At 63.0% G+C, this 115343-nt stretch carries 101 protein-coding genes and 1 tRNA gene (2 of these 102 running past the window's edge); 57 read left to right on the top strand and 45 right to left on the bottom strand.

All coding sequences use genetic code 11. The features are described 5' to 3' along the window. Positions 1-116: the 5' end (the start) of a hypothetical protein gene (locus FHR23_RS10580; RefSeq protein WP_184003694.1), read on the bottom strand. 367 nt of this gene lie to the left of the window's left edge; the window shows 116 of its 483 coding nt (coding positions 1-116); it begins with the start codon at positions 114-116; its stop codon lies off the left edge, out of view. A 117-nt stretch (positions 117-233) separates the two neighbouring features. Here FHR23_RS10580 and FHR23_RS10575 point away from each other — a divergent pair, with 117 nt between their 5' ends. From FHR23_RS10575 to FHR23_RS10555, 5 genes are all read left to right on the top strand, one after another. After that, entirely contained in the window at positions 234-1778 is a 1545-nt protein-coding gene (locus FHR23_RS10575) for a cryptochrome/photolyase family protein (protein WP_184003692.1), read from the top strand. A gap of 26 nt (positions 1779-1804) precedes the next feature. Then, positions 1805-2644, top strand: a complete 840-nt coding sequence (gene sseA, locus FHR23_RS10570; protein ID WP_184003690.1) for a 3-mercaptopyruvate sulfurtransferase — start codon at positions 1805-1807, stop codon at positions 2642-2644. Further along, positions 2599-3837 (top strand): cystathionine beta-lyase, encoded by a 1239-nt coding sequence (gene metC, locus FHR23_RS10565; protein ID WP_184003688.1) that lies wholly within the window; start codon positions 2599-2601, stop codon positions 3835-3837. The genes sseA and metC overlap by 46 nt, the downstream gene beginning before the upstream one ends. After that, entirely contained in the window at positions 3816-5117 is a 1302-nt protein-coding gene (locus FHR23_RS10560) for a mechanosensitive ion channel family protein (RefSeq protein WP_246359830.1), read from the top strand. The genes metC and FHR23_RS10560 overlap by 22 nt, the downstream gene beginning before the upstream one ends. Before the next feature lie 62 nt (positions 5118-5179). After that, the gene (locus tag FHR23_RS10555; protein WP_184003898.1) at positions 5180-5959 is read left to right on the top strand and encodes a sterol desaturase family protein; all 780 of its coding nucleotides are present in this window, start codon (positions 5180-5182) and stop codon (positions 5957-5959) included. On the opposite strand, the gene FHR23_RS10550 is transcribed toward FHR23_RS10555, so the two are convergent. Together FHR23_RS10550 and FHR23_RS10545 are read right to left on the bottom strand one after the other, a co-directional pair. Then, positions 5889-7220 carry a histidine kinase dimerization/phospho-acceptor domain-containing protein gene (locus FHR23_RS10550; protein WP_184003686.1) on the bottom strand — a complete coding sequence of 444 codons (1332 nt, stop codon included), beginning with the start codon at positions 7218-7220 and terminating at the stop codon, positions 5889-5891. The genes FHR23_RS10555 and FHR23_RS10550 overlap by 71 nt on opposite strands. Further along, complete coding sequence (locus FHR23_RS10545; protein WP_184003684.1) at positions 7217-7876, bottom strand: response regulator; 660 nt, start codon at positions 7874-7876, stop codon at positions 7217-7219. The genes FHR23_RS10550 and FHR23_RS10545 overlap by 4 nt, the downstream gene beginning before the upstream one ends. 94 nt (positions 7877-7970) lie before the next feature. On the opposite strand from FHR23_RS10545, the gene FHR23_RS10540 reads away from it, so the two are divergent. The 3 genes from FHR23_RS10540 (at position 7971) to agaR (ending at position 10539) form a co-directional block, all read left to right on the top strand. Further along, positions 7971-8777 carry a TlpA disulfide reductase family protein gene (locus FHR23_RS10540; protein WP_184003682.1) on the top strand — a complete coding sequence of 269 codons (807 nt, stop codon included), beginning with the start codon at positions 7971-7973 and terminating at the stop codon, positions 8775-8777. Then, on the top strand, positions 8774-9490 hold the full coding sequence (locus tag FHR23_RS10535) for a DsbA family protein (RefSeq protein ID WP_184003680.1): 717 nt from the start codon (positions 8774-8776) through the stop codon (positions 9488-9490). Before FHR23_RS10540 ends, FHR23_RS10535 begins: the two co-directional genes overlap by 4 nt. Positions 9491-9756: 266 nt before the next feature. Continuing rightward, positions 9757-10539, top strand: a complete 783-nt coding sequence (agaR, locus tag FHR23_RS10530; RefSeq protein WP_184003678.1) for a transcriptional repressor AgaR — start codon at positions 9757-9759, stop codon at positions 10537-10539. Positions 10540-10641: 102 nt separating this feature from the next. Here agaR and FHR23_RS10525 read toward each other — a convergent pair whose 3' ends face one another. Then, the gene (locus tag FHR23_RS10525) at positions 10642-13572 is read right to left on the bottom strand and encodes a TonB-dependent receptor (RefSeq protein WP_184003676.1); all 2931 of its coding nucleotides are present in this window, start codon (positions 13570-13572) and stop codon (positions 10642-10644) included. 331 nt (positions 13573-13903) lie between these two features. Between FHR23_RS10525 and FHR23_RS10520 the strand changes: the two genes are divergently transcribed. From FHR23_RS10520 to FHR23_RS10495, 6 genes are all read left to right on the top strand, one after another. After that, entirely contained in the window at positions 13904-16012 is a 2109-nt protein-coding gene (locus FHR23_RS10520; RefSeq protein ID WP_246359829.1) for a glycoside hydrolase family 36 protein, read from the top strand. Next, positions 16009-16944: a DMT family transporter gene (locus FHR23_RS10515; protein ID WP_184003674.1), complete on the top strand. Its 936-nt coding sequence runs from the start codon at positions 16009-16011 to the stop codon at positions 16942-16944. The genes FHR23_RS10520 and FHR23_RS10515 overlap by 4 nt, the downstream gene beginning before the upstream one ends. A 73-nt stretch (positions 16945-17017) precedes the next feature. After that, positions 17018-18301, top strand: a complete 1284-nt coding sequence (locus tag FHR23_RS10510) for a D-tagatose-bisphosphate aldolase, class II, non-catalytic subunit (protein WP_184003672.1) — start codon at positions 17018-17020, stop codon at positions 18299-18301. After that, on the top strand, positions 18294-19436 hold the full coding sequence (locus tag FHR23_RS10505; protein WP_184003670.1) for an SIS domain-containing protein: 1143 nt from the start codon (positions 18294-18296) through the stop codon (positions 19434-19436). The genes FHR23_RS10510 and FHR23_RS10505 overlap by 8 nt, the downstream gene beginning before the upstream one ends. Continuing rightward, positions 19433-20377, top strand: a complete 945-nt coding sequence (locus FHR23_RS10500) for an N-acetylglucosamine kinase (RefSeq protein ID WP_184003668.1) — start codon at positions 19433-19435, stop codon at positions 20375-20377. The genes FHR23_RS10505 and FHR23_RS10500 overlap by 4 nt, the downstream gene beginning before the upstream one ends. A gap of 32 nt (positions 20378-20409) precedes the next feature. Continuing rightward, positions 20410-21966, top strand: a complete 1557-nt coding sequence (locus FHR23_RS10495) for a twin-arginine translocation signal domain-containing protein (protein ID WP_221227480.1) — start codon at positions 20410-20412, stop codon at positions 21964-21966. 13 nt (positions 21967-21979) lie between these two features. On the opposite strand, the gene FHR23_RS10490 is transcribed toward FHR23_RS10495, so the two are convergent. The 3 genes from FHR23_RS10490 to FHR23_RS10480 are packed head-to-tail and all read right to left on the bottom strand — an operon-like array spanning position 21980 to position 25607. After that, entirely contained in the window at positions 21980-23953 is a 1974-nt protein-coding gene (locus tag FHR23_RS10490) for an alpha-galactosidase (protein WP_221227479.1), read from the bottom strand. Positions 23954-23985: 32 nt separating this feature from the next. Next, a complete protein-coding gene (locus tag FHR23_RS10485; RefSeq protein ID WP_184003666.1) occupies positions 23986-24744 on the bottom strand; it encodes a creatininase family protein in 759 nt (252 codons plus the stop codon). Next, positions 24741-25607 carry a RidA family protein gene (locus tag FHR23_RS10480; protein WP_184003664.1) on the bottom strand — a complete coding sequence of 289 codons (867 nt, stop codon included), beginning with the start codon at positions 25605-25607 and terminating at the stop codon, positions 24741-24743. Before FHR23_RS10480 ends, FHR23_RS10485 begins: the two co-directional genes overlap by 4 nt. 194 nt (positions 25608-25801) lie before the next feature. Here FHR23_RS10480 and FHR23_RS10475 point away from each other — a divergent pair, with 194 nt between their 5' ends. Together FHR23_RS10475 and FHR23_RS10470 are read left to right on the top strand one after the other, a co-directional pair. Then, on the top strand, positions 25802-27622 hold the full coding sequence (locus tag FHR23_RS10475) for a sodium:solute symporter family protein (RefSeq protein ID WP_184003662.1): 1821 nt from the start codon (positions 25802-25804) through the stop codon (positions 27620-27622). Continuing rightward, positions 27619-28383 carry an SDR family oxidoreductase gene (locus tag FHR23_RS10470; protein WP_184003660.1) on the top strand — a complete coding sequence of 255 codons (765 nt, stop codon included), beginning with the start codon at positions 27619-27621 and terminating at the stop codon, positions 28381-28383. Before FHR23_RS10475 ends, FHR23_RS10470 begins: the two co-directional genes overlap by 4 nt. Before the next feature lie 48 nt (positions 28384-28431). Here FHR23_RS10470 and FHR23_RS10465 read toward each other — a convergent pair whose 3' ends face one another. Continuing rightward, complete coding sequence (locus FHR23_RS10465; protein ID WP_184003658.1) at positions 28432-29373, bottom strand: MurR/RpiR family transcriptional regulator; 942 nt, start codon at positions 29371-29373, stop codon at positions 28432-28434. 180 nt (positions 29374-29553) lie between these two features. On the opposite strand from FHR23_RS10465, the gene FHR23_RS10460 reads away from it, so the two are divergent. From FHR23_RS10460 to FHR23_RS10445, 4 genes are all read left to right on the top strand, one after another. After that, positions 29554-30699 (top strand): mandelate racemase/muconate lactonizing enzyme family protein, encoded by a 1146-nt coding sequence (locus FHR23_RS10460; protein WP_184003656.1) that lies wholly within the window; start codon positions 29554-29556, stop codon positions 30697-30699. Between the two features lie 86 nt (positions 30700-30785). Then, complete coding sequence (locus FHR23_RS10455) at positions 30786-33554, top strand: TonB-dependent receptor (RefSeq protein WP_184003655.1); 2769 nt, start codon at positions 30786-30788, stop codon at positions 33552-33554. Positions 33555-33574: 20 nt separating this feature from the next. Then, positions 33575-34441: a 2-dehydro-3-deoxygalactonokinase gene (locus FHR23_RS10450; RefSeq protein ID WP_343043109.1), complete on the top strand. Its 867-nt coding sequence runs from the start codon at positions 33575-33577 to the stop codon at positions 34439-34441. After that, the gene (locus FHR23_RS10445; RefSeq protein ID WP_184003888.1) at positions 34431-35051 is read left to right on the top strand and encodes a 2-dehydro-3-deoxy-6-phosphogalactonate aldolase; all 621 of its coding nucleotides are present in this window, start codon (positions 34431-34433) and stop codon (positions 35049-35051) included. The genes FHR23_RS10450 and FHR23_RS10445 overlap by 11 nt, the downstream gene beginning before the upstream one ends. A gap of 272 nt (positions 35052-35323) precedes the next feature. On the opposite strand, the gene FHR23_RS10440 is transcribed toward FHR23_RS10445, so the two are convergent. The 4 genes from FHR23_RS10440 to FHR23_RS10425 all read right to left on the bottom strand — a co-directional run bounded on the left by FHR23_RS10440 (position 35324) and on the right by FHR23_RS10425 (position 38979). Beyond that, on the bottom strand, positions 35324-36331 hold the full coding sequence (locus tag FHR23_RS10440) for a sugar kinase (protein WP_184003653.1): 1008 nt from the start codon (positions 36329-36331) through the stop codon (positions 35324-35326). 4 nt (positions 36332-36335) lie between these two features. Continuing rightward, complete coding sequence (gene uxaC, locus FHR23_RS10435; RefSeq protein ID WP_184003651.1) at positions 36336-37778, bottom strand: glucuronate isomerase; 1443 nt, start codon at positions 37776-37778, stop codon at positions 36336-36338. Between the two features lie 377 nt (positions 37779-38155). Then, positions 38156-38539, bottom strand: a complete 384-nt coding sequence (locus FHR23_RS10430; protein WP_184003649.1) for a PaaI family thioesterase — start codon at positions 38537-38539, stop codon at positions 38156-38158. Further along, positions 38536-38979 carry a PaaI family thioesterase gene (locus tag FHR23_RS10425; protein WP_184003886.1) on the bottom strand — a complete coding sequence of 148 codons (444 nt, stop codon included), beginning with the start codon at positions 38977-38979 and terminating at the stop codon, positions 38536-38538. Before FHR23_RS10425 ends, FHR23_RS10430 begins: the two co-directional genes overlap by 4 nt. A 130-nt stretch (positions 38980-39109) precedes the next feature. On the opposite strand from FHR23_RS10425, the gene FHR23_RS10420 reads away from it, so the two are divergent. Genes FHR23_RS10420 through FHR23_RS10390 form a run of 7 tightly spaced genes read left to right on the top strand, consistent with a single transcriptional unit; the run spans position 39110 to position 44293 of the window. Then, positions 39110-39262 carry a hypothetical protein gene (locus tag FHR23_RS10420; RefSeq protein ID WP_184003647.1) on the top strand — a complete coding sequence of 51 codons (153 nt, stop codon included), beginning with the start codon at positions 39110-39112 and terminating at the stop codon, positions 39260-39262. A 6-nt stretch (positions 39263-39268) separates the two neighbouring features. Continuing rightward, positions 39269-40204: a hypothetical protein gene (locus FHR23_RS10415; RefSeq protein WP_184003645.1), complete on the top strand. Its 936-nt coding sequence runs from the start codon at positions 39269-39271 to the stop codon at positions 40202-40204. Beyond that, a complete protein-coding gene (locus FHR23_RS10410; RefSeq protein WP_184003643.1) occupies positions 40192-41124 on the top strand; it encodes a transposase in 933 nt (310 codons plus the stop codon). Before FHR23_RS10415 ends, FHR23_RS10410 begins: the two co-directional genes overlap by 13 nt. A gap of 33 nt (positions 41125-41157) precedes the next feature. Next, positions 41158-41784 (top strand): winged helix-turn-helix domain-containing protein, encoded by a 627-nt coding sequence (locus FHR23_RS16770; protein WP_184003641.1) that lies wholly within the window; start codon positions 41158-41160, stop codon positions 41782-41784. Positions 41785-41810: 26 nt separating this feature from the next. Next, positions 41811-42608, top strand: coding sequence for a crotonase/enoyl-CoA hydratase family protein (locus FHR23_RS10400; RefSeq protein WP_184003639.1), 798 nt, complete (start codon positions 41811-41813; stop codon positions 42606-42608). A gap of 12 nt (positions 42609-42620) precedes the next feature. Further along, positions 42621-43403 (top strand): SDR family NAD(P)-dependent oxidoreductase, encoded by a 783-nt coding sequence (locus FHR23_RS10395; protein WP_184003637.1) that lies wholly within the window; start codon positions 42621-42623, stop codon positions 43401-43403. A gap of 47 nt (positions 43404-43450) precedes the next feature. Beyond that, positions 43451-44293: a PdaC/SigV domain-containing protein gene (locus FHR23_RS10390; RefSeq protein ID WP_184003635.1), complete on the top strand. Its 843-nt coding sequence runs from the start codon at positions 43451-43453 to the stop codon at positions 44291-44293. Positions 44294-44324: 31 nt separating this feature from the next. Here the strand turns inward: FHR23_RS10390 and FHR23_RS10385 are convergent, their stop codons facing one another. The 5 genes from FHR23_RS10385 to FHR23_RS10365 all read right to left on the bottom strand — a co-directional run bounded on the left by FHR23_RS10385 (position 44325) and on the right by FHR23_RS10365 (position 50715). Further along, complete coding sequence (locus tag FHR23_RS10385) at positions 44325-45653, bottom strand: dihydrolipoamide acetyltransferase family protein (RefSeq protein ID WP_184003633.1); 1329 nt, start codon at positions 45651-45653, stop codon at positions 44325-44327. A 6-nt stretch (positions 45654-45659) separates the two neighbouring features. After that, the gene (locus FHR23_RS10380; RefSeq protein WP_184003884.1) at positions 45660-46664 is read right to left on the bottom strand and encodes an alpha-ketoacid dehydrogenase subunit beta; all 1005 of its coding nucleotides are present in this window, start codon (positions 46662-46664) and stop codon (positions 45660-45662) included. Between the two features lie 80 nt (positions 46665-46744). Further along, positions 46745-48031, bottom strand: coding sequence for a 3-methyl-2-oxobutanoate dehydrogenase (2-methylpropanoyl-transferring) subunit alpha (locus tag FHR23_RS10375; protein WP_184003631.1), 1287 nt, complete (start codon positions 48029-48031; stop codon positions 46745-46747). Positions 48032-48136: 105 nt separating this feature from the next. Then, positions 48137-49708 (bottom strand): alpha,alpha-trehalase TreF, encoded by a 1572-nt coding sequence (gene treF, locus FHR23_RS10370; protein WP_184003629.1) that lies wholly within the window; start codon positions 49706-49708, stop codon positions 48137-48139. Further along, positions 49708-50715 carry a fumarylacetoacetate hydrolase family protein gene (locus tag FHR23_RS10365; RefSeq protein ID WP_184003627.1) on the bottom strand — a complete coding sequence of 336 codons (1008 nt, stop codon included), beginning with the start codon at positions 50713-50715 and terminating at the stop codon, positions 49708-49710. The genes treF and FHR23_RS10365 overlap by 1 nt, the downstream gene beginning before the upstream one ends. Before the next feature lie 148 nt (positions 50716-50863). Here FHR23_RS10365 and FHR23_RS10360 point away from each other — a divergent pair, with 148 nt between their 5' ends. Continuing rightward, positions 50864-52153, top strand: a complete 1290-nt coding sequence (locus tag FHR23_RS10360) for an adenylosuccinate synthase (protein WP_184003625.1) — start codon at positions 50864-50866, stop codon at positions 52151-52153. Between the two features lie 162 nt (positions 52154-52315). On the opposite strand, the gene FHR23_RS10355 is transcribed toward FHR23_RS10360, so the two are convergent. Genes FHR23_RS10355 through FHR23_RS10340 form a run of 4 tightly spaced genes read right to left on the bottom strand, consistent with a single transcriptional unit; the run spans position 52316 to position 56465 of the window. Further along, entirely contained in the window at positions 52316-53080 is a 765-nt protein-coding gene (locus FHR23_RS10355) for a TIGR02186 family protein (protein ID WP_184003623.1), read from the bottom strand. Continuing rightward, on the bottom strand, positions 53077-53991 hold the full coding sequence (locus tag FHR23_RS10350; protein ID WP_184003621.1) for a sulfite exporter TauE/SafE family protein: 915 nt from the start codon (positions 53989-53991) through the stop codon (positions 53077-53079). Before FHR23_RS10350 ends, FHR23_RS10355 begins: the two co-directional genes overlap by 4 nt. A 48-nt stretch (positions 53992-54039) precedes the next feature. Continuing rightward, entirely contained in the window at positions 54040-55080 is a 1041-nt protein-coding gene (locus tag FHR23_RS10345) for a hypothetical protein (RefSeq protein WP_184003619.1), read from the bottom strand. Further along, a complete protein-coding gene (locus FHR23_RS10340; protein WP_184003616.1) occupies positions 55077-56465 on the bottom strand; it encodes a glycosyl transferase family protein in 1389 nt (462 codons plus the stop codon). The genes FHR23_RS10345 and FHR23_RS10340 overlap by 4 nt, the downstream gene beginning before the upstream one ends. Positions 56466-56599: 134 nt before the next feature. Here FHR23_RS10340 and FHR23_RS10335 point away from each other — a divergent pair, with 134 nt between their 5' ends. Continuing rightward, entirely contained in the window at positions 56600-62350 is a 5751-nt protein-coding gene (locus tag FHR23_RS10335) for an alpha-2-macroglobulin family protein (protein WP_184003614.1), read from the top strand. Then, positions 62347-64497 (top strand): penicillin-binding protein 1C, encoded by a 2151-nt coding sequence (gene pbpC, locus FHR23_RS10330; RefSeq protein ID WP_425506360.1) that lies wholly within the window; start codon positions 62347-62349, stop codon positions 64495-64497. Before FHR23_RS10335 ends, pbpC begins: the two co-directional genes overlap by 4 nt. Positions 64498-64629: 132 nt before the next feature. Here the strand turns inward: pbpC and FHR23_RS16765 are convergent, their stop codons facing one another. Then, positions 64630-64929 carry an RcnB family protein gene (locus FHR23_RS16765; RefSeq protein WP_184003612.1) on the bottom strand — a complete coding sequence of 100 codons (300 nt, stop codon included), beginning with the start codon at positions 64927-64929 and terminating at the stop codon, positions 64630-64632. On the opposite strand from FHR23_RS16765, the gene FHR23_RS10320 reads away from it, so the two are divergent. Beyond that, a complete protein-coding gene (locus FHR23_RS10320) occupies positions 64930-65211 on the top strand; it encodes a hypothetical protein (RefSeq protein ID WP_184003610.1) in 282 nt (93 codons plus the stop codon). 173 nt (positions 65212-65384) lie between these two features. Here FHR23_RS10320 and FHR23_RS10315 read toward each other — a convergent pair whose 3' ends face one another. Next, positions 65385-65882 (bottom strand): outer membrane protein assembly factor BamE, encoded by a 498-nt coding sequence (locus FHR23_RS10315; RefSeq protein WP_184003608.1) that lies wholly within the window; start codon positions 65880-65882, stop codon positions 65385-65387. Between the two features lie 114 nt (positions 65883-65996). On the opposite strand from FHR23_RS10315, the gene FHR23_RS10310 reads away from it, so the two are divergent. Both FHR23_RS10310 and FHR23_RS10305 read left to right on the top strand, forming a co-directional pair. Continuing rightward, positions 65997-66515 carry a ubiquinol-cytochrome C chaperone family protein gene (locus tag FHR23_RS10310; protein WP_184003606.1) on the top strand — a complete coding sequence of 173 codons (519 nt, stop codon included), beginning with the start codon at positions 65997-65999 and terminating at the stop codon, positions 66513-66515. Continuing rightward, the gene (locus FHR23_RS10305) at positions 66512-67042 is read left to right on the top strand and encodes a YceD family protein (protein ID WP_184003605.1); all 531 of its coding nucleotides are present in this window, start codon (positions 66512-66514) and stop codon (positions 67040-67042) included. The genes FHR23_RS10310 and FHR23_RS10305 overlap by 4 nt, the downstream gene beginning before the upstream one ends. A 9-nt stretch (positions 67043-67051) precedes the next feature. On the opposite strand, the gene FHR23_RS10300 is transcribed toward FHR23_RS10305, so the two are convergent. After that, entirely contained in the window at positions 67052-68224 is a 1173-nt protein-coding gene (locus FHR23_RS10300; protein WP_184003880.1) for a phospholipase D-like domain-containing protein, read from the bottom strand. 117 nt (positions 68225-68341) lie between these two features. Here FHR23_RS10300 and rpoZ point away from each other — a divergent pair, with 117 nt between their 5' ends. Continuing rightward, positions 68342-68686 (top strand): DNA-directed RNA polymerase subunit omega, encoded by a 345-nt coding sequence (gene rpoZ / locus FHR23_RS10295; RefSeq protein WP_184003602.1) that lies wholly within the window; start codon positions 68342-68344, stop codon positions 68684-68686. Between the two features lie 57 nt (positions 68687-68743). On the opposite strand, the gene FHR23_RS10290 is transcribed toward rpoZ, so the two are convergent. The 3 genes from FHR23_RS10290 to FHR23_RS10280 all read right to left on the bottom strand — a co-directional run bounded on the left by FHR23_RS10290 (position 68744) and on the right by FHR23_RS10280 (position 72151). Further along, the gene (locus FHR23_RS10290) at positions 68744-69421 is read right to left on the bottom strand and encodes an RlmE family RNA methyltransferase (RefSeq protein WP_184003600.1); all 678 of its coding nucleotides are present in this window, start codon (positions 69419-69421) and stop codon (positions 68744-68746) included. After that, positions 69418-70461 (bottom strand): Ppx/GppA phosphatase family protein, encoded by a 1044-nt coding sequence (locus FHR23_RS10285; protein ID WP_184003878.1) that lies wholly within the window; start codon positions 70459-70461, stop codon positions 69418-69420. Before FHR23_RS10285 ends, FHR23_RS10290 begins: the two co-directional genes overlap by 4 nt. A gap of 112 nt (positions 70462-70573) precedes the next feature. Further along, on the bottom strand, positions 70574-72151 hold the full coding sequence (locus FHR23_RS10280) for a lysine--tRNA ligase (protein WP_184003598.1): 1578 nt from the start codon (positions 72149-72151) through the stop codon (positions 70574-70576). A gap of 223 nt (positions 72152-72374) precedes the next feature. On the opposite strand from FHR23_RS10280, the gene FHR23_RS10275 reads away from it, so the two are divergent. Further along, positions 72375-73532, top strand: a complete 1158-nt coding sequence (locus FHR23_RS10275) for an iron-containing alcohol dehydrogenase (protein ID WP_184003596.1) — start codon at positions 72375-72377, stop codon at positions 73530-73532. Further along, a complete protein-coding gene (locus tag FHR23_RS10270; RefSeq protein ID WP_184003594.1) occupies positions 73532-73972 on the top strand; it encodes an acyl-CoA thioesterase in 441 nt (146 codons plus the stop codon). The genes FHR23_RS10275 and FHR23_RS10270 overlap by 1 nt, the downstream gene beginning before the upstream one ends. A 12-nt stretch (positions 73973-73984) precedes the next feature. Here the strand turns inward: FHR23_RS10270 and FHR23_RS10265 are convergent, their stop codons facing one another. Then, the gene (locus FHR23_RS10265) at positions 73985-75532 is read right to left on the bottom strand and encodes a glucuronyl esterase domain-containing protein (protein WP_221227478.1); all 1548 of its coding nucleotides are present in this window, start codon (positions 75530-75532) and stop codon (positions 73985-73987) included. 112 nt (positions 75533-75644) lie between these two features. Between FHR23_RS10265 and FHR23_RS10260 the strand changes: the two genes are divergently transcribed. The 5 genes from FHR23_RS10260 to FHR23_RS10240 all read left to right on the top strand — a co-directional run bounded on the left by FHR23_RS10260 (position 75645) and on the right by FHR23_RS10240 (position 81011). Then, positions 75645-78362, top strand: a complete 2718-nt coding sequence (locus FHR23_RS10260) for an ATP-dependent DNA helicase (RefSeq protein ID WP_425506362.1) — start codon at positions 75645-75647, stop codon at positions 78360-78362. A gap of 9 nt (positions 78363-78371) precedes the next feature. Beyond that, positions 78372-78914, top strand: coding sequence for a SixA phosphatase family protein (locus FHR23_RS10255; protein ID WP_184003590.1), 543 nt, complete (start codon positions 78372-78374; stop codon positions 78912-78914). Between the two features lie 48 nt (positions 78915-78962). Beyond that, the gene (locus FHR23_RS10250; RefSeq protein ID WP_184003587.1) at positions 78963-79535 is read left to right on the top strand and encodes an ATP-dependent Clp protease proteolytic subunit; all 573 of its coding nucleotides are present in this window, start codon (positions 78963-78965) and stop codon (positions 79533-79535) included. 105 nt (positions 79536-79640) lie between these two features. Next, positions 79641-80423 carry a succinate dehydrogenase iron-sulfur subunit gene (locus tag FHR23_RS10245; protein ID WP_184003585.1) on the top strand — a complete coding sequence of 261 codons (783 nt, stop codon included), beginning with the start codon at positions 79641-79643 and terminating at the stop codon, positions 80421-80423. A 168-nt stretch (positions 80424-80591) separates the two neighbouring features. Continuing rightward, positions 80592-81011, top strand: a complete 420-nt coding sequence (locus tag FHR23_RS10240; RefSeq protein ID WP_184003583.1) for a DUF1036 domain-containing protein — start codon at positions 80592-80594, stop codon at positions 81009-81011. 80 nt (positions 81012-81091) lie between these two features. Here FHR23_RS10240 and purH read toward each other — a convergent pair whose 3' ends face one another. The 5 genes from purH to htpX all read right to left on the bottom strand — a co-directional run bounded on the left by purH (position 81092) and on the right by htpX (position 87421). After that, positions 81092-82678 carry a bifunctional phosphoribosylaminoimidazolecarboxamide formyltransferase/IMP cyclohydrolase gene (gene purH / locus FHR23_RS10235; RefSeq protein ID WP_184003581.1) on the bottom strand — a complete coding sequence of 529 codons (1587 nt, stop codon included), beginning with the start codon at positions 82676-82678 and terminating at the stop codon, positions 81092-81094. A gap of 66 nt (positions 82679-82744) precedes the next feature. Continuing rightward, positions 82745-84478, bottom strand: a complete 1734-nt coding sequence (locus FHR23_RS10230; protein ID WP_343043106.1) for a heparinase II/III family protein — start codon at positions 84476-84478, stop codon at positions 82745-82747. Beyond that, positions 84475-85140, bottom strand: a complete 666-nt coding sequence (rpe, locus tag FHR23_RS10225) for a ribulose-phosphate 3-epimerase (RefSeq protein WP_184003579.1) — start codon at positions 85138-85140, stop codon at positions 84475-84477. The genes FHR23_RS10230 and rpe overlap by 4 nt, the downstream gene beginning before the upstream one ends. A 64-nt stretch (positions 85141-85204) precedes the next feature. Further along, positions 85205-86476, bottom strand: coding sequence for an RsmB/NOP family class I SAM-dependent RNA methyltransferase (locus FHR23_RS10220; RefSeq protein WP_184003577.1), 1272 nt, complete (start codon positions 86474-86476; stop codon positions 85205-85207). A 3-nt stretch (positions 86477-86479) separates the two neighbouring features. Continuing rightward, positions 86480-87421, bottom strand: a complete 942-nt coding sequence (gene htpX / locus FHR23_RS10215; protein WP_184003575.1) for a zinc metalloprotease HtpX — start codon at positions 87419-87421, stop codon at positions 86480-86482. Positions 87422-87490: 69 nt separating this feature from the next. Here htpX and FHR23_RS10210 point away from each other — a divergent pair, with 69 nt between their 5' ends. Further along, positions 87491-87661: a DUF1674 domain-containing protein gene (locus tag FHR23_RS10210; protein ID WP_184003573.1), complete on the top strand. Its 171-nt coding sequence runs from the start codon at positions 87491-87493 to the stop codon at positions 87659-87661. A 3-nt stretch (positions 87662-87664) separates the two neighbouring features. Here the strand turns inward: FHR23_RS10210 and FHR23_RS10205 are convergent, their stop codons facing one another. From FHR23_RS10205 to ubiA, 3 genes are read right to left on the bottom strand one after another with little or no spacing between them, the layout of a single operon-like run. Continuing rightward, positions 87665-88453, bottom strand: coding sequence for a 3'(2'),5'-bisphosphate nucleotidase CysQ (locus FHR23_RS10205; RefSeq protein ID WP_184003571.1), 789 nt, complete (start codon positions 88451-88453; stop codon positions 87665-87667). Then, positions 88440-89777 (bottom strand): TldD/PmbA family protein, encoded by a 1338-nt coding sequence (locus FHR23_RS10200; RefSeq protein WP_184003569.1) that lies wholly within the window; start codon positions 89775-89777, stop codon positions 88440-88442. The genes FHR23_RS10205 and FHR23_RS10200 overlap by 14 nt, the downstream gene beginning before the upstream one ends. A 31-nt stretch (positions 89778-89808) precedes the next feature. Continuing rightward, a complete protein-coding gene (gene ubiA, locus FHR23_RS10195) occupies positions 89809-90723 on the bottom strand; it encodes a 4-hydroxybenzoate octaprenyltransferase (RefSeq protein WP_184003567.1) in 915 nt (304 codons plus the stop codon). A 129-nt stretch (positions 90724-90852) separates the two neighbouring features. Here ubiA and FHR23_RS10190 point away from each other — a divergent pair, with 129 nt between their 5' ends. From FHR23_RS10190 to FHR23_RS10180, 3 genes are all read left to right on the top strand, one after another. Continuing rightward, entirely contained in the window at positions 90853-91185 is a 333-nt protein-coding gene (locus tag FHR23_RS10190) for a PilZ domain-containing protein (protein WP_184003562.1), read from the top strand. A gap of 93 nt (positions 91186-91278) precedes the next feature. After that, on the top strand, positions 91279-92025 hold the full coding sequence (locus FHR23_RS10185) for a 16S rRNA (uracil(1498)-N(3))-methyltransferase (RefSeq protein WP_184003560.1): 747 nt from the start codon (positions 91279-91281) through the stop codon (positions 92023-92025). 58 nt (positions 92026-92083) lie between these two features. After that, positions 92084-93457 (top strand): glutamate--cysteine ligase, encoded by a 1374-nt coding sequence (locus tag FHR23_RS10180; protein ID WP_184003558.1) that lies wholly within the window; start codon positions 92084-92086, stop codon positions 93455-93457. Between the two features lie 21 nt (positions 93458-93478). On the opposite strand, the gene FHR23_RS10175 is transcribed toward FHR23_RS10180, so the two are convergent. The 4 genes from FHR23_RS10175 to FHR23_RS10160 form a co-directional block, all read right to left on the bottom strand. Beyond that, positions 93479-94405 (bottom strand): retroviral-like aspartic protease family protein, encoded by a 927-nt coding sequence (locus tag FHR23_RS10175; RefSeq protein WP_184003556.1) that lies wholly within the window; start codon positions 94403-94405, stop codon positions 93479-93481. Between the two features lie 43 nt (positions 94406-94448). Further along, a complete protein-coding gene (locus FHR23_RS10170; RefSeq protein WP_184003554.1) occupies positions 94449-94670 on the bottom strand; it encodes a helix-turn-helix domain-containing protein in 222 nt (73 codons plus the stop codon). Next, a complete protein-coding gene (locus tag FHR23_RS10165; RefSeq protein ID WP_184003552.1) occupies positions 94670-95260 on the bottom strand; it encodes a DUF2975 domain-containing protein in 591 nt (196 codons plus the stop codon). The genes FHR23_RS10170 and FHR23_RS10165 overlap by 1 nt, the downstream gene beginning before the upstream one ends. A 73-nt stretch (positions 95261-95333) precedes the next feature. Further along, positions 95334-96668: a methyltransferase family protein gene (locus FHR23_RS10160; RefSeq protein ID WP_184003550.1), complete on the bottom strand. Its 1335-nt coding sequence runs from the start codon at positions 96666-96668 to the stop codon at positions 95334-95336. A gap of 155 nt (positions 96669-96823) precedes the next feature. On the opposite strand from FHR23_RS10160, the gene FHR23_RS10155 reads away from it, so the two are divergent. After that, the gene (locus FHR23_RS10155; protein WP_184003548.1) at positions 96824-98731 is read left to right on the top strand and encodes a M61 family metallopeptidase; all 1908 of its coding nucleotides are present in this window, start codon (positions 96824-96826) and stop codon (positions 98729-98731) included. A gap of 19 nt (positions 98732-98750) precedes the next feature. Then, entirely contained in the window at positions 98751-99290 is a 540-nt protein-coding gene (gene ppa, locus FHR23_RS10150) for an inorganic diphosphatase (RefSeq protein ID WP_184003546.1), read from the top strand. A gap of 135 nt (positions 99291-99425) precedes the next feature. Here ppa and FHR23_RS10145 read toward each other — a convergent pair. After that, a tRNA-Leu gene (locus FHR23_RS10145) sits at positions 99426-99512 on the bottom strand. A gap of 101 nt (positions 99513-99613) precedes the next feature. Continuing rightward, on the bottom strand, positions 99614-100372 hold the full coding sequence (locus tag FHR23_RS10140) for an MJ0042-type zinc finger domain-containing protein (RefSeq protein ID WP_184003544.1): 759 nt from the start codon (positions 100370-100372) through the stop codon (positions 99614-99616). Between the two features lie 159 nt (positions 100373-100531). Here FHR23_RS10140 and ftsE point away from each other — a divergent pair, with 159 nt between their 5' ends. The 4 genes from ftsE to FHR23_RS10120 are packed head-to-tail and all read left to right on the top strand — an operon-like array spanning position 100532 to position 103381. Next, a complete protein-coding gene (gene ftsE / locus FHR23_RS10135) occupies positions 100532-101257 on the top strand; it encodes a cell division ATP-binding protein FtsE (protein ID WP_184003542.1) in 726 nt (241 codons plus the stop codon). Positions 101258-101262: 5 nt separating this feature from the next. Next, positions 101263-102147 carry a cell division protein FtsX gene (locus tag FHR23_RS10130; protein ID WP_184003872.1) on the top strand — a complete coding sequence of 295 codons (885 nt, stop codon included), beginning with the start codon at positions 101263-101265 and terminating at the stop codon, positions 102145-102147. Continuing rightward, positions 102144-102683 (top strand): ElyC/SanA/YdcF family protein, encoded by a 540-nt coding sequence (locus tag FHR23_RS10125; RefSeq protein WP_184003540.1) that lies wholly within the window; start codon positions 102144-102146, stop codon positions 102681-102683. Before FHR23_RS10130 ends, FHR23_RS10125 begins: the two co-directional genes overlap by 4 nt. After that, complete coding sequence (locus FHR23_RS10120; protein WP_184003538.1) at positions 102680-103381, top strand: lysophospholipid acyltransferase family protein; 702 nt, start codon at positions 102680-102682, stop codon at positions 103379-103381. Before FHR23_RS10125 ends, FHR23_RS10120 begins: the two co-directional genes overlap by 4 nt. A 120-nt stretch (positions 103382-103501) precedes the next feature. On the opposite strand, the gene FHR23_RS10115 is transcribed toward FHR23_RS10120, so the two are convergent. Together FHR23_RS10115 and hisC are read right to left on the bottom strand one after the other, a co-directional pair. Continuing rightward, positions 103502-104410 (bottom strand): prephenate/arogenate dehydrogenase family protein, encoded by a 909-nt coding sequence (locus tag FHR23_RS10115; protein ID WP_184003536.1) that lies wholly within the window; start codon positions 104408-104410, stop codon positions 103502-103504. Beyond that, positions 104410-105504 (bottom strand): histidinol-phosphate transaminase, encoded by a 1095-nt coding sequence (gene hisC / locus FHR23_RS10110; RefSeq protein WP_184003534.1) that lies wholly within the window; start codon positions 105502-105504, stop codon positions 104410-104412. The genes FHR23_RS10115 and hisC overlap by 1 nt, the downstream gene beginning before the upstream one ends. Positions 105505-105587: 83 nt before the next feature. Between hisC and metX the strand changes: the two genes are divergently transcribed. The 3 genes from metX to FHR23_RS10095 all read left to right on the top strand — a co-directional run bounded on the left by metX (position 105588) and on the right by FHR23_RS10095 (position 108808). After that, positions 105588-106706 carry a homoserine O-acetyltransferase MetX gene (metX, locus tag FHR23_RS10105; RefSeq protein WP_184003532.1) on the top strand — a complete coding sequence of 373 codons (1119 nt, stop codon included), beginning with the start codon at positions 105588-105590 and terminating at the stop codon, positions 106704-106706. Continuing rightward, a complete protein-coding gene (metW, locus tag FHR23_RS10100) occupies positions 106703-107296 on the top strand; it encodes a methionine biosynthesis protein MetW (protein ID WP_184003530.1) in 594 nt (197 codons plus the stop codon). Before metX ends, metW begins: the two co-directional genes overlap by 4 nt. Positions 107297-107386: 90 nt before the next feature. After that, entirely contained in the window at positions 107387-108808 is a 1422-nt protein-coding gene (locus FHR23_RS10095) for a carboxylesterase/lipase family protein (protein ID WP_184003528.1), read from the top strand. Positions 108809-108839: 31 nt separating this feature from the next. On the opposite strand, the gene FHR23_RS10090 is transcribed toward FHR23_RS10095, so the two are convergent. Then, on the bottom strand, positions 108840-110078 hold the full coding sequence (locus FHR23_RS10090; protein ID WP_184003526.1) for a cation:proton antiporter: 1239 nt from the start codon (positions 110076-110078) through the stop codon (positions 108840-108842). Positions 110079-110191: 113 nt separating this feature from the next. Here FHR23_RS10090 and FHR23_RS10085 point away from each other — a divergent pair, with 113 nt between their 5' ends. From FHR23_RS10085 to FHR23_RS10075, 3 genes are all read left to right on the top strand, one after another. Then, positions 110192-111379, top strand: coding sequence for a serine hydrolase (locus FHR23_RS10085; RefSeq protein ID WP_343043104.1), 1188 nt, complete (start codon positions 110192-110194; stop codon positions 111377-111379). Positions 111380-111458: 79 nt separating this feature from the next. Continuing rightward, positions 111459-114209 (top strand): DNA polymerase I, encoded by a 2751-nt coding sequence (gene polA, locus FHR23_RS10080; RefSeq protein ID WP_184003524.1) that lies wholly within the window; start codon positions 111459-111461, stop codon positions 114207-114209. Positions 114210-114219: 10 nt separating this feature from the next. Next, positions 114220-115343: the 5' portion of a lipopolysaccharide biosynthesis protein gene (locus FHR23_RS10075; RefSeq protein ID WP_184003522.1), read on the top strand. Its footprint extends 391 nt past the window's final position; only the first 1124 of its 1515 coding nucleotides appear in the window; its start codon is at positions 114220-114222; the stop codon falls past the right edge of the window.

Below are 115343 nucleotides of genomic sequence, written 5' to 3'. Positions count from 1 at the left end.
ACATACCAGGCGTGAACATAACCAAGCCGGTCAACCAGGCCATCGGATTGGGCAAGTTCGGTTTGAAGTGCATGGATGTTGTTCAGGACTTCATCGGCGCTCGTGATCAATTTCATTATAATCTCCTTCATCTACCACCGTCTATATGGAGATGGCCGAAACTAAGCAACTACCTCGTGGGTAGATTTCGCATTCATTGAGGCTAAATGTCTCGGAGCAGCGTTCTCGTTCCCATGGCCACGCTCATCCCGATCCTTGGCGACCAGCTATCGCCCGACATTTCCTCGCTCGACGGGGCCGATCCGGGCGACTGCGTGGTCCTGATGATGGAGGTAATGGATGAGACGACCTATGTCCGGCATCACAAGTCGAAGATCGCGTTTATCCTGTCGGCGATGCGCCACCATGCCGCGCGGTTGCGCGAACTGGGCTGGACGGTCGACTATGTGACGCTAGACGATCCCGACAATAGCGGTAGTTTTACCGGAGAGGTCGCGCGCGCGGTTGAGCGATATGCACCCGATCGCATCGTAGTGACCGAACCGGGCGAATGGCGCGTTGCGGCGATGCTTAATCAGTGGGACACGCGCTTTGAAGCTGAAGTAGAAATCCGTCTGGATACGCGCTTCCTGTGCAGCCATGCCGAATTCGACGGCTGGGCATCGGATCGCAAGCAACTGCGCATGGAATATTTCTATCGCGAAATGCGGCGCAGGACCGGCTTGCTGATGGACGGTGATCAGCCGGAGGGCGGGCAGTGGAATTACGATAGGCAGAACCGCAAGCCCGCGCCGGGCGGTGGCCTCGACATACCGCGGCCCATTCAGTTTCGCCCCGATGAGGTAACCCGCGAGGTGATCGCGTTGGTCGCCGACCGCTTTGCCGATCATCTCGGCAGCCTCGACCATTTCGCCTTTGCCGTGACACATGAAGAGGCGATGCGGCAAAAGCGTAATTTTCTCGATCACGCATTGCCTTGCTTCGGCGATTATCAGGACGCGATGGTCAGCGACCAGCCGTTCCTGTGGCATTCGCTGCTGTCGCCCTATCTCAATGCTGGCCTGCTCGACCCGGTCGATCTGTGTCGTGAGGCGGAGGCGCGATATCGCGCGGGAAAGGCTCCGCTCAACAGTGTCGAAGGATTCATCCGTCAGATTATCGGCTGGCGCGAATATGTACGCGGCATCTATTGGCGCGAGGGGCCGGACTATGTCGACCGGAATTATTTGAACGCGACGCGCGACCTGCCGGCATTCTACTGGAGCGGCGATACCGATATGCACTGTCTGGCGCAGGCGATCGGTCAGACGCTCGAACACGCCTATGCGCATCATATCCAGCGCCTGATGATTACCGGTACCTTCGCGCTGTTGATCGGGGCTGACCCCAAACAGGTGCATATATGGTATCTGGAGGTCTATGCCGACGCCTATGAATGGGTCGAATTGCCCAACACGCTGGGTATGAGCCAGTTTGCCGATGGCGGCCTGCTGGGATCGAAACCCTATGCCGCGTCGGGTAGCTATATCGACCGCATGTCCGATTATTGCGGGACTTGTCGATACGATGTGAAAACGAAGACCGGCGACGACGCCTGCCCGTTCAATGCACTTTACTGGGACTTTCTCGCGCGCAACGCAGAAAAGTTGGGCGAAAACCGACGACTGGCCATGCCCTATCGAACATGGGAGAAGATGGAGAAAGGCGACAAGCTGGCACTGCGTGCCTCGGCGCGCCGGTTTCTTGAACGCCTCGACGCCGACGCATCCGCCGATTAGGGTCTGCGGGCAACGCGGAGGCGGCAATGGACGCATTGGTTACAACGCAATGGCTGGCGGACGCACTGGATGCGCGTGATCTGCGGATCGCCGATGCCAGCTATTTCCTGCCCGATCATGGCCGCGATGCCGAGGCTGAATATCGCGAAGTGCATCTTCCCGGCGCGGTGTTTCTCAATCTCGCGGAACTGAAGGACGATGCCGATCCGCTGCCGTCGATGCGGCCACCACCGGAAAAATTCGCGAGCCGCTTGCGCGCGCTGGGGTTGGGCGACGGCACCCGCATCGTGTTGTACGATCATTCCCCCTTGAAATCTGCGGCGCGTGCATGGTGGCTGTGCCGCAGCTTCGGGCTGAAAGATGTCGCGATCCTCGATGGTGGGCTGGAAAAATGGCGGGCGGAGGGACGACCGGTCGAAAGCGGCAGCGTGGAGCCGCGCGAACGCCATCTCATCCTCGATCCCGACAACGGCACGGTTCGTTCTCGCGCGGAGATGCTCGCCAATTGCAAAAGCGGCGCCGAACAGGTGCTCGATGCGCGCGCCGCCGGGCGGTTCAGCGGTGTGGAACCCGAACCGCGCCCCGGCATGGCCTCTGGTCATATCCCCGGCGCGCTGAACCTGCCCTATGGCCGGTTGTTCCATGCCGACGGCACATGGAAGCGCGGAGACGCTTTGCGCGCTGCCTTTGCCGGGGCGGGGGTCGACCTGACGCGCCCGGTGGTGACGAGCTGCGGATCGGGCATCACTGCGGCGGTGCTGAATTTCGGATTGCATCTTTTGGGTTGCGACAGTGCGCTGTACGACGGAAGCTGGGCCGAATGGGGTGCCGACCCCGAAACCCCGAAGCAAAAGGAGACCGTGTGAGCGGCGGGAACAACAAACATTATCGTGACGCAACCCGGCTGGTCACGGGCGGGCGCAGGCCGGAATGGACGCAACGGATCGTCAATCCGCCGGTCTGGCGCGCCTCCACCATCCTGTACGACAATGTCGCGCAATTGCGTGATAGCGCCACGCGCGACACGCATCACCGGCTGTTTTACGGGCGCAAGGGTACGCCGACGCAATGGGCGCTGGCCGAAGCGCTGACCGATCTGGAGCCGGGGGCGGAGGCGACGTTTCTCTATCCGTCCGGCGTCGCGGCAATTTCGGCGGCACTGCTGGCGGTGCTGTCGCCGGGCGACGAACTGCTGCTGCCCGACAGCGTCTATGACCCCACCCGCGGGTTCGCCACTGGTTTTCTGAAGCGGTTCGGTATCACCACGCGTTTTTACGATCCGACGGTGGGCGCCGGCATTGCCGACCTGATTTCGGATACGACACGGGCCATTTTCATGGAAAGCCCCGGCAGCCTGACCTTCGAGGTACAGGACATCCCGGCCATTGTCGCGGTGGCGAAAGAGCACGGGCTGGTGACGCTGCTCGATAATACCTGGGCGACGCCGTTGTTGTTCCCGGCGATTGAAAAGGGCATCGACCTTACCATCCTTGCCTGCACCAAATATGTCGTCGGTCATTCCGACGTGATGATGGGCTCTGTCACCGCGACGCCCGAACTGTGGCAGACGCTGCGGTCGACCAGTTTCGCGCTGGGGCAGACGGTCAGCCCGGACGACGCCTGGCTGGGGTCGCGGGGACTGCGCACCATGGGGGTGCGGCTGGCACAGCATGGCAAGAGCGCGCTGACCATCGCACAATGGCTGCAATCCCGGCCGGAGGTTGCCCGCGTGCTGCATCCGGCGCTGGACACCTGTCCCGGCTCGGACATCTTCCACCGCGATTTCAAGGGCGCATCGGGTCTGTTCGGGTTCGTATTCAATGGCGGCGACGAGGAAAGCCGTGCGGCGTTTATCGATGCACTGGACCTGTTCGGAATCGGTTATAGCTGGGGCGGGTTCGAAAGCCTCGCCACGCCGGTCGATCCGCAGCGCATCCGTACTGCGACCCGCTGGGAAGCGGAAGGGCCGGCGGTGCGGTTGCAGATCGGGCTGGAGGATACCGACGACCTGATCGCCGATCTGGAGCAGGCACTGGCATGTATCCGAACCAGGCCCTGAACGCTGCCAGCCACTGGCTGGCGGTGCGTGGCATCACCATGCCGACCACCGCAGAGCTGATTCAGGCGGCCATCGCGGTCGCACTCGTTGTGCTTGCGCTGTTCCTCGGCTGGCTGGCGGGACGAGCGACCGGCGACCGGCTGATGGCGCTTTGGAAACGCCACATCGCCGGACCGGGCGAGGGGATCGGCGATCGCATCGACAAGATCGCCCGCCATGCGACGGCTGCGCTGCTGCTGGCGCTGATTGCCAACGCCTGGGTCTGGAACGCCATGTCGGCGATTGCCATCGGCCTTGCCATGGGCGTCAGCGTCGCGCTTTGCGCACGCGCGCTCCTGCGGGGGTTGAGCCTGCCGCGTCAGGCCACCTGGCTGGTGGCGGGCGTGCTGTTCGTGGTGGTGGTATCGGGCACGATCCGTAACGCGACCAACGATTTCAATTTCCTCGCACTGCTCGATTCGATCGGCTTTTCGATCGGCAAGCGTCGACTGTCGCTGCTGTCGATAGCGATGATCGCGATGGGCGCGGTGATGCTGTTCGCCGCCGTCCGGCTGGCCAACCGCATCATTGCCAATTCGGTGGCCAAGGCGAAAAGCTTCGATCCCGCGCAAAAGCTGCTGGTGCAGAAACTGGCGGGGATCGCGGTGCTGGTCGTCGCCTTTTTCGTCGGCATCGATTTTCTGCAGATCGACCTCACTACCTTCGCGGTATTCTCCGGCGCGCTCGGTCTCGCGGTCGGCTTCGGTATGCAGAAGACCGTGGGTAATCTGATCGCCGGGATCATCCTGCTGATGGACCGTTCGATCAAGCCGGGCGACGTCATCGTGGTCGGTGACAGCTTCGGCTGGGTGAACAAGATCGGCGTGCGCGCGGTGTCGGTCGTCACCCGCGACGGCAAGGAGCATCTGATCCCGAACGAGAATCTGATGACTCAGGAGGTGGAGAACTGGTCCTATTCGAACCGCAATGTACGCGTGCGCATTCCGGTCGGCGTCTCCTATAACAGCGACCTGAAGCTGGCGCAGGAGCTGATGTTACAGGCGGCAGGCGATTCGCCGCGCGTACTGAAGAATCCGAAGCCCAATGTCTGGCTGGCGGGTTACGGCGACAGTTCGGTCGACCATGAAGTGCTGGTGTGGATCAACGATCCCGAAGGCGGCGTCGGCAATGTCCGTTCCGACGTGCTCAACCGGCTTTGGTATCTGTTCAAGGACAATGATATCGAAATCCCGTTCCCGCAGCGCGATGTGCATGTGAAGGACTGGCCGAAGGCCGACTGAGTGAGTCTTGTCCGGTACCGCTGTCCTACAGCGTCGCAATTTGCCATAGTCACCGAATGAGCGTGTTGCTGGCCATCCTGCTTTCCGCGCTGGCGATGACGGTGATCGTCGGAGTGCGCTATCTGCTGTCGAGCGGCGGTTTCGCACTCGCCACGCGCATTCGACAGCCGGGGCTGTATGTCGGACTGGACCGGCAGATCGGTCGCGAGATTTTCTGGTCGCTGGCATCCGCCGCGATTTACGGCGTGCCCGCCGGGATCGTTGCATGGGGCTGGCAGAACCGGGGCTGGACGCGGATTTATACCGATGTGCACGCATGGCCGCTCTGGTATCTGCCGGTGTCGGTGCTGCTCTATCTGATCGCGCACGACAGCTGGTTTTACTGGACGCATCGCTGGATGCACGTGCCGCGCTGGTTCCGGCTTGCCCATGCCGTCCATCATGCCAGCCGCCCGCCGACCGCCTGGGCGGCGATGAGCTTTCATCCTATCGAGGCGCTTACCGGCGCGGTGGTCATCCCGGCTCTGGTTTTCCTCATTCCCATTCATCTCGCTGCATTGGCGGTGGTGCTGACGATCATGACGGTGATGGGCGTCACCAACCATATGGGGTGGGAGATGTTTCCCCGCTTCATGGTGCGCGGGCCTCTAGGCAGCTGGCTGATCACTGCCAGCCATCATCAGCGTCACCATCAGCGCTATGGCTGTAACTACGGGCTGTATTTCCGCTTCTGGGACCGGCTTTGCGGTACCGATGACGGGCTTGGCAGTTTTACGCCCGATCGAACGGAGTCAGCCGGATCACCGCCGCCCAGCCGTGTGGCTCCGTCGCTTCGAAATTGAGGTAAAGGCCTGCCCGGTGCAGGGCTGCATCGACGATCGACAGACCAAGCCCGCTGCCGGTCGCGCGTTGTCCGCTCCCACGAACGAAGCGCTGGCGCAGGGTGGCGAGCTGGTCCGGCGTCATGCCATCGCCCTCATCCTCAATGCGCAGCGTGTCGCCATCCATGCGCACGGTCACGCGACCGGGACTGGGGCCATACAGAACGGCATTCTCGATCAGATTGCGCAGCGTCACGCGCAGCACCGCCTCTTCGATCGCAACCGTCCGCTCTGCAATTGACGGGTCGAGCGACAGCGTGACCGTATGCCGGACAAGCAGCGGGTGCAGTTCTTCCGCCACCGACGCGGCGACCGCCTGCACCGACAATGGGGAAGCAGCGGCAGCGTCCGGGCCGGATTCCTGCCGAGCGAGATCGAGCAATTGCCGCACGAGTCGGGTCGTGCGATCGATCGCACGCTGCATCTGGCTCAGCGCGCGGGCGCGCATCTCGGTATCGTCGCTGCGACGTGCGATTTCAGCCTGAGTTTTCAGCCCGGCAAGCGGTGTCTGCAGCTCGTGCGCGGCGCTCGCGAGAAAGTGGCGCTCACTTTCGCGCACTGCTTCCAGTCGGGTGAAGAGTCCGTTGATGGCCTGTGTCACCACACGCAGTTCGTCGGGAACGGGATCGCTGTCGAGCTGCGACAGGTCTTCGGCGCTGCGGCGTTCAAGCTGATGCGCCACGCGCCGCAAGGGCGCCAGTCCCCGCTCGATGCCGAGCCACAACAGGACAGCCAGCGCGGCCAGTCCGACCAGCGCAGGGGCGATCAGCCCGGCAAGCATATCGGTGATCAGCCGTTCGCGCATCGCCACCGCATCGCCGACCATCACCTTCAGTCCGGTATCCGGAACGATATAGGTATAGACGCGCCAGCCGGTGCCGTTGATCTGTCGTTCCGAAAAGCCGGTGCGGTTCGTTCCCATCGTTGCGGCGGGGGCATCGGCGGACCGGCTGACCAACTGGCCGTTCAGCGACCATATCTGGCAGGCAAGTTGCCGCTGATAGCTCTCCGAAACGCTGCCCGGCAGCAGCTTCGGGCGCGGTGCCCTGATTTCCGAAGAACCGAGCGATGCGACCATATGCGCGGCTTCGCGAAGGCGGTTGTCGAGCACATGCTCGATTTCGTTGCGCGTACTGATCGTCGTCCAGACCGCCGCCGCCGACCAGACCAGAGCCGTTGCGGCCACGATCAGCAGGAACAGCCGCATGCGGAGCGAGGTCATGCCCATGCCATCCGATAGCCTTCGCCGCGTACTGTCTCGATGGCGTCGCGGCCCAGCTTGGCGCGCAGATTGTGGATATGCACCTCGATCGCGTTGCTGCCCACTTCCTCCTGCCAACCATAGATATGATCCTCGATCCGGGAACGCGACAGGATATGGCCGGGATGTTCCGCCAACACGCACAGGACCGCGAATTCGCGGCGCGACAGCGGGACCGGTTCACCGTTCAGGCGGACACTGCGGCGGCTGCGGTCGAGTTCGACGGGTCCGAGCGTCAGGACGGTGTCGGGATTACCCGTTACGCGGCGTCCCAACGCCCGCACCCGCGCCGCTAGTTCGCTCAGGTCGAACGGCTTGCCCAGATAGTCGTCGGCACCGGCATCAAGCCCGGCAATCCGGTCGTCCACCAGGTTGCGGGCGGTCAGCAGCAGCACCGGTGTCGTCAGGCCGCTGCGGCGCCATTCACGTAACAGATCGATTCCGGACCCGTCCGGCAGGGCGATATCGAGTACGATCACCGCATATTGCGCAGTCGCCGTCGCCGCGTTTGCATCCTCGCACCCGGCTACGGCATCGACCGTTATGCCTTCCAGATGCAGCCCAACCGCAAGCCCGTCGCGCAGTACATCGTCATCTTCCACTACCAGAATACGCATGACCGCCTCCGTTTCCGTGGATGACGGCGGCTCCTTATTCCCGGCTTAAGCACGGCTAAGCTGCCCTTAAGCCAGACAGAGAAAGGCACTATCAATGTCCGGCGTCCTGCATATCGGCCCCTTTGCATTCGCACTCGACCGTCTGGTCGCGCTTGTCGTCCTGTGGCTGTTCGTCACTCTGGTCGTTGTGGTCGGGAAGCGAGCGGGCCGCAACAGCCGACCGGCGGCATGGGCAGCGTTGCTGGTCGGGCTGGCGGTCGCGCGTATCGGCTATGTCGTTCAATATTATCAGGCTTTCTCGGCTGACTGGCTGTCGGTCTTTGCCGTTTGGCAGGGTGGATTCGCGCTTATTCCGGGTCTGATCGCGGCGGCGGCGGTGCTGGTTCTGATGCTCGGGCTGAACCGGGTCGGTGGCGGTGCCGCGGCCGGTCTGGTGGTCGTCGCGTTGCTATGGGTCGGGATAGCACCGCAACTGCGCCCCGCCGCCGAGCCGCTTCCCGCCATACCCGCACTGACGCGGCTGAGCGGTGGCACCGTCGATCTCAAGACGCTGCACGGTAAACCGGTGATCCTCAATCTCTGGGCGACCTGGTGTCCGCCCTGTCGCCGTGAACTGCCCATGCTTGCGCACGAGGCAAAAACTTCCGCAGTACCGATCCTGCTGATCGATCAGGGCGAGTTGCCCGAAAAAGTACGAACTTTCCTGACCGAAAACGGCATCGACAACAGCCATGTCCTGATCGACGAACGGGGCGCGACGAGCAGCGCTCTGCACGCGCAGGCATTCCCAACCACCGTGTTCATCAACGCCGACGGCATGATCGTGAAGCGCCATATGGGGGAGATTTCCCGCGCTGCGCTTCAGGCCGGGACGGCGGCTTTGCTCAAGGAGTCTTCATGAAGCATTTTTCTCTGCCATTATTTTCGGGTTCGCGCCTGACATTGCTGTTCGCCCTGCTGCTGGTGCCGCTCCTGCTGACCCAAACGGCCTGTGCCGACTCGCCGGCCGGTCAGTCCGCCACGAATAATGCCGCACAGACGGCTGCTAATGCGGCAAAAGCGGCTGCGGCTCGCAAACGGATTACCGATAACCCTCTAGCGCCCAAATATGCGCCGAAAGGCTATGACGTCACGATTGTCGAATATTTCGATTATCAATGCCCTTATTGCCGGAAAATGTATCCGGCGCTGGCAAAGCTGCGTGCCAGCGACAAAAAGGTACGTATCGTCTATCGCGACCTGCCGATTTTCGGCGATGCTTCGGTGGAGGCGGCCCACGCGGCGATCGCATCCAACTGGCAGGGCAAACATGCGGCCTTTCATGCTGCGCTTATGACTGTTCCGGGCAAGCTCAATTCGAAAAAGATTCGTCAGGCCGCCGACAAGGCAGGCGTCAACTGGGCGCGGCTGCAACGCGATCTGAAGGTGCATGCGAAGGAAATCGACGCGCTGCTCGATTCCACGCGGCAGGAGGCGATGATGATGGGCCTGACCGGCACCCCGGCGCTGCTGATCGGACCGTATCTGGTGCCCGGTGCGATGAATTATGAGCAACTGACCAAAGCGGTCGCGCTGACCCGCAAGTATCCGGACGGCAACGCGCCGCAATCCTGAACGTACAGCCTGTCGAAGAGGACGCGTGCGGGCCAACGCTGACGCATTGCCGCGCATTCCCTCATTGCAACTGTACCGTAAATTGTCTGGAGCACCGGCGGAACCTTGCGCCCCAGCTACGCGACCGAACCCTTGCAAGGGCAGCCTTCCGGATGACGGGGGCAGGCGTGAGACGTAAATTGTAAGAAGTTTCGGTTCCAACAAAATGAAAATGATACCGATATAATTTGTGGAGCATCAACGGCTTCTGCGCTAAGCAGCACCCTATGACCGGACAGATGCGGGATACGAGCAACAGGCGGCAGAAGATCATCGCGATGCTGCACGATCAGGGGAGTGTGCAGGTGCTCTCCCTGTCGGAGCAATTCGGTGTTTCGACGCAGACGATCCGCAAGGATCTGGCATTTCTGGCGGAAAAGGGGATTTCGGTTCGCTGCTATGGCGGTGCGGTTGCCGCTGATGTGATCGGCGTCGTCGAAGAGGCGCCTGTCGACAAGAAGCGTGGGCTGCACATGTCCGAAAAGGAACGGATCGGTCGTCTTGCCGCTTCCATGGTACAGCCCGGCGATGCGATCATTCTCGATTCCGGGACTACCACAGCTCAGATCGTGCCGTTCCTGCCGGATGAGCCGGACATCATCGCCCTGACCAATGACGCGGGTATTCTTTCACAACTGATGAAGAAGCAGCATATCGAGATCGTCCTGCTGGGTGGTCGTTTGCGGCGGAAGAATATGGCCTTTTATGGGGGGCAGACCGAAGATGCGCTTGATAGCCTTCAGGTCGACCGGCTGTTTCTGGGGGTGGATGGAATCGACCTTCAGCGCGGTGTCACCACACATTTTGAAGCGGAAGCGATGCTCAATCGAAAGATGGTGCGTGCCGCCCGTCAGGTCATCGCCGTAACCGACGGCAGCAAGTTCGGCCGCACCTGTCTGCACCGTATCATGGGCATGGATGAGATCGACGTCCTGATCACCGATACCCAGGCGCCCGAAGAGAGTCTGGATCAGGCACGTAAACAGGGGTGCGACATTCGTATCGCCTGAGAAGCAGGGGTTTTCCCAAGTTTTCCTAGGGCCATGACCCTAGTCAGTTTATCGGACTGCCGCTCCCGGCGGACGATCGGGAGCGGCAGTTCTTCGGGGGCGTCAGAATCCGAAACGGATGCCCGCCGTATAGGTCCGGCCATAAGCGGTATATCCCGCCCCGACGCTGCTGCTGGTACCCACGGCACCCGAGGCCCAGATAATATTGGGGTCGCCGTTCAGATAGGTGCGCACGATCGAATTGGTCAGGTTCCGTCCTTCGACATAGACCTTGATGCGTTTGGTGATGTCATAGGATGCCGTCGCCGTGACCCAGTCATATGCCTTGGCGATTGCCGGGACGCCATCGATCTCCGTGTAGTTGGAATAGGTGAAGGAGCTGGAATGGTCCCAGGAAACACTGAGCGACACCGGCCCGTGTTCATAAAAGGGATTGATCGAGAAAGTGGTCGGGGAAACGCCTGCGACGCTTCCGACATCTACACCGTCGACGGATGCGTGGCTCCAGGTGTGGGTGAACTGGGCACGGATACCGAATCCGTTGTTCAGCATATGTTGCCAGCTCAGTTCGATGCCGTAGATTTTGGACGTGTCGCCGTTGATCGGTTCGACAACGCTGAACAGCAGGGGCTGGCAGGGATTGCCGTTAAAACAGCCGACTGCACCGATATCAACATTGTTGCGTTCGATCGTGGTGATATCGCCGCGCAGTTTCTTTCCGAATATGGCGACGGAAACCATGTCGTTACGGTGATAATACCATTCCAGTGAAGCATCGGCTTGCCATGCCTTGATCGGTTTCAGATCGGCATTGCCGTCATAATAGACGACATAATTCTGGTCACTGGTGTCGTCGGTTTCGGTCGGTGCAAACTGATTGAGGTTGGGCCGGGCCATGGTCTGCGCGACGGCAAGCCGCAGATGCAGATTATCGGTCAGGCCGAAATTCACATTCGCCGCCGGCAGGGGGATGGTATAATTGCCATGTGCAACCAGCGGGGTGGCATCCGAATATTCGGTGATCCCGGCGCTGGTCGGGTTGGCGGTATCGGCCACGGTCACCGAAATGATCTTGTTGACGGCCGTTTTGGCGGTGGTGTTGGTGTGTACCAGCCGTACGCCGATATTGCCGCTCCAGTGCGGTCCGCCAAAACTCGCCTCGATATAGCCGGCAAACGTTTCTTCGGTCACGGCATAGGAATTGGTCGGATTGAACTGCGGCAGGGTGTCCGCAAAGTTATAGACGCCCTCGCCGGAGGTATAGTTCGGCGTACCGTCGAGCGATTTCAGGCCATCGAGAAGCGCCTGAGCATTGATGAGTACCTGCGTGGTCGGGAAACTGCCGCCGGCGCCTGCGAAATAGTTGGGGAAGTTGAACGTCGAGATTACGTTCTGCCCCATGGTGGCAAAGGTAATCGGTCCCGGCTGGCCGGGCATGGTGTTGTACAGCGTGCTGTACTGGTTCGATCCGTTCGTCCAGTCATTGCTGATATCCCGCCGGGACTTGGAGCGTTTCTGATAGCTGAAGCCGGCGTCGATATGTTTCAGGAAGCTGTTATCGACACTGTAGGTGGCATCGAGTTTTGCCCCCGTCACGGTGTCGGTGATCGTGTCGCCCGACAGGCCGTCATAGTGCGTGCTCCACAGACTCTGATTGTCGAGCTGTCCTGATGCCAATGCCGTGGCGTAATCGGTGCCGTCCGGCAACGTGACGCTGATATTCGGCATTTCGTTGGGATTGGCCGAAAAGTGCATGATATTCTGGTTATAGGGTGTCGGGGACACCAGCCCGGCCGTCAGGAAGGTATCGGTGCCGCCTTCCGGGCGGTTGGCGTGCGAGCGATAGATGTCGGTGCGCAGCGTCAGGTTCGAACTTGCCTCCCAGTCGGCATTGAGGCCGACCAGATAAGTGTCGACGACCCGGTGAATGGTCTGATTCACGATTTCCGGATCGAAATTATTAGCGGTGAACTGGGTAATGAATCCGTTCTTCACCGTCACGTCGGACCATTCGGGCAGGCCGTTGGCGTCATAGGTGAAGTCGGGATAATAGGACTGGTTATACGCAACCTGCGGATCGGTGAGCTTGGTGTACATCCCGTCGACCGTCACATGCAGCGTATCGGTGGGTTTCCATTCCAGCGTACTGGTAACCGCAAATCGCTTTTTACGATCCACGACCGAGCCGAACTGAATGCAGCAAAGACCGTTTACCGCTTGCGCATTGGCGGGCGGGTCGGAAGAGTCGGTCGGTGCAGGCGGCCATACGCCGGGATTGTCGGGATCCCATGTCGAATAGTTCAGGGCGTCGGTACGGAATTTCTCGTCCGAATAAACGACCCCAACGAGCAGGCCGAGCGTTTCCGCCGCATTGGTCTTGCTGACAAAGCCCGAAACCTTGAAGCCGCCATATTCGGACATGTCATTGTAATTGCCCTCGGCGCGCAACGCCATGTGGAAACCGGGATGGTCGAAGGGGCGGGCGGAACGCAGATTGACCGTGCCGCCGATGCTGCCTTCAACCGCAGAAGCCTGGGGCGATTTGAGTACGTCAGCGCCTGAAATCACATCCGCAGGCAAGATATCGAAAGCAAAGTCGCGTCCGTCATCGTCGGTCGCGAGGATCCGGCCGTTCAGAGTGGTGATATTATATTGTGAGCCCAGCCCGCGGACGCTGACATACTGGCCTTCACCGCCGGTGGTGCGGTTGATGGTGATGCCGGTGATGTGCTGCAGCGAGTCGGCTACGTCGCTGTCCGGGAAGCGGCCAAGTTCGGTTGCATTGACCGAATCGAGCACAACTGCGGCATCGCGTTTGACCTGAACCGATTTGTCCAGACTGCCCCGAATGCCGACGATCACGATATCCTTGCTTGCCTGATCGGCGAGGGCGGTATCGGACGTGCCCGTAGGTTGTGTGTCTGACGATTTTGCGGGCTGACTCTGCTGGGTTTGCGCCATCGCGACGGTGGAGGTCATGGCCAGAGCGACGGCTAACATACTGGTGGTCGTGCGATACGTGCGAAAGGCCATATGTCCCCCTATAAATCCCGTAATTAAATTTCACTTTCTTTCAATGTGTATTTTCTTTTGCATTGAAGCAACCCCTTTTTTGCAGGGTTGTGACGCCGATTGTCTTGTTGCAGTCCACGCAACTATACGCCTGATTCGTAAGGTGCTTGATAGAATGTTGTTATATTACATATGATTATAGAAATTATTGAGGGGTTTATCCGCTGCTGAGCCGGACTGATTTGAGCGCCTGTCCGAAATAAAGCTTCTCTGGGAAATTGTTTTCGTTTGATTTCACTTACGCGTCTGTGCAAGCATCTGGTTGCCGAATGATGGAGGTGCGAAGGCGCCGATGAGCATGGAATTCGATATGGATGGCAACGGATATACGCGGCGGACCACCTTGTCCGCGTTGCTGGCGGGATCGGCGGCAACAATTGTGGGAACCGCCGCGCCGCGGCGCGTATGGGCTTCGCAAAAACCGCTGGTAACGGCGACAGATGGTGTGCTGGCGATCGCGTTCGACGGTGCGTTATATTCAACCGTGCATCGCGACGGCACGCCGATTTCCGTGCTGGAGGCAGGGGAGGGCGTGCGGCTGGAAGACGGTGCGGTTCTCGACCGTTTCCTGCTGCTCGACCATTCGATTGCTCCGCTCAAGGGAGGTCACAAGGGCAAACGATGCCGGTTGCGCGGCGTAGCCGACGGCCGGTTGGAAAAAACCCTGGATATCGTATTTCGCGACGACTTTCCCGGTGCCGCGACGATGACGGTACGCTATCGCAATGTCGGTACGTCCCCGCTGGTCATCGCGGCGTGGTGGTCCGCTGCGCATAAACTGCTCGCGCATCCCGCAGGGGCATGGACCTTTGCCGGATCGTCGCACCCGGATCGCCGGGACTGGGTTCAGCCGGTCACGGCGGACTTCCAGCAGCGCAACTATATGGGCATGAACGGATCGGATTATGGCAGCGGGACACCGGTTTCGGTGGTATGGCGCCCCGATGTCGGGCTGGCCGTCGGCCATGTTGAAACGGTTCCGAAGCTGATCGCGCTTCCGGTCGCATCGCAGCCAGGTGGGACGCGTATCGCGCTGGAGGGCGACCGGCCGATCCTGCTCGACCCCGGCGAAACAACGCGCTTGCCGGAAACCTTTATCATGGCGCATCGCGGCGATCATTTCGTCCCGCTCGATACCTATCGGCAGATCATGGCCGAGCGGGGGCTTGTCGCGCCGCCGGTGCCTGAATCAAGCTATGAACCGATCTGGTGCGCCTGGGGATATGAGCGTAATTTTACGCTCGATCAGGTTTATGGAACGCTCGACAAGGCGAAGGCGGTCGGGTGCGACTGGGCGGTGCTCGACGACGGCTGGCAAAAGGCGGTTGGCGACTGGGTAGCCGATACCGCGAAATTTCCCGACGGCAATGCCGGGATGAAGGCGTTTGCCGACCGGATCAAGGCATCGAAAATGCGGCCTAAACTCTGGGTTTCACCGCTTTCTGCAGCACCCGACAGTGACCTGATGCGCGATCATCGTGATATGTTGTTGCTGGACGCCAGCGGGGCCGCGCAGAATGTCACCTGGTGGAATAGTTTTACGCTGTGCCCGGCATATGCGCCGACGGTCGATTATTTCAAAAAGGTTGTGCAGCGAATCATCGGCGACTGGGGCTTTGAGGGCCTCAAGCTCGACGGACAGGATCTGAACGGTGTCGCGCCCTGTTTCAATCCGGCGCATAACCATGCCCGGCCTGAGGAGTCGGTGGAAAAGCTGCAGGATTTCTGGAAGGCGATTTACGACACGGCGATTGCGATCAACCCCGACGCCAATGTCGAGATTTGCCCGTGCGGCGACTCTTTCGCCTTTTTCAATATTCCGGCGATCAACAATACACCGGCTTCCGATCCGGAATCGTCCTGGCAGGTCCGTCTGAAGGGCAAGACGTTCAAGGCGATGATGGGGGCGTCGGCACCCTATACCGGCGATCATGTCGAACTGAGCGATGGCGGCGACGATTTCGCCTCGACCTATGGCATCGGGGCGATTCCGGCGACCAAATTTACCTGGCCCAAAGATACCGACAAGCCGACAGACAAGCTGCCGCCCGGCGGCTTCGTACTGACGCCGGAAAAAGAAAAGCTCTGGCGAAAGTGGATCGAGCTCTACCGCAAGAACATGCTTGCCAGGGGGCAATATCGCGGAGAACTCTACGATATCGGCTTTGACAAACCGGAAGGGCATGCCGTCGCCGCCGGTGGCGCAATGCACTATGCCTTTTATGCCAAAAAATGGGACGGGCCGGTCGAACTGAGAGGACTGGGGAAAGGCACGTACAGGCTGACCAACAGCTTCACCGGCGAGCAACTAGGTACGGTGACTGCCGGCCGTAATACGGTCCATCTGACCTTCACCCATGCCGTCATGATCGAAGCCATGCCTGCAGGAGGGGCGGCATGAACGCTGTTCCATCACCTTCCGGGCGGGCGTGGCTGCTCAATGCCCTGATTACCGTCGTGCTGTGGGGATTCTGGGGCGCGTTCTCCAGCCTGTCGCCCGAACATGGTTTCCCCGAAACGCTGGTGTACTGCGTCTGGGCGCTGACGATGATTCCACCGGCATTTATTGCTCTGCGCATCGGCGGCGGCAGACTGGACCGCAGCCCACGCGCGATCGCATACGGCATGGCGGTCGGGCTGCTCGGCGCGGGGGGGCAGATGGTGCTGTTTTACGCCGTCACGCGGGGGCCCGCCTATCTGATCTTTCCGATCATATCGCTGTCGCCGCTGGTGACGATTGTCATGTCCTTCGCCTTTCTGGGGGAGCGTACCGGAAAGCTGGGCATCGTCGGTATCGTGCTGGCGCTGATCGCCCTGCCCATCTTCAACTATTCTCCGGCGGACGGAGGTTCGACGAGCGGAGCGATATGGTTCTTCCTCGCATTGATCGTGATGCTGTGCTGGGGAGTGCAGGCCTATTTCATGAAGTCGGCCAACAACTATATGTCGGCGGAAGGCATCTTCTTCTACATGATGATCGCCGGACTGCTGCTGGTCCCGGTCGCCTGGGTGCTGACCGACCGGTCGCAACCGATCAACTGGGGCTGGGACGGCCCCGCCCTCGCTGCCGGAATTCAGGTACTTAACGCCATCGGTGCGCTAACCCTCGTATTCGCATTTCGATACGGAAAGGCGATCATCGTTGCACCGCTCAGCAACGCCGGTGCCCCGCTTGCCACCGCGATCATCTCCCTGATCGCGCTGGGCGTGATGCCGGGAATGTTGAAGGTCGTCGGCTTGTTGCTGGCGCTTGCCGCCTCGGTACTGCTCGCGATCGAACCTGACGCTGCTGACGAGACGGCCGAATCGGAACTTGAACCCAGCACGATATAAATTTCATTATACATCGTTTTGTTGCGTTTCATTTCCTTTCGCGGTATCGAGAAAGGGAATTCAAGGAGTAGGCATGAAAGCAATTCGCGACCTCATCGCCCGGCATAAATCAGGTGAGAGCGTCGGCATCCCATCGGTCTGTACGGCACACCCGCTGGTCATAGAGGCAACCTTACGGCATGCGCTTGCCCAGGACGCGCAGATTGTTCTGATCGAGGCGACGTCCAATCAGGTGAATCAGGATGGCGGCTATACGGGCATGGACCCGGCTGCTTATCGTGATTTCGTATGGGCGATTGCGGACCGGATCGGCTTTCCGCATGCGCGTCTGGTGCTGGGCGGTGACCATCTCGGTCCTAATGCATGGACAAAGCTTTCTGCCGAGGAAGCGATGGCTAAGGCGGAGATCATGGTGGGCGCCTATGTCGCCGCCGGTTTCGGAAAAATCCATCTCGACTGCTCGATGAGCTGTGCCGACGATCCGGTGCCGCTTGCCGAAGCCGTCATTGCCGAGCGGGCGGCGCGGCTGTGCCGGGCGGCGGAAGCGGCCTATGATGGCGGCCCGGAATATGCCCCGGCCTATATTATCGGAACTGAGGTGCCGGTTCCCGGCGGCGCTGCCGAAGATCTGGACGAACTGACTGTCACGACGCCGGAAGCGGCGCTGGCAACGCTCGGCATGCATCGGGAGTTATTCGTCAGTCAGGGCCTGTCCGGAGCATGGGACAGGGTGATCGCAACGGTGGTTCAGCCGGGTGTCGAATTCGATCATGACAAGGTGGTCGATTATCTCCCCGAAAAGGCGGCCGCCCTCAGCGCTGCGATTGAGCCTGTCGACCACATTGTTTATGAAGCGCATTCGACCGATTACCAGACGCCTGCCGCGCTTGCCGCGCTTGTACGTGACCATTTTGCGATCCTGAAGGTCGGGCCGGGCGTCACCTTTGCCTTGCGTGAGGCGTTATGGGCGCTTGATGCCATCGAGCGGGAGACGGTGCCCGAAGCAAAGCGCAGCGGCCTTCGTGCCGTGACGCTGGAACGGATGCATGCTGAGCCGGGCAACTGGTCGAAATATTATCACGGCACCGGGGCCGGTCTCGATTTCCAGCTTCAATACAGTTTCAGCGACCGCATCCGTTATTACTGGCCCGATCCGCAGATTGCCGCCGCGCAGGAAAAGCTGTTCGCGAACCTGCGTGAACGAGTGCCGCCGCTACCGCTGGTCAGCCAGTATCTTCCCAATGTTTTTGCCGCGCACCGCGCGGGGCGCGTCACGCTTGACCCGGCAGATATGACGATTGCGCATATTTCCGCCACGCTCGACGCCTATTACGGAGCCTGCCACCCCCATGTCTGATCTTCTTTCGGCGGCCAAAGCATCAGCGGATGATGCCGAAACCTGGACGCGCCGCGAAATCCTGCAACAGCCGGAAACCCTGCGCGGGACATATGCGCTGCTGATGCAGCAGCGCCAGCCCATTGAAGCATTTCTTGCCCCGTTGCTGGCAAAGCCGGATTTGCGCATTATTCTGGCGGGCGCGGGTACCTCGGCCTTTATCGGCGAATGCCTTGCCATGTCGCTGGCGCGGCGTACCGGGCGTCGTGTCGAAGCGGTCGCAACCACCGATATCGTCAGCGCCCCCGATCTCTATCTGGAAGCCGACACGCCGACGCTGCTCGTGTCGTTCGGCCGTTCGGGCAACAGCCCGGAAAGTGTGGCGGCGGTCGAACTGGTCGATGCGCGGGTAACGGACAGGCAGCACCTTATCATCACCTGCAATGCCGACGGGGCACTGGCCGGGCGGCGGGGCGATGACGCTCATGTCATTGTGCTGCCCGAAGCGACCCATGACCGGGCCTTTGCAATGACGTCCAGTTTTTCGGCAATGATGCTGACGGCACTGGCAGCTTTTTCGGGCATCGAGGCGTTTGCGGAGCGAGTCCGGGCGATTGCGGATGCTGTCGCGCAGATGACGGCGGAGGTCGAGCAGCCAATGGCGGCTTTGGCCGCACGCAGCTTTTCCCGTGTGGTATATCTGGGTAGCGGTCCGTTTCGGGGACTGGCGCGGGAAGCTGCACTCAAGCTGCTTGAACTCACTGACGGCAGGGTCGTCACCCTGTTCGATTCTACCCTCGGTTTCCGGCATGGGCCAAAGACGGTGGTCAATGCCGAAACGCTGATTGTCGTTTTCGTCTCGAACGACCCGCTCACCCGTGCCTATGATCGCGACATGATCGATGAATTGCGCGCCGATGGTGTGGCCGGGACCGTTCTGGCGGTGTCCGCGCAGGATGAGGGAAAGGATACGATCAGCGTTTCCGGACTTGCCGATACGGGCGATGTCGATCTGCTGTTCCCCTATATCGTTCCCGCACAGCTTTTTGCCTTGCAGGCGTCGTTCAATCTGGGCCTGACCCCGGACACGCCAAACGCGACCGGGACGGTCAATCGTGTGGTACAGGGCGTGCGTATTCACAGTTCTCAGTCATGAAGGGTTCGCGCTGGTTCCTTGGCGTCGACGGCGGCGGTACCAAGACGGAATTTGTTTGTATCGATGCGGCTGGGAAAGTCGCGGCGAGACAGATTGAAGGCACGACCTATCACTTGCAGGTCGGGCTGGACGGCGCAGTGCGGGCGCTGGAAGCGGGCATTGCGGGCATTTGCGCCCAGCTCGATACCGATCCGGGCGACCTTGCCTTTGTGTTCTGCGGATTGCCCGCATTCGGAGAGGACGCGGCGATCGATCCGCAACTCGCGGCGCAATGCGGCCGCTTGCTGGGTCACGGCCGCTATCGGTGCGGCAACGACATGATTTGCGGCTGGGCGGGATCGCTGGCCTGTGCCGACGGGATCAACCTTGTCGCCGGGACCGGTTCGATCGGCTATGGCGAACGGCAGGGCAAAGCCGCCCGCGTCGGCGGCTGGGGCGAATTGTTCAGTGATGAAGGATCCGCCTACTGGATTGCAGTTCAGGGGCTGAACGCCTTCAGCCGGATGAGCGACGGACGGTTGCCCAGAGGGCCGCTGCATGAAGTCTTTCGTCAGCGATTCGATCTGGTCGATGATCTGGACATCTGCGCGCAGGTAATGGGCGAGCAGGGGTTGCAGCGCGACGGGATTGCGGGGCTCGCGCCCGTCGTTGCGCAGGCGGTTGCCGCCGGCGATGCGGTCGCCATCGATATCCATGAACGGGCTGCGGACGAACTTGCCGCAATGGCACGGGCATTGCGCGAAACACTGGGGTTCGACTCCGCAGAAGCGGTGCCGCTGTCCTGGTCGGGCGGCGTGCTGGCCAATGACGCCTCGGTGCGCGGGCGGCTGGAGGCGCGTCTGGGGGACAGGGGACGTTATGACTTTGTCGAGCCGCGCCATTCCCCGGCCTATGGCGCGGCGCTGTATGCCGCCCATCTGGCAGGTGCAACCATCCCCTGAAACCATCGCCCCGACAGTGAGGAGAAGTGCCGGTGAAACGCAGAGATTTCCTCAAGGTCGGTGCGGCCGGTATGGCAACGGCGGGGCTGGGCGCGCGCGCAGCCGATGCGCAATATCTCGAACATCGCTGGTCCGGCCATGACTGGGGCGGCGGTCCGGCTGTTCCCGACCGGCTGTATCAGGGGGCGTTCACCAATTATGGCGCGGACGCGAACGCGCCGGGTGGAGAGGTTGTCATGGCAACCTCTCCTTCGCGCGATATCGTACCGAATTACGGTATGGGACTGACAGCCTATGTTTCGGGCGATATCGGGCCGCCGCACCTGCCGGGTCAGTCGCTCGAAAAGGCGATTGAGGACATCGTCGCCCTACCGTTTACGCAGAAGGTCTATCTTCGTCCCAACTGGCGCGAAGTGCAGTCGCGGCCCGGCAAGCTGGATCTGCCCGACTGGTGGCGGATCACCCTCGATTGTGCCGCCCATTACGGCAAGCGGGTCGGGTTTCGGATCATGCTGGAAAATCCCGACTTCCCCGAACCCGGCATGCCCGACTTCCTGATCGGGAAAGTCCCTTATGTACCCCTGAAAGGAGACTGGCCGGGAGATCGGTCTCAGACCCGCTATCGCAAGAAACAGGCAATGCCGCGCTATGACGATCCTGCCTATCAGGCGGCGTTCGAGGAACTGAATGCGCTGCTTGCCGACCGGTATGACGGCAATCCCCATGTCGAATATATGGACACCATGATGTACGGTTTCTGGGGGGAGGGGCATAGCTGGCCGTTCGAGGGGAACCCTTTTCCCAGCGATATGGTTGCGGCCCGGACGATGATGCAGATGTTCGACGTCCAGCTACGGCACTGGACAAAGACTCCGCTGGTCACGAACACCCAGCCCGATTTCAGCCATGTCGGCAATGCGGCGGTGCTGGATCGCACGGTGCGGTCGCATAACTGGATCCGCAGCGACACGATCTTCATCGAAAACACCCAGATCGAGGCGTTGAGCAACCGGCCCGCCTGGACTGCGGCGATCAGTGAAGTTGGAATGACGACGGGTGCACCGGATCAACTGACCATCGTCGACGGGGTTACCAAGAACGAGCAGATTATTGCGCATGTCCTGGCAGTCGGAGCGAATTACTGGTCGATCTGGAACTGGCACGACATTTCGGCCGTGCATGTGCGCAGCTATTACGACAAATATCCGCAGGCTATCGATCATATCGCGCGCCGGATCGGCTATCGCGTCTATCCCGCTTTCATCTGGTCGTTCGAACGGGACGGCGGGAAGGGGGTGGTGATCGGGCTTGCCAATGACGGTGTCGCCGGAGTTCCCGGCGTCATCCGCCTGACGCTGAAGGATGAGGCGGGTCAGGTTGTCGCGATGGGCGGTGTGGACTCCGGCTTTCCGAAACCGAGCGGTGTGCATCAGGTGATGCTCGAATGGCCGGATACACGAGACTGGCAGGGGCTGAAGCTGAGCGCCGAACTGGAAGTGAAGGGGGTTCTTCACCCGCTCAACTGGGCGTGCCGGCAGCCGCTGAACCGCGATGGCTCCCTGACCCTGAAGCGCAACATTCAGGGATAACCGGTGCCCCGATTCACGATATCGGCGTGAGTTCCAGAGTCAGTACCTCGAACGGTCTGAGATGGAGGAGGGTCGGCTGGCCTGCGTCCAGATGCTCAGGCACCGCGGCCCCATCCGGCCAGACTGTTTTCGCCGCATAGCCGGTCGGTGCTCCCTGGGGCAGTTCGAGCGCGCTGCCGGGATGGAGCAGATAGGTTTGCGATCTGTCATCGGGGTTGCGCAGGGTGATAATCGACTTTTCCCGGCTCCATGCCGCCCAGCCATAGACCTGCAACCGCCCCGGATCGCCGCCGATCCAGTGAGTATCCTTCAGCACATCGGCATTGGAACGCGACCAGCGGGCGGCCTGTGCCAGCATATCCCAGTTTTTCCGGGTCAGCAGCGATGGAGTGATATACATTTCCTGCAACTCGGTGCCGGTGCCGAAAAAGGAATGCACTTCGTTGGCGAAGTCGTTTCCGGGGTCGCTGTTTAGTCCCGGCGCGTGCTGGGCATAAATAATACCGTGCAGCATCAGGGAGTTGAGGGGAAAAAGCGGGCCGCCGATGACGATGTTTTCATAGGTTTGCTGGTCGCGATAGGTGATCCAGCGTTCGCGTGGCGTACCGACACCGGTAAATGCATGGTCGGCACCGCCGCGCCAGATGGTATCGGCATAGCGCAGCCAGGCCGGAGAGGGATAGGTGCCGGTGGTCAGGTTGATGAACAGGCCCGGCTTGGCCGCACGCAAATCCTCGATCAGTTGAATCGCCGCGTCGAAATCGCTGTTGAAGCGGCTGCCGGGGACGACCTGATCGGCATTGCCGGTGCCATCAAACTTGAACTGGTTGACGCCCTGTTGCGTAACCAGCGCCATCGTCACGGCATGAAAACGCTTGTAATAATTGGGACCGGACAGCGCGAGACCGCCCTTGATCGTTTCATAGCCCCGTGCCTTGCCGTTCCTGACGCGCTCCTTCTTGGCTTCGTCATATCCCCCCCATGGGGACAGCCAGATGCCGGGGGCGGCACCGCATTTCGCGGCGGCATTGCGCAGGGGAATCAGGCCGTCGGGAAAATCCTTGCTGAAGCCCCAGCTACCCGTGCGATCATCCCATCCGTCATCGAACAGAAAGGAATCAATCTTCACGCCGCGTTTTTCGGAAAGTTCGCGGCAGAAGCTATTGATCCGCTCCACCGCCTGATCCGCGGTATAGGGATTGGTGAACCCGATATCGTACCAGCTGTTATAGTGCAGAAAGGGGCGATAGGGATGCGCGCGCTGATCCGCCAGATAGGCCTGAAATCCCCGGCGAAGCTGCCCCTTGGCGGTGACGCCGACGGCGGCGGAATAGGTGACCGATTTCCCCTTTTCCAGCGGTAGTGCACGGTCGATCCATAGTTTGACCGATCCGTCGTCAATCCCGGCCTGACTTTGCGACAGCGGGTGTTCGAACTGAAAGTAATCCGGGCCGGAAACGATCGGCGAGCCTTTGACGCGCCCGACCACTTCGGCATTGGCGGCGGTCGCATCGAACAGGTCCACGCGCGGGATCTGTTCGTCCTGCTTCAGGGCCCTGATTGTCACCACTTCGCGCAGATATCGGGCATCGGCGACCTGAATCAGTCGCCATTTGACCTCAATCCGTCCGGCCTTGTCGATGAAGGTCGCCGCCACCTGCGTGCGGGGTTTACGGTCCGCCAGCCGCGATGCATCCGGTTCGGGCGCGATCGTGCTGCGCACCGGGGGCGCCCTCATCGTCAGCGTCGCAGGCGTCAGTACACTGCCGTCGCTCAGATGGAGAGCAAAGGGCGCCGATACCTTCATGACGCGATGGTTGAGGCCGTCGCGGACGGTCATATCCTGCAGATGACCGCCTGAGACCGACCAGTGTGCGCTGACCGGGGCATTGCCGAACGAGGATGGTGCATCGGGTGCAGGTGCGGCCCCGATGCACCATGCCAGAGCCAGCGTGCCGATGGATGTCTTTGCGATGAAATGGCCCATGATAGTTCCCCCAAATGCTATGGATGGCGGCGTTACGCCGATCCCAGATCGCCGATCATCGTGCACAGACGCTCCACAACGGTATCGGCGATCCGTGCGCCTTTTTCCGGAGAGGCAAAGGAGGGGCGGCCGACCGTACCCGTTCCGCCCGACTGCGTGCGCATGGACCGATACACGATGCCGCTGGGGGCGGTCAGCATGTCGGCCTGGGCCCAGCAATAGGGCTGCGGCATGTCCGGATCGGCAATTGCGTCCTGATCGACCAGTCCAGGCAGGAAATGTTCGATCAGCGAGGTTTCAAATTCGCAGGCATGGCCGACGCCGCCAAAGCCCGATTCGCGAATGTCGAGCAATGCGTCATGCGCCACCGTCCACCATGTCAGCATCGCCACCTGCGCATCGGGATGGGCATGGCCCATTTTTTCGACGATGACCCTGCCGATCGCTTCGTTGCCGCCATGGCTGTTGAACAGCACGACCGTGCGAAAGCCCTGGGCGAGCGCACTGTTCAGCACGTCACAGATATAGGCGAGCATGGTTTCGTGGCGGATCGTCAGGGTACCGGCAAAGTCGCTGTGATGCGCCGAGCAGCAAATCTGTAGCTGCGGCAGGACCAGCATCCGTTCCGGCATCCGCGCTTCCACCATGCTGAGCAGGTTGGCGCCGATCATCGCGTCTGTGCCGACGGGAAGATGATGGCCGTGTTGTTCCACCGCGCTGATGTTCATGACCAGCGGGAGCGCCCGATTGACCTGCGCGATCTGCGGTGAGGTCATTTCCGTCCATTTCATGGTTTCGTCGCCCACATTTCAATTTCAACGAGAAAGCCCGGGAGAAGGCCGGCCTGTACCGCCGTTCGGGCGGGATAGGGTTCCTGCATATATTCGCGGTACACGGTGTTGAATTGTCCCCACCCATCCAGATCGGTGAGATAGACCGTTACCTTGAACACTTCCGAAAGCCCGCTGCCGGCCGCCTCCAGTTGAGCGCGGCAATTGTCCATCGTGACGCGGGTTTGTTCTTCCAGCGTATCGCCGATGACATTGCCGTCGAGGTCAACGGGCGCCTGCCCGGAAATGACCAGAATACGGGCGCCCGGCCGGGTTTCGACCACGGGGGTATAGGGGCCTGCGGTCTTATGCTGGGTGAGGGCGGCCGGACGGAACGGCGTTGCCCCGGTGTTCGCCATATAGCCGACAAAGCCGGAAATCTTCCAGCGACCCTCTTCGCGGCGGCAGAAATATTGCGTCTGCCAGTCCAGAAATGCCGATCCGCCATCCCGGAGCGGCAGTGAGCCGTGAAACTTCTTGTGCGCAATCGCGAAATCGCCGTCGATATCGATTCGCTCCAGCCGGGTGGCTGCATGCAAGGCGGTCATTGCATGGGCAGGGTCGACCGTTGCCGCGGTTTCTGCCGCCTGACGCAGCCATTCATCGCGATAGGTGTCGAGTGATGCGAAACGCGGAACCCATTGATCGGGATCGGCGCTGCCACGCGCATCGACGCCGAAAAAACCGGTTTTCACGAAATCGTCGGCGACAGTGGTCCACGCCTGTGCCAGATATGCCGCGATGTCGCGCGTGACCAGCATCGTCCATATGGCGTTACGATTCTGATCGTCGGCAGGAAAAGGAGATTTTGAAAGCGGGGTCATTATGGAAATCCGGCTCCTTGGCTGTTCCTGCCATTAAACCGCACTCCAAAAAATTTCACAATCGTTTTTCAGTTCCGAATGAAAAATTTCATTTCTGCTTGCTTCTGAAAAATATTTGTGGCTCATTCCGGTCCCGACAAAGCCGTGTGCCGACGGAGGACTCCGTATTTCAGCGGTTTGAGTAAGGGGAAGTCATGCAATTACAGCCGCTGGACTGGATCATCATGCTGTCGGTCATTGCGATCGGCATCATTCTTGGACTGCTGCCGAGCAAGGCGGCCGGGGAGAGCGCAGAGTCCTATTTCCTGTCGGGCAGGACGATGAAATGGTGGCTGCTCGGCACCTCGATGGTGGCAACCACTTTTTCCACCGATACGCCCAATCTGGTGGCGAATCTGACCCGGACCAGCGGCGCGGCGGGCAACTGGGCCTGGTGGGCATTTCTGCTGACCAGCATGACGACAACTTTTTTCTTTTCGCATCTCTGGCGCCGGTCCGGCGTGTCGACCGACGTCGAATTCTACGAAATGCGCTATTCGGGCCGGGTTGCCTCTGCCCTGCGGATATTTCGCGGTCTGTATATCGGCGTCCTTATCAACGTCATCATCACGGCGGCGGTAACGCTGGCGGCGATCAAGTTCGGCGCGGTGCTGCTGGGGCTGACGCCGGTTCAAACCGTCGTTGTCGCCTGTGCCGCGACAGGACTGTTCGCGATGGCGGGCGGCCTGAAAGGGGTGCTGCTGTCCGATTTCTTCCTGTTTTTCACGGCCATGATAGGCGCGTTTGCAGCGGCATATTTCGCGGTGACATTGCCACAGGTCGGCGGCATCCACGCTTTGTTCGCGCGTCCCGAAATCCACAAGGCATCGGCAATCCTGCCGTCGCTGCACGATCATGATGCGGTGATCGGCCTGCTGATCATGCCGTTACTCGTTCAGTGGTGGAGCGTCTGGTATCCCGGTGCGGAACCAGGCGGCGGCGGCTATGTCGCGCAGCGTATGCTGGCGGCAAAGGATGAAAAACACGCCATGGGCGGCATGTTGCTGTTCAACGTCGCGCATTACGCCTTGCGGTCCTGGCCATGGATCGTGGTCGCGCTGGCATCAATGGTGGTGTTTCCGGATCTGGCCAGCCTGCGCCGCGCTTTTCCGAATATCGACCCGCATGTGATCGGCGACGATATGGCCTATCCGGCGATGCTGACCTTTCTGCCTTCGGGGTGGCTGGGTCTGGTCGCGGCGTCGCTTACGGCGGCCTATATGTCGACGGCCGGCACCAGCCTGAATCTGGGATCGTCCTATGTCGTTCTCGATATCTATCGGCGGTTCATGCGGCCGGACGCACCGGAGCGCGAATATGTGCTGGTCGGGCGGATCGTCACCGTGGTGCTGATGATCATCATCGCGCTGGTGGCTTTGACCCTGCGCAATGCCTTGCAGACCTTTCAGATCCTGTTGTCGGTGGGTGCCGGGACGGGGCTGCTGTTCCTGCTGCGCTGGTACTGGCCTCGGATCAGCGCGTGGAGCGAACTGGCGGCGATGACGATCTCTTTCATCGTGTCGATCGTGCTGGAATTTGCCGCCCCGAATATGGACTCGGCGCTGCGCCTGTGTCTTTCGGTGGGCATCACCACGGTCGGCTGGATCGCCGTAACGTTGCTGACGCCACCGACGGATGAGAAGGTGCTTCAGGCGTTTTTCGACCGCGTTCACCCGCCGGGACCGGGCTGGCGCCGTTATCGCGATCCCGAAGTCGGCAATGCGCAGCGCGGGCAGCTTGGTACGGCATTCTTCTGCACGATTGCGGGCTGTGCGATGGTCTATGGCATTCTGTTTTCCGTAGGCGAAGCGCTGCGCGGGGATACCATCACCGCCATCTGGCTGGGGGGCGCCGCGGCAATTGCGGCGGTAGCGCTTTTCTTCGGCTGGAAACGCATTGATTTCGAAGCCGACCTTCCCGATGAGCCGGAAGTGCTTCCGGTTGAAACCACCCCCCATCTCGCAGGTGCCCAATGAGTGCAATCGTAACCGGAGCAGGCGGCGATATCGGCCGTTCCGTGGTGGCCCGGCTGCGTGCGGCAGGATATCCGGTGGCCGCACTGGATATATCGCGCGAGGCGCTGGGTCGGATCGACGCGGAAGGTGATACGCCCGTATATCCGGTCGTCGCGGATATACGGGATCTGATGTCGGTCAAGGCAGCGATTGCCGAGGCGGAAACCGTGATCGGTCCGGCGACAATCCTGATCAACAATGCCGGCGGAATTACCGCGCCATCCTTGCGCACCACCAGCGAGGCGAATTGGCTGGCGGATATCGACCTGAACCTCAATGGTCCCTTTCGCTGCATTCATGCCGTGATGGAGGATTTCATCGCGCGTGGCGGCGGCACCATCGTCAACGTGGCGTCGGTCAACGGGTTGGGCGTCTTTGGCCATCCCGGTTATAGTGCGGCGAAGGCGGGCCTGATCCATCTCACCAAATTCTGCGCCAGCGAGCTGGGGAAATACGGTATCCGCACGGTTGCCCTGTGCCCCGGAACTGTGCGCACCCAGGCCTGGCAAGAGCGTGCGCGCGAAAAGCCGGAGATACTGGAGGAAGCGCTGCAATGGTATCCGTCGCGTGATATCTGCGGGCCAGACGATGTCGCCGCCGCCATCGAAGCATTGCTGGACCCTCAGCTCCGGTTGATGAACGGCGCGGTGATTTCCTTCGACGGCGGGCTGACTGCCGGGAGCGACCGAATCGCGTCCCTGTTTACCGGCGTTCAGATCTGAAAGACAACGGAAGGGGTATTACGCCCTCTCTGCATGTCCGCCGGTCTGTCAGTCGCCAATCGGCTGGTTGGGCAATACGCCGTGCAGCGCGGTAACGCTGGCGCGGGTGCGGGAGAGTGCACGATTGGCCTGATCCTCGATCAGGCTGGCGACGCGAAAGGCGATACTGTCGATCACGAATAGCTGTGCATAGCGCAACGGGCTGGGCTGAAAGTCATCTACGTCCTGATCGTCTGGGCTGATATGGATGCAGATGTCCAGCAACCGACCGAGCGGACTGTCGGCAGGGGCAATGCCGACACATTGCGCGCCATAATGTTTGGCAAGGTCGGCACTGTCGAGCAGCGCGCGGGGGCGGCCTGTCGAGGAAATGAAAAAGGCGACATCCTTCCCGTCCAGCGTCGCCGCTGCCATGCGCTGCATATAGCTGTCGCTATAAGCGTTGCATTGAATATTCAGCCGAAACAGGCGGTTATGCATCTCCTGCGCGATTACCGCAGAGCTGCCCCCGATGCCGAACACGGCCACGCGGCGGGCACTCGCGATGGTGCGGGCAACCTCGTCATAGGTGCGGTCCTTATTGGCGGTAAACGCCGTTTCCAGCGCATCAATGGCGGAAATGCGCAACAAGGTGCGGATCTGTTCCATGGAAAGACGGCCGTTTTCCCGCGCCCGGAGCAGGGTCTCACGCATGGTGTTGCCATCGTCACCATGGTCCAGCTCTTCGATCGCACACTGTCGAAACTCACGATATCCGCTGAAGCCCAGTCGCGTGCAGAAGCGGACGATGGTGGGCTCGCTGGCGCCCGTCGCTTCTGAAATATCGGCAAGCGTACCACGCGCGAAACCGACAGGGTCTTCCAGAAAGGCATCGGCGATTCGGCGCTGGACGCGCGAAAAGCGGGAAAGTTCGGCCTGAACCCGTGCGCGAATGTCCGCATTCTTATTTTTTTCAGTCTGGGCAACCATGGTGTTTTCCCGTTCTTTCATTCCGCACTTCCGTTAAAATTCTTCGGCAGTAGGCATCATTGCGTAGTTTTATAGCCTCATAGGCGATTGAGAAAGCCCCAAAATTTGATAACTTTCTTAGAAATTTCACCATATGTAGTTTCTGTATTGACTCAGAAATGAAATATGTATGAAAGTGACGTTGGAAAAGCGGGGTATCCAATGACACACGATCTGACTATCCGGGGTTTCGAATTTATTGAGGTTGTCGTTCCAGCCCATCCCGGCGTCATCAATTCCGATTCTCTTGCCAAGCCGCTGCACATGCTGCCCGTTGCGGGCAAGGCGTCGTGGAGCGTTCAGTTCGACACCTTGCCGAAGTTCATTGTGCGCATGACCCTTGCCAATGGCGTGGTCGGCATCGGTGAATTCTATCGCGACTGTTCCTGGAATTCGATCCATGCAATCGCCGAAGGGCTGATCGGTATCGACCTCAATACGCTTTCCCTTCAAAAGCTGCCGCTTCCCCTGTCGCGCGAATATGACGGGTTTGAATGCGTTATCTGGGACGCGTTCGCCAAATCGGCCGGGCTGCCGCTGCACGCGCTGATCGGCGGCAAGGTGCGCGATGCGGTCAAGGTAACTTCCTGGTCCAGCCACCGCACGATGGATGAAGTTGGTGCATGGGTCGCGCAATATCACCGTCAGGGCTATGACTGCATCAAGTTCAAAGCGGACCTGGAAGATGATGCGGTGGGCTGGTGCGAAGAGATCGCCAAAGCCGCGCCGGGTATGAAGATCATCTTCGATCCCAATCAGCGCTGGGAAAATGCCGCGAGCGTCAAGCCGATCATCCGTGGCCTTGAAAAGGTCGGCAACACGCTGTTGCTGGAAGACCCGATTCAGAAATGGATGGTGCAGGACTATGCCGATCTGCGCTGGTTCTCCTCCATCCCGATCACCCAGCATGTGTCGCTTCCCTATGTCTATCAGGGGCAGCGGGTGCATGACGTGCCGAACCTGATCGCCCATCGTGCGGTCGATGGCTTTAATTTCAACGCCGGGCTGGCGAAGTTTCAGCAGATGACCGGTATGGCGACTGCGGCCAATCTGTTCTGTTTCCATGGTTCGGAAGTCGATCTCGGCATCCTGGAGGCCATGTATCTGCATCAGGCCGCTGCAGCGGAATGCTGTATCTGGCCGTCGGATATCTTCGGTCGGATGATCCGGGAGCACGACCTGCTCGAAACGCCGCTGCGGTTTGAGCCTCCCTTCGCCTTCGTTCCGGAAGGGCCGGGGCTTGGCATCACCCTCGATGAAGCGGCGATCGAAAAATACGCCATAGGCAGGCGCAGCGTATCCGAATGATGTGATCGGCTGCACCACATTGCATGAAAGCTAAATAATATAATATAATCAATAGTTTATTTCTATTAAGAGATAAGGGGACTATTATGGGCAAGGTACTAAAGAAAGCGGATTCAGGGACCGTGCGCCGGGCAGCGGCATGGTTGCTGATCGGGACCGCATTGAGCGGCTTCGGTGCCACAAGCGCCATGGCCCAGACCGCAACGGATACTGCAGCCGCTGCCGGTCAGACCAATATTTCTGCCTCCCGGACCTCTGACGCGGTTCCCGGCCTTGGCACGATGGATGCCACCAGTCAGGGCGCTGACATTGTCGTCACCGGGCTGCGGGCCGGACTGGAACGATCGCTGGTCGACAAACGCCGCGCGGTGAATGTCGAGGACGTGATTTCGGCCGAGGATATCGGCAAATTCCCCGACAACAATCTCGCTGAATCGTTGCAGCGCGTTCCGGGTATCACCATCGACCGCAGTGTGACGGGCGAGGGGCAGACCATTAACCTGCGCGGGATGGGGCCCGGCTTTACCCGCAGTGAGATCAATGGCGGCACGGCGCTGAACGGGTTCGACTTCAGTGTTCTGGCGCCCGAGCTGTTTTCCAAGATCATCGTCGAGAAATCCCCGACGGCGAAAACGGTGGAAGGCGGCATTGCCGGCACCATCAAGGAAGAGACGCCCAAGCCGTTCGATATTCCCGGCACGCGCTTTACCGCGACGGCGGGTCTGACCCTTGGTCAGGCGGGGGAAAAAGATCCCCGTATCTTTGCCCTGTTCAGCAAGAACTGGGGCGGGAAATTCGGTATCGCCATTGCCGGCGCCTATTCCCGCACGGATTTCCGCTCGAACGAGATCGACTTCGGTCCTTGGGGAGCGTTCCGCAATGTCGCCAGTGCCGATGTGGTGGCAAGCGCGCCGGAAGACCTGCTCAACGCGGCGACACCGCGGACTTCAGCCTTTTACAGCTATCGGCAGAAGCGTGACAATTACGGGCTGACGGCCTCTGTGCAGGCGCAGCCGAGTGACGCGCTCCAGCTGACGGCGGATTTCATCTATGCGCGCAAGACCGGAGTGGAGATGGACGACCGTCCTGATGCGCCGATCGAGGGAACGACCTTTTATCCTGACGGGTCCAACTCGGCCGGAAATCAGGCACCGAGCAGCTATACCATTACCGATGGTGCGGTGACCTCCGCGACCTTCGACAATATTCAGAACCGTGTCGGCTATAGCTATCAGCCGCAAAAGGATACGGTGTATCAGGCGTCATTGCGTGCCAACTGGCAGCCGACCGACCACCTGACGGTTACGCCGGGGTTCAGCTATGCGCATCAAAAGACGCTTGCCGAACTCGACCTCTATTCCTTTGCGATCAATGGCGCGGACATCACCTATACGGTGGACGGGGATGTGCCGCATTTCTCTTCCAGCGCAACCGATTTCATGAGCAACCCCGAAGACTTCAAATATAATGTCTTCATCTTTGATCGCGCCATCAACACGATCGACGAATATGTCGGACGGCTGGATTTCACGCGCGCATTCGATGTCCCCGGTCTGGACAGCGTGCAATGGGGGATGCGCTACACCAACCGTACCTCGACGCAAAGTTCCCAGAATGTCGGGCTGTACCAGGGGGCTGCCCTGCTGGGCACCAACCCGCCCGACCTGAGTTCGGTTTCGACGACATTGCCCTTTTATGTCGGCGGCGCGGATGCGCCCTCGCGCATCCTGTCGGTAGATCCGAACAAGGTTGCCAGCGTATATTATCCGGGCCTCGATCCGTTCAATTCCGATCAGTTCTATGACGACCCCACCTATGACGCGCTGCAAAGCTTCAAGGTGCTGGAACAGACCTATGCCGGCTATGTTCAGGCCAATTTCGATGTCGGTAATCTGAAGCTGAATGCGGGCGTGCGGATCGTTTCGACGTCAACCCATTCGACCGGTACGCAATTACTGGGCACGGAAGCCTCTCCGGTCGACACACGGGGTAACTATACCAATTTCCTGCCTGCCCTGAATGCACGCTATGAACTGACGCCGAACCTGCTGATCCGGGCGACATATTCGCGGGCAATGACCCGGCCGACGCTTTCGCAGCTCAGCCCGTCGGTGGTGATCAATTCCGGACCGCGTACGGGTACCCGCGGCAATCCGGACCTGAAGCCTTATCTTGCGGATCAGCAGGATCTGGGCTTTGAGTGGTATTTCCATCGCGGGTCGCTGCTGACCGTCACGGCTTTCGCCAAGGAGATCGGGTCGCTGATTTCGGAAACCGTGGTTGATGAGGAAGCGACCTTCCCGGATCAGGTTACGGGCCAGCCGACGACCGGGGTGATCGCTTTCACCCAGCCCACAAATGGCGACAGTGCCACCGTCAAGGGCATCGAGGCTGGAGTTCAGACCCCCTTCTACTTCCTGCCCGGTGCGTTGAGCAATTTCGGCGGCATTCTGAACTATACTTATGCCTCCAGTAAATCGACCACGCGTTCGGCGGACGGCACCACGCGCACGACGCCGCTGCCGGGACTGTCGAAAAACAGCGCCAATGCCGTTCTCTATTACGACAATGGCGGCTTTGACGCGCGGCTCGCCTATGCCTGGCGGAGTACCTATTTGCGGGCCGATGCCGTGGGCGCCCAGTTCGGTGCCGAACGTTATATTCGCAGCTATGGCCAGCTTGATTTCTCCATGCATCTGAACGTGCTGAAGAATTTCGAGCTTGGGCTGAACGTCAACAATCTGCTCGATACGCAGCGTAAGGAATATATCCTTGTCGACAGCGGTTCGGAAATGCCTGCAAGCCTGCTCGAACAGGAACGGCGCTTCGTGATTACAGGACGTCTGGTATTCTGACACAGCCGGAACTGATTGCGGTGGACTGGGGCACGACCAACCGGCGTGCCTACAGCATCGACGGGGCAGGCCGGGTCATCGCGACCGAACGCGATGATCAGGGCCTGCTTGCCGTATCGAAAGGCGGTTTTGCGAATTCTGCCACTGCAATCAGGGCATTGTTCGGCGATCTGCCGATGCTGTGCGCGGGTATGGTCGGCTCGGTAAAAGGCTGGGCGGAGGTGCCCTATCAGCGCTGCCCGGTCGACCTGGAGTCACTTGCGGCCAACCTGTTATGGGTCGAACCGGGCAGAACCGCCCTCGTCCCCGGTGTGTGCACGATAGCGGATGGTGTCGGCGACATTATGCGCGGTGAAGAGGTGCAGCTTCTGGGCGCGGTGGCGGCGGGGCTGGCCCCGGCGGACGCGTTGCTTTGCCAGCCGGGAACCCATTGCAAATGGGCGCGCATGACGGACTCGCGGCTGGCGGGGTTCAGAACCGGCATGACCGGTGAAATATTCGCGCTGCTGCGCAAGCATAGCTTGCTCGCGGACTTTCTGGACGGAGATGTACGCGACGGCGATGCCTTTCGTGACGGCGTCGCACTGGCACAGAAAGGCGCGTTACTGGGGCCGTTATTCGCCGAACGGGCAAGCGCCCTGCTGGGTATTCGTGCCCGTGAAGAGATTGCCGCCCATGTCAGCGGCCTGCTGATCGGCAGCGACGTGCGTGAGCAGGCGCTGGAGCCGGGAAGCTGTGTCCACATTCTGGCCGACCCGGCGCTCGGCTGTTTGTATGCGGCGGCGATCGATCAGCTTGGCGGACGTTCCGTGCCGATCGACAGCCATGCGGCTTTCGTGGCCGGAATCACGCATATCTGGAGAATGATTCGTGCCGATGCATCCTGACCTTGAAGCCGCGATGGCGCGATGCCCGCTGGTCGCGATCCTGCGTGGCGTGCGCCCCGAAGAGGTGGAGTCGGTGGGCGAGGCCCTGATTGGGGCCGGTTTCATGATGATTGAAGTGCCGCTCAATTCGCCCGACCCGTTCGACAGTATCGGGCGGCTTGCACGCCGGTTCGGCGACAGGGTGCTGATTGGCGCAGGAACGGTGCTGACTGTCGATCAGGTTCGGCAGGTAAGAAAGGCTGGCGGACGTCTGATCATATCGCCCAATACCGACGTTGACGTCATTGCGACCACCGTACAGTCCGAAATGATATCATTGCCGGGATATTTCACGCCCGGTGAAGCCTTTGCCGCTGTAAAGGCAGGTGCGCATGGGCTTAAACTCTTTCCTGCCGAAGCGGCGACGCCGAAGGTGCTGAAAGCGCAATGCGCGGTGCTGCCCGATGATGTGCCGCTGCTGGTGGTGGGCGGCATCACTCCGGAAACCATGCAACCCTGGCAGGCGGCGGGTGCTGCGGGGTTCGGCCTGGGGTCAGCGCTGTATAAACCCGGCTTTTCGTCGGAAGACGTCGGGGACAGGGCGAGGGCATTTATGGCAGAACTGTCGTGATAGGGGCTTTCCCCTTCCGTTGAAGGAGACACCCCCCTCTCCCCGACTTCAGCCTCGCCGCATGACCTTGCCGATGTTAGCCGTCCAGCCAGGGAGGCTATGACCATGCCGTTGCGGTTGGCTTGACAGTCGATGAATCACACGAAAAAATGCGTGTTCAGAAATCGCAGGCTGGCTGTTAACAAGCAGTTTGACTGCACCAAATAAGGGCGAGGCTGCGGCCTCGCCTTTTTCATATCTGCATCAGAAATGGCGGGTCCGGCCCGAAAGGCTCAGCGTTTCACGTCCACGCCGCCCGCGACGAATGCTTCCAGTTCGGCACGGTTGAACAGGCTGGCATCGCCCGGTAGCGAATGTTTGAGGCAGGTGAGCGCCAGCCCGTCGGCCGCCATTGCTGCGGCATCCTTGCCCAGCCGCAGCGCGTGCAGCACGCCGGAGGCAAAGGCATCGCCTGCGCCGATCCGGTCGACAATACCCGACAGTGCGATTTCCTCGGTCTGAGCATGCCTGTCGCGGCCGTCGATCCGGGCCGACAGCCGGTGCCGGTCGGCATCGACCACGTGGCGCGCGGTGGACGCAATCCATCGCAGCCTGGGGAACGCCGCGAACGCTGCTTCGGCAGACTCCCGCCGCCGTGCCTCGCCGTCATTGCCGAAGCTGCGGCCCAGCAGCAGCCCGATATCGCGGTGGTTGCCGAACAACAGGTCGGCATGGCCGATCAGCTCGGTCAGGATCGATCGCGGATCGCTGTCCCAGCTTTCCCACAACCGCGCCCGGTAATTGCCGTCGAAGGAAATCGCGATGCCCCGTTGCGTCGCCGCTTGAGCCGCCCGCAGCGCCGCCTGCGCCGGAACCGGCCCCAGCGCCGGGGTGATGCCCGACAGATGCAGCCGGTCGACTCCGTCCAGCAGCGCATCCCAGTCCCAGTGGTCGGCGGGCGTCTCGGCAAAGGCCGACCCTGCCCGGTCATACACCACTTCGGTCGCACGCAGCCCGGCGCCGGGAGTGACGAAATACAGCCCCATCCGCCCCGCGCACCGGCGGATATTCCGGCAATCGACGCCGTTCCCGCGCAGATGGCGTAGTGCCGCGTCGCCCAGCGCGGTGTCGGGCAGTGCCGTCACCAGCCCCGTGTCATGCCCCAGCACGGCAAGCGCGGTCGCGACATTGGCCTCAGCACCTGCCGTCCACACGCTCAGTTGCGGGGTTTGCAGCAGCAACTCGCGATTGGGCGGCGACAGGCGCAGCATCACCTCTCCGAAAGCCAGAAACCGGCCCATCGGCTCAGGCCGCCTTTGCCGGTTTGAGCGGCGTATCGACATGATAGGCCGTGCGGACCAGTCGGCTGGTCAGGTCCAGCGCAACCTCCGCCGCTTCCCATTCGGCCATGCGGCCTTCCGCCACCAGCCGAGCGAGAAAGGCGCAGTCGCTGCGTCGCGCCACATCGTGCCGCGCGGGAATCGACAGGAACGCGCGGGTGTCGTCGTTGAACCCGACGGTGTTGCAGAAGCCAGCGGTTTCGGTGGTCATTTCGCGGAAACGACGCATCCCTTCCGGGCTGTCATGGAACCACCAGGGCGGCCCCAGCCGCAGGCAGGGATAATGCCCGGCCAGCGGCGCCAGTTCGCGGGCATAGGTGCTTTCGTCCAGCGTGAAGAGGATCACCGTCAGGTCGCGTTCGTTACCGAACCGGTCGAGCATCGGGCGCAGCGCGCCGACATAATCGGTGCGCATCGGGATATCGGCACCCTTGTCGCGACCATGGCTGGCGAACAGCCCGGCATTATGATTGCGCGCCACGCCGGGATGGATTTGCATGGTCATGCCGTCCTCGACACTCATCGCCGCCATTTCGGTGAGCATCTGGGCACGGAACAATTCGGCGTCGGCAGGGGTCCAGCTACCGCCGACGATTCTGGCGAACAGCGCTTCGGCGTCGGTGGAGGACAGGTTCGCGGTGGCGGCAGTGATATGGCCGTGATCGGTCGCGGTTGCCCCGGCGGCGCGGAAATCGGCCCGCCGCTTGCGATGCGCGGCCAGATAGCCGGACCAGCTGAATACGTCCTCACCGGTCCATTCGGCAAAGCGCTCCATCGCCGCGCCGAACCCCTCATGCTCGACATCGATCACCGCATCGGGGCGATAGGTGGTGACGACACGTCCCGGCCAGCCCGATTGGTGAATGCGGTGATGCGGAGCAAGGTCGTCCTGCGGCCCTTCGGTGGTGGCGAGAAAGTCGATATTGAACCGGTCGAACAGCGCGCGGGGACGATAGGCGTCGGTCGCCAGCTTTTCGGTGATGATATCATAGTAATGATCGGCGGTTTCGGCCTCCAGCGCGACGTCGAACCCGAACACCTCGGCAAATACATGGTCGAGCCACATCCGTGACGGCGTGCCGCGAAACAGCGTGTAATGCTGCGCAAAGACGCGCCAGGCTTCGCGCGGATCGGTCTTTGGCGGGCCATCGATACGCGGGATGGCAAGCGTATCGAGATCGACGCCCTGACTATAGAGCATCCGGAAGACATAATGGTCGGGCACCAGCAACAGCGAGGTTGCATCGGTCCAGCAGCCATTGTCGGCGAACCAGTGCGGATCGGTATGGCCGTGCGGGCTGACAATCGGCAGGGATGCGATCGGATCGTACAGCCTGCGGGCAATGGCGCGGGTGGTCGGGTCGGCGGGAAACAGCCGGTCGGGGTCCAGTTCAAGCGGGCGTGCCATGGCGGAGCATCCTCTGTTCGTCTTATGCTGGCGTATTCTGTGGCACTAGGCCGTAAACCCATAAACGGCAGCATCGAGGTTTGAGTCAAAATGGCGTGGTGCAAGGAGGAAAGGCGCAGGAATATGTCAATATTTCCAGACTTTTCGACGCTGCACCGGGCCATTTTGGCCAAATCCCGCAGGGACGCCCAAATGGCTTCCATCTAGAACCGAACGCCGCTTGCAAAGGCAAAGAGCCTTTGCCGCGCGTCGTTCGGCCCGATCTGTTCGCCATTTGGACGCCTCGACGGTGCCGTTTATGGGTTTACGGCCTAGCCCTTCAAACCGGCGCCTGCAACTAAATCTGGTATCGCTACCAGCCCCTGCCCGGTGCAATGTCAGGCGCGTTTGATCAGGCAGTTGAGGCGGGCGGAGGCAATCGGGGTTTCGCGATCGTCCTGCCATGCCACTGCCTCGACATTGGCGATCCGGCTTCCCAGCCTGCTGACGATACCCATTGCGCGGGTCTCTTTCGGACGCCCGCCGCGCATGAAATCGATGGTGATATTGATCGGCTTGATCTGTGCCTGCGCCTGATCGAGTGCGTGATAGAGTGCCGCGATCGCGGCCATTTCCAGCAAACCCCCGATCGCACCGCCATGCAGGAAGTTCGGGCGCCCGGTCACCGCTTCGGCAAAGGGCAGCATCAGCACCGGCGGTGCGTCATCGGCTTGCGGTTCCAGGTGCAGGCCGAGCAGATCGGCATAGGGCGGCAGGGTCATTCCCCGTCTCCCAGCAGCATGAACGTGCCCGCGACATGGGCCAGCGGATCGTCCGCATCGCCGTCATGCGCCAGCCCGCGCACGAACGCTACCGATCGGGTCATGCGATAACATTCGCCGTGACCGATGATCGTCTTTTCCGGTGTCGCGGGACGCAGATAATCGATCCTCAGGTCGAGCGTCACCTGCGGTGCGAACACGCCGCGCCGCAGCCACACCGCAACGCTGGTCGCCATATCCATCAGGGTAACGATGGGCCCTGATGCCAATATGCCGGTATCGGGCTGCCCCACCTGTTCCGGGCTGTAGGGCAGTGCCAGTTCAGCCCAGTCATCGCCATGGGCGCGGTATCGGATGCCCAGCCGAGCACCATGGCCCGTGCTGCGCGCGGTAAAAAATCGTGCCGGATCAAAGCCGGGAGGAAGCGCGGGTGCTGCCATGTCCGGCGAGTAGCGCGGGATCGGGCGAAGCGCAATCGTGCGCGGCAAGAGGGGGGTTACACGCTTGTAACTACGCCACGGTCCGGTGCGTCGATAGCGTGCATGCATCAATCGGATCAGGAGGATGAAGATGGAACGCCTTGCGCTGGAGCATGCCGATATCGTCGATCTCGACACACCGCTGGCCATGCCGGGGACGCTTGCCACCGCACAGGGGGATTCCGATCCGCTGTATGAACTGATCGTTTCGATTGCCCAGTCGATGTTGCCTACCGCCATCTGAGTGAAGATGCCGCAACCGGCGGACAGCGCATTCCGGCACGCCGTACTGGCCGCGCATGAACGGCGGGAGGCGGTGGCTCGGCAATGGTACGGTTCGCGGGCTTTCAAGGAAATGTGCGCGCGGCTGGAGCAGCTTGGCGAGGATGATGCGGGACTGAATGCAGCGCGCGCGATGCTGACGGACAGGGCATGGCCGCCTGACCTGCTTTCGCCGCTGGTCAGCGCATTGCAGGTCGATGCTTTTGCCGACCTGCCGGTACAGATGCGCAGGGATGCGACCGGTACGACACTGGCGCTATGGGACAGCGGTCGGGCGCGGCTGAGCGTTGCACTGTGGTCAGCGTCGGAACTGAACCTTCGCGCCGCGACCGATGCCGTTGTGCTGCCCGGCGAAAGGGTGCTGACCGCCTATCATCGGGCGGGAACGGCGCGGTTGCAGCGCTGGGAACTGACCTCGGATACGAGCAGGCTGCGCCGTCTTGCGGATATCACGATCAGCGATGGTGACGTCGTTCTGTGCGATGGCCGGTATCAGGTGCATCGCCTTGTCGATGCCCGGTGCGATATAGTGGCGGTGCAGATACGGTTCCGCGGGGAAGGCGATGGAATACGCCGCCAATATCGGTGCAGCGACGGGCAGATGCTATCCGCCGAAATTGCCGATCCGGATGCCGCGCGCCGGTCGATGCTGCTGACCTTGCTGCGGGTGTCGGGGCGCAGCGATGCCGCCGCGCAGTTTGAGGCAGCGACCCGGCACCGCCATCATTTTCTGCGCTGGGAAGCGATGCGCGAATGGCTTGCGCTCGATGCGTTGTCGGCACAATCGCGGTTGCGGGAAATGGCAGCGGCGGATGCCCATGCGGAGGTTCGCAAGGCTGCCGCGCACATGCTGGCCGTGGTGGAGCGACGCCGCATGGAGGAGGCACAGACATGCCCCGCCTGATCGATCCGGGCGATCAGGCTGCGATCGAACCGGCGGAACTGGTCGACATGCTTGCCGCCAGCCGGATCGACGTGCGCGACGAAGACGCATTTGCAGCACTGGGGCCGTCGCTCGCCCGACTGGGTCGCAACCGAAGCTTTCTGGCCGATGCGGCGATTGATGCACTCAAACAGCGGCGCGACGATGCGGCACGCGCACGTGGATACGGCCCGCAGGTATTGATCCTGCACCCGCCGGACGGACGTTTTCTGGTGCGCGCGAATTTCTGGCCTGCGCGCGGCGATGCCGTTTTTCGGGCGAGCGGGCCGCGAACCTTTTTCTACGACCTCCCCCACGATCATAATTTCCCGTTCCTGACCGTCGGCTATCTGGGGCCGGGCTATTGGAGCGACTATTTCGAATATGATGCGCAGCAAGTGACGGGGGTGCCGGGATCGCCCGCGGGGCTGCGCTATATCGAACGCTCGCGGCTGGAGGAGGGGCGGCTGATGCTCTATCGCATGCGCCGCGACGTGCATGTCCAGTTGCCGCCCGATGCGTTTTCGGTGTCGCTCAATATTCTGGGGCAGGATCCCGAACAGCCCTGGATCGATCAGTATCGCTTCGACATTGCCGGCAACCGGATCGAGGCGGGATTGGCCACCACGGCGTCCGAAGTATTGCTGACCATCGCCGCGCAAATGGACGGCAATGGACGCGATCTTGCTGAACGCTTTGCCTTTTCCCATGCCAGCGCGCGGATGCGGCTGACCGCAGTGCGTGCGCTCGTTGCGGCGGAAGCGGACGGGGAAGCCGCCGGTCGGTGGCTGGACCGCGCGACCGCCGATCCCGATGCGCTGGTGGCGCAGAACGCATGCCGGGATCTGGAAATGCTGCACGACAAGCTCCGAAATGGAGGCGGTTCGGCTGGCGCGGCGTGATTGGTGGGATAGCCTGCCACGCGGATGATCGGGGTGGCGAGCGATATTGAGGGAGATGCTCTGACGCACGCGCTCGCTGCGCGCGGGGTGCGCGTCACGCCGTGGCATCAGCGGTCCGGGGATATCCGGGCCGCCTTGCTGGACTGGGCGGGAAAGGAGCCGGTGAACCGTCATCTGGAACGCGTGCGGGCGCAGGGCTGGCATGGTCCCGTGATGCTGGTGTCGCGCAATTGCGATTCTGCCGCAATCGCCGAAGCGCTGGATGCCGGCGCGGAGGACGCCGTCCTTGCCGATACACAGCCGCTGGAAATTGTCGCGCGGGTGACAGCGATGCTGCGCCGGGGGGAGGCACATCGCCTGCGGATCGGGCCGCTCGAAATCGACCGGCTGAACGCTTGCGTTCGGCGCGACGGCAAGTCGCTCGACCTGCTTCCGCGCGAATACCGGCTGTTGCTCTATCTGGCGGAGCATGCGGGGCGAACGGTCAGCCGCGCCGAACTGCTGAAAAACATATGGCGGCTGGACTTCGATCCCGGTACCAATGTGGTGCAGGTGCATGTGTCGCGGTTGCGTGCACGGCTGGACCGCAGCTTTGCTGCACCGATGCTGCACACCGTTCCCGGCAAGGGCTATCGCCTCACCCCTCCGAACGCGGCATAAGGGGGCTGCACAATCGGAGGACCGCCATGGATTCGCAACGCGTCACCCTGCAGGTTGCAGACGGGATTGCCGATGTCCGGCTGAACCGGCCGGATAAGCTGAATGCGCTCGACCCCGCAATGTTCGAAGCGATTGCTGCCGTCATCGCGGACCTACGGACGCGCCGGGATGTGCGCGTGGCTGTGCTTTCGGGCGAGGGGCGCGGCTTCTGTGCCGGGCTGGACATGGCCAGCATGGCGGGCGGTGCGCCGGTTACAGGTTTGGGGGAGCGCACCCATGGCATCGCTAATCTGTTTCAGCAGGTTGCCTGGGGCTGGCGCAGCTTGCCGGTGCCGGTCATCGCGGCGGGGCACGGCGTCGTCTTTGGTGGCGGTCTGCAGATTTTTTCAGGGGCGGATATCCGCATCGCCGCACCCGACACCCGCTTTTCGATCATGGAGATGAAATGGGGAATTGTTCCCGACATGGCGGGCTATGCGCTGTGGCGCGGACTGGTGCGCGACGATCATCTGCGTGCGCTGATCTATACCGCGCGTGAATTTGACGGGACGGAAGCCGAAAAGCTGGGCTTCGTCACTCGGCTGGCCGCTGATCCGCTGGCCGAGGCAATGGCATTGGCGACACAGATTGCCGGTCGTAACCCGGATGCGGTGCGTGCGGCCAAGCGATTGGCGAACCGGATGCCGGAAGAACCGGCTTCGGCGCTGTTGCAATCGGAAAGCGATGAACAGGCAAAACTGATGTATTCCCCGAATCAGATGGAAGCGGTGCGCGCCAATATGGAACGCCGCGCGCCCGCATTCGCTGACCCCGCAGACGATTGAGAGAGGTATGAAATGGCACGCGAAACAGCGCTGATTACCGGAGCATCGGCGGGACTGGGCGAAGGCTTTGCCGAAGCATTGGCGGCGCGCGGAACCGACCTGATACTGACCGCCCGGCGGGTGGAACGGCTGGAGGCGCTGGCCGAGCGGTTGCGCGCTGCGCACGGCGTGGCGGTGTCGGTGTTTCCCGCTGACCTGTCGGAAGCAGGGGCGGTCGAAACGCTGATGGCTGCCATCGGCAAGCAGCAGCTGTCGGTCAATCTGCTGATCAACAATGCCGGGTTCGGGGCGGCCGGCGCATTCGTCGATCAGGATCGCGCCGGGCTTGCCCGAATGATCGATCTTAATTGCCGGGCGCTGATGGAGTTGAGCCATGCGGTGCTGCCGGGAATGGTACAGATGCGTTCGGGCGGCATTTTGAATGTCGCTTCCACCGCAGCATTCCAGCCGGGGCCGTGGATGGCGGTCTATTATGCGACCAAGGCATTCGTGCTGAGCTTTTCCGAGGCGCTGCATGAGGAAGTAAAGGGGGCGGGTGTCCGCGTTTCAGCCCTGTGTCCGGGGCCGACACGCACCGAATTCGCCGACGTTGCGGGGATGGGGAACACGGAGTTATTCAACCGCTTCGGCAGCGATGCCGCGACGGTGGTACGCGACGGGCTGGCGGCGCTCGATGCCAATGCTGCGGTGCGAGTGTCGGGGATGATGAACCGGGTCATGGCTTTTTCCACTCGGCTGGCACCGCGCGGTATGTTGCGGCGGACGGTTGCAAAGTTGCAGCAGGACCGGAACTGATCGATGCTTGCCGGCGATGTGACGCAACTGACTATTTGGGAGCTCATATGCGCTTTTATCCGATTCTCGCGGTGGCGCTGGCCGTTACCGCCTGCTCGCCGTCCCCGGACGCTGGAATTGCAAGCAATTCTGCTTCGACGGCCAATGCCGCCGCGCCGGTTGCGGCGAACCGATCGGCCCCTGCCGTACCGGTAAAAGCCCAGCCGATCAGGCTTTCGCAGAAGACCGATGCGCTGGAGTTCGACTATAGGATTCCGGCTGCTGCTGCCGCCATTCCGGACCTTGCCAACATGCTGCGCGACCGCGCGGAAAAGGGTAAGGCAAGCATCCTGAAAGAACGGGCCGACTATGACAAGGACATGCCCGCCGATGCGCCGCGCTATCCCTTTTCGTTCAGCACCGACTGGTCGGTAGCGGCGGACCTTCCGCAACTGCTGGTGCTGGAGTCGGAGGGATATCAGTTTACCGGCGGCGCGCACGGCATGCCGATCTATCAGACGCTTTATTGGGACAAGGTGCAGAACCATGAAATCCCGCTGGACGCGCTGTTCACCCATCGCGCTAAAGCGCTGGCGACGGTGCATCCGGCCTTTTGCGCACAACTCGACCGGCAGCGCGCGAAGAAACGCAATGTTGCGGTCGCGGATCTGAAAAAGGATGCCGGGCCGGTGGACGATTTCACCGCGTGCCCCGCATTTGGCGATGGGATCGAGGTGGTTTTCACCCATCCGGTCGGCGGGAAATTCGGGCGGATCGATTTCATCGTGCCGCCCTATGTCGCCGGTCCCTATGCGGAGGGCGACTATCGCGTCGAATTGCCGATTCCGAAGGCGATGATCCCCTATATCGCCAAACGCTATCGGCCATCCTTTCCCGGAACCGGTGGCTAGATTCGTTTAGCGGGCCGGTGCCGTACCTGATTCAGTCCGCGAACAGCAGCACCGGCGTTTCGAGGAGTTTCTTCAGCGCCTGAACATAGCTTGCCGCGTCCCAGCCATCGACGACGCGATGGTCGCAGGAAATCGACAGGTTCATCAGCTTCGCCCGGCGAATATCATCGCCGTCGAACACCGGCCGTTCGACGATCTTGTTGGGACCGATGATCGCGACTTCGGGCTTGTTGATGACCGGCGTCGTGGCAATGCCGCCCAGCGGGCCGAGCGAGGTAATGGTGATGGTGGAACCCGACAGCTCCTCCGACTTCGCCTTGCCGGTACGCGCGGCTTCGGCAAGGCGCGTGATCTCGCTGGCGAGCTGCCAGACATTCCTGTCCTGCGCATCGCGGATGACGGGCACCATCAGCCCGGTATCGGTCTGCGTGGCCATGCCCATATGCACCCGGCCATGGCGCGTCACCACGCCGCCTTCATCGTCATAGCGGGCGTTAAGCATCGGAAAGTCGGGCAGCGTGCGGCAGATCGCGACGATCATCAGCGGCAACAGTGTCAGCTTGGGCCGGTTGCCGCGATGGGCGTTCAGGTCCGCGCGCATCGCCTCCAGTTCGGTCACGTCGATTTCATCGACATAGGTGAAGTGCGGGATGCTGCGCTTGGACGCCGCCATATTTTCGGCAATGCGGCGGCGCATCCCGATCACCTTGATCGCTTCGTCGTCGCGCGCACGGCTGACATGCGGGGCGTGATAGCCCTGTCCCGATTGATAGCGCAGATAGGCGTCCAGATCGGCGTGGCGCACGCGATCGCCGTCGCTCTTTACCTCGGCCAGATCGACACCCAGACCCTGCGCGCGCTTGCGCACCGCAGGCGAAGCGAGGACGGCGTGATCCGTCGGTCGGGCCGGGGCCTGCTGCCCCTGCGCTGCACGGATTTCCGTGTCGGTCTGCTGATGCGCGGGCGGCGGAGGCAGGTCTTTTTCCTTCGCCTCGGCGCGGATCGCTGCATCCTGCGCGGCAGTGGTGGCGACGGCTTTAGCCGGTGCCGATTCCTCGGTGCCCGGCATTTCGGCGTCGACCTGTTCCGCTACTTCGTCGGAAGCGTCTTCGATTTCGCCTTCGGTTTCGATCACCACCAGCATGGAGCCGATTGGAATCTGGTCTCCGACCTCGCCTGCCAGTTCGAGCACGGTGCCCGCAACCGGGCTTTCCATCTCGACGGTCGCCTTGTCGGTCATCATGTCGGCAAGCTGGGCATCCTCCTCGACCGTATCGCCGACCTTGACGTGCCAGGCGACGATCTCTGCCTCGGAAATGCCTTCGCCGATATCGGGAAGCTTGAACGTAAAGCGCGCCATGACGGATCAGTCCTTCAGGATTTTCTTGAGTGCCTCGCGAATGCGTACGGGGCCGGGGAAATAGGCCCATTCGAGGCTGTGAGGATAGGGTGTGTCGAAGCCGGTGACGCGCTCGATCGGTGCTTCCAGATGATAGAAACAGCGTTCCTGCACCACTGCCGACAGTTCGGCACCGAACCCCTGGGTGCGGGTGGCTTCATGCACGATCATGCAGCGTCCGGTCTTTTCGACCGACTCCATGATCGTGTCGATATCGAGCGGCATCAGCGTGCGCAGGTCGATGATTTCGGCATCGACGCCCGTTTCGGCAATGGTGTTGGCGACGACATGAACCATCGTGCCATAGCACAGGATGGTCACCGCCTCGCCCGGACGCACGACGGCGGCCTTGCCCAGCGGGATGCGATAATATCCGCTCGGCACCTCGCCCGCCGGATGGCTCGACCAGTTCTTGGCTGGCGTATCGTAATGGCCGTCGAACGGCCCGTTATAGATGCGCTTGGGTTCGAAGAAGATGACCGGATCATTATCCTCGATCGCCGCGATCAGCAGCCCCTTGGCATCATAGGGAGTGGACGGAATCACCGTTTTCAGGCCCGAAACATGCGTAAAAATGCCTTCGGGCGACTGGCTGTGCGTCTGCCCGCCGAAAATGCCGCCGCCAAAGGGGGAGCGCACGGTCAGCGGCGCGATGAACTCGCCCGCCGAGCGATAGCGCAGCCGTGCCGCCTCGCTCACCAGCTGGTCGAGCGCGGGATAGATATAGTCGGCGAACTGGATTTCGGGGACGGGCCGCAGGCCATAGGCGCCCATGCCCACCGCCACGCCGATAATCCCGCATTCGGTAATCGGCGTGTCGAATACGCGCGTCTTGCCGTATTTCTTCTGCAGGCCCGCGGTGGCGCGGAAGACGCCGCCGAAATAGCCGACATCCTCGCCCATCACGACGACATTGTCGTCGCGCGCCATCATCACATCCATGGCGGAATTGATCGCCTGAATCATGTTCATGCGCACGGTTTCGCCTTCGCGTTCCGCTTCGGGCGCGATGCGGGCGGCCTCGTCGGCCAGCGGATCGGGGGTGATTGCGGTCATCGACGCGGCCCCGGACGGCCCGCGGCCACATCTTCATCGAGCATTTGTTGCTGCTGCTCCTTCAAATGCCAGGGCATGTCTTCGTACACGCCCTCGAACATTGTCTCGAACTTCTGGTGCATGCCATGGCCCAGCACGCCGTTCTTCTCCGCTTCCTTCTGGGCGGCGCGGACCATCTCGGCGAGTTCCTTGTCCATCGCCGCCTGCCGGTCCTCATCCCATTCGCCCAGCGCGATCAGATGGTTTTTCAGCCGCATGATCGGATCGCCCAGCGGCCAGGACGACCATTCCTGCGCGCTGCGATAGGCGGATGGATCGTCGGACGTCGAATGCCCCTCGGCGCGATAGGTGAAATGCTCGATCAGGGTCGGCCCCTGATTGGTGCGCGCGCGTTCCGCCGCCCAGTGCGTCGCGGCATAGACGGCAAGCGGATCGTTGCCGTCGACGCGCAGCCCGGCAATGCCATAGCCGATGGCGCGCGCGGCAAAGGTCGTCGCTTCGGCCCCTGCAAACCCCGAAAAGCTGGAAATCGCCCATTGGTTGTTGACGACGTTCAGGATCACCGGCGCGCGATAGACGCTGGCAAAGGTGCAGGCGGAGTGGAAGTCGCCCTCTGCCGTCGACCCTTCGCCGCACCAGGTCGCGGCAATGCGGCTATCGCCCTTCGACGCCGATGCCATCGCCCAGCCCACGGCTTGCGGATATTGGGTGGTCAGATTGCCGGAGATCGAGAAAAAGCCTTTCTCGCGCGACGAATACATGATCGGCAACTGCTTGCCCTGCAGCTTGTCGCCCTTGTTCGAATAAATCTGGTTCATCATCTCGACTAGGCTGTAGCCGCGCGTGATGAGGATGCCCTGCTGGCGATAGCTGGGGAAACACATATCGTCCGATGCCAGCGCCATCGTCGCCGCTACCGAAACCGCCTCCTCGCCGGTGGATTTCATATAGAAGCTGGTCTTGCCCTGCCGCTGCGCGCGGAACATGCGTTCGTCGAATGCACGGGTCAGCGCCATCGAACGCAGCATGGTGCGCAGCGTATCGGCATCGAGCTTCGGATCCCATGCGCCGACCGCCTTGCCCTGATCGTCGAGCACCCGCACCAGCCCGAACGCCAGTTCGTGAAAATCGCGAGGATTATCGCCGGTGTCGGGGCGCCGGGCGGAGTCGGCGGCGGGAATGTCGAAATCGCTGAAATCCACATCGTCGCCGGGCCGGAACTTCGGTTCCGGAACATGAAGCGACATGGGTGGCAGGTTGGCGCGCTTCGGGTCGCCGGTCATATGCTCTCCAAATTTCCTCTTTCCGCGTCATGGCATCGCGCGCGGAATCACATTTCAACCGCTTGTTATAAAATTTCAACGTCGATGGCGAGAGGGAAGATGGATTCAGTACCTCGCTTCGCCATATTGGGCGATCAACGCGCGGGTTACGCCATTGGTCCAGCCGAACCCGTCCTGCAGCGGATATTCGCCGCCGCCGCCCGGTTTTGCGCGCTCGACATCATATTTTTCAACCAGCTTGCCGGTATTTTGATAGGTGCGCTCGACCGTATGCAAAAAGCGATGGGCGATGATTTGCGCCAGCAGGGTGTGACCGGTGCGACGCAGCCCCTCCACCGCAATCCATTGCAGCGGCGGCCATCCATTGGGCTTGTCCCATTGCTGGCCGGTATCGACACGGGTCGTGCGCAATCCGCCGGGGGCCAGCAGGTCGTGGCGGATGATCCGCGCGACGCGGTCGGCATGGGCGCGGCTCGCCACTCCGGTGAACAGCGGATAGGCAGTGGCGGCGGTGACGCCGGGACGGATTTCGCGCTTGACGATATCCCAGTCGCCATAGCGGCCCAGTTCATCGTCCCACAGCCAGTGTTCGATCGCCGCGCGGCGCTTGTCGGCGATGGCGGTATAGTGTTTGGCGCAGGCGGCATCGTCGAGCAACTGGCACTGACTCGCGATGGTGCGTTCCATACCATAGAGCAGGCTGTTGAGATCGACCGGCACGACATCCATCGTATCGATGGTGGTCAGGTGCCTGCCGTCCGCGAACCAGCGCGAGGAAAAGTCCCAGCCGCTTTCCGCCCCTGCTCGTAAATCGCGATAGACCGCTCCGGGTGGACGCTCGCTGTGCCGCGCGGTCAGCACATCCTCCCGATAGCTTTCGTCGCGCGGCGTGTCGGTGCCGCCGGCATAGCGGTTCAGGATGGCACCGTCGGGCATGGTGACGACATGGCTGCCCGACATCCACCAGCGATGTTCGGTCCTCAGCGCCGCCAGCCTGCGTTTCAGCACATCGGGGTCGGTGACATCGGAAAGCCCCATCATCCGATAGAGCAGCGGCGGTTGCGAGCGATGCAGATAATAGGTGCGCGTGCCGTTGGGGACATGGCCGTAGCGTTCGATCAGCGACACGAAATCGCCGATCATCGAATCGATCAGATCTTCGCGCCCGTCCGCTTTCAGGCCCAGCATGGTGAAATAGCTGTCCCAGTAATAAAGCTCACGAAACCGCCCGCCCGGTACGACATAGGGATAGGGCAGCGCTAGCGCCGAACTGCCCGGCTTCGGCTTCAGCGGCGGGCGGGTCAGGTGCGGCCACAGCGCGGCAATATGCTGGAGCAGCCCGAGGCGCGGCCCGGACTGTGTCAGGCCCGGTTTGGGCGCGGGCTGCACCCCCGGCACGTCGAAATTGGCGAGCACGAAGCGGCGCAGGGCCGCGTTGTCGGAATAGTCGCCGGCCTTGTACGCAGTCAGTATGTCCTTGACCGGTCGTTTGGGCACGGCATCGGCAAAGGTCTTGCTGTCGGGAAAGATGGCGCGCATCTCCACCGCACGATACAGGTCGCCGTAAATCTGTTGCGGCGATTTGGGCCAGTTGGTGTCGGCGGATCGCGACGCGCATCCCGGCACTGCGGCGAGTACGCAGACAGCAAGCAACAGTGCCGGGATACGTCGCAGCATCAAGCGGCTGCCACCGTCTGTTCGATGGTACCGAAGATCGGATGATGCTGATCGTCCTCGACCCAGATGCGCACCGTGTCGCCTGCTTTCAGGAAGCCGGTGGACGGCTTGCCGTTCTGGATGGTTTCGATCATCCGCACCTCGGCAATGCAGCTATAGCCGACGCCGCCTTCGGCAATCGGCTTGCCCGGCCCGCCATCGGCATCGCGATTCGACACGGTGCCCGACCCGACGATCGTGCCTGCACCCAGATTGCGTGTCTTTGCCGCATGCGCGACCAGCGTGCCGAAATCGAAGGTCATATCCTCGCTCGCCAGCGCGCGGCCGAACGGTTCGCCGTTCAGATCGACCATCAGCTTGCGGTCAAGTTTGCCGTCGCTCCACCAGTCGCCCAGTTCGTCGGGCGTCACGAAGACGGGGGAAAAGGCGGAAGCCGGTTTCGACTGGAAAAAGCCGAACCCCTTGGCCAGTTCGCCGGGGATGAGGTTGCGCAGCGACACATCGTTGGTCAGCCCGACCAGCCGGACCGCCGCCAGTGCTGCTTCGCGGCTCGCACCCATCGGCACGTCGCCGGTGACGACCACCAGTTCGGCCTCCAGATCGCAGCCCCAGCTTTCGTCCTTCAGCGGAATATCGTCGCGCGGACCCAGAAAACCGTCCGATCCGCCCTGATACATCAGCGGATCGTGCCAGAAACTGTCGGGCAGTTCGGCACCACGCGCCTGACGCACCAGCGCGACATGGTTCACATAGGCCGACCCGTCCGCCCATTGATAGGCACGCGGCAGGGGGGCGGCGGCTTCATGCTCATGAAAACGTTCCCGCGGGATCGTCTCATGTTCCAGATCGGTGGCGAGATTCTGCAGGTCGGGCAGCAGCCGGTTCCAGTCGTCCAGCGCTGCCTGCAGCGTCGGGGCGATATGCGATGCATCGGCATACCAGGCGAGATCCCGGGACACGACGACCAGCCTGCCGTCGCGACCATGTTTTAGGCTCGCGAGTTTCATGCATTCTCCTCTCGGAATCTTGGTATTGTGTCGGCTGACATAGTCCTTCGGCACATAATGTCGAGCGGCGCTGTGCGGCAATGCTGGACCTGATCAACGGGGCAGGCTAGGGCGCGCCCGGGATTTGTGACGCTTTGGAGAAACAGCGTTGGCCAATGTCGCGGTGATCGGCGCCCAGTGGGGCGATGAAGGCAAGGGTAAGATTGTCGACTGGCTCGCCGAGCGGGCGGATGTCGTCGTGCGCTTTCAGGGCGGGCATAATGCCGGCCATACGCTGGTGATCGGGGGCACCACCTACAAGCTGTCGCTGCTGCCGTCGGGGATCGTGCGCGGCACGCCCAGCGTGATCGGGAACGGCGTGGTGCTCGACCCCTGGGCGCTGAAGGCGGAGGTCACCCGGCTGCGCGAACAGGGCGTGGAGGTGACGCCCGACACGCTGATGATCGCCGACAATTGCGCACTGATCCTGCCCTTCCACCGCGATCTCGACGGATTGCGTGAGGATGCGAGCGGCGCGGGCAAGATCGGCACCACCCGGCGCGGCATCGGTCCGGCTTATGAGGACAAGGTCGGGCGCCGGGCGATCCGGGTCTGCGATCTGGCGCATCTCGACGATCTCGACCCGCAGCTCGACCGGCTGAGCGCGCATCATGACGCCCTGCGCGCCGGGTTCGGCGAACCGCCGATCGATCGCGCCGCGCTGCTGGCCGAACTGAAGGAGATTGCGGGTTTCGTGCTGCCCTATGCGCGGCCGGTCTGGCACATGCTCAACGCCGCGCGCGCCGCGGGCAAGCGCATCCTGTTCGAAGGGGCGCAGGGTGTGCTGCTCGATATCGACCACGGCACCTATCCCTTCGTCACCTCGTCCAACACCATCGCCGGAACCGCGGCGGGCGGATCGGGACTGGGGCCGAGCGCGGTGGGTTTCGTGCTGGGTATTGCCAAGGCCTATACGACGCGGGTCGGTTCCGGGCCGTTCCCGACCGAGCTGCATGACGAAATCGGCACGCGGCTGGGCGAGCGCGGGCATGAATTCGGCACGGTAACGGGGCGCAAGCGGCGGTGCGGATGGTTCGACGCGGTGCTGGTGCGGCAATCGGTGGCGGTGTCTGGCGTGACCGGCATTGCGCTGACCAAGCTTGACGTGCTCGACGGCTTTGAGACGGTGAAAATCTGCACCGGCTATCGCCTGAACGGCGAAACGCTCGACCATTTCCCCGCCCATGCCGCCGATCAGGCAGCGGTCGAGCCAGTCTATGAAGAGGTTGAGGGCTGGTCGCAATCGACCGCAGGGGCGCGGAGCTGGGCTGATTTGCCCGCGCAGGCGATCAAATATATTCGCCGCGTGGAAGAACTGATCCAGTGCCCGGTGGCGCTGGTTTCGACCAGCCCGGAACGCGATGACACCATTCTGGTACGCGATCCGTTTGCGGACTGACCGGCCGAAAACCGCTTCTTAGGACGGATCGCCATTCAGAAGATGATGTGACGAAAATGGTGGATTCTCGTGACCCGGCGCGCAGCGTACTTTCAGTACGTGAGCACTGGAAGCGCGGAAAGCTACCTTTTGCAGGCTATCAGGGCTGGATGGTGATCCGTCCTAGAACCGCCGCCACAGCGCGCCTGCGCCCCAGCCAAGCATGACCGACAGAAACACGGCGCTCAGACCGTAGAAGAAACCGTCCTTTTGCGCGGTGCGCGCGACGAAACGTTCAAATCCCGATTTACGGACATAGATTTCGCGTGTTGCCGCGGCCAGTACGCGTCCGTCGCGCACCAGAAAGGTTTCGGCGGTGAATTTGCCGACCGGCACGCGCGCGGGGATGTTGATGCGGGCACGATAGAGAACGCCGTCGGTAATCTCCACCGCGTGCGGTGCCTGATAATAAAGGCCGCTGCTCTCGCGCAGTTTGACGAGGCCCTGCGAAAACCGCTTCTGCTCCGACGCAGGGGCGGAACTGACCGGTGAAAGCTGCAACCGGTCAAGCCCCATTTCATAGATTGCGCGCGTCCGGTCATCGACAAGCTGGTCGAGCGGGCGAGACGAGGCAACCGCATAGAAGGAAGGAGCCGAGCGATAGCGCATGCGCGCTGCGTTGACCCAGATCCCTGCGACCTTTTGCTTTTCGCGCACCTGAATCGACTGGGTCGGCCCCTTGACGACGATAATGATGTCGGAAGGCGGATCGTTAGGGCCCGGTTTCTGGCCACCCGGATAGAGAATTGCCCCGAACAGCAGCAGTTGCGCGCCGGTAAAGCTGTAGATGATGTCGATATCGCGCTGCGACACGTCGGGCACCAGCGTCGGCTTTGCCGCGCCGATCAGCGCCAGCATCGGCAGCAGACAGGCCAGCCGCCGGATCATGACAGCGCCACCGAATAGATTTCATCGGGACGCCAGCCCAGCCCCAGCGCCATGCGGAACGCCACTGCCAGCACCATGGCGGCCAGTGCGAGGCGCAGATATTCGGGCTTGATCGACTGGGCGAAGCGTACCCCGATCTGCGCGCCGGTGACCGATCCCAGCAACAGCAGCGCCGCCAGCACAATATCGACCGCATGGGTGGTCAGCGAATGCGCCATTGTCGCGGTCGCACTGATGAACAGCGTGTTGAACAGAGAGGTGCCGACCACCACACGCGTCTGCATTCCGAAAATATACAGCATGATCGGGATCATCATAAATCCGCCGCCGATGCCGAGCAGCGTGGTCAGGATGGCGATGAAAAAGCCGGTCAGCGCGGGTGCCAGCGGAGAAATATAGAGACCCGACGCATAATAGCGTGTGCGAAACGGCAGCGAGGCGATCAGCGGATGGTGGCGCCGCTTGCGCGCCCGGGTCGCCTGACCCGACCGGGTATTGCGGATCGCGCGAATCGATTCGGTGGCCATCATCCCGCCGATCGAGCCGAGCAGGATGACATAGAGCAACCCGATCACGGTATCGATCTGCCCGGTTTTCTGAAGCAGATGGAAGATCTGCGCACCGACCAGCGATCCGAAAAACCCGCCCCCGGCAAGCGTCAGGCCCATCTTCACATCGACGCCGTTGCGGCGGAAATGCGCAAAAACACCTGAAACGCTGGCACCGGTTACTTGCGACGCTGCGGATGCGGCGGCGACCGTCGGCGGAATGCCATAGACGATCAGCAGCGGCGTGGTCAGAAATCCGCCGCCGACGCCGAACATGCCCGAGATCAGCCCGACCCCACCGCCGAGCAGGACGATGACAAGCGCGTTCACCGACAGGTTCGCGACGGGAAGATAGAGGTCCATGGGTCGGCACCGATACGCAATTCCGATGCCGGACAAAAGCACCTGATGTCAGAAATCGGCACCTAAGGTAAGCGCCGGGCCGGAACCGGGTTCGGCGCGTCCGGCAAGACGCTGGCGCCATTCGAGGGTCAGCCGCGTATTGCTCTTTTGAACCGGCAGCGCAATTGCAAGCGACGGGCCGATATCGACACGCGCGGCATCGCGTTGCACGCTGGCCCAGCCGCCCATTCCGGCCGTCACCGGATGGTTGCCGATCCGGCCAACCGCATGGCTGATTCTTGCCGCGCCGGCGGCATAATAATCAACCTTGCTCCGAAACACCGCACCGGCCTCGCCATAGGTTTCCAGGTCGAGGCCGTGTGCGACGGGCGTGGGACCGCTTCCCGCGATCGCCGCAAGGGCGGGGCCGCCGCGATGATGATCGAGGGAGAAGCGCTGTTCCACCGTCAGCGTTACCGGCGCGCGGGTCGGTTTCCATGCCAGACCGAGCATGGCTTCCGCACCGGGGCCGCTCAGGGGGGATGCGGTGCGCGCGGTGGCCGCCAGATGCGATTTGGGCAGCAGCATATAGGCGATGCGCATCCCGAACTGGCTACCCCCCAGTTGCGGAACGCCGGTCACGCCAGAGTCGCCGGGGCCGCGCACGTACAGCCAGGCACTGCCTTGCCAGCGGTCTGGCGGGGAGGGCATGGATGATGGCGTCGGGCGCAGCACCGGTTGCTGATCCTGTGCGGGCACAGATTGTGCTCCGGCAAAGCCGATCATGCCGACCAGCGCGAACCGCTCCCGCACCGCTCCGTCCGTGGCGCGAGGCAATTGCCCAGTGGCGGGGGGAGCCTTGGAGGGAGTTGCCGCCACGGAAGACGCTGATGCGGCTCGGAAGGGGGGCAGGGCGCGGATCGTCGTCAGCGTCGAAGGAGAAGCGAACCAATCGCGCACCGGCGGTGGCGGCGGATCGGCATCAGCGATGAGGATATGGGCCGGATGGGGAACTTCTCCGGTTTCCCACCACAGAAAACCGCCGCGTGCCACCGTCCAGCTCAGCAGGACAAGGGCGGCAAAGCGCAAGGGACGGCCCTTGCCGGTCATGCGGTGGCTTCCCCTTCGACGTTCTCCGGAAAGTGGTGGGCCGTCTTGTCCCAGCGCAGCGGTTTGCCGCGCAGCATGCCGATATAGCGGGTAATGGCGCGGCGGGCGGCGAGCAGTGCGATGGCGTTTCCGGTTACGGCGCGGGGCAGCGACAGCAGAGCCTGTTTCCAGCCATAGAGCCGCTGGACGAACAAGGCGCGCATCGCGAGCCGCCATGTTAGTACCAAAGTTGTCGCGATCAGCAGCCAGCGCATGGTGCGGTCGGGTGCAGGAGCCGGAATATCGCTGAGCCAGTGCAGGCTCTGCGCCACGAATCCGGCGACCAGTGCGATATAGGCTGCGGCCAGCACGATAACGGCCAGCAGCGCCCGCCGGTCCCGCATCCGCATCCAGTGATCCGCAAATTCGCGCGCCGATGCCCAGCCGATACGGTCCCACCCGGCCAGTGCGATCCCGATCATCCAGCGTGCCTTTTGCCGGACGGCCGCATCCAGTCGCGCGGGAAAATAGGCGCGCGTACCAATGGGGGGTCCGCCGCGATGTTCCCGAATGCGGGCGAAAATGGCCCGGCCATTCAAGCGTTTGATCTTCAGCCCCAGCTCATAATCTTCGGTCAGGCTTTCCGCGTCGAACGGTGCGCCCCCATGGTCGTCGGCTATCCGCCGCAACATGGCATAGCCGATGGCACAGCCGACTCCCGCCAGCGGAATGGCCGCTCCGATGGCGCCGCGCACGGTCATCTGCTTGGCGTGGGATTCGGCAAATTCGTCGCAATAATGCCCCGCGACAAAGGGGGACCGGGCGTCCATCAATGGGATCACCGGCGTCTGGATCAGGTCATAGTCGCCGATCAGGGCCGCATGAACGCACAGTTCGCGGGGATGCACAACATCTTCGGCGTCATGCAGGATGATTGCCGCAACCGGCGCTTCTCCCGCCTCCACATCGCGTTCCAGCGCACGCCACAGGCTGTTCAGGCAGTCCGCCTTGGTCGTGGGGCCCGGGTGATCGGCAATGACCAGCCGGATATGCGGATCGACGGTGGCAAACGCGGCCACCGCATCGATGGTCGCGCGGTCGTTGGGGTAGGTGCCGACATACAGGGCGTAGTTGCGGTGGCGAATATTTCTGCGAGCAGTACGCAGCATCGATGCGATGACTGCCGATTCATCCCAGGCGGGCACGAAAATCGCCAGCCGTCTATCGCTTTGCGCCATCGCATCGATATCGGGGGCGATCGACTTGCGGCCCGCAAGTCCTGTCCAGTAGAGCAGGTCGATCACCAGATCGTCCGTGCCCCCGATCAGGAACCCGATACAGGCGAACAGCGCGGTTTCACGCGTCATGATGTCCAGCCCCGACAGGATCGTTTCCCAGACCGTCATTATTCCCCCGAAATTCCCCGTGCGGATACTTCCTTTGAATGAACAAAATATTCAAGAGGCGAACTATTCGGGCTGGACTTGTTCGGTGATGCATCGCTAGCCTCGAAGACGCGCCTTCTTGGGGGAGAGGACGGATGAAACTGCTTGCCAGACTTGTGTTAGCCATCGGGGCGCTGACTCCCCTGATGGCGTCCGGTGATTCCGCGCCGCGCGTCGTGCTGGCAACGCCGGGTGTCGGCGATGGCGCGATCGAACGCTATACGATCCGTTTCAGCCAGCCGATGGTCCCGCTGGGCGATCCTCGCGCCGCTACCCCGGTCGATGTCAAATGCCCGGTTCCCGGGGAGGGGCGATGGGTGGATCAGAAAACCTTCGTCTATGCATTCGCACGCGGTCTTCCCGGCGGGCTGACCTGTTCGCTGACCCTGCGCGACGGCCTGAAAAGCCTGAAGGGCTATCGCGTCGCGGGTCGGGGACAATTCACTGTCGACAGCGGTGGCCCGGTGGCAAAGGCGGTGTTGCCCAGCCGTTATGGCGGCGAAATTGCCGAGGATCAGATTTTCCTGATTGGTGCAAACCTGCCGCCCGATCCGCGTTCGGTCGCTGCGCACGCTTATTGCGCGATCGACGGGCTGGGGGAGAAGGTGCCGGTCGATATCGTCAAACCGGCAGTGACCGACCAGTTGATACAGGCGCTCGACCCGGACCGCTGGGAGGTGCGCAATTTCCTCTCGGACGCCGGAATTGCGGAGGATTTGCCTAGCGACAAGGCGGAGCGGGCAAAGGCGCTTGCCCCGGTCATCGGCCTGAAATGTCGCCGCCCCCTGCCGCCGGGGCGTGACGTGTCGCTGGTCTGGGGCGCGGATATCGCCAGCGCTTCGGGGCGGAAGGCAGGCGCGACGCAGCGGTTCGACTTTACCGTGCGCAAGCCGTTTACCGCACGGTTCGAATGTTCGCGCGTCAATCCGCAGGCCGGATGCAATCCGGTGCAGGCGGCCTATGTCCGCTTTTCCGCGCAGGTGCCGAAAGATATGGCGATGAAGGCGCTGCTGCGCTTGCCCGACGGCAAAACGGTGTCGCCGACGCTGGATGACGATCAGAAGCGCCGCAATACGATCAGCGATCTGACCTTCGATGCGCCCTTGCCCGCCGATGCGACCGCGAAGCTGGAACTGCCCGGCGGTCTGAAAGACGAAAGCGGGCGGACACTGGCCAATGGCGAACGCTTCCCGCTCGACGTGCAGTTCGACGAAGCGCCGCCGCTGGTGAAGTTCGCAGCACCCTTCGGCATTCTGGAGTCGGCGCAAGGCGGGGTGCTCCCGGTGACGGTGCGCAACGTCGAACCGGCGCTGCAGGGCCGAAACTTCAACGCACTGGGCAAATCGCTGCGTATCACCGGATCGGATGGTCAGGTCGCCGAATGGCTGCGCAAGGTCGAAAAGGCGGGCGATACCAAAATCCGGACCGAATATCGCAAGGGGCTGGCGGTCCATATCAACGAAACCGGCGCGAAACCGGTGCTGACCGGCGGTAACTCCGCGCAGTTCACGGTGAACCTGCCCGCCAAGGGCAAGGATATGCAGGTCGTCGGCATCCCGCTGAAAAAACCGGGATTCTATGTCGTCGAATTTGCCAGCCCGCGGCTGGGACAGGCGCTGCTTGGCCGCAATGCACCGCGCTATGTCGCCACCGCCGCGCTCGTCACCGACATGGCGGTGCATTTCAAATGGGGACGCGCCGGATCGCTGGTCTGGGTAACGTCACTGGAAAAAGGCGCGCCGGTCGGCGGTGCCACGGTACGCGTAACCGATAGCTGCACTGGTAAGCTTCTCGCCAACGGCACCACCGACGGCGAAGGGCGGATGCCGATCGCCAAGGGGCTTCCCGAACCCGAAACCTATGGCGGCTGCGACTATACCAGTTCGCCCCACCCGCTGATGGTGTCGGCGACGCACGGGCAGGATTACAGCTTCACGCTCACCACCTGGGACAAGGGTATCCAGCCCTATCAGTTCGATCTGCCCTATGGCTATTCGGCACCGGACATGGTGTTCCACACCGTGTTCGACCGCGCTCTGGTGCGGCAGGGTGAGACGATCCACATGAAGCATATCGTCCGCCTGCCGGTAGCGGCGGGAATGAAGCTGGAACCGGGCTTCACCGGCACACTTCGACTGTCGCATCGCGGTTCGGACACCCAGTTCGATCTGCCGCTGACGATTGCCGCGAACGGATCGGGCGAAAATGCCTGGACGGTGCCCAAGGGCGCGCCGATGGGCGATTACGGCCTGAGTGTGCTCGATAAGGACGGAAAGGTCCGCGTCTGGTCCGATCAGTCGTTCAAGGTGGACGAATATCGCCTGCCGACGATGAAGGCGACGATCACCGGGCCGAAAGCGGCGTCGGTTCGGCCGCGGCTGCTGCCGCTCAGCCTCTATGTCGGTTATCTGTCGGGCGGCGGTGCGTCGAAGCTGCCGGTGGAAATGCGGATCGGCTATTTTCGCGACCAGTTCCGGTCGAAACGCTATCCCGGCTTCGATTTCGGCGGGGAGCCGGTGCAGGCCGGGATTCAGCCGCTCAACGGTGATGGCGAAGTCGATCGCCCGGACGAATTGCCGCCTACCCAGACGCTGCCGCTGACCCTGAACGGCGACGGCACCGCGCGCACCACCGTCGATGTGCCGCAGTCGATCGACACCATGACCAACATGCTGGTCGAAATGGATTATCAGGATGCGAACGGCGAAGTGCTGACCGCATCGAAAACCATCCCCATCTATCCGTCGGCGGTGCATCTGGGCGTCAAGACCGACGGATGGATGATGAAGGCGGACGATCTGCGCCTGAAATTCATCGCCATCGACACTGACGGTAAGCCGGTGAAGAACAAGAAGATCAACGTCGCGCTCTACAGCCGCGAAGTGCTGACCGCGCGGCGGCGGCTGATCGGCGGATTCTATGCCTATGACAATCAGCGTAAGACCTCGCGCCTGAAAGAGGGCTGCACCGCCACCACCGATTCTCTGGGTCGGGCTGAATGCAAGCTCGATCCCGGCGTGTCGGGAGAGGTCTATGCGGTGGCAGAGACGCTGGACCCCAACGGCAATATCGCGCGCGCGACCACCTCGGTCTGGCTGGCGGGCAAGGATGACTGGTGGTTCGGCGGTGACAATGGCGACCGGATGGACGTCATTCCCGAAAAGCCGGAATATGCCGCCGGATCGAAGGCACGGTTTCAGGTGCGGATGCCGTTCCGCTCCGCCACCGCGCTGGTCACGGTCGAGCGCGAAGGCGTGTTGTCGAGCTTCGTCACCCATCTGAAGGGCAATGACCCGGTGATCGAAGTGCCGATGACGGGCGGCTATGCACCCGATGTCTATGTCTCGGTGCTGGCGGTGCGCGGGCGTGTCGGCGGCTGGCGATTGTGGCTCGCCGATCTTGCCCGGCGCTGGCACCTGCCCTTTTTCTCTCAGGATGTCGCGAAGCCGACCGCGACCGTCGATCTCGCCAAGCCTGCCTATCGCCTCGGCATCGCGAAGGTGAAGGTCGGATGGGATGCGCATCGCCTGAACGTCGCGGTTCAGGCAGGCCGCGAACGCTATTCCGCGCGCGATGTCGCGGGCGTCGCGTTTCAGGTAAAGCGGCCGGACGGCACGCCGGCGAAGGACGCCGATGTCGCTTTCGTCGCGGTGGATGAGGCGCTGCTTCAGCTTGCACCCAATGATAGCTGGGACGTGCTGAAAGCGATGATGGACGATCGCCCGCTATCGGTGCTGACCGCGACCGCGCAGATGCAGGTGGTCGGCAAGCGTCATTATGGGCGCAAGGCGGTGGCTGCCGGGGGTGGTGGGGGCGGTGGCGACCTGTCCGCGCTCAATCGCCAGAATTTCAAGCCGGTGTTGTTGTGGAAGGGGCATGTGCCGCTCGACGCCAGGGGTATCGGGCGGGTGCGCGTACCCCTGTCGGATGCACTCACGTCGTTCCGGCTGGTGGCGATCGCGACCGATGGCGCGAACCTGTTCGGCACCGGCGATACCACGATCCGTTCGGCGCAGGATCTGAGCATCTATTCGGGCGTACCGCCGCTGGTGCGTATCGGCGACAGTTTCGCAGCGGGCTTCACGCTGCGCAACGGATCGGACAAGCCGATGAAGGTGACGGCAAGCGTCGACCTGTCGCCGCGCATCGCCACCGGAAGGCCGATGACGATGACGATTCCGGCGGGTGGTGCGGTGCCGGTTGCCTGGAACCTGACGGTGCCGCAGGGCGTGACCGGCCTGAAATGGCAGGTGCGCGCGCATTCGGCGGACGGAAAGGCGGCGGACCAGCTCAGCGTGACGCAACAGGTGGTTCCCGCCGTGCCGGTCGAAACCTGGGCGGCATCGCTGGTGCGCGTCGGTGCATCGCCGATGACGATCGCTCCGCCCGACGGCGCGCTGCCGGGACGCGGATCGGTGGATGTGCGGCTCAGCGATACGCTGGCGCCGCCGCTCGCCGGGGTGCGCGACTATATGGCCGCCTATCCCTTCACCTGTTTCGAACAGCGGCTGTCGACGGCGGTGGCGCTGGGCGACCGGGGCAAGTGGCGTGCGCTGGCGGGCGATATCCCTGCCTATATCGATCGCGACGGGCTGTTGCGCTATTTCCCCTCCGACCGGCTGAGCGGGTCGGAGGCGCTGACCGCCTATGTCCTGTCGCTGACGGCGGAGGCCGGGCTGACGCTGCCGGCCGATCCGCGTGCGCGCATGGTCGAGGCGATGAAGGCGGTGCTCGACGGGCGGCTGCGGCACGAGAGCTATGGCGATATCCGCCTGCAAAAGGTCGCGGCCTATGCCGCACTGGCGCGGCAGGGTGCGGCGACGGCGGATATGGTCGGGCAGATCGGCATGACGCCCGCCGACATGCCCACCGCGACGCTGGCCGACTATATCACCGCGCTTGCGAAGACGCCCGGCCTTGCCAATGCCGCGCAACTGCGCGCCAGTGCCGAGGACGAACTGCGTAAACGGCTGGTCTATGAAGGCACGCGCCTCGACCTGTCGGACAAGGGGCATATGGCCTGGTGGATGATGCAGTCCGACGACGAGGCCGTGATCAAGGCGGCGCTGGCGGTGCTGGGGCGTCCCGGCTGGCAGGAGGATGCGCCGAAAATGATGGTCGGCGTCGCCCAGCGGCAACAACGCGGCCATTGGGACACGACCACCGCCAATGCCTGGGGTACGGTCGTCGCCGGACGGTTCAAGCAGCTCTATCCGGCGCAGAAGGTGGCGGGTGCCACCACCGCCTCGCTCGCCGGGCAGACGCTGCGGCGCAACTGGCCGCTGACCGGGGACGCCCGCACGATCAGCCTCAACCTGCCGTCGAAACAGGCGCGGCTGGGGCTGAGTCAGTCGGGCGGAGAAGCGCCATGGGCCTTTGTCTCGGTCAAGGCGGCAGTGCCACTCACCCAGCCGGTCAATGCGGGCTATCGCATCGCCAAAAAGGTGACGGTGGTGCAAGCAAAGACCAAAGGGCGGCTGACGCGCGGCGATGTCGTCAAGGTGACGATCACGGTGCGGGCGTCGGCGGAACGAAGCTGGGTGGTTATCAGCGACCCCCTCCCCGCCGGGGCGACGGTGCTGGGCGATCTGGGCGGGCAGTCGCAGATGCTGGCGGACAAGGCGGATGACAGCGACGGCGCATGGCCCAGCTATGTCGAGCGCGGCCATGACGCATGGCGCGCTTATTATCGCTGGTTGCCGCGCGGGGAGACGACGGTGTCCTATGTCATGCGGCTGAACGGTGCCGGTACGCTGCACCTGCCGCCGACGCGGGTGGAGGCGATGTATTCTCCCGAAATCCATGCCGATCTGCCCAACAGGCCGATGGTGGTCGGCCAGCGGTGACGGACGAACCGCCCGCGGAAGGCAGACGCTTCCGCCTGAGCTGGAGCAGGGCGGCGTTCGGCCTGCTCGTGGCGCTGGTGCTGGGGGGGGTGGCACTGGATTATGCGACCTGGCCGCCGCCGCTCCCGAGTTATCGCACGGTCAAGGCGGCGTGGCAGCCGTCGGAGGCATGGCTGTACGACCGGCATGGCGAGCTGATCGATTCGAGCCGCGTCAATTTCAAGGCGAGGCGGCTGGCCTGGACATCGGTTGCCGATATTGCGCCCGCTGCGCGCAAGGCGCTGGTCGCGGCGGAGGATCATCGTTTTTATCACCATCACGGCATCGACTGGTGGGCCATCCTCGGCGCGGCGCGCGACCGGATCGAGGGCAAGCGCAGGCGCGGTGCCAGCACGCTGTCGATGCAGGTCGCGGCGTTCCTGTCGCCCCGACTGGCGGCACCGGGGTCGCGCGGCATGTGGGACAAGCTGCGTCAGATGCGCGCCGCCCGCGCGCTGGAACGCGGCTGGAGCAAGGACCAGATTCTGGAGGCCTATCTGAACCTGGCCGGGTTTCGGGGGGAGGCACAGGGGATCGGCGCGGCGGCGCTCGGCCTGTTCGGCAAGACGCCCGCATCGCTGACGCGCGACGATGCGCTGCTGCTGGCGGCGCTGCTTCCCGACCCCGCCGCCGATGCGCCCGCAATTGCGCGCCGCGCCTGTGCGCTGGCGGGGGCGACGGATTGCCGGATCTATGAAGCCGGTGCCGCTTCGATGCTGGGGCCTGCGCGGCAACTGGCACTCGATCCCGGTCTTGCCCCGCATCTGGCGCAGCATCTGCTGACCCAACCGGGGATGCGCATTACCACCACGCTCGACGCGCATGTTCAACGGATCGCGATCACCGCGCTCAAGCGACAGCTACAGGGACTGGGCGGCGACCGGGTGCGCGACGGCGCGGTGGTGGTGGTCGACAATGCCAGCGGGGACGTGCTGGCCTATGTCGGCGGAGTCGGCGGTGCCTCGACCGCACCCGCCGTCGATGGCGCATCCAGCTATCGTCAGGCGGGATCGACGCTCAAACCGTTTCTCTATGCCGAGGCGATCGAGAAGGGGTATCTGACCCCCGCCTCGATCCTCGACGATTCGCCGGTGCAGCTCGATACCGCGTCGGGCCTGTACGTGCCGCAGAATTACGACCGGCATTTCAAGGGGCCGGTATCGGCGCGCAAGGCGCTGGCGGGGTCGCTCAACGTGCCGGCGGTCAGAACGCTGCTGCTGGTCGGGGTGGAGAGTTTTCGCGACCGGCTGTGGGACACCGGCTATCGCGGACTGACCGAGGACGGGCAATATTACGGCTATTCGCTGGCGCTGGGGTCGGCGGAGGTGACGCTGATGGAGCAGGTCGCCGCCTATCGCAGTCTCGAACGCGGCGGGCGCTGGTCGCCGCTAAGGCTGACGAAAGACGACCCGCATGGAAAGCCGCGCGCTGTGACTACACCACAGGCGGCATGGATCGTCGCCGATATGCTGTCGGACCCCAATGCGCGGGTGGCGACCTTCGGCTTCAACACCGCGCTGCGTCTGCCCTTCTGGGCGGCGGTGAAGACCGGCACGTCCAAGGCGATGCGCGACAACTGGTGTATCGGCTTCTCGGATCGCTACACGGTCGGCGTCTGGGTGGGCAATCTTGAGGGCGATCCGATGCGCGCGGTGTCGGGAACCAGCGGCGCGGCGCCGGTATGGCGTGACGTGATGGTGGCGATACACGAAGACGATCCGGGCAAGGCGCCGCCTGAACCGGAGGGCGTCGAGCAACGGCGCGTTACTTTCGCATCGGGCAGTGAACAGCCGCGCACCGAATATTTTCTGAAAGGCACCGGGCAAACGCAAATCGTGCTGGCGCCTGCGGAGTCGCGCCGCCCGCATATCGTCAGTCCGGTTTCGGGCAGCGTCTATGCGCTGGACCCCGATATTCCGCTGGATCGTCAGCGACTTGCGATCAGCGTTTCCGGCGATGCCATCGGGCATCGGCTGGAACTCGACAAACGGGATCTGGGCAGTGCCGACAGCCGTCCGCTGATCCTTGCCGGGCCGGGAATGCACCGCCTGCGCCTCATCGATGCGGGCGGAAAGGTGGTAGACCAGATTCGTTTTACGATCCGGTAGGATAACAGGGAGCCGGAAGGCGATCCGGGCGTTTCCCCTATTGGTCCTTACCCCTTTCGGGACCGGGTGCCGTAAGGCACCGGCCGCGTCGTGCGTTTTGCGCCGGCGCGGCCATCGGTCCCGAAGCCTGTCTTACCAGAAAAAGTTGTAATAGATCCGCAGGATGTATCCGGTGCGGATATCGACCAGCATCACGTCGTCATAATGGCGGACCCAGCGGCGATAGGGACCGGCGGGCGGCAGGCGATAATACCACGGATCGCTGATATAATAGCGGCTGCCGAAATAGATGTGCCGGATCCGCATTCCCGAACGGAAATGGTGATAACGGAACGGCGCGCGCCAGTTGCCGCGACGATAGATGCTGCGGTTATGGCTGCGATAGCTGCGCCAGTCGCGATACTGCCGATGACGGTTGTAGGAACGCGTCACATGCCGGTTGCGCTCGACACGGTGCCGCTGACGCTGAAGGCGCTGCCGGTTGTGCTCGATACGCTGGCGCTGCTGGCGGACATGATTGCGGTTACGTTCGACGCGACGATGCTGCGACCGCACGGTTCGCCGCACCTGACGGCGCTGATGGCGTTGCACGGACCGGCGCTCGTGGCGATTGGTGCGCTGGCGCTGATGCTGTCCTGCGCGGTGATGTTCGCCGCTGCGGGCATGGCGTTCATGGCCGTGGCGCGCCTGCGCATCGGCGGGGATGGCAGTTAAAGGAAGGGCGACCGCACCCATCAGGGCGCTGAGTAACAGGGTTCGCATAAAGGCTCTCCTCCGGAACGGGATCGCGCCTCGTCCGGGCGCGACGTTCATGATGCGAAGGAATATACCGGATGCGTACTGAACCCGGCGGGAACAGTATCGTCAGCGAAATGAAAGGTCAGGCGTTACTGGCCGCCGCCACCGGCACCGCCACCCCCGGCGCCGCCGACGCCACCCGGCGTTACCGTACCGATATTGCCGAACAACTGTTCGAAGAAGCTCTTCTTGCGGCCCAGCGTCGGTGTCTTCTTGTCGGTGGGGTTGATATTGACCACCTGATCAAGCCCGGTCTTGTCGACCGAAGCGACCGTGCCGTCGGGGGCAAAGCGAATCCGCATCACTGTTTCAGCGATCGGCTTGGGCCGCTTATAGGCAAGGTTGCGAGTGATGCGCGAAATATAGAACCACTCGCTCTGGCTGCCCTTGTTGAACATGCTGGTGAAGGTCGGATCGCCCATCACCGCGCGCACGGACTCCTGATTGTCCACACCGGGCTCTACCGAATTGGCGAGATCCTGATCGAAAATATAGCCGTGATGCGCGCGCACTTTCGCGCATCCGCCGGTCGCCGCTGCCGCAAGCACAATTGCAGCCAACAGGACAGGTTTCGACTTGACCGGCATTCTATTCTCCCGACACGCTCACGCCTACAGGCACGGCATCGACATGCCGCGCTGATCGCATCAATATGCGGCCTTGCGCGCCCAAACAAGGCCATGTGTAGTCGAAGGTGAGGAATGACGCTGTTTTCGAAGATTTTCGGGCCCTCAACGCCCCCTCCGGCGGAGGCGCTGTATCAGGATGTCGTGGCGACAGCCCGCCGTCCGCACTGGTATATCGACGGCGCGGTCGCCGACAGCGTCGACGGGCGATTCGATATGGTGGCGGCGGTGCTGTCGATGCTGCTGCTGCGGCTGGAGGCGGCTCAAGACCCCGTTGCGGCGGGGCTCAACGCCTTTCTGACCGAGCGGTTCGTCGATGATATGGATGGCCAGCTACGTCAGATCGGGATCGGCGATATCGTGGTCGGCAAACATATCGGGCGGATGATGGCGATGCTGGGCGGGCGGCTTGGCGCCTATCGCGACGGGCTGGCGCAGGGCGATCTGAAGCCTGCGCTGATCCGCAATCTTTATCGCGGCGAATCGCCCGCGCCGGAGGCAGTCGCCCATGTCGAGCATGGCCTGACCGCCTTTCGCGAACGGCTGAATCGATTCGACGCCGCAACGCTTGAGGAAAAGGGACTGCCGCAATGACCGTTGCCGAATTCAGCCGACCCCACCGGCTCGACCGGATCGGCGGCGTGCAGGGCGAGCAGCATATCGTTGCGGATCAGGACGAACGCGAACGGCTTGCCCGCCGGTTCGGTCTGCCCGCGCTCGACCGGCTGGAGGCGCGCTATCATCTCACGCAGGAAGGCAAGGATGTGGTGCGGGCTACCGGCCATGTGTCGGCGGCGCTGGCGCAGCCCTGCATCGCCACCGGCGAACCGGTACCCGAACGGATCGAAGAGGATTTCCGCCTGCGCTTCGTGCCCGAACCCGGCATGGCTGAGGAAGAGGAGGTCGAACTCGACGAGGCGGATTGCGACACCGTTTTTCACGACGGGCAGGCGATCGACATGGGGGAGGCGGCGGCCGAGACTATGGCGCTGGCGCTCAATCCCTTTCCACGCAGCGATCATGCCGATTCGGTGCTGCGCGACGCAGGCGTGCTGAGCGAGGAGGAGGCGGGGCCGTTCGGCGCACTGTCGGGCCTGCGCGACAAATTGCAGGGGAAATAATTCCGCGCTTCAGTCCTTGTCGCCGAAATTCAGCCGCCGCGTGACGGTGTAATCGAGTACCGCCATGACGAAATAGGCTGCCGCCTGTTTGATCCGGCGCCATGGCGTTGACAGGTCGCGATAGCGTTCGGGGGTCATGCGTACCGAATCGCGTACCTCCCCGTCGACATAGCTGCGCACATGCGCGGCGAAATCGGCATCCTCGATCCGCAGCATCAGCTCCAGATTGAGGAACATCGAACGAATATCGAAATTGGCCGAGCCGATATGAACCGCATCGTCGACGACGAACAGCTTGGTATGCAGCTTGGTCGGCGCATATTCGTAAATTTCAACATTCTTGCGCAACAGTCCGGCATAGGTGAAGCGCGATGCCCAGATCGCCGCGCCGTGATCGGTTTTCGACGGCAGAATCACCCGCACGCGCCCGCGCAGGCCTACCCGGTCAAGACGGCGCAGCATCGCGGGGCCGGGCGCGAAATAGCCTGCAATCAGGTCGATATGCGAAGCCCGGTCCATATCGTGTTTGATCGCGCGGGCCCAGGGCGACAGGCGCTTGGTGGGGCCGCCCAGCAGCCAGCGCAGCGGTTGTTCCGGCTCGCTCCATGTTCGCAATGCGCGGCGCAGCAGCCGCAGAGGCGCACGCGGCTGTCGTATCCAGGCGGCCAATGCGTCATAATATCCGGCAAGCCTCCCTGCTGCATTGCCTTCGACCAGCAAGCCCAGATCGCGCCATGCATGTTGTTCGGGCGCCCCGAAATAGGAATCCTGAATATTGAACCCACCGATGATCGTGCGCGGCGTATCGCTTTCGGCGTCGGCGATCACCATTTTCTGGTGATTGCGCAACAGGTAGCGCCTGCCCAGCCGGGGTAGAAACACACAGACCTCTCCACCCGCTTCGCGCAGCGGTTTGAAGAAATCATGGTCATCGGCCCGGTCGCTGCCCAGCGCATCGACGATCAGCGACACCTGCACCCCGCGTCCGACGGCTGCGATCAGCGCATCGCGGACGCGCGCACCCACCGCATCATCGACATAGATATAATAGAGGATACGCAGCGATTGTCGTGCGCCGTCGATCAGGGCAAGCAGCGATTCCAGTCGGCGCGGCCCGGTATCGAGCAATGTCAGACGGTTGCCATGGACATCGAAGGTGGGCTGGGACGGCGGCGGTTGCATCGGATGCTTCTGCCGGGCGTCGTACCCGACCGCAAGTCCGTGCATTTCCTTGACAAGCAGGCCGCATTTTCCTATCTGGCGCACTTTCCCGGCATGTTGGTTTGAAGGAAGCGTTATATGGCGCGCGTCACCGTAGAGGATTGCGTCGACAAGGTATCCAACCGGTTCGATCTGGTATTGTTCGCAGCGCAACGCGCGCGGCAGATTTCGGGCGGTGCCGACCTGACCATCGACCGCGACCGCGACAAGAACCCGGTCGTTGCCCTGCGCGAAATCGCCGAACAGACGGTGAAACCGAAGCATCTGGAAGAAGCGACGGTTTCCAGCCTGCAGCGTGTGCAGATCGACGATGAAGAAGCGCCTGATGATGTCGGTTCGCTGTCCGCGTCGGCTGAGGCGCTTCGCCTGACCGCCGCCGCCCCGCCGCGCAGCGCGAGCGTCGGTCCCGACAGCGACGGCTGAGTTCGTCGGAAAACCAGATTAAAAAAACGCGCTGTCCGACCGGAACGGCGCGTTTTTTTATGCGTCCGCTTCGACGGTGCCGCGAAACCCCTGCGCGATCACATACCATTCGGAGGAGCCCTTGCGACTCGCCGGGGGCTTGGCATGTTTGACGGTGGTGAAATTGCGCTTCAGCTCTGCGACCAGATCATGGTCGGCCCCGCCCGCCAGCACTTTGGCGACGAAAGCGCCGCCGGGTTTCAGGATTTCATAGGCAAAGGCCGCGCCCGCCTCGACCAGCGCCATGGTGCGCAGATGATCGGTCTGGGGATGGCCGACGGTGTTGGCCGCCATATCGGACAGCACGAGGTCCGCCTGTCCGCCCAGCGCGTCGGTCAGCGCGTCCGGGGCCGAGTCGGCAAGAAAATCCATTTGCAGGATCGTCACCCCGTCAATCGGATCGACGGGCAGCAGGTCGATGCCGACGACCGCGGCGGCGGGCAGGCGCTGGCGCACCACCTGTGCCCAGCCACCCGGCGCAATGCCCAGATCGACGACGCGGCGCGCGCCCTTCAACAAGCCGAAACGTTCGTCGAGTTCGAGCAGCTTGTATGCGGCGCGGCTGCGAAACCCCTCCGCCTTGGCGCGTTTGACATAGGGGTCGTTCAACTGCCGTTCGAGCCAGCGAGTCGATTGCGCGCTGCGCCCGCGCGCGGTGCGCACCCGCGTCCGCCCGGATCGTCCGCCGCGGCTCATGCTGTTTCTCCCTGCATCAGTCGCCGTAAGATTCCTTCGCGAATACCGCGATCGGCGATGCCCAGCCGGTGCGCGGGCCAGATGTCGAGGATCGATTCGAGGATCGCACAGCCCGCCACCACCAGATCGGCGCGCTCGCGCCCGATGCACGGGATGCGCGAACGCTGCTTCAGATCCATGTCGGCGAGCGAGGCGCTGACACTGCGCATCTCGCTCGACGGTACGATCAGCCCGTCGACGCGCGACCGGTCATAGCTGTCGAGGCCGAGATGCACGCTGGCCAGCGTCGTCACCGTACCGCTGCTGCCCAATAACCGGTGCCCCGTCACGCCTTTCGGCAGGCGTTTGGCGAAGCCGGTGAAGCTGGCGCTCGCGGTTTCGCGCATCCGGGCATATTGGGCGCGATGATCGGCATCGCCATGCGCGGCGCGGATCGCTTCGGTCAGCGACACCACGCCCCAGGGCGCGCTGTGCCAGTCGAGCACCTGCGGCACCGGTTCGCTGGCGTCGATCAGCACCAGTTCGGTCGAACCGCCGCCGATATCGAACACCAGCGCAGGGCCGTCGCCGGGTTCGAGCAGCGCGTGACAGCCCAGTACCGCAAGCCGTGCCTCTTCTTCGGCGGTGATGATGTCGAGGACGATGCCGGTTTCACGATAGACGCGTTCGATGAACGAGCTGCCGTTGCTGGCGCGGCGGCACGCTTCGGTCGCGACCGAGCGGGCCAGCGTCACGTTGCGGCGTTTCAGCTTGTCGGCGCACACCCGCAGCGCCGCGATGGTGCGCTCGATCGCCGCATCGGACAGTTGCCCCGACGCGGACAGCCCCTCGCCCAGCCGGACGATGCGCGAAAAGGCGTCGACCACGGTAAAGCCTTCGCCCTGCGGCCGGGCGATCAGCAACCGACAGTTGTTGGTGCCGAGATCCAACGCGGCATAATGTTTCGCATATGGCCAGCGACCGCGCGCTGGCATTCTGGGTGCCGGACGGGCAGGTTTTTTCCCCTGCCGGTGCGGCACTCGGGCGGAAAAATCCCCCATGCCGTCACTCACTTATGTTCTTCCGTCACGGCCGAAATGACCGCTCGGTGCCTGACGCCAAGCTAGCGCAGCGCCGCCGCCACGGCAAGGCGGCAGACGGCACTGCGGGGATTTACGCTTTTTCGAGCGCTTCGGCGATCAGCTTGCGGCTGTTTTCAATACCGTAGAGCGCGATGAAACTGCCCATGCGCGGCCCCTGCGACGAGCCGAGCAGCGTCTCGTACAACGCCTTGAACCAGTCGCGCAGAGTGTCGAACCCGCCGGTCTTGCCGATTTCATAGACTTCGTTCTGAATATCCTCGGCCGCGGCATCGGCGGGCAGGGTGGCCAGCACCGCATCGAGCCGTTTGAGCGCATCCACTTCGACACCTTCGGGTGCGCGGCGGTGCAGCGTCGGCGCAACGAAATCGCGGGCATAGGCCAGCGCATAGCCGATCAGTTCGTCGAGCGCGGGATAGCTTTGCGGAGTCGCGTCGGGCAGATAGTTGGAGAGATAGCCCCAGACCTGTTCCTTGCTCGCCTCTCCCATCACGCCGACCAGATTGAGCAGCAGGCCGAAGGTGACGGGCAGCGCTTCTTCGGGCGGCGGGCCGTTATGGATGTGATGGACGGGGTTGCCGAGCTGCTGCTTCAGCTCCTGCGTCGGATAATTGGCGCGGAACTGCCAGTAATCGTCGACCGCGCGCGGGATGACGCCCATGTGCAGCGCCTTCGCCTTTTTCGGCTCGCGATAGATGTAGAAGGCAAGGCTTTCGTCCGGTCCATAGGTCAGCCATTCATCGAGGCTGAGGCCATTGCCCTTCGACTTCGAAATCTTCTCGCCCTTTTCGTCGAGGAACATTTCATAGTTGAAGCCTTCGGGCGGGCGGCCGCCCAGCACGTGGGCGATCTTCGAGCTTTGCGTGACCGAATCGATCAGATCCTTGCCCGCCATCTCGTAATCGACGCCAAGCGCGACCCACCGCATCGCCCAGTCGACCTTCCATTGCAGCTTGGACCGGCCGCCCAGCACGCTCTGCTCGATCCGCTCGCCTGCATCCTCGAACGCGATGATCCCGGCATCGGCATCGACCACCTCGACCGGCACCTGCAACACGACACCCGATTTCGGGCTGACGGGCAGGACGGGGGAATAGGTGGCCTGGCGCTCCTTGCGCAGCGTCGGCAGCATCACGTCCATGATCTTGTCGAAATGGCGCAGCACATTCTTCAGCGCGTCGTCGAACCTGCCCGACTCATAATAATCGGTTGAGGAGGCGAATTCGTAATCGAAGCCGAACCGGTCTAGAAATTCGCGCAGCTTCGCGTTGTTGTGCGCGGCGAAGCTGTCATACTTGCCGAACGGATCGGGAATGCGCGTCAGCGGCTTGCCGAGATGTTCGGCCAGCATGTCCTTGTTGGGCACATTATCGGGCACCTTGCGCAGCCCGTCCATATCGTCCGAAAAGGCGATCAGGCGGGTCGGAATGTTCGACATCGCCTCAAACGCATGGCGGACCATGGTGGTGCGCAGCACTTCGTTGAATGTGCCGATATGCGGCAGGCCCGACGGGCCGTATCCGGTTTCGAACAGCACATGGCCTTTCTCCGGCGCGCCCTTTGCATAGCGTTTGAGGAGCTTGCGGGCTTCCTCATAGGGCCAGGCCTTGGATTCGAGCGCGGTTTCGCGAAGGGTGGTGCTGTCAGTCATGATGCGCATGCCTGTGCCGCGTATGCGCGCGAATCGCAATCCTTTCCGCATGGCGCAGGGGCAGCCGCAATTCCCGTTACCCCGGCGCAGGCTGGGGTCCAGCTCCATGTCGGAGCCATCGCAACAGCCATGGATGCCAGCCCGCGCCGGCATGACGGGGGCGTCTGCGACATTGCGATATGGGCGCGGTTTTGCCACGCTGGTTGCGGAGAGGAAACGGGCCATGTCGCCATTCAGCTTTCATACCGCTGCTTCGATTGTCTTTCGCGCCGGTGCGGCGGCGCAGCTTGGGGCGCTGGCTGGCGAGCGGCTGGGCGAGTCGGTGCTGTTCGTCACCGATCCCGGCCTGCGCGCGCTGGGGCTGTGCGACGGCGCGATTGCGGCGCTGCAGGATGCTGGCGCGCGGGTGTGCGTGTTCGACCGGGTGGAGGCCGATCCGTCGCGCGACACGCTGTTGTCCGCAATTGCCGAAGGGGCGCGCCACCGGGTGACGGGTGTAGTCGGGTTCGGCGGCGGATCGTCGCTCGACATCGCCAAGCTGGCGGCGCTGCTGCTGGGATCGGGGGAGGCGTTGGATGCGGCATGGGGCGTCGGCAACGCGCTGGGGCCGCGCCTGCCGCTGGTGCTGGTGCCGACCACGGCGGGGACGGGGTCGGAAGTCACGCCGGTCGCGATCATCACCGTCGGCGACACCGAAAAGCGCGGGGTTTCCAGTCCGGTCCTGCTGCCCGACCTGGCGGTGCTCGATCCCGACCTGACGCTCGGCCTGCCGCCCGCGATCACCGCGGCGACGGGTGTGGACGCGATGGTCCATGCGATCGAGGCTTATGCGTCCACCAGCGCCAACAACAATCCGATGTCGCGCAGTCTGGCGCGCGAGGCGCTGCGCCTGCTCGGCGCGCATATCGAAACCGCAGTGGCGGACGGCGCCAACCGGGAGGCGCGGGGCGGCATGTTGCTGGGCGCGATGCTGGCGGGGCAGGCATTCGCCAATTCGCCCGTTGCCGCCGTCCATGCGCTTGCCTATCCGATCGGCGGGATTTTCCATGTGCCGCACGGCCTGTCCAACGCGCTGATGCTGCCCGCCGTGCTGCGCTTCAATGCCGGCCATGCCGACCGGGTCTATGCCGAGATTGCCGCCGATGCCTTTCCGCATCTGGCCGAGGTCGGCAGTCAGGCGCGTACATCGGCGTTTATCGACGAGCTTGACCGGCTGCGCGAACGGCTGGGGATGCCGATGCGGCTGCGCGATGTGGGGATTGGTGAGGAGGCGCTGCCACGACTGGCCGCGGAGGCGATGGCGCAGACGCGTTTGCTGGTCAACAATCCGCGCGCAGTGACGCAGGCCGACGCACTGGCCATTTATCGGGAGGCATGGTGATGGCCGAAAGAGTGCCGCCGGGAACCCGCGCCGATTATGCTGCTTTTTCGCAGCACGATACGCGGTGGAAGGACAATGACGTCTATGGCCACCTCAACAATGTCGTGCATTATTCGATTTTTGACAGCGCGGTGAACGGCTGGCTGATCGGGCAGGGGCTGCTCGATCCGCTGAACAGCGCGCAGATCGGCCTCGTGGTCGAAACCGGCTGCCGCTATCACGCCGAAATGGCTTTTCCCGACCGGATCGCGGCGGGCATCCGCGTGGCGCGGATCGGCACCTCTTCGGTTCGCTATGAAATCGGCCTCTTTCGCAATGACGCTGACACCGCAGCGGCGGAAGGGTTCTTCGTCCATGTCTATGTCGATGCAGCCACCCGTCGTCCCGCACCGCTCGCCGGGCCGTTGCGCGCGGCGCTGGAGACGCTGATCGTCGGCTGACCGGGCGCGGGCCTATTGCGGCGGCTGAAACCCGATGAACCTATCGGCCCATTGGGTGAACGGCTTGATATTGGGCGCATCGGTATGCCCGCCGTCATCCTGCCGCCAGGCGAGGCGATGGTCGAGCAGCCCGTGATTGACCGGCGGCATCGGCTGGGTGCGGTAATCGACATTTTCCATCAGCCCATGCGCACCGAGCAGATCCCATACCGGACTTGCCGCCAGCGCCGCCATCCAGCTACCGCGCTGGTCGAGCCATTTGGCATCGCCCTTTTCGGGAATGCCATAGCTGATGAAGGTCAGGCGCGGCGCGCATAGCGCCAGCAGCTCGTTCGAATCGACCGGCAGGTCGGCGATGGTCAGCGGCTTGCCGGATTGCATCGACGCCGCATTATATTTCAGGAAATTACCCGCCATCCAGTAATATTCGCCGGTGCCAAGGCTGGATACCGCCTCGCCGAAATTGCGACGCAGCGGGGTGACGCCGCCCTTGCCCGACGATCCGATCAGCACCATCGCGAACCGCCGGTCGAACGCCATCGTCACCAGTGCCGCCTTGCCCCAGCGCGAGACGCCCTCGATCCCGATATGCTTTGCGTCCACGCTGGGGTCTTTCGACAGATAGTCGAAGGCGCGGCTGGCGCCCCAGGCCCAGGCGCGCAACGCTCCCCACTGATCGGGCGAACGCGTCTGCCCGTGATTGACGAGGCCGATAATCCCGCGCGTCAGCCCGGCACCGTTATCGGCCTGAATGCTGGCGGTATCGAGCATGGCATAGCCCCAGCCCGCATGAATCAGCACATCGGGGCGCGAAATGGTGTTGGGGTCGGGGAATTTGACCGGCGGCTGCGATTCCAGCGCGAGCGCCTGATGCGCCTGAAACACCCTGGCGAGCGACGGATCCTGTTTGATCAGCACCGCCTTCAGCGCCGCATCCATGCGTTCATATTCGGCGCGGGTCGGCTGGGACGGGGCGGGGAATGTGTCCCGCCCGAACATGATGAGCAGCGGCACCGGCCCCTTGGTATCGGCGGGCGTGACCACCGTCATGCGGATATCGACGTTGATCGCGGGATAGGCCGAATTGTCGACATGGCCGATCAGCCGGCGCGCGATGACCGGCTTGCGCGGCCAGCCCATCTCCTCCCGGTCGGTTGCGCGTACCCGCCATGTCACCTTCGGCATATTGGCGGGGATGCGGCCATAGACTTCGCGGGCATAGGTTTCGGCGATTTCGGGGCGCCGCACCTTCCACCACATTTCGGGCGTCGTCACCTTGCGCCCGGCAAAGGTGGTGAGGGGGTCGGGCAGGCCGGGATTGGGACCGGCGGTTGCTTCGTCATAATTGGCGTGGTTGGGGGCATCCGGATCGCCGCTCGGCCCCGGTTTGAGCGCGGTGATGCCGAGCTTTTGCATCATGATCTGCCGATCCTGATCGGCGGTCAGGGTGCGCGGCGGTTTGATGGCGGGGTGCGATGCGTCCTGCGCCGCAATCGGCGCGGCAAAACTGATAGCGCTAGCAGATATAACCAGTGCTGAACCGAATAGTATCGGACGCATGATCCCCTCCTATATTTATATCGCTACCATCACTGTGCCACAGCCGGAGTGGTAACAAAAGCGCCCTGCGCCTGTTGCCAATCTGTTCTGCATGGGGGAGAAGGGGCGGGTGATCCCGGAACTTCCTCATCCTGCGCTGCACGCCAGCCATTCGGGCGTCTGGATCGCCCTGCCCGATGGCGAAACGCGTGCGATCGGCCGCGGCGAGGCGATTCGCATCGCCGCCGATACGCCCGTGTTGCTGCTCAACGCACCGCTGGTGGCGCAGCGGCTGGGCTATGGCGACCTTTCGGGGCTGGATCTGCTGGAGCTATGGGCGTTTTTGCGGCCCGCGCAATTCATGGTCCCGACACCGAAAGGGCTGGCGCGCGCGACCGGGCTGGCGCCGCCGGATACGGACGCGGGGGTTGCGCCCTTCCTGCGCGAAGCGGCGGCGGCGATGCTGGCGCTGTGTGACGGCGACTGGCCGGAGCGCGAAGGGGCGTGGAGCGGTGCGCAGGCACTGTCGCGGCTGCGCTGGCCCTGGGTGCCGTTGCTTTCGGGACGGATCGCCAGACCGGCACGCGACGAGCGCTGGCTGTTTTCGAAACTGCCCGAGTGGGAGGAGCAGGCATCGCGTCCCGCGCCGCGTATCGTCACGCTGCATGCCGACGATGTGACCGCGCGGCTCGACCGGCTGACCGGTAAAGGCGCGGAACGGCGTGAGGGGCAGCGCGCTTTTGCCGAAGCGGCCTCCACGGCCTTCGCCCCGCGCGATATGCGCGATGCGCCCAATCTGGTGCTGGCCGAAGCGGGAACGGGGATCGGCAAAACGCTGGGCTATCTCGCGCCCGCATCGCTCTGGGCCGAACAGGCGGACGGGCCGGTCTGGGTCTCGACCTTCACCAAGGCGCTGCAACGACAATTGGGGCATGAGACCGAGCGGTTGTTCCCCGATCCGGCGGAACGGAAACATCGGGTGGTGACGCGCAAGGGGCGGGAAAACTATCTGTGTCTGCTCAATCTGGAAGATGCGTTGCAGGGCGGGTTTGCGGGGCGTGCGGCGGTGCTGGCGCATCTCGTCGCACGCTGGGCGGCCTATACGGCAGACGGCGATATGGTGGGCGGCGACCTGCCCGGCTGGCTGCCGACGCTGTTCCGGCGCAACGGATCGACCGCGCTGACCGACCGGCGCGGCGAGTGCATCTATGCAGGCTGCCCGCATTACCGCAAATGCTATATCGAGCGCGCCGCGCGGGCATCCGCCGATGCCGATATCGTCATCGCCAATCACGCGCTGGTGATGGTCAATGCCGCGCGCGGACGGGAGACGACGACGCGCCCGACCCGCTATGTCTTTGACGAAGGCCACCATCTGTTCGACGCGGCGGATGCGATGTTCGCGGCGGCGCTTACCGGACAGGAGGCGATTGAGCTGCGCCGCTGGGTATTGGGTCCGGAACGCAATAGCCGTGGGCGCAGGCGCGGGCTGTCGGCGCGACTGTCGGACGTTGCCAGCTATGATGAACAGGGCGGCCGGGCGATTGCCGATGCGGTACAGGCCGCAAGCGCGCTGCCGTCGGAGGGCTGGCTGCAACGGCTGAATGAGGGCGAGCCGTTTGGGCCGCTCGAAACGCTGCTCGCGACGGTGCGCGGGCTGGTCTATGCGCGCGATGAAAAGGGTGCGGCGGATGCCGGGTACGGGCTGGAAACTGAACTGGCCGAACCGTCTGCCGAACTGGTCGAGGCAGCGGGGCCGGCGGGCGAGGCGCTGGACGCGCTGGTCCGTCCGCTGGTTGCGCTGGGCCGGCGGCTGGAGGCGCTGCTCGCCGATGCGCCCGACTGGATGGACGGCGCAGCGCGCGCGCGGGTCGAAGGGGCGATTGCCTCGCTCGGCTGGCGGGCGGAGACGGTGGGGGCATGGCTGGCGCTGATCGCGCGGATCGGCGGGCCTGCCGATCCCGATTTCGTCGACTGGCTTGCGGTCGACCGGATCGAGGGGCGCGAATATGATATCGGCCTGCATCGCCACTGGCTCGATCCCAGCCGCCCCTTTGCCAAGACCGTGCTCGAACCCGCGCACGGCGCGCTGGTCACCTCGGCCACGCTGCGCGCGGGCGGCGACTGGGACGTGGCGGATGCGCGCAGCGGCGCACACCATATCGCGCGTGCACCCGGCCATTTCGCTGCGTCCAGCCCGTTCGACTATGCCGCGCAATCCGAAGTGCTGATCGTCACCGATGTGAAGCGCGGCGACCTGTCGGCGCTCGCCAATGCCTATGCGCGGCTGATCGTCGCGGCACAGGGGGGCACGCTGGGCCTGTTCACCGCGATCCGGCGGTTGCGCAGTGTCCATGCCCGGATTGCCGACCGGCTGGCGCGCGAAGGTCTGCCGCTGATGGCGCAGCATGTCGATCCGATCGACACCGGCACGCTGGTCGATATTTTCCGCGATGACGGCCGTGCCTCGCTGCTCGGTACCGATGCGCTGCGCGACGGGGTGGACGTGCCAGGCCATTCGCTGCGCATGGTGGTGCTGGAAGGGGTGCCCTGGCCCAAGCCGACCGTGCTGCACGCCGCGCGGCGCATGGCGGGGGGCGGAAAGGACTATGACGACCGGGTGGTGCGCGCGAAACTGGCACAGGCGTTCGGGCGGCTGATCCGCCGCGCCGACGATCGCGGGGCATTCGTGCTGCTGTCGGCGGCCATGCCCTCGCGCCTGCTCTCCGCCTTTCCCGAAGGCACGCCGGTGACGCGCCTGACGCTCGATGAAGCAGTTTTACGCGCGCAACGGCTTTCCTCCGGCGGCGACATGGTGCAAGAGGTGCACGAGCCCACCCGACCAGCCTGACGGAGCGCCATGAAGACGCTGAACCTGCTGCGCCACGCCAAATCCGGCTGGGATGACGCGATTACGCGCGATTTCGACCGGCCGCTCAATGACAAGGGCAAGCGTGCCGCCGCGGTGATGGGGCGGCATCTGCGCGGACTGCCAGTACGGTTCGAGCGGCTGGTCGCCTCGCCCGCGCTGCGGGTCGTGCAGACGCTGGAACATTTCGCCGCCGCTTATGGCGATATGCCTTCGCCCGAATGGAACCGGCAGGTCTATCTGGCGTCGGTCGATACCCTGCTCGATGTGATTCATGCACTTCCGGAAGAAACCGACTCAGTGCTGCTGGCGGGGCATAATCCGGGGCTGGAGGATCTGATCCTGACGCTGGTGCCCGATGCGCCGGGGCAGCCGCTGCGCGACGCGGTGGAACTGAAATTCCCGACCGGAAGCTTTGCCGAAATCCGCTTCGACGGCGATCGCTGGGCCGATGTGCTGGCGGGCAGGGGCGCACTGGGACGCTTCGTCCGGCCGCGCGATGTCGACCCCAGTCTGGGGCCGAACCTGCCCTGATCCGGTACCGCCGTTGGAACCCGATACGGTGTGGCGGGTTGGCGCGCTATGGCAGACGAATCGAACGCATCGCGCTATCCCCTGCTCGCCCGGCCGCATGTCCACCTGTCCGGACCGGTCGATCAGGCGATGTACCAGTCCTTTCGCGAACAGATTGCGGCGGCGCCGGAGGACGGCACGCTGGTGATTGCCATCTCCACGCTGGGCGGCGATCCGGAGGTCGCGCGCCTGATGGGGGACGAGGTGCGGCTGCTGCGCGACTATTCCGATCGCGAAATCCTGTTTCTGGGCAAGGTGGCGGTCTATTCGGCGGGCGCGACCTTCATGGCCGCCTTTCCCAACGACAAGCGCTTTCTGACGCGCGGCACGCGAATCATGGTGCATGAGCGTCTGCTGACCAAGACGCTCAACCTGTCGGGGCCGCTGAGGAGCTGCATCGATTCGCTGAAAGCCAGCCTGCATGAAATCGAGCATTCGATCCGTATCGAGGAGGAAGGGTTTCGCGATCTGGTCGCGGGGACGAAAATCGATTTCGACGAGGTGCGCGAACGGGCACCCGAAAACTGGTATATCGATGCCGAGGAAGCCCGGAAGCGCGAACTGATTCTGGATGTGATCTGAACCGGCTTTGCGTTTGTGCGGCGGCTGGTCTATCGCAGCGCACAACCTTGACCCGCGGGCGCTTGCGCGCCATGTCGGGCCGCGACTGCAAGACGGAAAGCGAGCATGGCCGAATTTTCCCTGCCCAAGAACAGTGTCATTAAAAAGGGGACGACGCATCCCGCACCTGAAGGGGCGACGCGTCTGAAAACCTTCAAGATTTACCGCTACGACCCCGATAGCGGCGCCAATCCGCGCTATGACACCTACAAGATCGACCTCGACGATTGCGGGCCGATGATTCTCGACGCGCTGATCAAGATCAAGAATGAGCAGGATTCGTCGCTGACCTTCCGCCGGTCGTGTCGCGAAGGGATTTGCGGATCGTGCGCGATGAATCTCGACGGCAAGAACGGACTGGCCTGCACCACCGCGATTGAGGACATTCGGGGCGAAATCCGCATCACCCCGCTGCCGCATATGGAAGTGATCAAGGATCTGGTCCCCGATTTCACCCATTTCTATGCGCAATATGCGTCGATCCAGCCCTGGCTGAAGACGGTGACGCCGGCACCTGCGGGCAAGGAGCGGCTGCAGTCGCCGGAAGAGCGTGGCAAGCTCGACGGGCTGTATGAGTGCATCCTGTGCGCCTGCTGCTCGACCTCATGCCCCAGCTATTGGTGGAATTCGGACAAGTTCCTCGGCCCCGCCATCCTGCTTCAGGCCTATCGCTGGCTGGCCGACAGCCGTGACGAGATGACCGGCGAGCGGCTGGATGAGCTGGAAGACCCCTTCCGCCTCTATCGCTGCCACACCATCATGAACTGCGCCAATGTCTGCCCCAAGGGGCTGAACCCGGCCAAGGCGATTGCCGAAACCAAGAAGATGATGGTCGAACGCGCCGTCTGATCTGGCTTAAAAACCTTCTGAAAAGGAGCGGTTCGCCGATGCGGACCGCTCCTTTTTTATGCGCAAAATCCCCCTGCGGCCGCAGCATCTACCAACTTTGGAGGATGGAAAGCGCTGGATTGCCCGATACTATGGGGCGTCTTGCACGGTCAGAAGGGGGAATTGACCATGAAAGCATTGCTGCACATTTCAGGGGGTATTGGCGCGGTTGCGTTGGTCGCGGGAGCGATCGTGACGCCGGTACCGGCTCAGGCGCAGGTCAAGCGGCAAATCTGGGTACAGAATGCCTGTCGCTATCCGGTGCGGTTTTTCATTCGTCATGCGGATGGCGTTCGTAACTGGCATAATCACGGCTGGTGGACCTTTCGTCCCTATCAGCGCGCGACCAAGCTGACGGTAGCCGATGTCCCGATCGTCCAGCAGGAGAAATACGCCATGTATTTCTACGCGGAAGCCACCGGCGGGCAGGGGCATTACTGGGAAGGGAAGGATGTCCGCATGTTCAACGGCACCCGGTACAAGATGCGCAAGGCGAAGAAGGTGATGGATCGCGGGCATTACACCATCAAGCTGAGCTGCAACGACTAGATCCCTGGCCAGAATATGCAGGGATGCAGCCCCCGCTCAGCGGTTGTCATCATACAGCTTCACGGCAGCATCAAACGGTCCTAGTGGCGGAAGTGGCGCATCCCGGTAAACACCATCGCCAGTCCGGCCTCGTCGGCGGCGGCGATCACCTCGTCATCGCGGATTGAGCCGCCGGGCTGAATGACGGCGGTGGCACCTGCTTCGACCGCGGCCATCAACCCGTCGGCAAAGGGGAAGAAGGCGTCGCTTGCGACCGCCGACCCGATGGTCCGCGATTCCGCCCAGCCTGCTTTTTCGGCCGCATCCTTCGCCTTCCATGCGGCGATGCGGGCGGATTCGACCCGGCTCATCTGGCCCGCACCGATCCCGGCGGTCGATCCGCCTTTGGCGTACACGATCGCGTTCGACTTCACATGCTTGGCAACGGTCCAGGCGAAACGGCAATCGGCCATTTCCTGCTCGCTCGGCGTGCGCTTCGTGACTACCTTCAGTGCGTCCTCGATCAGCGCATCGTCGCGGCCCTGAACCAGCAGACCACCGGCAATCGATTTGATCGTCAGGCCGGGCCGTGCCGGATCGGGCAGGTCGCCGGTAACGAGCAGGCGCAGATTCTTTTTTGCGGCAAACACCGCGCGGGCTTCGTCGCTGGCAGCGGGGGCCGCGACGACTTCGGTAAAGACTGCGGTGATTGCGCGTGCGGTTTCGGCGTCGAGCGGGCGATTGACCGCAACGATGCCGCCAAATGCCGACACGCTGTCGCAGGCAAGGGCGGCACGATAGGCTTCGATCAGCGTATCGGCGCTGGCGACCCCGCACGGATTGGCGTGCTTGACGATGACCACTGTCGGCGGGCCGTCGCGAAACTCGCTGACCAGCTCGAGCGCGGCATCGGCGTCGTTATAATTATTGTAGCTCAGTGCCTTGCCCTGCACCTGTTCGGCCTGCGCGATGCCGCGTGCCGAGGGTCCGTTGGGAAGGTAGAGCGCGGCCGACTGGTGCGGGTTTTCGCCATAGCGCAACCTGTCGCCGAGCGTGAAGGCCAGCGGCAGCGTCTGCGGAAACGGCTCGCCCTGATCGGCAAAGGCGAACCATTGAGCAATGGCGGAGTCATAGGCGGCGGTCGCGGCATAGGCCTTGGCGGCCAGCTTGCGGCGGGTGTCGAGCGTTGTGCCGCCCTGATTGTCGTCCATCTCCGCGATCAGCGCATCATAATCGGCGGGGTCGGTGACGATCGCCACCGCCGCATGGTTCTTCGCCGCCGACCGGACCATGGACGGGCCGCCGATATCGATATTCTCGATAATCTCGTCGCGATCCGCGCCCTTCGCAACGGTCTGGGCGAAGGGGTAGAGGTTGACCACGACCAGATCGATAGCACCGATATCGTGCGTTTCCATCGCCGCGACATGCTCCGGATTGTCGCGCACGCCCAGCAGGCCGCCATGCACCACCGGGTGCAGCGTCTTGACCCGCCCGTCCATCATTTCGGGAAAGCCGGTCAGGTCGGAAATGTCGCGCACTTCCAGCCCTGCCTCACGCAGGGTGCGGGCCGTGCCGCCGGTCGACACCAGTTCAACACCGTGACGGGCCAGCGCCTCGCCTAATTGGGTGATTCCGCTTTTGTCGGAAACGGAAAGGAGGGCGCGGCGAATGGGATGGATCTGCATGGGGCGTCTCTTTCAACAATGCCCCGCGCAAAGGCAAGGGGAGTCTGACGGTCCGGTGCAAATCCTTCAGCGGGTTTTGCGCAATAGCCAGGTGACGCTGGTTCCGCCTGCGGGCGACGTCCCGGCAAGTACGATCTGATCAGTCAGTTGCGGCCTGCCATCGGCATCGACCCACAGGCTTTCTTCGACCGTCAGCTTCGCACCCTTGCAGCGCAACTGCCACAGGCCGCCGGGAATGCGCAGGAATGCGCCTTCGCCATCGGCGGTCGCGGTGGCTTCGACCTTCGGGCCGAGGTGAAAGCGTAGGGTGAAGGGAATGTCGCCACGCCGCCGTCGCCGGCCGCCGGCAATCAGCGAATCCTCGCCGCGCACGTCGCGCCCGTCGGGCGACAGCGCAATCTGTCGCCGGTGGAGCAGGCCATAGCGACGCAGATAGCCGTCATGGCTGGCCTCGATCCGTAAGACCGTCTCCGATTCCTGCCGGTTCAGCTCGACCTCATTGACGCCCTTGCCCAGCGTGCCGTCGGAATGAATGGCGGTCGAATTGCTGTTGTCGACGGTCAGCGTCGAATGCGCCGCAGTGGTCCGCAATCCATCGGCAAGGGCAGCTGGAAGGGCAGCATGGGCGGCGCGCGCACCGCCGCAATTGACGATCAGGCGATGTTCCCCATCGGACAGTTCGAACGCCAGCGTCGAGGCGCAGCCGCCTTCGACCACGCGCGCGACGGGCGGCGGGGCTGCGTCGAGCAGCAGCACGCTGTTGCCCGCTGCCAGCCGCTGATAGCCCCAGTCGCGCGCCTGTTTGAGCGGACGAACGCGAATGCCCGTGGCTTCCAGCATCTGTTCCACGGCGTCTCCGGCCACGGGGCCCGAACCCTGCCAGCTCGACGTGCCGCGATCGCCCATGCACACGCCGAGCAGCGCCGCCGTCATCCGGTCAAGCGCTTCCGTAATAAAGGCAGGCGTGTCGATCCGTCGCGCGGCATAGGTTTCACGTACCATGGCCAGCAGCATGACCATGTCGAGCTGGCGCATCGGCGACCGGCTGACCGCGCCACCGTCGCTGAACGTGGCGGAGGCGATGGCGCGTTCCAGCCCCGCCTCTCCGAACGTGCGCCGGGGATCGCCGCCCGGCAGCATCAGCCCCGCCGCGACGACGCCGCACCATGCCGCCAGCCGGGGCACGCCGGGAAGCGCCTTGTCGGCGGTGCGATCGAGATGACGGGCACCGCGCGCCAGCGCGTTCAGCACGTTCGAACGATAGACCAGATCGGTGCTCGACAGGATCAGCGGCGCATGCGCCACCCAGAACAGGATGCGCTTGCCCCATAGATCCGGCTGCCAGGCGGAATCGGTGACGGTTTCGCCATGCACCGCGACCCATTGGCGCATGATCGCCTCGGCAATTGGTGCGGCGGTGGCGCGGGTTGCGACCGACGACAGGTCGCGCAGCCAGGCGAAACTGTGCAGATATTCGCCGAATGCCGGAGAGAATCCGGGCGCGCTCAGGTTCAGGCCGGAAATATTGCGGGTTTCGCCACGAAAGCTGACCATGCCGTCGAGCAGGGCGTGGCCGCGTTCAATATTGCCGAGAAACGGATCGTCGGCGACCGTGATCAGCTTCAGCGGATGGCGCCCGCGCAGGCGGAAACGGTGAATGGGGCTGCGCCATGCCAGCCGCTGAAACCGGTCGTTGAGTTTTTCGGCGAGCGACAGCCCGCGATCGCCCCCGGCGCGGACCAGCCGCTTGCCATCCTCGATACTGTCGGGATCCTGCTCAAAGGGCGAATATTCGTTCACCCGTTCCCCCGCAGCGCGAGGATATTGTCGGCATAGCAGTCCGGCCCGCCGGTAAAGCTTGCGGTGCCCGCGACCAGCGCGTCGGCCCCGGCTTCAATCGCGCGCGGAGCGGTCTGCCGGTCGATCCCGCCGTCCACTTCCAGGTCGATGGCGCGTCCGCTGGCGTCGATCAGGCTGCGCAACGCGGCGATTTTGGCAAGCTGGCTGGTGATGAATTTCTGGCCGCCGAAACCGGGATTGACGCTCATCACCAGAATCAGGTCGATCATGTCGATGACTTCTTCGACCACCGCGATCGGGGTGGCGGGGTTGAGCACCACGCCCGCACGCTTGCCCAGCGCCTTGATCGACTGGATCGTGCGATGCAGATGCGGGCCGCTTTCGGGGTGGACCGACAGGCAGTCGGCGCCCGCCTCGGCAAAGGCCTCCAGATACGGATCGACCGGCGCGATCATCAGATGGACGTCGAACGGCTTGGCGCTGTGCGGGCGAAGCGCCTTCACCACGGCGGGACCGATGGTGATATTGGGCACGAAATGCCCGTCCATCACGTCGATATGAATCCAGTCCGCTCCGGCGGCATCGATGGCGCGCACTTCCTCGCCCAGCCGGGCAAAGTCGGCGGAAAGAATGGAGGGCGCGATCCGGACGGGTTGCTGCATGATGGTCCCATGTAGCATGGCGCGATTCGCCCGCAAGCATGTTGCGGGACTTTATGAGGGGCGATTACCCCTTTCGAATCATCCGGCAGATGAAAAAGCCGTCCATCCCGCCCTTGTCCGCTAGTGTTCCGGGTAACGTCCGTATCCAGCCCTGCGAGAACGGCATGACGCCATCGGGCAGCGGAACGGCGGTTTCGGGTTCGACGCGATAGTCGCTGCGGGTTTTTAAAAAGGCTTCGATTTGCCGCTCACCCTCTTCGGGTTCCAGCGAACAGGTGGCGTAGACAAGCTGCCCGCCCGGACGCACCCAGTCGGCGGCGCGGGCCAGTAATCGCGCCTGTAACTCCGCCATCTCGGCAATGATCGCCGGACGGACGCGATGCAGCACATCGGGATGACGGCGAAAGATGCCGGTCGCGCTGCACGGCGCATCGAGCAGGATCAGGTCAACCGGCTGTTCGGGTGTCCATTCCAGCGCATCGGCGGCAATGACCGTCGCGGTCAGGCCGGTGCGCTCCAGATTGGCGTGAAGTCGCGCAAGACGGTTTTCCGAACGGTCGAGTGCCGTCACCTGCCACCCGGCGGCGGCGAGCTGCATCGTCTTGCCGCCGGGCGCTGCACACAGGTCGAGCGCGGTGCCTGCACCCCGCCCAGCCAGCCGCGCTGGCAGCGACGCGGCAATATCCTGTACCCACCACTGTCCCTCGGCAAAACCCGCACGAGCCGGAACGGAGGTGTCGCCGCTAAGGCGGACATGGCCGGGAAGCAACGATTCGCCTTCCAGTGCCGTGGGATCGGCATCGGGTTTCAGGGTGACGTCGATCGGTGGCGGTGCCGCAATCGCGGCCCCGGCGGCGCGGACTATATCCTCACCCCACGATGTCTGCCATCGCTGGGCCACGGCGGGAGGTAGTGCCGGCGGGTTTGGAAACGTCACGCCCTTGCGGATCAGCGTGCCGAACACGCCATGGACCAGCTTGCGCGGGCCGCCATCGACCAGCGGCAGCACCGTGGCGATGGCCGCATGATGCGCGACCCCCATGGCCAGCGCCTGTGTCAGTGCGATCCGCAGGGCAAAGCGCGCCTTGGCATCGTCGGGAAGCGGGCGGGCGGTCGCCGAATCGATCAGCGCATCGCAATCGTGCAGGTGGCGCAGCGTTTCGGCGGCGATGGCGTGCGCCAGCGCCCGGTCCTCGCGCTTGTCGAGGCCGCGCGCAGCAGTGTCTAGCGCGGCTTCGAGTGCCAGTCCGCGCCGCAGCACGGCATCGAGCAGGCGCAGCGCCGCACGCCGGGCGGGGACGCCGGGGGCGTCGCGATGGAGGCGGGGGCGTGCCAAAATTTAGTCGCGGCGCAGCGGGTCGAGCGCGCTGGCGCGGCGACGGCGGGTGACGGGGACGCTGCTGCTACCGGTGCGTTTCGGGCGTGCGGCAACGGAGGGCGAGGGCGGCGCTATATCCCCCGCCAGACGGTGCAGTTCGGCAATCCGGTTCTGCGTATCGGGATGGGTGGAAAACAGGCTGTCCCCCTCCCGCGCCAGTCCGGGCACGATATAAAGTTGTGAGGTTGCGGGAATACGCTGGGCCACCGGATTGGGGATATGGGATGCGCCCTGTTGCAGCTTTGCCAGCGCGGAAGCAAGCGCCATCGGATTGCCGGAAATTTCGGCACTCGCCCGGTCGGCGCCATATTCGCGGGTGCGGCTGATCGCCATCTGCACGATCATCGCGGCGAAGGGCGCGACCAGTACCGCCAGTAACCCGGCAAATCCCGCCCCGCGTCCGTCGCCGCCGCGAAACCACAGGCCAAAGCTCGCCAGCATCGAAATCGCGCCCGCAATCGTCGCCACCATCGTCATGATCAGCGTGTCGCGATTGCGGACATGGCCCAGCTCATGCGCCATCACCGCCGCAATCTCTTCACGGTTGAGCAACTGAAGCAGGCCCGTGGTCGCCGCGACCGCTGCATTATCCGGGTTGCGCCCGGTGGCAAAGGCATTGGGTTGCGGCTGATCGACGATATAAACGCGCGGCATCGGCAGGTTCGCGCGCGTCGCCAGATCGCGCACCACGCCATAGAGTTCGGGCGCGCTGCGTTCATCAACCTCACGTGCATGGTGCATCGACAGCACGATCCTGTCGGCGTTCCAATAGGTCAGCAGGTTCATGCCCACCGCGATAACCAGCGCGATGATCATGCCGCCCGTGCCGCCCAGCGTCAGCCCCAGCGCCATGAACAGCGCGGTCATCGCGGCGAGCAGCATTGCAGTCTTCAGGCCATTCACTTGCATTCCATCCTTTCCCCGCCAATGTGGGGAGCGACGCTGCTTCGATCAATCGGAAAGGACACCATCATGGGCCGTCGCCCGCCGCATGTGAAGCCGCCCGCGCATCTGAGCGAGAATCCGCCGGTGCCCGAACCGGACCCGATGCCCGCCGACCGCAAGGCGGAGGACGACCCGCTGGGCCGCGACCCCACCCGCTATGGCGACTGGGAACGCAAGGGGATTGCGGTCGATTTTTAACGGCTATCGCTGCCTGATCTGCTCTTTCGCGCGCGTTTCCAGCCGGGCGACAGCAGCATCGTGAATAGCAGGAGCGGTAGCCAGAATCCCGAAGGCATCTCCATCGGGCGTGTTGAACCGAAGCTTTCGGCCCAGCGCATCGGTAATCGACGCCCCCGCCTCACGCGCGATCAGTGTCGCGGCGGCGATGTCCCATTCATGGCCCCAGCGCAGCGTCGCGACCAGATCGGCCTCATCGGCGGCGACCATGCCGATGCGCAGCGCGATCGAATTGGGCTTGGGCACCGTGATCAGGTCGCGATCCGCCTTGGCCAGCGATTCCGCCGGAACGCGGGCGCCGACGATTTCGGAGCGCGATCCGGCCGTTAACTGGGCATCGTTGCGAAACGCACCGCGCCCGGCGACGGCATGCCAGCGTTCCTTGCGTGCGGGAGCGGCGAGAACGCCGATACGGGGCTGTTCGTCTTCCACAAGGGCAACCGAGACTGCCCAGCCTTCACGCCCGCGCAGATAGTCGCGCGTGCCGTCGATGGGATCGACGACCCACAGCCTGCGCCGCGACAGCCGTTCGGCATTATCGACGGTTTCTTCGGATAACCAGCCGGCATCGGGCAGCAGCGCGCTCAGCCGCTCGCGCAGCAACTGATTGACCTCCAGATCGACATCGCAGACGGGGTTGCCGGGTGATTTTTCCCAGCGGCGGAAATCGGTGCGCCAGCGCGCCATGGCGAGCGCGCCCGCCTCTGCCGCTATGGCGCAAACGGCATGGGCGAGCGCATCACTCTCCGGCAATCGTCATCCCTTCCACCCGCAAGGTCGGCACGTTGACGCCATAGCGGAATTCCAGATCGTTGGCGGGCGTCATGGCGCGATACATATCCTTCAGATTGCCCGCGATGGTGCATTCGGCGACTGGGCGGGTAATTTCGCCGTTTTCGATCAGGAAGCCCGCCGCACCCCGGCTGTAATCGCCTGTCACCGGGTTGACGCCGCGCCCGATCAATTCGGTAACCCACAGGCCGTATTCGATATCGGCGATCAGCGTTTCGGGCGAGATGGTGCCCGCTTCCATATACAGGTTGCTGGTTGCGGTGCCGCCGCCCGGACCGGCGTGGCCGGTGGGTTCCAGGCCAAGCTGGCGCGCCGATGCGCTATCGAGCAGCCAGCTTTCCAGCATCCCGTTCTCGATCAGCATCGAGGGCGAGACCGGCAGCCCCTCTCCGTCGAACGGTTTGGAGCGCAAACCGCGTGGCCGGTGCGGGTCGTCATGGATGGTAATGCCGCCGGCGAATACCTGCTTGCCCAGCATGTCGCGCAGGAAGCTGGTGCCGCGCGCGATTGCCGGGCCGGAAATCGCCCCTGTCAGCGCGCCGATCAGGCCGGAGCCGACGCGGGGGTCGAAAATGACCGGCATCGAGCCGCTCCTCGGCCGTATGGGATCGCGGCGCGCTACCGCGCGAACACCCGCTCGTTCGCCGATCATTTCCGGCGTTTCCAGCGCGCTGCGATGGCGCACCGTGTGATGCGCGGCATCGCGCTGAAGCCCGCCGCCTGCACCCTTTGCCAAGACGCTGGCCGCAAGGCTGTGGGCGGTGACGGGATAGGCACCCGAAAAACCGTGGCTGGTGGCGAGCGCAACGATCGAGCGGCTGGCGGTGGCGCTGGCACCTTCGCTGCTGGTTACGCCTTCGACCGCGCGGGCGGCGTCTTCGGCGGCAAGTGCGGCCTGTTTCAGCGTTTCGGGTTCAACCTCCGCGCCGTCGTCCAGATCGAGCGCAGGCGGCGCGCCATGGAGCAGGCGGTTGCGCGGTGCCAGTCCGGCCCAGCGATCCTCGGTCGCTTCCCGTGCCATGCGCATCGCCCGGTCGGCAAGCGTGTCGAGCGCAGCGTCGGAAAGGTCCGAAGTCGTCACCGATGCCGAGCGATGGCCGATAAAGACGCGCAGCGACAGTTCCGCGCCTTCTGAACGCTCCACTTCTTCCAGCGCGCCGAGGCGTACCGAAACGGCAACAGCGGTATCGGCGGAAAAAAGGGCGTCGGCGGCATCCGCGCCCAGGGCGGTTGCGCGGGCGACCGCGGCTTCGCTCAATGCTTTGGCATGTTCGGGGGTTGTCATCGTCGCGATTTAGGGGCGCGCGGCGGTAAAATCAAAGCGTTGCCCCGATGACGAAGCAGGCGGCGAACATCAGCAGCCCGGCATTGCGGTTCGAGCGGAAGCGATCGAGCGCATTCGCGCCGTCCTGCGGCTTGAGCGTCATCACCTGCCAGAGCAGGTGCAGCGCCATCGGCAACAGCGCGGCAAGTGCCAGCCAGCTTGGTCGCATTAGCCAGAATGCCGCGCTCCACAGGGCAAGTGCCAGCAGATAGAAAGCCGCGACACCCGCATGAACATGGCTGCCCAGCCGCCGGGCAGAGGATTTGACGCCGACCAGCGCATCGTCCTCGACATCCTGCAACGCATAGATGGTGTCATATCCGATCACCCAGAAAATCGATCCGGCATAAAGCAGCAGTCCCGGCGCGTTCAGCCCGCCCGTAACGCCCGACCAGCCGACCAGCGCCGCCCAGGAAAAGACGAGGCCAAGCCACGCCTGCGGCCACCAAGTGATGCGCTTCATGAACGGATAGGCGGCGACCAGCGCAAGGCTGGCCATCGCAACGATGGCGGCGAACAGGTTCAGTTGCACCAGCACCACCAGCCCGATCAGGCATTGCAGGATCAGCCAGCCCCAGGCGGCCTTCAGCGACACCGCTCCGCTCGCCAGTGGCCGGACGGCGGTGCGTGCGACCTGACGATCCAGATCGCGGTCGACGATATCGTTATAGGTGCAGCCTGCCCCGCGCATGGCGATGCTGCCCAGCAGGAACCATAGAATCAGATCCCAGCGATGGAGGGCACCTCCCGACAGGGCGATTGCCCACGCGCCGGGCCAGAATAACAGCCACCAGCCGATCGGCCGGTCCCAGCGGGCAAGCAGCGCAAAGGGGCGCAGCGCGTTGGGCAATATTCCCACCAGCCCGCGATGTTCGCTGTCGGGCACGGCCATGTCGGTATCGGTCATGGCGTGTCTGCTGCCACAAATATCCGAACAAGGCGACCATGCGGTTATCCCGCAAGCAGGCCATTACGGGACGTAAACGATTTTTTGACGCTTCTCCGCGATAGTCGCGCCACTCGGGGGAGAACCATTATGGCATCTGTTGCCGTTGCGTATGACACGACGGACCATCAGCCTGCGCAATTGCGCGCCGAACCGCGCTATCAGGTACTCGTCAGCCGCGCCTCGATTCGAGGCCATGGCGATACCGCCATTCAGGCGGAACTGGCCGATATTTCGATCTATGGCTGTCGCATTACCTGCACCCGGAAGGTGGAAGCGGGAGAGCGGCTCTGGCTGCGGCTGGCAGGCGGAATGCCGGTCGCCGCGACGGTGATCTGGCGCGACGAAGACCGCATGGGGTGCCGGTTCGACGAACCGATCGAGCGGCAATTGATGCGGGCACTGGTTCTCGGCCTGCACTGATTTAGCGATATTCGCGGCACGTCGCCCTTGCCTCTGCCGGGCGATCACGCCAACACCATGGCACTCAGTTTGATGACGACGGTGCCCTGACCCATGCCTGCCACGCCTGCCTGGCCCCCGCAATCGACACCGCGCCTGTTCGTGGATGCGGCGCTTGCAGCGGGGCATATGCTGCGCCTTGACGGTGGGCAGGCGCATTATCTGGTGCAGGTGATGCGCATCCGGCCCGACGATCCGGTCAAGCTGTTCGACGGCGAAACCGGCGAATGGCTGGGTATTGCGCGCGAAGTGGGCAAGCGCGCCCTGACGCTGGAAGTCACCGGGCATCTGCGCGACCGCGAAACCGTACCCGACCTGTGGCTGGTGCTGGCCCCGATCAAGAAAGGGCGGATCGACTGGATGGTCGAAAAGGCGTGCGAACTGGGCGCTGCGCGGGTGGTGCCGGTACTGACCCGGCGTACCGTGGTCGACAAGCTGAAGCATGACCGGCTGCGCGCGCATGCGGTCGAGGCGGCTGAACAATGTGGCCGTACCGCGGTTCCCGAGCTTGCCGACCCGGTGAAGCTCACGCGCCTGCTGGCCGACTGGCCGGAGGACCGCGCGCTGTTCTTCGCTGATGAAGAAGGTGGTGTGCCCGCGCTGGAGGCGATGCGTGCCCGGCCCGGCCCGGCCGCTATCCTGATCGGCCCCGAAGGCGGGTTCGACGGCGAAGAACGTGCGGCGATCAGGGCGCTGCCACAGGCGGTGGGCATCAGCCTCGGCCCCCGTATCCTGCGCGCCGATACCGCAGCAGCAGCAGCGACCGCGCTGTGGATGGCGGCGGCGGGCGACTGGTCGTGATGCGCCTGATGGCCGATGCCACTGGCGTCGGGCGCACACGCACTCTACATGGCTGGCCATGAGCACGAAAACCGCTACCGACACCCGCGCGCCCGTTATCGAGGATCGTGCTCAGCTTGTCGGCTATTTTGCCGGCGGTGAAAAGCCGCAGAACCGCTGGCGCATCGGCACCGAGCATGAAAAATTCGTCTATTCGACGAAGGATACCCATGCGCCGAGCTATGACGAACCCGGCGGGATTCGCGACCTGTTGATGGCGTTGACCGAATTCGGCTGGAAACCGGTCGAGGAAAACGGGCATGTCATCGCGCTGTCCGGTCCCGACGGCACGGTCAGCCTGGAACCGGCGGGGCAGCTTGAACTGTCGGGCGCGCCGCTGGAAAATATCCACGAAACCTGTGCGGAAACCGGCCGTCACCTCGAACAGGTAAAGGCGGTGGGCGAAAAGCTTGGGCTGGGCTTTCTGGGTCTCGGCATGTGGCCGGACAAGACGCGCGCCGAGCTGCCGATGATGCCTAAGGGGCGCTACAGAATCATGGTCAACCACATGCCGAAGGTCGGCACGCTGGGCCTCGACATGATGCTGCGGACCTGCACGATTCAGGTCAATCTCGATTATGCGTCCGAAGCCGACATGGCGCAGAAATTCCGCGTTGGGCTGGCGCTGCAACCGCTGGCGACCGCATTGTTCGCCAATTCGCCCTTTACCGAGAAGAAACCCAACGGTTTTCTGTCGTTCCGCAGCCATATCTGGTCGGATACCGACCCGCATCGTACCGGCATGCTGCCCTTCGTGTTCGAAGACGGCTTCGGCTATGAACGCTATACCGACTATGCGCTCGATGTGCCGATGTATTTCGTCTATCGCGACGGCACGTATATCGACGCGGCGGGGCAGAGTTTCCGCGCCTTTCTGAAGGGCGAGCTGCCCGCACTTCCCGGTGAACTGCCGACGATGGAGGATTGGGCCGATCACCTCTCCACCGCCTTTCCGGAGGTGCGGCTGAAGACGTTCCTTGAAATGCGCGGTGCCGATGGCGGCCCCTGGGGCCGGATCTGCGCGTTACCTGCGCTGTGGGTGGGGCTGCTCTACGATCAGGGGGCGCTCGATGCGGCATGGGACGTGGTCAAGGACTGGACGCTCGACGAGCGGCAGGCGCTGCGCGATTCAGTGCCGAAGCTGGCGCTCGACGCGCCGGTGCCGGGTGGGCGGACGCTGCGCGATCTGGCGTCGGAAATTCTCGACATCGCCAGTGCGGGGCTGGCCTCGCGCAACCGGCTGAACGCGTCGGGCGATAACGAAACCGGCTTTCTCGACCCGCTGCGCGATATCGTGCGCAGCGGCAAGGTGCCCGCCCAGCGCCTGCTCGACCGCTTCGCCGGCGACTGGGAAGGCAACCCCTGCTGCATCTACAACGAGACGCGGTTTTGAAGCGGTAATTTCCGGTTTTCGTTACCCGCACCGCGAGGGACGCAGCCAGATGCGGCGACCGGCATGGTCGTAGATGAGGCGGTAGCGATCGAGCAGGTCGGCACCGAGCAGCATCGCCGGTTTGCCGTCGAAATCCTGCGCGAGCACCGGCAGGTCCACCACCTGCGCCACTGCGTGATCGATCGTTTCACCGGCAAAGCTGACGCGGCCGACAGGACCGGTGCGCGGGATAAGTGGGTGCAAGCTGGTGCCGTAGATCGGCTTGTCGGCATGAAACGCCGGTGCGAATGGATCGATTCCGGCGGCCTTGGCAAAGCTGGTTGTTATCCGCGTCCTGCGTGAGCCTGTGTCGAGGATCGCAATGCCCTGCACGCCGTTGATCGTCACCGGCAGGGTGAGCAGTGTTGTATCCTTGTCGATTCCCATTGCAACGGCGTGCGCGTCCCGTCCCGCAATCATGGGGGTGGGTGTCGATCTGGGGAACAGTGCGATCGTGCGACAGGGAAAGTCGAACGCAACGATGGCGTGGTCCATGAAATCATTGCCGATCACGCCTGCTTCCCGGCCCTTGTCGCGGCGATCGGGGAGGGCAAACGCCTCGATATTCCGGACCTGCACCCCAGCCAGCGTCACGCTGTCCAGCCGATAGGTGCTGACGCTGGACGTGCCTGTCTGCCCGGACAGAAGCTGATCCTTGCCCTCCAGCTTCGGCAGGTGCTGGCGATCGACGAACCATTGATAGACGGCGGAACCATCCGCCCCAGTGTCGAGGATGAAGGGAAACGGTCCCTTGCCGTTCACCTGCGCCGGGACGGTATCGTGCCCGTCCGGGGATGGGCTGAGGGCGACGGTGGCCGAATTTTCCGGTGCCGGTGCGGTGAAACTTTCGAGGATGACGGGGGCGGCAAGCAACAGACAGGCGGTTGCGGCCATGCGGTAGGGTCGCATCAGGGGTTCTCCAATAATCAAGGGGTATGTGCCGGTCTTGCTGTCAGGACGTGTCGTTGTCGTCCGGTATATGTTCCAGGATATCGCCCGGCTGGCAGTCGAGATGGCGGCAGATCGCGTTCAGCGTTTCGAAGCGCACCCCCTTTACCTTACCGGATTTGAGCAGCGACAGATTGGCCTCGGTAATGCCGACCGCGCGCGCCAGTTCGGTCGACCGCATCTTGCGCAGCGCCAGCATCACGTCGAGCCGGACGACGATCGCCATCAGACGAAGCCCCGGCGATCCTCATCGATCGCGCAGCCGAACGACACCACCCGTGCAATCGCCAGCAGGATCAGTCCTGCCGCCAGTGCATCGAGTTGCCGGATTTCGATACGAAAGGCGACCGGGCTCATTCCCGCCCAGTATAAGGCGGCATGGGTCAGCAACGGCACGGCTGCATAGGCCAGCAGCGATCCGGCGATCCAGCGGACAAGGCGGGTGTTGCGATCGGTAAAGACTTCACCGCGGCCATAGCCGCCGAACAGGCGCATCAGGCTCCACAGGATCAGCAGGCCGGGCAACAGGCGCAGGGTCAGCAATATCGTTGCGAGCAGCGATTGCCACAGCGTGAACTGCGCGATCGGAACGAAGGGCGGTTCGGCTGTTCGCGTGGCGGTTTCCCATGGCAGGTCGACAATGAAGGCGAACCCGCCGTTCGACATGCCCGCATGGCCGGAGCGCAACGCCATCGTGCCGATTTCGAGCAGGTCGATGGCTGCCGTGACCGCCAGGCACAGGCCTGCCAGCAATGCAAGCACTCTCGCATCGCGGATCAGTCGCGGGCCGGGGGACAGGGGGGATGGGTGCGCCATGCAGGTCTCCTTACCGGATCTGCATAGCCAGAAATTATCGTATTACAATAATTATTATCTGTATTGCAGCATTTCACTGCCCTGCCGCGTTCAATCCCTCGATCGGCGGCGTGGGCTGAACATCGCGCGGTTTGCCTTTCACCCAGGCGATGAGCCTCGGCACCGGCGCGTTGCGCTCCATCCAGCGCGAATATTCGACATAGTCGGGGTCGAGCGCGAGGTGGCGCTCCTCGGTTTTGGCGCGCCAGTAATAGACGCTCGACACCACGCCCATCAGCACGGTGGCGCGTGCCGCATCGCTCCAGCTTCCGGTGGTGAGTATTGGCACGGTCGATAGCCACCAGAACAGATTCTTCGCCAGATAGGCGGGGTGGCGCGACAGCGCATAGGGCCCATGGGTCAGGATGCCGCGATGGGTGAGGTTGGAAAAGCGAAAGCCGAACGCCACTGTCGCCGAAGCATAGATGGCGGTCAGGATCACCAGCACCGCGCCGATCATCGCAAGGATGACGGGATGGTTCTGGAACCAGTAGGTCCATTCGGCGGTGCCGGGATGATAGTCGAGCGGGCCGCCGTCACCCATCAGGATGAAGGGCGGATAACAGATCAGCGCCGCCATCCAGCTCACGGCAAAGGGATTGGCGCTGCGGATATGCGAATCGAGCGGGCGCACGGTCAGGATGTAGCCGACGGTGGCAAAGGCGACATCGACCACGAACATGAAGGTGATCAGCCATTGCGACAGCGCGACCGGATCGTGCCAGAGCTGTGAGGTGTCGCCGCGCACGAAATTGGCGAATCCCCCCGGAACGATCGCCAGCATGAAGGCAAGGAAGAAGGCCTTCACCCCCCAGCTTCGCAGATGGTTGAAAATCGCCTGTTTCGCGACCGGCGCATCCAGTCCCATCAGCCATGCGCCCAGTGCCCATGCGCCGTCCTTCGGTTCCTTCGCATAGCGGTCGAGGATCAGCACATAGGGGATCGACAGCGCGAACAGGAAGGGCGCACCGATGCGGAAGCACCACATCGCAAAGGTATAGCCATCCTCCCAGTAAAAGCGCCCGGTGGCATAGATACCGGCAATCGCGACCCAGGTGACCCATAGCCCGACCAGTTTAGTCAGGCTGATGTCGAAACTTTCGCGCAGCGGTTTCGGATTCGACCAGTCGAGCCCGGTCGACGGATTGCGATGCACCTTGTCGACGAACACCGACCAGAGCACCATCGGAACCCCGCAAAAGATCAGGTTGGTGAGCGCCGCAAACGGGCCGTCCATGCGGTAATGGCAGGCAATCGCGACCCAGAGCGCCAGTCCGGCGAGGCCGGCGAGACCGGTGCCCATGCTGACCGCCGAACGCGGGCGGGGGTCGGCGGCGGTTCGCCGGGAAAGCGCGAAATCGTGAAACATGGTCCGGCGTCTTAGCCCGCAAATGGTAAGCAAGCCGTGAAGCATGAATAAAATAGCCGTTTTTCGGGCTGGACGCGACGATGAAAGCGCGTTTACCTTCCCGGCATCACCCTTCTTCCTTCTTTATTGCATTTCAAAAAAATCCGGGGGCCTTCATGATCCGCAGTTTTGCTGTCGCCACGCTTTTGCTCGCGTCCGTTTCCGCCCATGCGCAGGAGCTTTCCAAGCCGATGGCGACGCCGGTTCCGCATGATGTGCCGGTGGCGCGCGATGTCGCCTATCCCGGCGGTACCATCGACCTGAACGTCGATGCGACCAATGTCGGTCAGGGCATTTTCCAGGTGAAGGAAACCATTCCCGTTGCCGCTTCCGGGCCGATGACCCTGCTGTTCCCAAGCTGGCTGCCCGGCAACCATTCGCCGCGCGGGGCGATCGAAAAGCTGGCGGGTCTGAAAATCATGGCCGATGGCAAGGAAGTGCCGTGGAAACGCGACACGGTTACGGTCACCGCCTTTCATATCGACGTTCCCGAAGGGGCGAAGTCGATCACCGCCGAATTCCAGTTCCTGTCCGCGACCAACCCCGATCAGGGCCGGATCGTGATGGAACCCAATATCCTGAACCTGCAATGGAATTCGGTCAGCCTGTATCCGGCGGGATATTATGTGCGCGACATTCCGATCAGGGCGACGGTCAAATATCCCGAAGGCTGGACGGCGGTTTCCGGCCTGCCCGCGACGAAGCAGGGCAACCACTATGTCTATAATACGACCAATTATCAGGTGTTGGTGGACTCGCCGGTCTTTGCCGGGCGCTATTACAAGCAATGGGCGCTGTCGCCGAAGGTCGACCTGAACGTCTGGGCAGACGATCCCAAGGAACTGGACGCGACGCCCGCGCAGATCGACGCGCACAAGCGACTGGTGCAGCAGGCGGTAAAGCTGTTCGGCGCGCAACATTACGACCATTACGAGTTTCTGCTGGCGCTGAGCGACAAGCTGGGCGGCATCGGGCTGGAACATCATCGCAGTTCCGAAAACAATCCGGGTACCGGCTATTTCACCAAATGGGACGAAGGAGCCGGGGGGCGCAATCTGCTCCCGCACGAATATACGCATAGCTGGAACGGCAAATTCCGCCGCCCGGCCAATTTGTGGACGCCCGATTACGCGACCCCGATGCGTGATGAGGGGCTGTGGGTCTATGAAGGGCAGACGCAGTTCTGGGGCTATGTGCTGGGCAACCGTTCGGGCATTTATTCGAAGCAGCAGACGCTCGACGCCTATGCCCGCATCGCTGCCTATTACGCCAATCAGCCGGGCCGCAAATGGCGTTCGCTGATCGACACGACCAACGACCCGATTATCGCGCATCGCAAGCCCATCGGCTGGCGCAACTATCAGCGCAGCGAGGATTATTACAATAACGGCCTGCTGATGTGGATGGACGTCGATTCGATCCTGCGCAAACAGTCGGGCGGCACGAAGTCGATGGACGATTTCGCCAAGGCATTTTTCGGCATGCGCAATGGCGATTGGGGCGAACTGACCTTCACCCGGCAGGATGTGATCGATACGCTGAATAAGATCCAGCCCTATGACTGGGGTGGCTTTTTCCACAAATGGCTGGACGAGGTGAATGATTCCGATCCGGCGATCGGGTTTGAAAACAACGGATACAAGCTGGTCTACAACGACACGCCCAGCGACCTGTACAAGGAACGCGAAAAGAAGGGCGGGCTGGACCTGACCATCGGTCTGGGCCTCGCCATCGCGAAGGACGGCAATGTCGAGGCGGTGCAGTGGAACAGCCCGGCGTTTCAGGCAGGCATGGATATTGCCGACAAGATCGTCGCGATCAACGGCAAGGATTACGATCCCAAACTCATGAAGCAGGCGGTGACGGACGCAAAGGATTCGAAAGACCCGATCAGGCTGCTCCTGAAGAAGGACGATGGATATCACGAAATCGCCATCGACTATCACGGGGGCCTGCGCTATCCGCACCTCGTCAAAATCGGCAAGGGCGAAACCGGGCTCGACCGCCTGCTCGCTCCCCAATAACAGCATAAAGGTATAGATTATGCGTATCGACATGGTCCCGGTGGGCGATGACCCTCCCCACAGCCTGAACGTCATCATCGAAGTTCCGATTGGCGGAGAGCCCGTCAAATATGAATTCGACAAGAAATCCGGCGCGCTGTTCGTCGATCGCATTCTGCATACGCCGATGCGCTATCCGGCCAATTACGGGTTCGTTCCGCATACGCTGTCGCCCGACGGCGATCCGATCGACGCGCTGGTCGTCGCGCGGTCGCCGTTCATCGCCGGATCGGTGGTGCGCGCACGCCCGATCGCGGTGCTGAACCTGGAAGACGAACATGGCGGCGATGAAAAGCTGGTCTGCGTGCCGGTGGATTCGACCTTCCCCTATTATACGAAGGTCGAGGAAATGGACGATCTGCCCGACATCGTGTTCAAGCAGATCGAGCATTTCTTCACCCATTACAAAGATCTGGAAAAGGAAAAATGGGTGCGTATCGGCACCTGGGGCGGCGCCGAAGACGCCCGCCGCATTCTGCTGGAAGCGATCGAACGGGCCAAGGACGCGGAAGCGGCCTGAGGCGAAGGTCTATCCAGGGTAAAACGGGGGGCGGTGCGGAAACGTGCCGCCCCTTTTTTTGGTCGCACATCGTTCCCGGCCAAGCGACATCACCCGCAAAAGCGGGAAAGGATTACGTCATCGCTTTCAAAGGATTGGTGCGGTCGAGAAGACTCGAACTTCCACGGCCTTTCGGCCACAACGACCTCAACGTTGCGCGTCTACCAGTTCCGCCACGACCGCACTCATGAAATTCGCCGGAGGTGTTTTCCGACGCTGGCAGGCGCGTGCCCCTAGCAAAGCCCGACAGGGCTGGCAATGGCGTTCTTTGCGGCTGACCGGGATTAGCTGTTGCCGTCCCCGACAAAGCTGAGTTCCAGCGTCTTCGAATTGGCGGGCACATCCAGCTTTGCACTGTTGAAACTGATCTGCTGGCTGGGACCGATTTCGCGGCTGGGGGGCGCGATCGTCCAGCTATAGACCAGCTTACCCTGACCATCGCGCAGTTCGGCGCGTATGTCGGGAATATGCTCTTTCACGCCGGAGGGGTTTTCGATCGCACCCGAAACCGCGAACAGTTCGTTGCCGCTCGACAACATGGTACGCTCCGGCTTCTGCATATTGATGAAGCGCAGCGGCGTGTCGGCATCGCTTCCCGACAGGCCGATATTGGAGGCAATGCCCGGCGCGTCGGTAATCAACAGCGCACCGGCACCGGCGGTCATCACCAGCCCGGCGGCGACGGCGGCTGCCGTCCAGCGCTTTGCGGGATTGCGCCGGGGCTTGAGCAGCGGTTCCTGCGCAAACGGATCATATTCCGACGGACCGGCGGAAAACCCTCGCTCGGCGGCGGGGTCGACGAAGCGGCGCGGCGGCTGGGGTGCGGCGGCAGGCGGGGGCACCGGTGCCTTTGGCCGGGGTGCGGGCGACGGTTTCGCGGCGGCGGCTTTGGTCGGACTGGCCGCCGGAGTTTCGCGCGCGACGGCCGGTGCCTGAAACCAGCTATGTTTGCAATTGGCGCACCGCACGGTGCGTCCGTCCGGCCCGATGGCGGTGTCGGGAACCATATAGCGGGTATGGCACTCGGAACATTCGAGGATCATCGGACAGTCTTTTCACTTGGACGCTTGTTGCCGGCGGAAATGATTCTAAGCATGGTCAGGGGTAGTTAGGCAAGAGTCTTGGCACCATCGCTTGAGCCGTGACGCCGGACGTGCGATGGCCGGTGCGGGACGCATGAAGGAGCGGGCGGCAAGCCGTACATGGCGAATATCGTTCAGTTCGAAAATGTGGGTTTGCGGTACGGAACCGGGCCGGAAACGCTTTCGGACATCAGTTTCACGCTATCCGACGGGGCGTTTTATTTCCTGACCGGCGCTTCCGGCGCAGGTAAGACGTCGCTGCTCAAGCTTCTCTATTTGGCACAACGTCCCAGTCGCGGGATCATCCGGTTGTTCGGTGAAGACACGGTTTTGCTGCCGCGAAAGCGCCTGCCGGGATTTCGCCGCCGGATCGGCGTGGTGTTTCAGGATTTCCGGCTGGTGCCGCACCTGACCGCCTATGACAATATCGCCCTGCCGCTGCGGGTGGCCGGGATTCCAGAGGGTGAAGTCGAGCCGCCGGTGCGCGAAATGCTCGCCTGGGTCGGGTTGCAGGATCGCGGCCGCGCCTTGCCTGCCACTCTGTCGGGCGGGGAGCAGCAGCGCGTGGCGATTGCGCGCGCGATCATCACCCGGCCCGAACTGCTGGTCGCCGACGAACCCACCGGCAACGTCGATCCCGAAATGGCGGACCGGCTGATCCATCTGTTCGGCTCGCTTAACCGGCTGGGGACGACCGTGGTGGTGGCGACCCACGATTTCCACCTGCTCAACCGCGTTCCTGGAGCGAACATGATGCGGATCGACAAGGGCAGGCTGTACGATCCGACGGGATCGCTGCGTTTTCCCCCGCGTCGTCCCGATGTCCCGCCGGAGGAGACGTCGTGAGCGATATGGAGGCGCTGCCGACCCCGTCGCGCCATCTTCTCGACGACGGACGGCGCACGCGTGCGATGGTATGGATCATGGCGATCATGATTTTTCTGACCGTGCTGGCGGCCGCACTGGGGCTGGGCGCGGCACGTTCGGCAGGCTCGCTTGACCGGGAACTGGCGGGGCGGCTGACCGTGCAGATCATCGGTGCCGACAAGGATGCGCAACAGGCAAGCGTGGCAAAGGTGGTCGCTGCCTTGCGGAAAGATCCGGCGGTGACGCGGGTAGCGCCGGTCGATCGTGCGCGGCTGGCAAAGCTGCTCAAGCCCTGGCTGGGCGATGCGGGGCTGGACCCCGACCTGCCGATGCCGGCGATGATCGATGTCGACCTTCGCCACGGCGACACTGCCGATGTCGCGCGGGTGACGGCCCAGGTGCAGGCGATCGTCCCCGGTGCGCAGGTCGACCGGCACGCGCGCTGGCTGGCACCGGTGCGCGGATTCATCACGACATTGTGGCTGCTGGGCGCAGGGCTGGTGGCGCTGATGGCGGTGGCGACGACGGCGGTGGTGCTGCTGGCGGCGCGATCGGGACTTGATACGCATCGCGATACCATCGATGTGCTGCATATGCTCGGCTCGACGGATGTTCAGGTGGCGCGCTTGTTCCAGCGCCGTATTGCGCTCGATACGCTGACCGGCGGCGCGATCGGCGCCGTCGGCGCACTGGCGCTGACGGCGTTTTTTCAGGCGCGGCTCGCCATGCTGGGCTCACAGATGATGAACACCATGGTACTGACACCTGCGGATTGGGCAATCCTTGTCGCGGTGCCGTTCGTTTTCGCGCTGATGGCGATGGCGGCGGCGCGGTTGTCGGTGGTCCGCACGCTGAAGAGTCAGTTGTGATGATTCGCGCTGTCGCCGCCATATTGGTGCTGTGGCTGCTGGGCTTTGCGGTCTTCATGCTGTCGCTCGGCAAACCGCTCAACGGCGGGATTACCGATGCCATCGTCGTGCCCACCGGCGGTGCGGGGCGGATCGACCGGGGTCTGTACCTGTTGCAGCATCATGCCGCCAAACGGCTGCTCATCACCGGTGTCGACCGGGAGGTGCGTCCGGTTGAACTGGCGCTCGAATATCATGTGTCGCCAAAGCTGTTTTCCTGTTGCATCGATCTGGGGCATGAGGCGGTGGATACGCGTTCCAATGGAGAGGAAACTGCGCGCTGGGTGCAACAGCATGATTATCACAGCCTGCGGCTGGTGACGTCCAACTGGCACATGCCGCGTGCGCGGATGGAACTGGTCCATGCGCTGGGACCGGGGATAAAGATCATCGGCGATCCGGTGGAAAGCACGCCCAGCCTGATGATGCTGTTCAGCGAATATAACAAATACCTCATCCGGCGGGTGGCGCTTTGGCTGGGACTGGGGGGCGTATGAACCAACTGCGCTCCTGGCTGTTCGCGCTGGTCTTTTACGGCCTGTCGGTGCCGATCGTGCTGGCGGTGCCGATCCCGGCGCTGTTCGGTCGCGGGGCGCTGCGCTGGTACGCGCATCGATGGACGGCGCTGCAACGCTGGTGCGCGCGGTATATTCTGGGAATCAGGGTACGCGTGGAGGGGGCGCCGCTTGATCGCCCGGCACTCTATGCGGGCAAGCATCAGTCGATGTTCGAGACGCTGGAACTGGCGCGAAGGCTGGATGCCCCGGCAGTGGTGCTGAAACGCGAACTGGCAAATATCCCGGTCTGGGGCTGGGCGGCGCGGCGTTATGGCACGATTCCGGTCGATCGCGCGGCGTCGGCAAAGGCATTGCGCGCGATGATGCGCGATGCGCGTGCAGCGCTCGGCGAAGGGCGTTCGGTGTTGATTTTTCCGGAGGGGACACGGGTTGCGCCGGGTGAGCAGCCGCCGCTGCGATCCGGTTTTGCGGGGCTGTACCGTGCGCTCGACCTGCCGGTGGTGCCGGTGGCGGTGGATACGGGCAGGCTCTGGCCGCGCAAGGGTGCCAAGCGTCCCGGTATCGTGACAATGCGCTTCGGCGAGCCGATCCCGCCGGGATTGCCACGCAGGGAAGTGGAAGCGCGCGTCCATGCCGCGATCAATGTGCTGGACGGTGATGTGGTGCGAAGAGGATAATCTGTCACTGCGAGGAGCGTCAGCGACGCGGCAGTCCTGTTCGCAAACATCTCTGGATTGCTTCCCCCGACATGAAGCCGGGTTCGCAATGACGACCGGTCAGGTCGTAACTCCCAACCTCTAATCCCGTGCGCGGCCGAAATTTTCCGCCGCGTCGTCCTGCCCCTGTTCGACGATCGAACGCCGCACCGCACGGGTGCGGGTGAACAGGTCGAAAAGCTCGTCGCCCTTGTCCCAGCGGATTGCGCGTTGGAGCGCGCTCAGATCCTCCGAAAAGCGTTGCAGCATGTCGAGCACGGCTTCGCGGTTGGACAGGAACACGTCGCGCCACATCGTCGGGTCGGACGCGGCGATGCGCGTGAAGTCACGAAAGCCCCCGGCCGAATATTTGATGACTTCGGACGCGGTCACCTCTTCGAGGTCGGAGGCGGTGCCGACAATCGTATAGGCGATCAGGTGCGGAAGGTGGCTGGTGATCGCCAGCACCCGGTCGTGATGCGCGGCCTCCATCGTCTCGACCGTCGCGCCCAGCCGCTTCCAGAACGTGCTGACGCGCTCAATGGCGACCGGGTCAGTGCCTTCGGACGGGGTCAGGATGCACCAGCGGTGATGGAACAGGGTGGCAAAGCCCGCTTCCGGCCCGCTGCGTTCGGTGCCCGCGACCGGATGGGCGGGAACAATGGTGGCGTCGGGCAGGGCCTCGGCCAGCGCCTTCGCGACGCTTTCCTTGCACGACCCGACATCGCTAACGACCGCATCGGCGGGCAGGTCGTCGGCAATGGCACGAGCGGCATCGCCCATTGCGCCCACCGGCACGCACAGGATCACCAGATCGGCATCGAGTACCGCCGCGCCGGGAGTATCGGCAATATCATCGCACAGCCCGATGGCGCGCGCGGTTTCGCGCGTTTCCGGGTCGGCGTCATAGCCGCTGAGTGCGACGGTCGGCATTTCCGCGCGCACCGCACGCGCGATGGAAGAGCCGATCAGGCCCAGTCCGATGATCGCGACGCGGGCAAAGGGCAGCATCAGCCGCCGACAATCTCACGCAGCGCCTGCGCGAGTCCTGTCACTTCCTCTTCGGTGCCGATGGAAATGCGCAGGCCGTGCCCCAGTCCCTGTCCCGGCAGCCAGCGGGTGATATAGCCCTTGTCCATCAGTGCCTTGTACGCCTGTTCGGCGGTCACGTCGCCTTCGAACAATATCAGCAGGAAATTGGCCCTGGACGGCACGGCGCGCAGTCCTGCATTGCCCAGCGCGGCAACCTGTCCGGTCAGCCATGCCAGCCATTTGTCGTTATGCGCGCGGCTGGCATCGGTGAATGCAGTGTCCTTGAGCGCTGCAATCGCTGCCTGCTGACCGGCGGTGGTGACGTTGAACGGCGCACGGATGCGGTGCATGGCATCGATGATCGCCGCACTGGCATAGCCCCAGCCGATCCGTTCGGCGGCCAGCCCGTAGATTTTGGAGAAGGTGTGCGTGACCAGCACGTTCGGCTCGGTCATGGCAAGCCGCAGTCCGTGATCGTCCTCTTCCGCGGTCAGATATTCGGCATAGGCCTGATCGAGTACCAGCAGCACGGTTTTGGGCAGTGCTGCGTGCAGGCGGGCGATTTCTTCACGCGGAGCGAAGGTGCCGGTGGGATTGTTGGGATTGGCGATGAACACCAGCTTCGTCTTTTCGGTAACGCAGCCGAGGATCGCATCGACATCGGTGGCATAGTCCTTGTCCGGCGCGACCACCGGCACGGCCCCCACCCGGCGCGCGGCGATTTCATAGACCGCGAAACCGTAATGCACGAAAATAATCTCATCGCCCGGTCCGGCAAAGGCACCGGCGGCAAGGTGCAGCACTTCGTCCGACCCGGTGCCGTAGATGATGCGCTGCGGATCGAGATCGTATTTTCCCGCAATCGCTTCGCGCAATTCGGCGGCGCCTGCATCGGGATAGCGTTCCAGCGAACCATGTGCCGCATCGAAAGCGGCGCGCGCGGCGGGCGAGGTGCCGAGCGGATTTTCGTTGGACGACAGCTTGGCGACCTTGCGGCCGTCATCGGTCGTGGAGCGCCCCGGCACATAGGGGGCGATGTCCATGACCCAGGATTTGGGTTCGGGTGCGTTCATGGCCGCGCGGGATGGCCGAAACGGGTGAAAATGGCAAGGTGTAGCGGCTTGCGCAGGGCCACATGCCCGCCTAACGAGCGAAAATGACCGCTGACCCCCGTTATGGCCTTCACCGACATGTATCGCTGCCGGGTCCGCTTGCACTGGACAGCGGGGCGGCGCTGACGCCGGTCGAATTCGGCTATGAAACCTATGGCAGCCTGAATACCGACAAAAGCAATGCGATCCTGATCTGTCATGCGCTGACCGGCGATCAGTATGTCGCCTCCGACCATCCGCTGACCGGCAAGCCGGGCTGGTGGACCCGCATGGTCGGGCCGGGCAAGCCGATCGATACGGAGCGTTATTTCGTCATCTGTTCGAACGTCATCGGCAGTTGTCTGGGGTCTTCGGGGCCGTCGAGTATCAATCCGGCGACGGGCAGGGCATGGGCGATGGACTTTCCTGTCCTCACCATCCGCGACATGGTGCGTGCGCAGGCGATGCTGCTCGACCATCTGGGCGTGGAACGACTGAAAGCGGTGGTCGGCGGGTCGATGGGCGGTATGCAGGCACTTTCCTGGGCGGCGACCTTTCCCGACCGGATCGGTGCGGTGGTGGTGATTGCGTCCACCGCCAAGCATTCAGCGCAGAACATCGCGTTTCATGAGGTCGGGCGGCAGGCGATCATGGCCGATCCCAACTGGCGCGGCGGCGATTATTATGGCGACGGCGAAGCCCCTGCCGCCGGGCTGGCGGTGGCGCGCATGGCGGCGCACATCACCTATCTTTCGGAAGCGGGCCTGACCGAGAAGTTCGGGCGACGCTTGCAGGAGCGCGATGCCAAGACGTTCGGCTTCGACGCCGATTTTCAGGTCGAAAGCTATTTGCGGCATCAGGGGTTGAGCTTCACCGGTCGTTTCGACGCCAATGCCTATCTCTACATCACCCGTGCGATGGACTATTTCGATCTGGCGGAGGAACATGGGGGGATGCTCGCCAACGCCTTTCGCGCGACCGATGCGCGCTTCTGCGTCGTCAGCTTCGATACCGACTGGCTGTACCCGACGCGCGAATCGCGTGCGGTGGTGCGCGCGCTGAACGCGGCGGCCAAGCATGTCAGCTTCGTCGAACTGTCGAGCCCGTTCGGTCATGATGCTTTCCTGCTCGAATCGCCCGAATTGAACGCGGTGGTCGATGGTTTTCTGAAGGTCGAAGGATGAGCGATCTGCGCCCCGATCTCGCGGTCATCGCGCGCAATGTCGATCCCGGCACGCGTGTGCTCGATATCGGCTGCGGTGACGGGTCGCTGATGGCGGCGCTGCGCGATACGCGCGGGGTCGATGCGCGCGGGCTGGAGCTCGATCCGGCAAATGTGTCGGCGGCGGTGGCGCGCGGCCTGTCGGTGGTACAGGGCAATGCCGATACCGATCTGGCCGACTATCCCGACCAGAGTTTCGATTACGCGATCCTCAGCCAGACCCTGCAGACGACGCGGCGGCCCGATCTGGTGCTCGACGATCTGTTGCGGATCGGGCGCAGGGCATTCGTGTCCTTCCCCAATTTCGCGCACTGGCGGGTGCGGCTGTCGCTCTTGTGGGGCGGGCGGATGCCGGTGACGCGACTGTTGCCCGAACGCTGGTACGATACCCCCAATATCCACCATGTCACCATTGACGATTTCCGCGCGATGGTGGCCGAGCGCGGGATCGAAATCGAAAAGGCACGCTATCTGCGCGGCGACCGGCGCACCGGCCCGGCGGCAGCGAATTTCTTTGCGGAACATGCGGTATTCCTGCTCAGCCGGGACTGACCCGAGGGGGTAAGGATAGCCTTTGGCTGTTCTTGCGGTTAGAGTTCGCGACCAAAGACCGCAGGCTGCAGAAATAGGATGAGGGTCGCGATGAAACGATATGCATTTTCGCTTGTAGCCATGCTGACCATCGCCGCGCCGATCACCGCCTATGCGCAACAGTCTGGACCGGTGGTGCAGGATGCAAACGGCCAACTTCGCGGTTCGGTGGAGAACGGTGTGGCAAGCTGGAAGGGAATTCCATTCGCCGCGCCGCCGGTGGGCAATCTGCGCTGGGCGCCGCCGGAGCCTGCCGCAAACTGGAAGGGCGTGCGCGACGCCACCCGGTACAGCCATGACTGTATGCAGAAACCCTTTGCCAGCGATGCCGCCCCGCTGGGCACTACGCCAAGCGAGGATTGCCTCTACGCCAATGTCTGGAAACCGGCCGGGGCAAAGGGGAAGCTGCCGGTACTGGTGTGGATCTATGGCGGTGGATATGTGAATGGCGGCGCGTCACCGCCCACTTATTCGGGGGCTAACATGGCCCGGAAGGGGGTCATGTTCGTCAGCTTCAACTATCGCCTCGGTCGTTTCGGAACCTTCGCCCTGCCGCAACTGGATGCGAAGGGTGGAAAAATCATCAATTACGGTACGATGGATCAGGTCGCGGCGCTGCAATGGGTGAAGCGTAATATCGGCGCTTTCGGCGGCGATGCGTCCAACGTCACCATCATGGGCGAAAGCGCGGGCGGCATGTCGGTCCACAATCTCGTCACCTCGCCACAGGCAAAGGGCCTGTTCCAGAAGGCGGTGGTGATGTCCGGCGGGACCGGCCTTGCCCAGCCGGGGCAGACGGTCGCTGCGGCGGAGCAGGCGGGCGCCAATTTCGCGCGGGCGATGGGCATTGATCCGGATGCGCCGGATGCGCTCGCAAAACTGCGTGCACTGTCGGGAGAGCAGGTTATCGACGATCTGAACCTGGCAACCATGCCCGGCTCGGGTCCGGAACCGAAAACCTATGTCGGGCCGGTGGTCGACGGTACGGTAATCGTCGATCAGGGCAAGGCCTATAGGTCCGGTGCCTTCACCCATGTGCCGATGATCATCGGTGCGACCAGCGACGATATCGGCGGCAGGACGGGCTATATGGTTGTCGGCGCGCGCGGGGCGTCGGTCAGGATCGCCGCACAGGGTGTGCCGGTGTGGGAATACCGCTTTTCCTATGTGGCCCAGTCGCTGCACCACGAAGGGGCAACGCATGCCAGCGACATCCCCTTCTTCTTCGATACCCAGGCCATCAAATATGGCGCCGACACCACGGCGCGCGACAACGCGATGGGCAAGACGATCAGCGCCTATATCGTCCGGTTCGTGAAGGCAGGCGATCCCAACGGTTCGGGACTTGCGAACTGGCCGAGATTCCATGCCGATTCCGACGTGCTGATGAACTTTCAGGCGGACGGGAAGGCAGCGGCCGAGAAAGACCCCTGGGGAGCCGACAAACCGGACACCAAAACCGACGGCGAATAACCCGCTGCCGCCTTTTCTCCGCCCGGCATGGTCACTGTTCGGGCGGAACGGCGGCGTGGAGCGGCTCAGCCTCCTGATCGCGTCGCAGCTTCAGCCGGTCGATCAGCCAGGGCATGGTCAGTCCCTGCACGAAGATCGAGAAGGCGACGACCGCGAAGGCGACGGTAATGATCGTATCGCGCTCGAACACATTCGCGGGCAGCGCCAGAGCGAGCGCCAGCGCCAGCGCGCCGCGCAACCCGCCCCAGAACAGCACATGCTTGTATTTCCACGGCACCGCCAGTTTGGTGTGCCGGAACAGCATCATCACCGGATAGACCGCTACCGCGCGCCCGGCGAGCGACAGGATGGTGGCGATTGCCGCGACCTCGATCACCGCGGCAATCGGCATCGATACCTCGCGCCCGCCGATCAGGATGAAGATCAGCGAGTTGATGAGGAACGCGACATATTCCCAGTGGTTGAGGACGCCCTGCCGCCCGCTGTCGGAAATCGAGCCGAGAAAGCCGTAATTGCCGACGATCAGCCCCGCCGTCAGGGTCGCCAGCACCCCTGAACAGTGGAAATGTTCGGCCAGCAGGAACGAGCCATAGGCGATCAGCATGGTCAGCGTCACCTCGACCAGCCGATCGGTGGTGCGCCCGGCGATGACGATCAGCGGCACCGCCACCGCTGCGCCCGCCGCAATCGCGCCGACGACATTGGTGACGAGGTGTATCGCGATATTGCCGGGGCCGGCCGCGCCGCCGGCGGCGATCATGGCGAGGATTGCGAACCCCACCGCCGCCACGCCGTCGTTGAGCAGGCTTTCCGCCTCGACCAGCAGGTGCAGCCGCGTCTGTACGCGCATCGCCTTGAACGCGGCAATGACCGAAACCGGATCGGTGGCGGCGATCAGCACGCCGAAAAACCCGGCGCCCAGCCAGCTCCAGCCGACGATCCAGTGCATTCCGGCCGCGACGACCAGCGCCGCCAGCACCACGCCGACCGTCACCAGCGCCAGCAGCAGCGGCATTTCGCTGCGCAAGGGCTTCCACGGAATCTGGATCGCCGCTTCGAACACCAGTGGCGGCAGGAAGACGAAGAAGATCAGTTCGGGCGTCAGCGGCAGGGCAATTCCCAGCGGCAACAGCGCCAGTGCGATGCCCGCCGTCACCAGCCCGACACTGTATGGTAGCTTCAACCGGTGCGTCGCAATCGCCACCAGCGACGCCACGAACAGCAGCGCGCCGAGTGTTGTGAAGTCAAAACCCTGTACCGAATGCTGCATGGTTCCGCGCTTTATCGCTCAAACTGTGGTATTCGTCGCAGTAACGGACGCTAGTTGTTGCCGTAACCCCCTCATTTAAGGCATTTTGCTTTGTAGTTGGGGATAAACTGATTGTGACAAGCTTCTTGAATTCGGGCAATGCCGGTCGTGCGATACTCCTCGCGGCGGTTGCACCTCTGGGTCTTATCGGATGCGGTGTGCATCAGGCGCATGCTCCCGTGGTGGCGCAGGCGTCCGCGCATGAGCACAAGCCTTTTGTGGCGACACCGCCCTACAGCGTCGCGGTTCCGGTACCGCCGCCTGCGGCTAAACCGGCGGCGGCACCTGCCGCGCTGGTTGAAAGCGTGAAGACGCTGGGGCGTAATTTCGACGGTATCGTTGGAATTTCGGTGCGTAATATCGACGAGGGCTGGGCGGTCGAATCCAATGGCGACCGGCCGATGCCGCAGCAGAGCGTCAGCAAGCTGTGGGTGGCGATGACGGTCCTCGACCTGCGCGATCAGGGCAAGATCAGCCTGAACGACCCGATTACGCTGACCAAGGCGGACATGACGCTGTTCCACCAGCCGGTGGCGGCGCTGATCGGCAAGGACGGCTATTCGACCACGGTCGGTCGGTTGATGCACCGGGCGCTGACCACCAGCGACAATACCGCCAATGACAAGCTGCTGTGGCTGGCGGGCGGACCGTCGGCAGTGCGGGCCTTTCTGGCGAAGCGGCATCTCGACAATATCCGTTTCGGACCCGGCGAGCGCCTGTTGCAGAGCAAGACGGCCGGGCTGACCTGGCAGCAATCCTATTCGCAGGGGCGTAATTTCTATCAGGCGCGTGCCGCCTTGCCGATGTCGGTGCGCCGCGATGCGTTCCAGACCTATATCGCCAATCCGCCCGATGGCGCGGGCGCGGCGGCTGTCACCAACGCGCTGATGCGGCTGAAGAAAGGGCAGTTGCTGTCCGCTGCCTCGACAAGCTGGCTGGTCTCCACGCTACAGGATTCGCGCACGGGCAAGAACCGGTTGCATGGTGCGGTGCCGGGCGACTGGGTGTTCGGGCACAAGACCGGCACCGGGCAGGATCTGAACGGCAAGACCGCCGGCTATAACGATGTCGCGATCCTGACCGCGCCCAATGGCGAAAGCTATGCGGTGGCGGTGATGATCGGGGAGACCGCGCGCACCATTCCCCAGCGTTGGACGCTGATGCACGGCGTGGTGAATGCGGTGGTTGCGGCCAATCGTGACGATGGCATCCGCATGGCGAGTGCGACCAACGGCACCGGGACGAATCGCGGCAGCGATTAAGGTCGCTCGTTCGATAGACAGCGCGAGTGTGGCGGATTCGCATCTCGCCACTGGGCGTCCGCGCTGCTAAGCGGCGTTCATGCCCAACCATCTCTACCTGGTCGACGGGTCCGGCTATATCTTCCGCGCCTATCATCGGCTGCCGCCGCTGACCAATCAGCATGGCGAGCCGGTCGGCGCCGTCTATGGCTATACCACCATGTTGTGGAAGCTTGCGGACGAACTGAACAAAGCCGACGGGCCGACACACATGGCCGTCATCCTCGACAAGTCCAGCCATACGTTTCGTAATGACATGTACGATCAGTACAAGGCGCACCGCCCGCCGCCGCCGGAAGACCTGGTCCCGCAATTTCCGATGATCCGCGATGCGACCCGCGCTTTTTCGCTGCCGTGTATCGAGGAAGCAGGGTGGGAGGCCGACGACCTGATCGCCAGCTATGCCAAGGCGGCGCTGGCGCAGGGCTGGGAAGTGACGATCGTCAGTTCCGACAAGGATCTGATGCAGTTGATCGTACCGGGCCTCGACATGCTCGACACGATGAACAATCGTCGCATGGACGCCGAACATGTTCAGGAGAAGTTCGGCGTTACCCCGGACAAGCTGGGCGAGGTGCTGGCGCTGATGGGCGACAGTGTCGACAATGTACCGGGCGTCACCGGGATCGGACCGAAGCGTGCCGCCGATCTGATCAACGAATATGGCGATGTCGAATCCGTACTCGCCGCCGCGCCGGACATGAAAAAGTCCAAGATGCGCGAAAACCTGATCGAGCAGGCGGAAATGGCGCGGCTGTCGCGCAGACTGGTCGAACTGGCGCGTGACGTGCCGCTGCCCGAACCGCTCGACGATCTGATACTCAAGGGCATTCCCGAAGCGCCGCTGCGGGCATTTCTGGAGCATCACGGCTTTCGTTCGCTGCTCGCCAAACTTTCCTCGGGAGCTGAACCTGCGGCCCAGACCGCGCCCGCCGAAGCGCCGGTGGAGCAGGAAGACCCGCCGTGCGATCATGACGCCTATGAAACCGTGGTCGATGCAAAGGCATTGGAAGGCTGGGTCGCAGCCGCGACCGCGCAGGGCTTTGTGGCCGTCGATACCGAGACGACGGGACTGGAATCGAGCAGCGCCGAACTGGTCGGGGTGTCGCTGGCGCTCGCACCCAATCGCGCCTGCTACATTCCCATCGGGCATGGCGGCACCGATCTGCTGAGCGAAAAGCCCGAGCAATTGCCGCGCGATACGGTGCTGGCCGCGCTCAGGCCGTTGTTCGAAGACCCGGCGGTGCTCAAGATCGGGCATAATCTGAAATATGACATCACCATCCTCGAACGCTGCGGCATCACGCTCGCGCCGTTCGACGACACGATCGTGATGAGTTTCGACCTTGATGCCGGGCTGCACGGGCATGGCATGGATGAACTGGCGAAGGAGCATCTGTCGCACAGTTGCATTGCTTTCAAGGACGTGGTCGGCACGGGCAAGAAGGCGATCGGTTTTCAGGAAGTCGACCTGAAGGCGGCGACCCGCTACGCCGCCGAGGATGCCGACGTGACGCTGCGCCTGTGGCGGCGGTTCAAGCCGCGGCTGCCCTATGAGGGGGCGACGCGCGTGTATGAGATGGTCGACAGGCCGCTGGTGCCGGTGATCGCCGCGATGGAACTGGCGGGCGTGAAAGTTGATTCCGCGCGCCTTGCCAGATTGTCGGAAGAGTTTTCGGGGCAGATCCGGGAGCTGGAAACCGAAATCCACGGTCTTGCCGGCAGCGCGTTCACCATCGGCAGCCCCAAACAGCTTGGCGAAGTGCTGTTCGACCAGATGGGGCTGAAGGGCGGGCGCAAGGGCAAGTCCGGCGTCTATTCCACCGACGTCAACGAAATGGAGCGGCTGGCGGGGGAAGGGCACGAAATCGCCCGCAAGGTGCTCGACTGGCGGCAATTGTCGAAGCTGAAATCGACCTATACCGACGCCCTGCAACAGCAGATCAACCCGCAAACGGGGCGCGTGCATACCAGCTATTCGCTGACCGGCGCGCAGACGGGGCGACTGTCTTCGACCGACCCCAATCTGCAGAACATCCCGATCCGTACCGAGGTCGGGCGGCAGATTCGCGATGCTTTCGTCGCCGAACCGGGCAATGTCATCCTGGCCGCCGACTATTCGCAGATCGAGCTGCGGCTGGCCGCGCATATCGCCGATGTCCCCGCGCTGCGCGAGGCGTTCGAGCGGGGCGACGATATTCATGCGATGACCGCGACCGAATTGTTCGGAGAGGTCAATCGCGACACGCGGGCGCGGGCCAAGACGATCAACTTCGCGATTCTCTACGGCATTTCGCGCTGGGGACTTGCCGGGCGGCTTGACGTCACGCCGGACGAGGCACAGGCGATGATCGATCGTTATTTCGAGCGCTTTCCCGGCATCAACCGCTATATCGCCGAAACGCTGACCAGTGCCAAGGAACGCGGCTATACCGAGACTCTGTTCGGACGAAAAACGCATTTCCCGCGATTGAAGTCAAAGAATCAGGCGGAGCGACAGGGCAGCGAACGCGCGGCCATCAATGCACCGATTCAGGGCACTTGTGCCGATATCATCAAGCGCGCGATGGTCCGTATGGGACCGGCGCTGGCCGAAGCCGGGTTGCCGAACGTGCGCATGTTGATGCAGGTACATGACGAACTGGTATTCGAAGTGCCGGAGGGGGATGTGGAACAGGCAAGACCGGTGATCGAACGCGTCATGGCGCACGCGGCCGAACCGGCAAACCCGCTCAGCGTCCCGCTGGGCGTTGAAATCGGTGTCGGCGAAAGCTGGGGCGCGGCGCATTGAGCATCCGCCGATGAGCGAACCTTCCAGCTCAGAAGATATTGCCGCGCTGGCCAAGGGCGGGCGCACCAACATTGCGGGGTTCGTCCTGCGGCTGGGCGCGCGTATCCCGTTTCTGTTTATCGCGGGCCGCGTCTATGGCCCCGATCTGGTCGGGCGGTTCGCACTGGCCGTGGTGGTGGTCGAACTGGCCGCGCTGGTCGCGACGCTGGGGCTGAAGCGCGGGCTGGCGCAGGCGCTGGCCGAAACCGAACGCCCGCATGTCCATGTGGTGTGGGACGGCATGGCGGTGGCCTTTATCGTCTCGCTGATCGCCAGTTGCGTCCTGATCGCCTTTCCGCAGGTCATGTATCCCGACAGCGATATTGCCGGGCTGGACCGGTTCTTACCGTGTATCATCTTCGCGATTGCCTGGTCGGATGTCAGCCTGGCCGCACTTGCCTATCGCCATAATGTGAAGGCGACGGTGCATGCCCGCGCGGTGATCGAACCCTGGACGATCAGCATCGCGGCATGGGTGCTGTCCTTCTTCACCATCCGCGACGGGCTGGTGATCTCCTATGTCCTGTCGATGGCGGCGGCGATGATCGCATCGCTGATCCCCTTCATTCGCAGCTATGGCTTTCCCCATGGCTGGAAACCGCAGATTTCGCGCCTGTTTACGCTGGCGCAGCAGAATGTGCCGCTGGCGGGTGCGGATGCGATCGAGTGGGGGACGCGCAATGTCGACCGCTTCATCCTCGGCCTGCTGTTCGCGCCGAAGATCGTCGGCATCTATTATATGGCGCAACAGGTCGCCTCGCTGCCGCAGAAACTGAAAACCAGCTTCGAGCCGGTGATGGGACCGGTGGTGACCAAGAGCCTTGCCGACAATGATTATCCCGCCGTCGCCAATCAGGTGCGTCAGGTAGCCTTCTGGATCATGGCCGCACAGGCGTGCATGGCGCTGATGGGATCGATCCCCGGCCAGGCGGTGATGGGGACGGTAGGGCCGGAATTCGTCGCCGGGACGGCGGCGCTCGCCTTTCTGTTGTGGGCCGAGGTGCTGGCGTCTCAGGGCACGGTATGCGAATCGGCGTTGGTCTATATGGCACGTCACCGCAATCTGATGATCTCGATCACCATGCTGGGTTTCCA

The organism is Stakelama sediminis (genome assembly GCF_014199335.1).
In the GTDB taxonomy this organism is placed as follows: Bacteria; Pseudomonadota; Alphaproteobacteria; order Sphingomonadales; family Sphingomonadaceae; genus Sphingomonas; species Sphingomonas sediminis.
The sequence above is the reverse complement of the archived record's forward strand: the minus strand, read 5'-3'. Positions and strand labels throughout refer to the sequence as shown.

What these genes read in the sequence shown, in the direction of transcription:
- ftsE (WP_184003542.1), top strand. Translation starts at nt 100,532, where the DNA reads ATGGCGAATATCGTTCAGTTCGAAAATGTGGGTTTGCGGTACGGAACC.
- FHR23_RS10340 (WP_184003616.1), bottom strand. Translation starts at nt 56,465, where the DNA reads ATGACGGTCTGGGAAACGATCCTGTCGGGGCTGGACATCATGACGCGT.
- FHR23_RS10335 (WP_184003614.1), top strand. Translation starts at nt 56,600, where the DNA reads ATGAAACTGCTTGCCAGACTTGTGTTAGCCATCGGGGCGCTGACTCCC.
- FHR23_RS10255 (WP_184003590.1), top strand. Translation starts at nt 78,372, where the DNA reads ATGAAGACGCTGAACCTGCTGCGCCACGCCAAATCCGGCTGGGATGAC.
- FHR23_RS10275 (WP_184003596.1), top strand. Translation starts at nt 72,375, where the DNA reads ATGTCGCCATTCAGCTTTCATACCGCTGCTTCGATTGTCTTTCGCGCC.
- FHR23_RS10560 (WP_246359830.1), top strand. Translation starts at nt 3,816, where the DNA reads ATGTATCCGAACCAGGCCCTGAACGCTGCCAGCCACTGGCTGGCGGTG.
- FHR23_RS10445 (WP_184003888.1), top strand. Translation starts at nt 34,431, where the DNA reads ATGCATCCTGACCTTGAAGCCGCGATGGCGCGATGCCCGCTGGTCGCG.
- treF (WP_184003629.1), bottom strand. Translation starts at nt 49,708, where the DNA reads ATGCTGCGACGTATCCCGGCACTGTTGCTTGCTGTCTGCGTACTCGCC.
- FHR23_RS10170 (WP_184003554.1), bottom strand. Translation starts at nt 94,670, where the DNA reads ATGGCGATCGTCGTCCGGCTCGACGTGATGCTGGCGCTGCGCAAGATG.
- FHR23_RS10140 (WP_184003544.1), bottom strand. Translation starts at nt 100,372, where the DNA reads ATGATCCTCGAATGTTCCGAGTGCCATACCCGCTATATGGTTCCCGAC.
- FHR23_RS10385 (WP_184003633.1), bottom strand. Translation starts at nt 45,653, where the DNA reads ATGGCGCGCTTTACGTTCAAGCTTCCCGATATCGGCGAAGGCATTTCC.
- FHR23_RS10250 (WP_184003587.1), top strand. Translation starts at nt 78,963, where the DNA reads ATGGCAGACGAATCGAACGCATCGCGCTATCCCCTGCTCGCCCGGCCG.
- FHR23_RS10480 (WP_184003664.1), bottom strand. Translation starts at nt 25,607, where the DNA reads ATGACCCCGCTTTCAAAATCTCCTTTTCCTGCCGACGATCAGAATCGT.
- purH (WP_184003581.1), bottom strand. Translation starts at nt 82,678, where the DNA reads ATGCAGATCCATCCCATTCGCCGCGCCCTCCTTTCCGTTTCCGACAAA.
- FHR23_RS10290 (WP_184003600.1), bottom strand. Translation starts at nt 69,421, where the DNA reads ATGAGCCGCGGCGGACGATCCGGGCGGACGCGGGTGCGCACCGCGCGC.
- FHR23_RS10410 (WP_184003643.1), top strand. Translation starts at nt 40,192, where the DNA reads ATGCCCCGCCTGATCGATCCGGGCGATCAGGCTGCGATCGAACCGGCG.
- FHR23_RS10525 (WP_184003676.1), bottom strand. Translation starts at nt 13,572, where the DNA reads ATGGCCTTTCGCACGTATCGCACGACCACCAGTATGTTAGCCGTCGCT.
- FHR23_RS10515 (WP_184003674.1), top strand. Translation starts at nt 16,009, where the DNA reads ATGAACGCTGTTCCATCACCTTCCGGGCGGGCGTGGCTGCTCAATGCC.
- FHR23_RS10210 (WP_184003573.1), top strand. Translation starts at nt 87,491, where the DNA reads ATGGGCCGTCGCCCGCCGCATGTGAAGCCGCCCGCGCATCTGAGCGAG.
- FHR23_RS10350 (WP_184003621.1), bottom strand. Translation starts at nt 53,991, where the DNA reads ATGGACCTCTATCTTCCCGTCGCGAACCTGTCGGTGAACGCGCTTGTC.
- polA (WP_184003524.1), top strand. Translation starts at nt 111,459, where the DNA reads ATGCCCAACCATCTCTACCTGGTCGACGGGTCCGGCTATATCTTCCGC.
- FHR23_RS10120 (WP_184003538.1), top strand. Translation starts at nt 102,680, where the DNA reads ATGAACCAACTGCGCTCCTGGCTGTTCGCGCTGGTCTTTTACGGCCTG.
- hisC (WP_184003534.1), bottom strand. Translation starts at nt 105,504, where the DNA reads ATGAACGCACCCGAACCCAAATCCTGGGTCATGGACATCGCCCCCTAT.
- FHR23_RS10185 (WP_184003560.1), top strand. Translation starts at nt 91,279, where the DNA reads ATGCCTGCCACGCCTGCCTGGCCCCCGCAATCGACACCGCGCCTGTTC.
- FHR23_RS10415 (WP_184003645.1), top strand. Translation starts at nt 39,269, where the DNA reads ATGCCGCAACCGGCGGACAGCGCATTCCGGCACGCCGTACTGGCCGCG.
- FHR23_RS10510 (WP_184003672.1), top strand. Translation starts at nt 17,018, where the DNA reads ATGAAAGCAATTCGCGACCTCATCGCCCGGCATAAATCAGGTGAGAGC.
- metC (WP_184003688.1), top strand. Translation starts at nt 2,599, where the DNA reads ATGGGGTGCCGACCCCGAAACCCCGAAGCAAAAGGAGACCGTGTGAGC.
- FHR23_RS10505 (WP_184003670.1), top strand. Translation starts at nt 18,294, where the DNA reads ATGTCTGATCTTCTTTCGGCGGCCAAAGCATCAGCGGATGATGCCGAA.
- ppa (WP_184003546.1), top strand. Translation starts at nt 98,751, where the DNA reads ATGCGTATCGACATGGTCCCGGTGGGCGATGACCCTCCCCACAGCCTG.
- FHR23_RS10240 (WP_184003583.1), top strand. Translation starts at nt 80,592, where the DNA reads ATGAAAGCATTGCTGCACATTTCAGGGGGTATTGGCGCGGTTGCGTTG.
- FHR23_RS10430 (WP_184003649.1), bottom strand. Translation starts at nt 38,539, where the DNA reads ATGACCCTGCCGCCCTATGCCGATCTGCTCGGCCTGCACCTGGAACCG.
- metX (WP_184003532.1), top strand. Translation starts at nt 105,588, where the DNA reads ATGACCGCTGACCCCCGTTATGGCCTTCACCGACATGTATCGCTGCCG.
- FHR23_RS10500 (WP_184003668.1), top strand. Translation starts at nt 19,433, where the DNA reads ATGAAGGGTTCGCGCTGGTTCCTTGGCGTCGACGGCGGCGGTACCAAG.
- FHR23_RS10475 (WP_184003662.1), top strand. Translation starts at nt 25,802, where the DNA reads ATGCAATTACAGCCGCTGGACTGGATCATCATGCTGTCGGTCATTGCG.
- FHR23_RS10320 (WP_184003610.1), top strand. Translation starts at nt 64,930, where the DNA reads ATGCCGGTTGCGCTCGACACGGTGCCGCTGACGCTGAAGGCGCTGCCG.
- FHR23_RS10130 (WP_184003872.1), top strand. Translation starts at nt 101,263, where the DNA reads ATGGAGGCGCTGCCGACCCCGTCGCGCCATCTTCTCGACGACGGACGG.
- FHR23_RS10375 (WP_184003631.1), bottom strand. Translation starts at nt 48,031, where the DNA reads ATGACCGGCGACCCGAAGCGCGCCAACCTGCCACCCATGTCGCTTCAT.
- FHR23_RS10345 (WP_184003619.1), bottom strand. Translation starts at nt 55,080, where the DNA reads ATGACCGGCAAGGGCCGTCCCTTGCGCTTTGCCGCCCTTGTCCTGCTG.
- FHR23_RS10245 (WP_184003585.1), top strand. Translation starts at nt 79,641, where the DNA reads ATGGCCGAATTTTCCCTGCCCAAGAACAGTGTCATTAAAAAGGGGACG.
- FHR23_RS10485 (WP_184003666.1), bottom strand. Translation starts at nt 24,744, where the DNA reads ATGAAATGGACGGAAATGACCTCACCGCAGATCGCGCAGGTCAATCGG.
- FHR23_RS10400 (WP_184003639.1), top strand. Translation starts at nt 41,811, where the DNA reads ATGGATTCGCAACGCGTCACCCTGCAGGTTGCAGACGGGATTGCCGAT.
- FHR23_RS10300 (WP_184003880.1), bottom strand. Translation starts at nt 68,224, where the DNA reads ATGCAACCGCCGCCGTCCCAGCCCACCTTCGATGTCCATGGCAACCGT.
- FHR23_RS10535 (WP_184003680.1), top strand. Translation starts at nt 8,774, where the DNA reads ATGAAGCATTTTTCTCTGCCATTATTTTCGGGTTCGCGCCTGACATTG.
- FHR23_RS10165 (WP_184003552.1), bottom strand. Translation starts at nt 95,260, where the DNA reads ATGGCGCACCCATCCCCCCTGTCCCCCGGCCCGCGACTGATCCGCGAT.
- sseA (WP_184003690.1), top strand. Translation starts at nt 1,805, where the DNA reads ATGGACGCATTGGTTACAACGCAATGGCTGGCGGACGCACTGGATGCG.
- FHR23_RS10520 (WP_246359829.1), top strand. Translation starts at nt 13,904, where the DNA reads ATGAGCATGGAATTCGATATGGATGGCAACGGATATACGCGGCGGACC.
- metW (WP_184003530.1), top strand. Translation starts at nt 106,703, where the DNA reads ATGAGCGATCTGCGCCCCGATCTCGCGGTCATCGCGCGCAATGTCGAT.
- FHR23_RS10285 (WP_184003878.1), bottom strand. Translation starts at nt 70,461, where the DNA reads ATGGGGGATTTTTCCGCCCGAGTGCCGCACCGGCAGGGGAAAAAACCT.
- FHR23_RS10545 (WP_184003684.1), bottom strand. Translation starts at nt 7,876, where the DNA reads ATGCGTATTCTGGTAGTGGAAGATGACGATGTACTGCGCGACGGGCTT.
- FHR23_RS10465 (WP_184003658.1), bottom strand. Translation starts at nt 29,373, where the DNA reads ATGAAAGAACGGGAAAACACCATGGTTGCCCAGACTGAAAAAAATAAG.
- agaR (WP_184003678.1), top strand. Translation starts at nt 9,757, where the DNA reads ATGACCGGACAGATGCGGGATACGAGCAACAGGCGGCAGAAGATCATC.
- FHR23_RS10420 (WP_184003647.1), top strand. Translation starts at nt 39,110, where the DNA reads ATGGAACGCCTTGCGCTGGAGCATGCCGATATCGTCGATCTCGACACA.
- FHR23_RS10095 (WP_184003528.1), top strand. Translation starts at nt 107,387, where the DNA reads ATGAAACGATATGCATTTTCGCTTGTAGCCATGCTGACCATCGCCGCG.
- FHR23_RS10380 (WP_184003884.1), bottom strand. Translation starts at nt 46,664, where the DNA reads ATGAACATGATTCAGGCGATCAATTCCGCCATGGATGTGATGATGGCG.
- ubiA (WP_184003567.1), bottom strand. Translation starts at nt 90,723, where the DNA reads ATGACCGATACCGACATGGCCGTGCCCGACAGCGAACATCGCGGGCTG.
- uxaC (WP_184003651.1), bottom strand. Translation starts at nt 37,778, where the DNA reads ATGGCACGCCCGCTTGAACTGGACCCCGACCGGCTGTTTCCCGCCGAC.
- FHR23_RS10365 (WP_184003627.1), bottom strand. Translation starts at nt 50,715, where the DNA reads ATGAAACTCGCGAGCCTAAAACATGGTCGCGACGGCAGGCTGGTCGTC.
- FHR23_RS10470 (WP_184003660.1), top strand. Translation starts at nt 27,619, where the DNA reads ATGAGTGCAATCGTAACCGGAGCAGGCGGCGATATCGGCCGTTCCGTG.
- FHR23_RS10455 (WP_184003655.1), top strand. Translation starts at nt 30,786, where the DNA reads ATGGGCAAGGTACTAAAGAAAGCGGATTCAGGGACCGTGCGCCGGGCA.
- FHR23_RS10175 (WP_184003556.1), bottom strand. Translation starts at nt 94,405, where the DNA reads ATGCGACCCTACCGCATGGCCGCAACCGCCTGTCTGTTGCTTGCCGCC.
- FHR23_RS10395 (WP_184003637.1), top strand. Translation starts at nt 42,621, where the DNA reads ATGGCACGCGAAACAGCGCTGATTACCGGAGCATCGGCGGGACTGGGC.
- FHR23_RS10280 (WP_184003598.1), bottom strand. Translation starts at nt 72,151, where the DNA reads ATGACTGACAGCACCACCCTTCGCGAAACCGCGCTCGAATCCAAGGCC.
- FHR23_RS10440 (WP_184003653.1), bottom strand. Translation starts at nt 36,331, where the DNA reads ATGGGCCGGTTTCTGGCTTTCGGAGAGGTGATGCTGCGCCTGTCGCCG.
- FHR23_RS10390 (WP_184003635.1), top strand. Translation starts at nt 43,451, where the DNA reads ATGCGCTTTTATCCGATTCTCGCGGTGGCGCTGGCCGTTACCGCCTGC.
- rpoZ (WP_184003602.1), top strand. Translation starts at nt 68,342, where the DNA reads ATGGCGCGCGTCACCGTAGAGGATTGCGTCGACAAGGTATCCAACCGG.
- FHR23_RS10115 (WP_184003536.1), bottom strand. Translation starts at nt 104,410, where the DNA reads ATGCTGCCCTTTGCCCGCGTCGCGATCATCGGACTGGGCCTGATCGGC.
- FHR23_RS10305 (WP_184003605.1), top strand. Translation starts at nt 66,512, where the DNA reads ATGACCGTTGCCGAATTCAGCCGACCCCACCGGCTCGACCGGATCGGC.
- FHR23_RS10200 (WP_184003569.1), bottom strand. Translation starts at nt 89,777, where the DNA reads ATGACAACCCCCGAACATGCCAAAGCATTGAGCGAAGCCGCGGTCGCC.
- FHR23_RS10310 (WP_184003606.1), top strand. Translation starts at nt 65,997, where the DNA reads ATGACGCTGTTTTCGAAGATTTTCGGGCCCTCAACGCCCCCTCCGGCG.
- FHR23_RS10575 (WP_184003692.1), top strand. Translation starts at nt 234, where the DNA reads ATGGCCACGCTCATCCCGATCCTTGGCGACCAGCTATCGCCCGACATT.
- FHR23_RS10355 (WP_184003623.1), bottom strand. Translation starts at nt 53,080, where the DNA reads ATGATCCGGCGGCTGGCCTGTCTGCTGCCGATGCTGGCGCTGATCGGC.
- FHR23_RS10180 (WP_184003558.1), top strand. Translation starts at nt 92,084, where the DNA reads ATGAGCACGAAAACCGCTACCGACACCCGCGCGCCCGTTATCGAGGAT.
- FHR23_RS10425 (WP_184003886.1), bottom strand. Translation starts at nt 38,979, where the DNA reads ATGGCAGCACCCGCGCTTCCTCCCGGCTTTGATCCGGCACGATTTTTT.
- FHR23_RS10490 (WP_221227479.1), bottom strand. Translation starts at nt 23,953, where the DNA reads ATGGGCCATTTCATCGCAAAGACATCCATCGGCACGCTGGCTCTGGCA.
- FHR23_RS10270 (WP_184003594.1), top strand. Translation starts at nt 73,532, where the DNA reads ATGGCCGAAAGAGTGCCGCCGGGAACCCGCGCCGATTATGCTGCTTTT.
- FHR23_RS10550 (WP_184003686.1), bottom strand. Translation starts at nt 7,220, where the DNA reads ATGACCTCGCTCCGCATGCGGCTGTTCCTGCTGATCGTGGCCGCAACG.
- FHR23_RS10190 (WP_184003562.1), top strand. Translation starts at nt 90,853, where the DNA reads ATGGCATCTGTTGCCGTTGCGTATGACACGACGGACCATCAGCCTGCG.
- rpe (WP_184003579.1), bottom strand. Translation starts at nt 85,140, where the DNA reads ATGCAGCAACCCGTCCGGATCGCGCCCTCCATTCTTTCCGCCGACTTT.
- FHR23_RS10315 (WP_184003608.1), bottom strand. Translation starts at nt 65,882, where the DNA reads ATGCCGGTCAAGTCGAAACCTGTCCTGTTGGCTGCAATTGTGCTTGCG.
- FHR23_RS10460 (WP_184003656.1), top strand. Translation starts at nt 29,554, where the DNA reads ATGACACACGATCTGACTATCCGGGGTTTCGAATTTATTGAGGTTGTC.
- FHR23_RS10155 (WP_184003548.1), top strand. Translation starts at nt 96,824, where the DNA reads ATGATCCGCAGTTTTGCTGTCGCCACGCTTTTGCTCGCGTCCGTTTCC.
- FHR23_RS10540 (WP_184003682.1), top strand. Translation starts at nt 7,971, where the DNA reads ATGTCCGGCGTCCTGCATATCGGCCCCTTTGCATTCGCACTCGACCGT.
- FHR23_RS10090 (WP_184003526.1), bottom strand. Translation starts at nt 110,078, where the DNA reads ATGCAGCATTCGGTACAGGGTTTTGACTTCACAACACTCGGCGCGCTG.
- FHR23_RS10265 (WP_221227478.1), bottom strand. Translation starts at nt 75,532, where the DNA reads ATGCGTCCGATACTATTCGGTTCAGCACTGGTTATATCTGCTAGCGCT.
- FHR23_RS10160 (WP_184003550.1), bottom strand. Translation starts at nt 96,668, where the DNA reads ATGTTTCACGATTTCGCGCTTTCCCGGCGAACCGCCGCCGACCCCCGC.